Origin of the sequence: Streptomyces aidingensis (assembly GCF_900112355.1) — a bacterium.
GTDB classification, from domain to species: Bacteria; Actinomycetota; Actinomycetes; order Streptomycetales; family Streptomycetaceae; genus Streptomyces; species Streptomyces aidingensis.
Genome location: NZ_FOLM01000008.1, coordinates 55,875 through 169,131, shown reverse-complemented (window position 1 = coordinate 169,131; position 113,257 = coordinate 55,875). Strand labels below are relative to the sequence as shown.

Here is a 113,257-nt window from a genome sequence, read left to right as displayed (position 1 = left end):
ATCTCGGCGATCAGCAGGGTGTTGCGCAGCGCCTCGGCGGCGGTGCGGTCCGCCACCCCGGTGAAGCGCAGCAGCAGCCGCCCGCTGTGCACCCGGCCGGCGGCAATGGTCAGCGGCCCGGCCTCCGGCGGATCGGTGGCCAGCACGGCACCGGGCGCCAGCCGCCGCTCCGGTTCGTCGGTGCGCACCTCGACGGTGACCTCGCCCCTGATGCCATGGGCCCGGCCGATCCGGGCGACGACTAGCTGCACTGCTCCGATTCCTTCACTGGGTGGCCCACACGGTACGGGCCGGAGACGGCGGAGCGCCCGGCGGAAGTTCCGGCGGGGATTCCGATGCCTCCGGCCCGTGAGCCGATGTGCCGTTGCGGCCGGCGGACGCCTCAGTGGCTGTCCACGTCGACCAGGTCGATGCGCACACCACGGCCGCCTAGCGCGCCCATCACCGTGCGCAGCGAGCGGGCGGTCCGGCCGTTGCGGCCGATCACCTTGCCCAGATCGTCGGGGTGGACCCGGACCTGGAGCACCCGTCCGCGGCGCAGGGTGCGGGACGCCACCTGGACGTCGTCGGGATGTTCGACGATGCCCTTGACCAGATGCTCAAGGGCTTCCTCCAGCATCGTCAGCCCTCGGAAGACTCGGCCGCGGCCGGCTCGGCCTTCTTCTCGGCCTTGTCGGCCTTGTCGGCCTTGTCGGTCTTCTTGGCCTTCTGGGTGATGGCCTCGCCCTTGGACGAGTCACCCCCGGCCTCCTTGGCGGCGGCCTCGAACAGCGCCCGCTTGTCGGCCTTGGGCTCGGGCGTCTTCAGCGGCTCGGGAGCCGGCTCGCCCTTGAACTTCTGCCAGTCACCGGTCTTCTTGAAGATGGCCAGCACCGGCTCGGTCGGCTGTGCGCCCACGCCCAGCCAGTACTGGGCGCGCTCGCTGTCGACCTCGATGTGCGAGGGGTTGCGCATCGGGTGGTAGACGCCGATCTCCTCGATGGCCCGGCCGTCACGGCGGGTACGGGCGTCGGCGACGACAATGCGGTAGTGCGGCGACCGGATCTTGCCCAGACGCTTCAGCTTGATCTTGACTGCCACGGCTGTGGTGTCTCCTGCGTGTAGATAGAGGTGGGCCGCCTTCGGAGAGCCACGTGGGGAACAGTGGAGTCCGCTCCAGCCCGGCGGACGCGCCCGCCGCCGGAGAGAGGGGTCCGGTGCGGCAGACGAGTTCAGCGGCCCATTCTGCCATACCGCCGGAGCCCCGATCACCCGGGGGACGGCATGCGGACGGGCCCCCGGGGGCGCATCGGGTACGCACCGGGAGCCCGTCTCACCGGGCCGGCCGCCGCGCGGGCGGGCCGGCCCTCAGGCCGCCGCGCCGGCCGCCTCGGCGGGGACCGCCTCGGCGATCCGGAACGGCTGGTTGCAGGCACCGCAGACGATCGGGGCCTGGGCGAGCACCGAGGGCACGACGCGGACATTGCGCCCGCAGTCGCAGACCGCCTTGACCCGCACCCCGCCGCCGGAGGAGCCGTGCCGGGCGGCCGGGCCGCGGAAGCTCCGCTTGGTGTCGGAGCTGGTGGCCGCCAGATGCGCCTGGAGGGCGCGGTGCAGCCGCTCGGCCGTCATCCGGTACCGGCGGCGCGTCTCGGGAACCATCTTGACCAGCGAGAAACCGCTGCTCGGGTGTGGTTCTTCGGAATGGTCCAGGCCGAGTTCCTCGGCGATCGCCAGGAACCGGCGGTTGTGGTACCGGCCCGCCCGGGAGGTGTCCCGGACCCCACGGGCGGCGGCGATCCCGTGCACGGCCTCGTGCAGCAGTCGTTCGAAGGAGAGCTCCGTGCCACAGGCAGAGGAGGACTCTCCGATCAGGGATTCCGGCGCCGCCAGATCGGGCAGCTCCGGGTGGTGCCGCTGAATGTCGGCCCACGCCAGCGCCAGTTCGGCGGCCAGGACAGGTGGTGTCGTGCTCACGTCGGAAATAACGAACCAGCCCCCCTCAGTGTTCCGATTCCGGGCGGAATTCGCGGAAGTCACGGAAGTTTGCAATTACACGCCTAACCACGCCTACCGGTCAGTTCGCCACGAGGGCATGGCTTGCTCACCGGCAGCGGGAGGGGCTAGCACGTGGGGGGTACCGCAACCGCGCCCGGGACGGGGGTGCCGGCCGGACGCCGTACGGCGCGCTGGTGCTCCTTCGGCGCTCCCGCGCGGAACCGCTCCGCGCGGGGCCGACCGCGTCGTCAGTAGGCGCGGGCGACGATGGCGATGTTACCTGGCTGATCGTCCGAATTGGGCACCGACCCGTCTTCGGCGACCAGGCATCGGACGGATACGCCGTCCTCGGCCAGCCGGGCCTCGCCCGCCTCGCCCAGCACGGACCACGGGATACGCGCCCAGCCGCCCGCCTTCGCGGCCTCGCCGGCCTCCTCCACGGTGGCCACATCGCTGGTCAGGGCCGTGCGCCGGTCCCGGGAGCGGCGCAGCAGCAGCGCCTGGTCCTCCTCCAGCAGCGCGGGCAGGGTGGCGGCCAGGGCATCGATGGCCACCGGCTCCTTGCCGCCCGGGATGCGGCGCACCAGCATGGCGGTGCCCTGCTCCAGATCGCGCGGCCCCACCTCGATGCGCAGCGGCACGCCCTTGAGCTCCCAGTCCACGGCCCGGCGGCCGAAGGGCGTGTCGGTGCGGTCGTCCACCCGGACCCGGATGCCGGCCGCGGCCAGCCGGCCGGCGATCTCGCGCACCTTGGCCAGTACCGCTTCATCGCCCTTGACGGCGAGCACCACGGCCTGGACCGGGGCGAGGCGGGGCGGAATGCACAGGCCGTGGTCGTCCCCGTGGGACATGATCAGTCCGCCGACCATGCGGGTGGAGGTGCCCCAGGAGGTCTGCCAGACCAGCTTGCGCTCGCCGTCCGCGGCCAGATAGCGGGTGTCGAAGGCCTTGGCGAAGTTCTGGCCGAGTTCGTGGCTGGTGCCCATCTGGAGCGCCTTGCCGTCGCCCATCATGCCCTCCAGGGTGAGGGTGTTGATGGCGCCGGCGAAGCGCTCCCGCGGGGTCTTGCGGCCCAGCACCACGTCCACGGCGAGCACATTGACCATGAAATCGCCGTAGACCTCGCGATGGATCATGGCGGCGTAGTCGCGGGCGTCCTCATAGGTGGCGTGCGCGGTGTGGCCCTCCTGCCAGAGGAACTCACTCGTCCGGAGGAACACCCGGGGACGCATTTCCCAGCGCACCACATTGGCCCACTGATTGATCAGCAGCGGCAGGTCGCGGTAGCTCTGGACCCACTTGGAGAAGTAGTCGTTGATGATCGTCTCGGAGGTGGGCCGGACCACCACCGGCTCCTCCAGCTCCTTGCCGCCGCCGTGCGTGACCACGGCCAGCTCCGGGGCGAAGCCCTCGACGTGCTCGGCCTCCCGGGTCAGATAGGACTGCGGGATGAACAGCGGGAAATAGGCGTTGTCGGCGCCGGCCCGCTTGATCCGGGCGTCCATCTCGCCCTGCATCCGCTCCCACAGCCCGTAGCCGTACGGACGGATCACCATGGTGCCGCGGACCGGGCCGTTGTCGGCCAGCTCGGCCTTGCTGATCAGATCCTGGTACCAGCGGGGGAAATCCTCCGCCCGGGGCGTGAGTACGGGAGCCTTAGCCATGGCCGGAATGGTACGGGGCCATGGGGCAGAAGCGTGAATCCGGCCCCTTCGGCCCTCTGGACGACAGGAGCAAGCGGGAGTTATCTGGCATACAGGAGCGGAGGCAGCCATCCCGGAACCCGGCCGCCCGGCCGGACCGGGCTACCGCGAGGACCCTGGCCACGGGTCGATTGGGGCACGGTTCTATGACACCCACGCTGATCCACCACGACGAGACCAGGCCCTCCCGAGCCCGGGACTGGGCGGAGATCCAGGAGCGGATGTTCGTCCCGCTCTACGACGCGGTGTACGAGCGGCTGGCGGTCGGCCGGGAGACCAGGCTGCTGGAGCTGGGCTGCGGCACCGGGCTGGCCCTGCTGCGGGCGGCGGCCCGCGGGGCGCAGGTCACCGGCACGGACACCGATCCGGAGCGGCTGCGGCTGGCCCGGGAGCGGCTGCTGCCGGAGCCGGAGTGGGGTGGCCGGCGCTATCCGGCCCGGCTGCTGGCCGGCACCGTGCCGGAGCCCTCACCCGATCCGTTCACCCTGGTCACGGTGTTCGGCGCGCTGCCGGACGCCGAGGTGCTGCGCCGGGCGGCGGAGCTGGCCGCGCCCGGCACCCCGGTGGTGCTGACCGGGTGGGGTGCCCCGCAGGAGTGCGCGGTCACGGTGGCCCTGGGCGTGGGCGCCCGGCTGGCCGGCCGGCTGCCGCAGGACCGGCCCGGGATTCAGCCCGGGGTTCGGCCCGGGGACGGGCCCGGGGTCCCGCCGGAACCGCCGGGGGCCGAAGCGGTGGCGGCGCTGGCCCGTGAGGCCGGGCTGCACCCGTCCGACGGCGGCGAGGTGAGCTGCCCCTTCGGCTACCCCGGCCTCGCCTGTGCGCTGCGGGGACTGCTGGCGACCGGCAGCTTCGACAGCGCCGTACAGGCGGCCGGCCACGAACAGGTCGCCAAGGAACTCGCCGAATCCCTCCACCCCTATGTCAACCCGGACGGCACCGTCTGGCTCCCCAACACCCTCACCTATCTCATCGCCCACACCTAGGCCGGGTCGCGGGGGTTATTTGTCCTTGGGGAGGAAGTTGCGGAACTCCTCGGGGAGCTCGAAGGACTGCGCGTCGTCCGTGCCGGGGGCGCCGAACGCGGCGCCGGCCCGGCGCTCGGCGGCGGCCCGCTCCTCCTGCTGCCGCTTCAGCGGGTTGCCGCTGCGCCGCGCGCCCTTGCCCTTGCCCTTCTTCTGCTGCTTGCCCTGGCGGCGGCCGCCGCCGGGGCCCGGCATGCCCGGCATCCCGGGCATCCCCGGCACGCCGCCGCCCTGCGCCATCCGGGACATCATCTTGCGGGCCTCGAAGAAGCGCTCCACCAGATTCTTGACCGCGCTGACCTCGACCCCGGAGCCGCGGGCGATGCGGGCGCGGCGGGAGCCGTTGATGATCATCGGGTCCTGCCGCTCGCCCGGGGTCATGGACTTGATGATCGCGGCGGTGCGGTCCACGTCCCGCTCGTCCAGATTGTTGATCTGGTCCTTGATCTGCCCCATTCCCGGCATCATGCCGAGCAGCTTGGAGATCGAGCCCATCCTGCGGACCTGCTCCATCTGGGAGAGGAAGTCCTCCAGGGTGAATTCCTTGGGGCCCTTCGCCAGCTTGGCGGCCATCCGCTCGGCCTCTTGCCGGCTGAAGGTCTGCTCGGCCTTCTCGATCAGGCTGAGCACATCGCCCATGCCCAGGATCCGGGAGGCCATCCGGTCCGGGTGGAAGGCGTCGAATTCGTCCAGCTTCTCGCCGTTGGAGGCGAACATGATCTGCCGGCCGGTGACGTGGGCCACGGAGAGCGCGGCGCCGCCGCGGGCGTCGCCGTCGAGCTTGGAGAGCACCACGCCGTCGAAGCCGACGCCGTCCCGGAACGCCTCGGCGGTGGTCACCGCGTCCTGGCCGATCATGGCGTCGACCACGAACAGCACCTCGTCCGGGCTGACCGCGTCCCGGATGTCCGCGGCCTGCTCCATCATCTCCTGGTCGATGCCCAGGCGGCCGGCGGTGTCGACGATCACCACGTCGTACTGCTTGTCCCGCGCGTGGGCCAGGGAGTCCTTGGCGACCTGCACCGGATCGCCCACCCCGTTGCCCGGCTCAGGTGCGAAGACCGCGACCCCGGCCCGCTCGGCGACCACGGCGAGCTGGTTGACCGCGTTGGGGCGCTGCAGGTCGCAGGCGACCAGCACCGGGGTGTGGCCCTGCTGCTTGAGCCAGCGGCCCAGCTTGCCGGCCAGGGTGGTCTTGCCCGCGCCCTGGAGACCGGCCAGCATGATCACGGTCGGCGGCTGCTTGGCGAACCGCAGCCGCCGGGTCTCGCCGCCGAGGATGCGGACCAGTTCCTCGTTGACGATCTTGATGACCTGCTGGGCCGGATTGAGCGCCCGGGACACCTCGGCGCCGCGCGCCCGTTCCTTGACATGGCCGATGAAGGAGCGGACCACCGGCAGGGCGACGTCGGCCTCCAGCAGGGCGACCCGGATCTCCCGTGCCGTGGCATCGATATCCGCCTCGCTCAGGCGGCCCTTTCCCCGCAGGGATTTGAATGTGGCTGCAAGGCGGTCGGAAAGTGTGTCGAACACGGCGCTGGCGGGTCCTTCGTCATCGGGGGCGGGCACCGAGCGTCAACGTCGGCGGTGCCTTTCAGGGTACCGCCGCGAGCGCGCGCTCGACGTCGCGGGCGAGTCCGGCCGCCTTCTCCGGGGGCAGCGGCGCGCCGTCCGGTCCGGTGACGTAGAAGGCGTCCACCGCGTTGGCGCCGAGGGTGGACACATGGGCGCTGCGCACCCGGACGTTCTGCTCCTCCAGGGCCCGGCCGATGCGGTGCAGCAGGCCGGGGGCGTCCTGGGCGCGCACCTCCAGCACGGTGGCCAGCCGGGAGCCGAGCGGCGCCACGGTGACCCGGGGCGGCGGCGCCTGGAGCATGCGGCGCCGGCGGCGGCGCTGGGCCGTCTCGCGCTCGGCGAGCCGGCCCGCGATGTTGAGCGAGCCCTCCAGGGCGCGCACCAGGTCGGCGCGCAGCCGTTCGGCCTGCGGCAGTGAGCCGTACTCGGCGGCGACCCGCCAGTTGAGCAGCAGCACCTGTCCCTGCTCAGCCGGGTCGATCACCCGCAGCTCGGCGGAGCGCACGGTCAGCCGGTGCAGGGCCAGCACCCCGGCCAGTGCGGGCAGCACGCCGGGCTGGTCGGGCAGGGCGACCACCAGTTCCACGCCGACCGCCTCGGGCCGGCGCTCCGGCTCCCCGGCGGCGGTGTCCGAGCTGCCCGAGGTGTCGCCGGTGCCGACGGTGTCGCCGGCGGCCGGTGCCTCGGGGCGGGCCTGGAGGGAGAGCACCGGGGCGCCGGTGCGCAGCGCCTCCAGGGCCAGCCGCTCCACGGCGGCGGTGGGCTGCGGCGCGGGCGGGCCGCCGCCGGCCGCCTCGCCGCCACCGGTCTCCGGGCCGGTGAGTGCGTCGGCCACCCGCTTGGCCAGGTCGTCCACCAGCGAGGCACGCCAGGCCGACCAGGCGGCCGGCCCGGTGGCCAGGGCGTCGGCCTCGGTGAGGGCGTGCAGCAGCTCCAGGGTCTCCCGGCCGCCGACCACCGCGGCCACATGCTTGACGGTGGCCGGGTCGTCCAGATCGCGGCGGGTGGCGGTCTCCACCAGCAGCAGATGGTGGCGGACCAGCACGGCCAGGGTGGCGGCGTCCTCCTCGGTGAAGCCGATCCGGGCGGCCATGTCCCGGGCGATGGTCTCGCCGACCTCGCTGTGGTCCCCCGGCCAGCCCTTGCCGATGTCGTGCAGCAGGGCGGCGGTCAGCAGCAGGTCGGGGCGGGAGACCCGGCGGGTGAGGGCCGCGGCGCGCACCGCGGTCTCCACCAGATGACGGTCCACCGTCCAGCGGTGCACGGGATTGCGCTGCGGGCGGCAGCGGACCCGCTCCCAGTCGGGCAGCAGCCGGACCACCAGTCCGGCGGCGTCCATGGCCTCCCAGACCGGCACGGCGTCCCGGCCGGCGCCGAGCAGGGTGACGAATTCCTCGCGGGCCTCGGCCGGCCAGGGCACCGGCAGCGGCGCGGCGGACTCGGTGAGCCGGCGGACCGCGGGCAGCGCGAGCGGCAGCCCGGCCTGGGCGGCAGCCGCGGCGGCCCGCAGCGGCAGCACCGGGTCGCGCTCCGGGCGCGCGGCACGGGCCAGCACCACCTCGCCGTCCTGCTCCACCACGCCCTCGGCGAGCGGGGTGCGCTCGGTGACCGGCGCGGGGGCGCGGCCCCGGCTGCCCAGCAGGCCGCGCAGCCGGCGGCCCGGGCCGGAGCGGGTGCCGCGGGCCCGCAGCACCCGGCCGACCTCCCGCCAGGTCACCTCCGAGGCGTAGGCGATGGTGCGGGCGGCCTCGTAGACCCGGCGCAGCAGGGCGTCCGGATCGAGCAGTCCGAGCGCGTCGGCGACCTGCGGCTGGTCCTCCTGGGCCAGCCGGTCGGTGGCCCGGCCGGTGGTCAGATGCAGGGCGTCGCGCACATCGAGCAGGATGTTGCGGGCCTCCTCCAGCCCTTCGCGGGGGGCGTCGGCCAGCCAGGAGGCGGCCACGGCGCGCAGTGCCGTGATGTCGCGCAGGCCGCCGCGGGCCTCCTTGAGATCGGGTTCCAGGAGGAACGGCAGCTCGCCGTGGCGGCGGGCCCGGTCGCGGCCCATCTGATGCAGCTCGGGCAGCTTGGCGGGGGCCTCGGCGCGCCACTGGGCGAGCACGGCGCCGCGCAGTTCCTGGGTGAGGGTCCCGTCGCCGGCGATGTGCCGGGCGTCCAGCAGGCCGAGCTGGACCTTCAGGTCGTCGGCGGCCGTCTGCCGGACCTCTTCCGGGGTGCGCACCGAATGGTCCAGGGCCAGGCCCAGATCCCAGACGGGGTACCAGAGGCGGTCGGCCAGGGCGGCGACCGCCGGGCCGGCGGCGGACCTGCCGTCGTGCAGCAGGAGCAGGTCCAGGTCGCTGCGCGGGGAGAGTTCCGCGCGGCCGTAGCCGCCGACCGCGACCAGGGCGGCGCGCACGCCCCGGGGGGCCTCGCCGTACAGGCCGCACAGCCACTGGTCGGTGAGGCGGGCCAGCTCGGCACGGCGCGGCGGCCCGGTCTGCTCCCCCTCGGTGAGAAGGCGCAGCCGGGCCGCCGCGTAGGAGCCGTTGTGGCCCGTCTGGCCACCGGAACTGCTGCTTGTCGTCTCGGCGGTCATGCGGTCGTCGGCTCCCATGGTCGGTTCCGTGGTTGTCGATCGTCGGTTGTCGTGCCGTGGTACGGCGGGCGGGGGGCGCCGCGGGGCGGGGCGCCCCCGCCCGCCTTCCGGTCACAGGGCGTCGGGGCCGACCTCGCCGGTGCGGACCCGCACGGCGGTCTCCACCGGCACGCTCCACACCTTGCCGTCGCCGATCTTGCCGGTCCGGGCGGCCTTCACGATGACGTCGATGAGCTGCTCGGCGTCGTCGTCCTCGCAGAGGATCTCCAGCCGGGTCTTGGGCACCAGGTCGACCGTGTACTCGGCGCCCCGGTAGACCTCGGTGTGACCGCGCTGCCGGCCGTAGCCGCTGGCCTCGGTCACGGTCATGCCGTGCACGCCGAACGCCTGGAGGGCGTCCTTGACCTCGTCCATCCGGTGCGGCTTGATGACCGCGGTGATGAGCTTCATGCGTCCACCTTCTTCTCACCCGGGTCCGCGGTCGCCGTCTCGGCGGCTGCGGCGGTAACACCGGCGGCCGAGACCGGGCCGCCGGTCTGGCTGAAGTCGTACCCGCTTTCGGCGTGGAACACCTGGTCGAGGCCGGCCGCCTCCTCCTCGTCGGAGGACCGGAAGCCGATGGTCGCCTTGATCGCGAAGGCGATCAGCGCGGTGACGACGAAGGTGTAGACCAGCACCGCGCCGGCCGCGAGGGCCTGGAGCACGAACTGCTGGATGCCCCCGACCTCCATGGCCAGGAAGCCGACCAGCAGGGTGCCGATGAGGCCGCCGACCAGGTGGACGCCGACCACGTCGAGCGAGTCGTCGTAGTTCAGCTTGTACTTCAGGCTGACCGCCCAGGCACAGACCACGCCGGCCACCAGGCCGATGGCCAGGGCGCCCATGGGGTTGACATTGGCGCCGGCCGGGGTGATGGCGACCAGACCGGCGATGGCGCCGGAGGCCGCGCCGAGGGTGGTGTAGGCGCCGTAGCGGAGGCGCTCGTAGGCCAGCCAGCCGCAGATTGCCATGCCGGTGGCGACCATGGTGTTGAAGCCCATCAGGGCGGTGATGTTGTCGACCGCCAGCTCGGAGCCGGCGTTGAAGCCGAACCAGCCGAACCACAGCAGGGCGGCGCCCAGCAGCACCATCGGCAGGTTGTGCGGACGCATCGAGGAGTCCTTCTTGAACCCGGACCGCTTGCCGATCACCAGCACCGCGGCCAGGGCGGCGATACCGGCGTTGATGTGCACCGCGGTTCCGCCGGCGAAGTCGATGACGTCGTACTCGCCGTCGAACATCTTCTCGCCCAGGGTGTTGATCCAGCCGCCGGCGCCCCAGACCCAGTGCGCCACCGGGAAGTAGACCAGCGTGACCCAGGCGGTGATGAAGACCATCCAGGAGCTGAACTTGACCCGCTCGGCGAGCGCACCGGCGATCAGCGCGGGGGTCAGCACGGCGAACATCAGCTGGAAGAGCGCGAAGGCCATGACATCACCGCTGCCGTCCAGGCCCAGCAGGTCCTGGAAGCCGATGAAGTCGAAGTTCCCGATGATGCCGCCGCCATTGCCTTCGCCGAAGCCGTCGCCGAAGGCAACCGAGAAGCCGTAGAGAACCCACAGCACGCTGACGATGCCCATGGAGACGAAGCACATCATCAGCATGTTGAGGGCGCTCTTGACCCGGATCATGCCGCCGTAGAAAAAGGCAAGACCCGGAGTCATGATCATCACCATGGCGGCCGAGATGATGACGAAGCCGACGTTCGCCGGAGTTACCGCCTGTTCCAATACTTCTTCTGGTGTCAAGGTGGGATCTCCTTGAGATAACGACCCGTGCGGGCAGGATCTGGGCGGGTCAGGATGGGGTTCAGGCTGCAAGAGCGCCGTTTCCTGTGATGCCCGGTGATGTTTCGCACCCGTGACGATGGCCGTCCCCGTGTTACAGGCCAATGAACTCGGCATGGCGTACGGCATTTCCGGACCGCGGTGTGCCGCACTGTTCGCCCAAGCGTTATGAAGCCGCAAGCAGCGGCGGGCTTCCGCGGCGCGGGACCGGCGTGCGGCGCCGCCGCCGCACGGCCCGGCCGCACGGCCGGCCGCCCGTGTACACGGACCGGCCGCGACCGCCACCCGGTGTGACCTGGCATGGGGGAGCCGAGTCGGGTTGTCCGGGGTGGTGGCCGCGGCCGGGGTCGGTGCGCCCGCGGGGCCGGTCAGACGGCCCGGCGGGCCGGACTCGCCGGAAGTTCCTGGGTGACATGCTGCAGCAGCTCGGTCACCTCGGGGACGTCGCCGTACTCCCGGGCGGCGTTGACCGTGGTCTTGCGCAGCCGGTTCGACACCCGCTCCGAGCGCAGCGTCTTGGCCAGCGTTATCGCCCGGCCGGCCTGCTCGGCGCATGCCTCGGGCTCGTTCTCCAGCAGGTGCACGGTGGCCAGGCCGATCAGATTGAGTGCATACGAACGGTGCGGACCCTGCTGGTCCTGGTCGCATTCCCGCCCGAACAGCCCGACCGCCTGCTCCATGTGCGGCCTGGCCCGGGAGACGTGCGCGGGGCTGCGGCCCGCCACATAGGCCAGGTCACGGTAGGAGTGCGCGTTCTCGGCATGCAGCTCGGCCAGGGAGAAGAAGCGGATCCAGTCCGGGTCGCCGTCGCCCGGGGTGATGTCGCTGAAGGTCTCCTCGGCCATGCGCACCGCGCGGTGGCACCTGGTCGCCTGCCCCAGGGTGGCATGGGCCCGGGCTTCCATGGCGTGCAGCATCGACAGAGTGCGCGGGGTGGCCGCGTCCTGGCCGCCGTACTGGGCCAGATGGATCAGCTCCAGGGCGTCCTCCGCGCGGCCCAGATGAATCATCTGCCGGCTCATCTGGGCCAGGATGTAGGCGCCCAGCGCCCGCTCCTCGGCCTCCTTGGCGGCGTGCAGCGCCAGCACGAAGTACTTCTGCGCGGTGGGCTGGAGACCGATGTCGTAGCTCATCCAGCCCGCCAGCGCGGCGAGTTCGGCGGTGATCCGGAACAGCCGGCGGCGCACGGCCGCCGGATGGGACTCCTGGAGCAGATCGGTCACCTCGTGCAACTGCCCGACCACCGCCTTGCGGCGCAGCCCGCCGCCGCTGGCCGCGTCCCACCGGCGGAACATGGTGATGGTCTCGTCCAGCATGTCCAGCTCCGGACCGGACAGGCCGGTCAGCCGCCGCCGGGCGCCGCCCTGCGCGGGCACGGCGGCCAGCTGCGCCGCGCCGCTTCCGGCGCCGCCGGCCGCGCCGGCCTCCGGGCCGCCCGCGGTCGGCACCAGCCAGCGCTGCATGGGCTCTATCAGCGAGGCCCCGGCGGAGATGGTGAGCGAGGTGCCCAGGAAGCCGCGCCGGCCCAGCATCAGATCGCTGCGCGAGAACTCGTTGATCAGCGCGGCGGTCTGCGGCCCGGCCCAGGGCAGGTCGACCCCGGAGATGGCGGCCGACTGGCGCGCCGCCCGCAGCCCGAGGTCCTCGACGGTCACCACGCAGCCGAACCGTTCGCAGAAGAGTTCGGAGAGGATGCGCGGGATGGGCTCGCGCGGCTGTTCGCCGTCCAGCCAGCGGCGGACCCGCGAGGTGTCGGTACTGACATGGCCGGCACCCATCTGCCGGGCACGCCGGTTCACCTGACGGGCCAGCTCGCCCTTGGACCAGCCGCTGCGCTGGAACCAGGACGCCAGCCGCTCATTGGGGAGCTTGGCGGACGCCGCCGCGCCGCCTTCCGTTCCGCTCACCGTCACGCCCCCATCCCGGCCCGCCGCCACCGCGGGCCGTAGGTCGTCGTCGTTCGGCCGTCCGGGCCCGCGCCGAAGGGCGCCGGGCCGGCCGGGAAGTCACTGCCGCTGCTGCCTGTGTGCATCTGTCTCTTCGGTGCCGGGGGGCGGGGCGGATGCCCGGGGATCGCGCTTCCCGGTACCGTGCCGCCCCACGATCCCACGATCCGGGGCCGCGGGATCCCGTCCCCGCCCGGACCCGCGGGCCGCCCGCCGGGCCGCGATTCCCGGGCGGGGGCCGGTGGTTGGCCGGCAGAACTGACGGAGTGTCTACGAATGGACCGAACGTAGCCCCGCCGGCCGGGGGTGGCGACCTACGTGGCGGAATCGCCACCATTCGCCACCCCTCTGTATGAAGCTAACGCCCGCACGACGCGATTCACTTGGCACAGCGCTCCCGGCGGTGGGGCGGAGCGAAGCACTAGGGGGCGCGCGGCGGCGGCCACGCTCCTGCGCCTGTGGCCGGGCCGCGATCGGCGGTGCCGGACTGGGCAGTCCTCAGGGAGTCAGTGCGTGACCGGACCACTCGGCTGAGTGACCAGCCGGGCGGCCGGTACGAGTAACCATCGGCGTCCAGGACCCGTTGGAGGGGGCATGGGCTTCACGATCGGCAGCGGTCTGCGCGAGGTCAGGGAGCTGCGGCTGGTGACCGGGAGACCGCGGCGGGCCCGGCGCGGCGGGCATGCCCCGCAGGCCACGGCGGCGGCGGAGTACACCGCCCGGTGGGGATGGGACGTCCGGCCCGGAGCACGCGCCCGGCGCTTTCCCGGCGGCCGGGTGGAGTGCTCCTGCGGGGCGGACTGCGGAGCGCCCGGGGCGCACCCGCTGCCCGCGGGCGAGGTGATCCCGGCCGGCTCCTCCCCGGCGCAGGCGGTCCGGGCCTGGACCCGCACCCCGGGAGCCGCGGTGCTGCTGCCGACCGGGCGGATGTTCGATGTGATCGAGGTGCCGGCCGGGGCGGGCCGCCGGGCGCTGCTGAGGATGGAGCGGATGGGGCTGCCGCTGGGGCCGGTGGCCGAGTCGCCCGCCGGGCGGATGTGGTTCTTCGTGGCGCCGGGCGCGGCCGGGGAGGTGCCCCGGCTGCAGCACCGGATGGGCTGGCCGGACGGCCTGCCGGACCGGCTCGGCCTGCGGGTGCTGGGCCCCGGCTGCCATGTGCCGGCGCCGCCCTCCGACCACGGCGGGCGGGGGCATGTGCGCTGGCTGCGTCCGCCGTCGCCGGAGGCGGCGGCCCGGCCGCCGCAGGCCCGGCTGCTGCTCGGCGCCCTGGCCTACGCCTGCCACACCCGGGCCGGCACGGGCGGCGCACCGCCGCACGGGCCGCCGCTCGGACCGCTGGTCGGCCCGCGGGGCTGAGGCCACCGGCCGCGGGGCCGGGACGACCGCGCCGGGCGCCGCGGTCAGCCCTCCAGCAGGGCGTCGACGAACGCCTCGGGCTCGAACGGGGCCAGGTCGTCGGCGCCCTCGCCGAGCCCGACCAGCTTGACCGGCACGCCCAGCTCCCGCTGCACGGCGATCACGATGCCGCCCTTGGCGGTGCCGTCCAGCTTGGTCAGCGCGATCCCGGTGACGTCCACCACCTCGGCGAACACCCGGGCCTGCACCAGGCCGTTCTGCCCGGTGGTGGCGTCCAGCACCAGCAGCACCTCGCTCACCGGACCGTGCTTCTCCACCACCCGCTTGACCTTGCCGAGCTCGTCCATCAGACTGGCCTTGGTGTGCAGCCGGCCGGCGGTGTCCACCAGCACCACGTCGGCCGCCTCGGTGATGCCCTCCTTGACGGCGTCGAAGGCCACCGAGGCCGGGTCGCCGCCCTCCGGCCCGCGGACCGTGCGGGCGCCCACCCGCTTGCCCCACGTTTCGAGCTGGTCGGCGGCGGCGGCCCGGAAGGTGTCGGCGGCGCCCAGCACCACCGCGTTGCCGTCGGCCACCAGGACCCGGGCCAGCTTGCCGGTGGTGGTGGTCTTGCCGGTGCCGTTGACGCCGACCACCAGGATCACCGAGGGCCGCTCCTCCCCCTGCTCGGTGATGCCGCCCGCGGTGTTGACGGTGCGGTCCAGCTCCGGGCCGATCAGGGTGAGCAGCTCCTCGCGCAGCAGGCCCCGCAGCTCCTCCGGGGTGCGGGTGCCCAGCACCCGCACCCGCTCGCGCAGCCGCTCCACCAGCTCCTGGGTGGGGGCGACGCCGATGTCGGAGGTGATCAGCAGGTCCTCGATCTCCTCCCAGGTGTCCTCGTCCAGGTTGTCCCGGGAGAGCAGGGAGAGCAGGCCGCGGCCCAGGGCGTTCTGCGAGCGCGCCAGGCGGGCACGCAGCCGGACCAGCCGGCCCGCGGCGGGCTGCGGGGTCTCGATCTCCGGGGGCGCGGGCGGCTCGGCCAGGGTGGAGCCACCGGGCAGGCCGATGTCCTCGATGGTGCGGCGGGGGGTCTCCACGGGCTGCGCCGCGTCCTCGCCGACCTGCGGTTCCGGGGGCGCGGCGGTGCCCGCCGGACTCGCCCCCGAGGCGCCTTCTGCCGGTGCCCCGGGAGGTGGCGCCTCGCGGCCCTTGCGGCGCCGTCCGCTGATGACCAGTCCGCTGACCGCGGCGATCGCGATCACGGCGATGGCCACGGCAAGGATGAGGTATTCCATCGGTGTCCTCGGCTAGCCGGGTGCCGGGCCGGTCGTCCACCCCGGCGGTTGTCGGTTCCCCAGTATCAACCACCACCACCGCCCGCACCGAGCGCCCCCGCCGCGCCGTGCCGCCGGCCCGTGCGGCGAGGGCTAATGCAGGCGCTGGCTGATGACCTTGGAGACGCCGTCGCCCTGCATGGAGACGCCGTACAGGGCATCGGCGATCTCCATGGTGCGCTTCTGGTGGGTGATCACGATGAGCTGGGAGCTCTCCTGGAGCTCCTTCATGATCCGGATCAGCCGCTGGAGATTGGTGTCGTCCAGCGCCGCCTCCACCTCGTCCATCACATAGAACGGGCTGGGGCGGGCCTTGAAGATGGAGACCAGGAGGGCGACCGCGGTCAGCGAGCGCTCACCGCCGGAGAGCAGGGAGAGCCGCTTGACCTTCTTGCCCGGCGGGCGGGCCTCCACCTCCACGCCCGTGGTCAGCATGTTGTCCGGGTCGGTGAGCACCAGACGGCCCTCACCGCCGGGGAACAGCCGGGAGAACACTCCCTCGAATTCGCGTGCGGTGTCGTGGTAGGCGGCGGTGAAGACCTGCTCCACCCGCTCGTCCACCTCCTTGACCACCTGGAGCAGATCGGCCCGGGTCTTGCGCAGGTCGCCGAGCTGCTCGCTGAGGAACTTGTGCCGCTCCTCCAGGGCGGCGAACTCCTCCAGGGCCAGCGGATTGACCTTGCCGAGCTGCTTGTAGGCGCGCTCCGCCGCCCGCAGCCGCTTCTCCTGCTCGGCGCGGACGAAGGGACGCGGCCGGTTGCGCGGGTGCTCCGGGTCCTCGGGCAGTTCCTCCCCCTCGGCGGGCGGGGAGGGCGGCACCGGCTGGTCCGGGCCGTACTCGGCGACCAGGACGTCCGGCTCGATGCCCAGCTCGTCCTGGGCGCGGGCCTGGAGCTGCTCGATGCGCAGCCGCTTCTCGGCGCCCAGCACCTCGCCGCGGTGCACCGAGTCGGTGAGCTTGTCCAGCTCGTCCTTGAGTTCCCGGCCGCGGCGGCGCTCGGCGTCGAGCTCGCGCTCGTGCCCGGCCCGGGCCTGCTCGGCCTGGCGGCGGGCGGCCTCGGCGCGTTCCACGGAGACCTCGACATGGGCCAGCAGCCGGCGGGCGCCGGCCGCCACGGCGGCGGCGACCCCGGCCTCGTGGCGCAGCCGGGCGCGGCGGCGCTCGGCACGCAGCCGGGCCTCGCGCTCGGCGCGGGCGGCCCGGTCCAGGGCGTCGGCCCGGCCGGACAGGCCGCGCACGCGTTCCTCGTGGGTGCGCAACTGGAGCCGGGCCTCCATCTCGGCCTGGCGGGCGGCGGTGCCCTCGGCGGCCAGCCGGTCGCGTTCGGCGGTGTCCGGCTCCTCCTCGGCGTCCACCGTCTCCTCGGCGACGGCGAGCTGCTCGGCCAGTTCCTCGGCCTCGGCGGTGGCGCGGGCGAGGTCCTCCTCGGCCCGCCGCACCGCCTGGGCCGCACGGTCCGCCTCCCCCGCGGCGGCGCGGGCCTGCCCGGCCAGACGGCCCAGGTCCTGGGCGACCCGGGAGCGTTCCCGGTCGGCGGCGGTGCGGCGGCGGCCGGTCTCCTCCAGCGCCGCGGCACACTCCTTGCGACGGGTACGGGCCCGGTCGAGCCCGGCGGCGAGACGTTCGCAGCGGGCGGTCAGCTCGTGCAGCTCGGCGGCGGCCTCGTCCACCGAGGCCTGCACCTCCAGCAGGCTGGGGGCTCCCGCGGAGCCGCCGCGTGCCAGATGCCCGGCGAGCACGTCGCCGTCGGAGGTGACGGCGGTCAGGCCGGGCCGGCCGCGCAGCAGTTCCCGGGCGTCCTCCAGGGTGGCCACCACCATCGTGCCGCGCAGCAGGGCGCGCACCGCGGCCACCACCCCCTGGTCCCCGCCGACCAGACCCTCGGCGGGATGGGCCGGCACGCCGCCCACGGCGACGGCCGACGGCTCCCCGCCGGACGCGGCACGGGCCCCGGGGATGCCGCCCCGCCCGGCCGCGGCGGTGCCCGGTGCCGCCGCGCCGGGGGCGGCCGGGCCCGGAAGGGGCGCGGGGCCACCGGTGGTGCCCGCCGGTGCGGGGGCGGGCCGCCGCGGTCCGGGCGGTGCGCCGGGGGACGGCTCGCCCTCCGCGGGGCCCGGCACCTGCGGCGGGCCGGCCGGGGCGGCGCCGGGAGCGGCCTCGGTGATGCCCGTGGCGCCGGTGACGCCGGTGATGAGGAGCGCGGCGCGGCCTGCGTCGTGCTTGCGGAGCAGGCGGAGGGCCTCCACCGCGGTGTCCGGGCTGTCCACCGCGAGGGCGTCGGCCGCGCTGCCGAGGGCGGCGGCGACCGGGATCTCGTAGCCGGGGGCCACGGTGAGATGTTCGGCCGCCGGGCCGAGCAGCCCGCCGAGCCGGTCACGGGCCTGGAGCAGGGTGTCGGTGCCGTCCTTGCGGCGCAGGCCGAGGGCGAGGGCGTCGTGGCGGGCGGAGACCGCGGCGCGTTCCCGCTCGGCGGTGGCCGCGGCCTCGCGGGCGCGGCTCAGTGCCGCCTCGGCCTCGGCGAGCTCCCGGCGGCCGGCCTCGTAGGCGGCGTCCAGGTCCTGGCCGGGCGGGCCGCCGGGGGTGCCGTCGGCGGCGGGGACGCCCTCCACCCGGTCGCGCAGGGCGGTGTACTCGGCCTCGGCCCGCTCGGCCCGGCCGCGGGCCTCGTCGCGGGCGGCGGTCAGCCGGTCGATCTGGGTCTGCGCGGCGGCTGCCCGGCCGCGGGCGGCGGTGGCCCGGCCCTGGAGCCGGGCCAGATGCTCGCGGCGGTCGGCCAGGGCACGGGCGGCGTCCTTGAGCCGGCGCTCCTCCGCGGCGAGGTCCCGTTCCAGGGCGCCGCGGCGGGTGACGGTGGAGTCCAGCGCCTGCTCGGCGGCCTCCAGCGCGGCCTCCAGTTCGGCCTCCTGCTCCCGGATGCGGGCGGCCTCGCGTTCCATGTCCTCCGGATCGCGGCCACGCCGCTCCTCCGGCTGGGCCCCGGTGGCGCTGGCCACCCGGGCATCGGCCAGTCCGATGGTGCCGCGGATACGTTCCGCCAGCTGGGAGAGCTCGTACCAGGTCTGCTGGGCGCGCTGCACCCGCGGGGTGAGGGTGCGCACCCGCTGGTCGAGGGCGGCCTCCCGGCGCAGTGCCGCGCGCAGCCGCTGCTCGGCGTCCTCCTTGCGCTCGCGCAGCGCGGCCTCGTCGGCGAGTTCGGTGCGCAGCGCGGTCTGCAGGGCGATCAGGTCGTCGGCGAGCAGCCGCAGCCGGGCGTCGCGCAGATCGGCCTGGATGACGGCGGCCCGGCGGGCCACCGCGGCCTGCCGGCCGAGCGGCTTGAGCTGGCGGCGCAGTTCCTCGGTGAGGTCGGTGAGCCGGGCCAGGTTGGCCTGCATGGCGTCCAGCTTGCGCAGCGCCTTCTCCTTGCGCTTGCGGTGCTTGAGGACACCAGCCGCCTCCTCGATGAAGGCGCGGCGGCCCATGGGGTCGGCGTGCAGCACCGAGTCGAGCTGGCCCTGGCCGACGATGACATGCATCTCGCGGCCGATGCCGGAGTCGGAGAGCAGTTCCTGGATGTCCAGCAGCCGGCAGGTGTCGCCGTTGAGCCGGTACTCGCTGCCGCCGTTGCGGAACATCGTCCGCGTGATGGTGACCTCGGCGTAGTCGATGGGCAGGGCGCCGTCGGAGTTGTCGATGGTGAGGGAGACCTCGGCCCGGCCCAGCGGCGGGCGGCCGGACGTGCCGGCGAAGATCACGTCCTCCATCTTGCCGCCGCGCAGCGACTTGGCGCCCTGCTCGCCCATGACCCAGGACAGCGCGTCCACCACATTGGACTTCCCGGAGCCGTTGGGGCCCACCACACAGGTGATGCCGGGCTCCAGGCGGAGTGTGGTGGCGGACGCGAAGGACTTGAAGCCTCGCATGGTCAGGGTCTTGAGGTGCACGCTCTCGGACTTTACCTTCGGCTCACCGAGGATTATCCGTTTCGACCCGCGGGATGCCGGGCACACCAGACTGTGAGCGAACGCGATGCGTACACCCTCGGTGCCGCAATGTCCCGGTGGTGTTCCCGGTGTGGCGCCCGAAGCCATGGAGACCCGGCCGTGGGGGTCTGTGGTGCTGAGGGTGACCGCGCACGGGGCCGATGTTGTTGAGGTTGGTTGCCCCTGAAGTGACGAAGGGACGCCGAAGCGTCCCTTGTATTCTCCTCGGCAAGCCCGCAGCCTGCCCCGGCCGGACGAGGAGCCGCCGGACCGGAACCGGGATCAGGTGAGCGCGGGCTCTGCCTTGGACACGTTGATGCCGTCGAGCACCGAGCCGTTGTCGCGTACGGCGGCGGCCAGCGCGTCGTTCTCGGCCTGTACCCGGACCAGCTGGGTTTCCAGGTCGCGGACGCGCTGCTGAAGCCGTCGCATCTCGGCGAGGACTCGGGGGTCGGAGCCACCGACGTGACCGAGAAGCGCCTTTGCCATGATGGATGGTCCTCCACACTGAGTGACCGACCGAAGCCGTGGTGGGTCGTGAGGGAACAAGCCCGCATATCCTCTGCATGAGAGTGCCCAGGGCCATCAGCCACTAAGGTATGCGGGACTTTCAGCGTCTCACCAAAAATGCAGACGGTCAACACGATCACACCGCGCAGCGGGGGGCTTCACCACAACGGCACCGGCCGCCACGCCCGTTTCACGCCCCGCGCACCCCTTCCGGCCTGCCGTTTCCGGGCCGCCCGGGCCGCCGTCCGCCCGGTGGGGCGGGACGCGGGGTGGTGTTGATCACTCGTTCCGACGCAGCCTTGCACGTCGGAGCGGTGACGGCAACTGTTTTGCGGAAAATCGCGTGCCCCGGGACGGCGCGGCGGAGCTCCGCGCGGCCGGCCGCCGGAGCCCGGAGACCGGCGCGGAGGGCGACGGCGGCGGGACGGGCAGTGTGGCCGAAATCTCTTCCCGGGCGGGCCGCGGAAGGACCCCCGGCGGCCCGCCGGGCCCGGACGCACACCGGTTGGCGCAGCGCGAGGGGACAGCGCTGCGGCTGCTGTGACGCAGGTTATCTGCGTCATTCCGCACAGAAGTACCCGTGCGGACTGCTCCATGCCGTACAGTCCAGCGACAGGAATTCACCCTTCCGGGTGGTGTCGGATTGTGACGTCGACCATGCGAGGACGGTGCCGCTGATGGGACGCCATCGCCGTGCCGCGGGCCGGGGCGCCCGGCTGAGGCAGACCCCCGCCCGGGCGGGGCTGCTGGGCGCGTCCGCCGCACTCACCGTGGGCGCCGTGGCCGTGGGCGCCGGGCTGGTGCCGGGCGCGGGCGACCGCTTCACCCTGGACGGCCCGCGCAACATCCAGGCGCAGAACGGCGGCCGCCCGGGCGACACCTCCTCCCCCGCCGCCCAGGGGCAGGCCGAGGAGACCCGGGCCGGCGAGGAGACCGGACACCGGGAGCCGGGGGCGACGCCCGCGGACGGCACGGAGCCGTCGGACTCGCCCAGCGCGGAGGAGACCGGCCGGACGCCCGAGGAGACCGGGGGAACCGAGGAGACCGCCCCGGCCGAGGAGGAGCAGGAGCCGGCGGAGCCCACGGCGGAGACCACCCCTGAGGACGAGGCGGAGCCGGCGGGCCCCGAGCCGTCCGCCGGGGCCACATCGCCCGCGCCCTCGACACCGGCGGCCGGTACCGAGCCGCCGGCCACCACCCAGCCGCCGGCCGCCGATCCGGCGGTGGCCGCCGCCAGAGAGGTGCTGCGGCTGGTGAACGAGGCCCGGGCGGAGGCGGGCTGCCGGCCGCTGGCACCGGACACCGGGCTGGACGGGCTGGCCAAGGCGTTCAGCCAGGACATGGCGGCGCGGAACTTCTTCGACCATGTGGACCCGGACGGGCGCACCCCCTGGGACCGGGCCGAGGCACGCGGGATCACCAGTCTCGGCGGCGAGAACATAGCCCGCGGGCAGCAGAACGCCGCAGCCGTGATGGAGTCCTGGATGAACAGCGAGGGACACCGCGCCAACATCCTCAACTGCGACTTCACCACCCTGGGCGTCGGCGTCCACATCGGCCCCGGCGGCCCGTGGTGGACGCAGAACTTCGGCTACTGAGCCGGCTCCCGGGCGGGCCGGGCGCGGGTGGTGCCGGGGAGGCGCTGGCAGCGGGGGCAGAAGTAGCTGGAGCGGTTCATCCAGGGACGCCGCCGCAGGGCGGTGCCGCAGCGGCGGCAGGGCTCCCCCTCCCGGCCGTAGGCGTCGAGCGAACGGTCGAAGTAGCCGGACTCCCCGTTGACGTTGACATACAGGCTGTCGAAGCTGGTGCCGCCGGAGGCCAGGGCGCCGGTCATCACCTCGCGCACATGGCGGAGCAGCTCGGCGGTGCGCGGCCGGGTCAGGCCGGCGGTGGGCCGGTCGTAGTGCAGCCGGGCGCGCCACAGCGCCTCGTCGGCGTAGATGTTGCCCACCCCGCTGATCAGTGACTGGTCGAGCAGGGCGCGCTTGACCGTGGTGCGGCGGCGGCGCAGTGCGGCATGGAAGGCGTCGTCGTCGAAGGCCGGGTCGAGCGGGTCGCGGGCGATGTGCGCGATGATCTCCGGCAGGCCGTCGGCCTCGCCGGGCACGGTGGGGTGCACGGAGAGGCCGCCGAAGGTGCGCTGGTCGACAAAGCGCAGTTCACCACCGGCCGGATCGGTGAAGGTGATCCGGACACGCAGATGCCGCTCGTCCGGGGCGCCGGGCGGCCGGACCAGCAGCTGCCCGCTCATCCCGAGGTGGGCCAGCAGCGCCTCCTCCGGGCCGTCCGCCGCTTGCGGCGGCTCGCCGGGAGCGGCGAGCGGCAGCCACAGATACTTGCCGCGGCGGTGCGGGGCCAGCAGCCGGCGGCCGGTCAGCCGCCCGGTGAAGTCCCCGGCGCCGGCCAGGTGGCGGCGCACCGCGCGCGGATGCAGCACCTCGGCCGCGGCCACGGAGCGGCCGGCCACGAAGCGGTCCAGGCCGCGCCGTACGGTTTCGACCTCGGGCAGCTCAGGCACCGGGGCCGTCCGCCTCCACCGGCGGGCCGCCCTCCGCACCGCCGCTGCCGCCCGGGTTCGCCCGGATGGCCCGCCAGGCGGTCTCGGCGGCCTGCTGCTCCGCCTCCTTCTTGCTGCGGCCGGTACCGGTGCCGTACGCGACACCACCGACACGGGCGGCAGCCGTGAAGGTCTTCTCGTGGTCCGGTCCGGACTCGGTGATGACGTACTCGGGCACGCCCAGGTTCTGGGCGGCGCTGAGTTCCTGGAGGCTGGTCTTCCAGTCCAGCCCGGCGCCGAGGCCGGCCGAGCGCTCGATCAGCGGGTCGAAGAGCCGGTGCACCAGTTCGTCGGCCGCCTGGAGTCCCTGGTCCAGATAGACCGCGCCGATGACCGCCTCCAGGGTGTCGGCGAGGATGGAGGCCTTGTCCCGGCCGCCGGTGCCCTCCTCACCCCGGCCGAGCCGCACGAAGGAGCCCAGGTCCAGGCTGCGGGCGACCTCGGCCAGCGCGCGGGAGTTGACCACCGCGGCGCGCAGCTTGGCGAGCTGTCCCTCGGGCAGGTCGGGATGGGTGCGGTACAGGGTGTCGGTGACCACCAGGCCGAGGACCGAGTCCCCGAGGAACTCCAGCCGCTCGTTGGTGGGCAGACCGCCGTTCTCGTACGCGTAGCTGCGGTGGGTCAGCGCACGTACGAGAAGGGCGGGCTCCGGCCGGTAGCCGAGCCGCCCTTCCAGTACCGCGAGGGACGAGGCCGTGTCCTTTGACGCCTGAGTCCTGGTCTGCGACATGGGGGCGTCCGACATTGAGCCTGTCACCCGCCGTTCAGACCGCGAGGACCTGGCGACGGTTGTAGGTGCCGCAGTTGGTGCATGCGGCGTGCTGGAGCTTGGGCTCCTGGCAGCGCTCGCAGGTGGCGAGATTGGGGACCGCAGCCTTCCACTGCGACCGGCGGTGGCGCGTGTTGCTGCGCGACATCTTCCGCTTGGGAACAGCCACGGCTACTTCTCCTGTGTCCGGCAGGGGCCTCCCGCGGCGCGGGCGGCGTCCTGGCGCTTGCTTCTGGCGTCTGCTTACTCTTCGCGGGGCCGTTCCCCGGACCCGAGGGTCCGGGAGTAGTCCCGCAGCGCCGCCCAACGGATGTCGACGGCGTCGTCGTGGTGGTGCTCCGGGTCGTCCGCCAGCCGGGCCCCGCAGTCGGGGCACAGGCCCGGGCAGTCCTCCCGGCACACCGGCTGCAGCGGCAGTGCCAGCACCACCGCGTCCCGCAGCACGGGTTCGAGGTCGAACAGATCGCCCTCGAGAAAGCCGGCCTCTTCCCCCTCCTCCTCGTCGGCGGCGGCCTGGCGGCCCCGGCCGTCGGAGTCGGGGTAGGAGTACAGCTCCTGGAACTCGGCCACGCCCTCGTCGTGGACCGGCTCCAGACACCTTACGCACTCCCCCTCCAGCGGCGCACGGGCGGTACCGGTCACCAGTACCCCGTCCACCACCGATTCGAGGCGCAGCTCGATCTCCACCGGGGCGCCCTCGGGGACCCCGATCACCTCGATGCCGAGCCCGGCCGGGGCCGGGACGGTGCGGGAGACCCTGGTCAGCGCACCCGGACGGCGCCCCAGTTCCCGTGTGTCGAACACCAGGGGGGCGCGGCGGTTCAGGGGCGCTTTCAGGGCTTCTGCGCTTTCTGTGCGAATGCTGGCGAGTGGCGGAATCGGCCGGACGGACGCTCCGGGGCGCGGTCCCGCGCGCGGCGGGTGCCCCGCCCCGGCGCGGCGCATGCGCCCGGCGGGCGGACACACGGCTCCGGCCGCGACCGAAGATCGACCGAAGATACAGAATACGCCACGGCCCGCCGGGCTCCCAATCGAGCCGTCCGCCGGGCCCGGGCGGGGGCGGTCCGGATCAGCGGCCCTGTTCGTAGCGGCGGAGCTGCTCGGCGTCGATCATGCCGGTGTCGAAGAAGCTGGTCTCGTCCAGCGAGCCGCCGCCCTGGTAGCCGGCGGAGGACTGCTGGGGGTAGCCGGGGGCGCCGCCGGAGGGACCGTAGTAGTCCTGGCCGGAGGACGGGGCGGCGGCGGCCGGCGCGTACGGGTCGGAGGCTCCGCCGCCGCTGCCGTAGTCGTACTGCTCGTACTGGTCGTAGTGCTCGTAGCCGCCCTGGTTCTGCTGCGGGACGGCGTAGGGGTCGTCCTGCGGATAGGGGTCCGGGGAGCCCTGGGCGCCGTAGCCGTAGGGGTCGGGCCGGGGCTGCTGCTGGGCGCCGTCGCCGTAGCCGGCGGTGCCGGCCAGTTCGGCGGCGGCGCGGGCCTCGCGGGCGTCCTGTTCGGCGAGATGGGCGCCCAGTTCGTCGATCGGGCGGTGGCCGGTGAGTTTCTGCCGGCCCCGGCCGACCGCCTCCAGGGTCTTGCGCAGCACCGTCTCTATCGCGCGGAACTGCGCCTCGACATACTCGTCGGCGCGGTCCAGCAGGGCCCGGGGATCGCCGTCGGGTTCCTCGTAGCCCTCCTCCGCGGCGGTGCGGCCGAGCAGTTTGTCGCGTCCCCGTTCCACCGAGCCGATGGTCTTGCCCAGCACCACCTCGAAGTTGGCGAGCTTGCTGTCCACATAGTCGTCGGCCTGCATCTTGATCTCACCGGCCTCGCGGCGGGCCTCGGAGAGAATGCGGTCGGCCTCGGCCTGGGCACGCTGGACGATCTCGGTGCCGTCGATGAGCGAACCGCGCTCGGCGTGGGCGGCCTGGACGATCCGCTCCGCCTCCTGCCGGGCCTCGGCCACCACCTGGTCGCGCCCGCCCAGGAGTTGCCGGGCCTGGGAGAGGGAGTCCGGGAGTTCGTCGCGCAGTTCGCGCAGACGGGCCAGCAGATCGGCGCGGTTGACCACGCAGGACGCCGACATCGGCATGCCCTTGGCGCTCTGCACGGTGGCGACGATCTCGTCGAGTCTCTGGTGTACGTCCACGGCCCCGACTGTACGGCCCCGGGCGTCCGGGCGGACACCCGGCCGCCCGGCGGGCGGCGCGCGGCGAGGCACGGGGGGTCGCGCGCGGCGCCCGTCCGGGCGTCGGCGGGGCACGGGTCAGGGCCGGCGGAGCTTGCCCGCCAGCGCGCCGAGCACCGGCTCGGGCAGCAGGTGGGAGACGTCGCCTCCCCAGGTGGCGACCTCCTTGACCAGGCTGGAGGAGAGGAAGCTGTAGGTGGGGTTGGTGGGGATGAAGAGGGTTTCCACACCGGAGAGGCCGTTGTTCATCTGGGCCATCTGGAGTTCGTAGTCGAAGTCGCTCACCGCGCGCAGGCCCTTGACGATGGCCGGGATGTCGCGCTGCTTGCAGTAGTCGACCAGCAGTCCGTGGAACGCCTCCACCACCACATTGCCGAATTCGCCGGTGACCTCCTCGATCAGCGAGATGCGTTCCTCGATGGTGAACAGTCCCTGCTTGGACTTGTTGATCATGACGGCGACGTGCACGACGTCGAAGAGCTTGGTGGCACGTTCGATGATGTCGAGATGCCCGTTGGTGATGGGGTCGAAGGACCCGGGGCAGACGGCGCGGCGCAATCGTTTCTCCTCGTCCATCCGGCCGGTCATGGCGGGTCCCACCGTCATGACCGGCCGGTAGCGTCCTCGTCGGCGGCGCGACCGTACCAGAGGCTTCCCTCGCCGTAACGGCGGGCCCGCAGCCCGGTGAATCCGTCCGGCCACCGGAACTCCCCGCCTCGGGTGCTGCGCTCCACGGTGACGAGTGCATCACGGGCGAGCCAGCCGCGGAGCCGCAGTGTGATCAGTATCTCGCGCAGCGCCGGGTCCGACACCGCGTAGGGCGGGTCCAGAAAGGCCAGGTCGTACGGATCCCCGGGCGCGGGCCCGGCGAGCACCTGTTCGGCGCGGGCGGTGCGCAGCTCGGCGCCGGGCAGGCCCAGGGCACGGATATTGGCCCGGATGACGGCGGCGGCCCGAGCGTCGGACTCCACCAGCAGGGCGTGCGCGGCACCCCGGGAGAGCGCCTCCAGGCCGACCGCGCCGGAACCGCCGTACAGATCGAGCACCCGGGCCCCCTCCAGCGGGCCGTGGAGCGCGGACCAGGTGGAGAACAGGCCCTCCCGCGCCCGGTCGGAGGTGGGCCGGGTGGACCGGCCGGGCGGCACGGCGATCCGCCGTCCGCCCGCCGTGCCGGCGATCACGCGGGTCATCTTCGGCTGCCTCCGCGGTGGGCTGCGGGTACCCGGAGAGTACCCGGACCTGGCCTGGCCGGACCTGACGGGGCCGGCCGGGCCGGCGCGGGCAGGTGCGGTCCCTGCCACGCTATACGGCGCCGGACCCCGGTGGCGCGCACCCCACCGCGGCGGCGGGGTGCGCGCTGCGGCCGTGCCAGGCCCCGGCCGCCCGGGCCGGCTCAGCCGGCCTGGGCGTGGCCCGTCTCCGCCGCGCCGAGCAGCACCGGCGAGGCGTAGCGGGACCAGGACAGACAGCCGTCCGGCGGGCAGTGCTCCGGGCGGCGCGGGTCGTGCCCCAGCTCACGGAGCTTGGTGCGGACCGAATCGGGGGTGCGGCCGAACCGGGCGGCTATCCGCGCGATGGTCTCGCCCGCGTGGAAACGGCGGGTGAGGTCCTCCTCGTGCTGCGGCACCCAGGGGGCGCCGTGCCCGGGGAACAGCTCCCGGAGGATGTCCCGGTCGGGAATCGGCTCCGACACATCGGCCGCGAGGGCCAGGGCGCGCAGGGCGCGGGTGAGCGCGATCCGCAGGGTGGGGACGTCGGCCAGCGGCATGGTGAGCGCACCGCTGGCGATCGGCGTCTCCGGGGCCGTCTCGCGCCATCCGGTGAGGGTGAGGGAGACGGAGATGTCGTCGTCGCTGGAGAGCTCGATGCGGAAGATCTTCTCGCCGAGGGGCAGTTCGTTGATGTGCCGGAATGCCATGTCGTGGACCCCCAGTCCAGCTGCCCGCGATCCCGGGTGGATCGGGGCGGACTATGTCCATTCTCCCAGGTGGCACTGACAATTAGCACGGATGTGCGAGCCCTTTCCGTGCCGCTTCCGGCATCGGGGGAACGCGGTTCAGCCCTTGTCGAGGAACTCGGCGCGTTCCTCGTCGAGCAGGGCGTCGAGCGCGGTGCGCAGGGCCGGGTGGTGCGTGAGCTCCGGGTCCCGGCCGACCAGCCGGGTGGCCTCCGCCCGGGCCGCCTCGATGATGTCCTCGTCGGCGATCACGGCCAGCATCCGCAGCGAGCTTCGGCCGCCGGACTGGGCCTGGCCCAGCACATCGCCCTCCCGGCGCTGCTCCAGGTCGATCCGGGACAGCTCGAAACCGTCCAGCGTGGCGGCCACCGCGTCCAGCCGGGAGCGGGCCGGGGTGGCCTCCGGCATCTCGGTGACCAGCAGGCACAGGCCCGGGGCCGAGCCGCGGCCCACCCGGCCGCGCAACTGGTGGAGCTGGGAGACGCCGAACCGGTCCGCGTCCATGATCACCATCACCGTGGCATTGGGGACGTTCACCCCGACCTCGATCACCGTGGTGGCCACCAGCACATCCACCTCACCGGCGGCGAAGCGGCGCATCAGGTCGTCCTTGGCCTCCGGTGCCATCCGGCCGTGCAGTTCCGCCACCCGCAGCCCGGCCAGCGGTCCGGAGCGCAGCCCGGCGGCGACCTCCAGCACCGCCAGCGGGGGCCGTCTGCCCGGATCCGCACCCTCGCCGCCGTCCGCGCCGTCCTCCCCGTCCTCCCCGGGGGCGGCCGGGCGGCGGGAGGCGGGCTCGTCCTCGTCACCGATCCGCGGGCAGACCACATACGCCTGGTGGCCGCCCTCCACCTCCTCCCGGACCCGCTGCCAGGCCCGGTCCAGAAAATGCGGCTTGTCCAGCGCCGGGACCACATGGCTGGCGATCGGCGCCCGCCCGGCGGGCAGTTCGTCCAGCACCGAGGTCTCCAGATCGCCGAAGACCGTCATGGCCACCGTGCGCGGGATCGGGGTGGCCGTCATCACCAGCAGATGCGGCGGCTGCCTGCCCTTGGCGCGCAGCGCGTCCCGCTGCTCCACGCCGAACCGGTGCTGCTCGTCCACCACCACCAGACCCAGGTCGTGGAACCTGACCTTCTCCTCGATCAGGGCATGGGTGCCGATCACGATGCCGGCCTCGCCGGTGGCCAGCTCCAGCAGCGCCCGCCGCCGGGCGGCGGTGCCCATCGAACCGGTGAGCAGCACCACCTTGGTGCCCTGCTCGGCACCGCCCAGCATGCCGCCCTCGGCCAGCTCGCCCATCATCTCGGTGACCGAGCGGTGGTGCTGCTGGGCCAGCACCTCGGTGGGCGCCAGCATGGCGGCCTGGCCGCCCGCGTCCACCACGGCCAGCATGGCGCGCAGCGCCACCAGCGTCTTGCCGGAACCCACCTCGCCCTGGAGCAGCCGGTGCATGGGGTGCGGGGCGGCCAGATCGGCGAAGATCTCCGCGCCGACGCTCCGCTGCCCCTCGGTGAGGGTGAACGGCAGCCGGGCGTCGAAGGCGGCCAGCAGACCGTCCTCGGCGGGCACCCGGGGAACGGCGGGCAACTGGGCGTCGTCCCGGCGGCGGCGCGCCAGCGCCACCTGGAGCACAAAGGCCTCGTCCCACTTCAGGCGTCTGCGGGCCAGCGTGTGGTCGGCGGCGGTGCGCGGCCGGTGCACCTTGAGCAGCGCCTCGGGCAGACCGGGCAGCTGGTGCTCGGCGCGCAGCCGCGGCGGCAGCGGATCGGCCAGACCGCGCCACTCCTCCTGCTGGAGGGAGTTGAGCACGGTGTCCACCGCCTTGGAGATCTTCCAGGACTCAAGCTGCTTGCAGGCGGGATAGATGGGGATCTGCTGCCCGGCGAACTCCCGGGCGGCCCCGGCCGCCGACCGGCCGTCCTCCTCCTCCCCGGCCGCGCCCAGCAACTGGTAGGCCGGGTGGGAGAGCTGGAGACGGCGGTTGAAGACCGAGACCTTGCCGGCGAACATGCCGCGCCGGCCGGGCAGCAGCTCCTTCGCGTGATGGTGCACGGCGCGGCCGAAGAAGACGAGCTGGAGCCGGCCGGTGCCGTCGGTCAGGGTGACCTCAAGACGCCGGCCGCGCCCGCGGTTGAAGGTCAGCACCCGGGCGTCGGCGATCTCCGCGAGCACGGTGACATGCTCGTCCAGCGGCAGCTCGGCCAGGCCGGTCAGCTCGCCGCGCTCGGCATAGCGGCGCGGGTAGTGGTGGAGCAGATCGCCGACGGTGCGCAGCCCGAGATGGTCGGCCATCACCTTCGCGGTGCTGCCGCCGACGACGCTCCTGAGAGGATCCTCCAGGGCGACCGGCACCACTGCTCCTTCCGTCGTGGGGTGTGCTCCGCCGCAGCCCCGCGGGCTGCACGGCGGGCGCCGTGCACTGCCCATTGCACACCATGGCTCGGACAGCCGGGCGCAGGGCGCGGGCACCCGCGGTGCGGGGCGGCCGGGTCCCGCAGGGCGGAGCGGGGGCGGGGCGGCGGCTACTCGACGCCGATCAGCAGCGGCGCGGTCTGGCGTCCCTCGAAGACCACCGTCTCGGCGCCCAGATGGCGGTGGCGCACCTGGTCCCGGAGCCGCTCGGCGAGGTCCGGCGGCGCGCCCTCGCCCAGCACCAGGGTGACGAGTTCCCCGCCCGCGGACATCATCCGCTCCAGCACCTCGGCGGCGACCCGGTGCGGGTCGGTGCCGATCACCGCCACATCGCCGTCGATCAGGCCGAGCACGTCCCCGGCCTGGCAGACTCCGGCGGTGGTCCACGACTCGGCCTCGGCCACCCCCACCTCGCCGTAGCGGGTGGCCCCGGCCGCCGAGGTCATGGCCACCACGTCCTCGTCGAAGCGCCGCTCCGGGGAGTGCACGGCCAGCGCCGCGATGCCCTGCACCGGGGAACGGGTGGGCACGACGGCGATCCGGACACCGGCCGCCCGCACCTCGTCGGCCGCCGCGGCGGCGGCGTGCCGCAGCGCGGCGTCGTTGGGCAGCAGCACCACTTCACCGGCGCCGGCGGCCAGCACGGCGGCGGCCAGCTCACCGCTGCCGGGCGGCTCCCCGGGGCGGGTGGTGAGCACCACGGCGCCGGCCTCCTCGCACAGCCGGGACAGGCCGTCGCCGGGCATCACCGCGACCACGGCGCGGGCGGCGGCGGCGCGCTGCGGGCGCACCGGCTCGGCGGTGGCCGCGCCGAGGTGGCTGATCCGGATGCGGTACGGCCGGCCGGCCTCGATGCCGTGCTCGACGGCGGCGCCGGGCTCATCGGTGTGCACATGGACGTTCCACAGGCCGTCGCCGCCGACCACCACCAGGGACTCGCCCAGGGCGTCCAGCCGGCTGCGCAGCGCGGCCACCGCCTCGTCGGCGGCCTCCAGCAGATAGATGACCTCGTAGCCCGGCCCGGGTCCCGGCCCGGCCCCGGGCGGAGCACCGGGGGCGGTCGCGGCGGGGCGGCCGTGCTCCGGGCAGGGGCCGGGACCGGCCGCGGGCCGGGCGGCGGCCGGGGCCAGGCCGTGGTGGTGGAGCGAGCTGTCCGGCGGGCGGCCGGAGACGGCCTCGTCCAGCGCCTCCAGCACCGCCACCAGTCCGGTGCCGCCCGCGTCCACCACGCCCGCACGGGCCAGCACGGCGAGCTGCCCCGGGGTGCGGGCCAGCGCCGCGCGGGCGGCGGCGCAGGCGGCGGCCAGCACCTCGGCCACCTGCCGCTCCGCCGGGCCGGGTGCGGCGCCGCCGGCCCCGGGGGCCGGGCCGGCCTCGGCCGCCTCGGCCGCGGCAGCCGCGGCCACCGAGAGCATGGTGCCCTCCACCGGGTGGGCGACCGCCTGATAGGCCGAGGAGGCGGCCCGCCGCAGGGCGCGGCGCAGGGTCTCGGCGTCCGCCGGTTCCTCGTGTTCGGCGAAGGCCTCGGCCATGCCGCGCAGCAGCTGGGCCAGGATGGTGCCGGAGTTGCCGCGGGCGCCGATCAGCGCGCCGTGCGCCATGGCCCGGGCGGCCTGGGCCAGGCCGGGGCCGGCCGCTGCCGCCGCCTCCACCGCCTGGGCCGCGGACTCCACGGTGAGATAGAGATTGGTGCCGGTGTCCCCGTCGGCGACCGGGTAGACGTTGATGGCGTCGATCTCCCGGCGCGCCCGGCCGAGGGCGTCGAGGGCGAACCGGCACCAGCGCCGTACCGCGTCGGCGTCCAGCGGTTGCGGCGGCACGACGGACCTCCTCGGCGGCTCGGCGGGGGGACCTGGGCAGCCTAACGGCTTCCCCGCGCGCGCCGTGCCGGTGCCGCCGGACCGGACCGGCGCCCGGGCCGATTTCCTCAGGCGGGAGCGGAGCGGTACGATGCACCGGTTGCCCGGCTGTTTGCCGGGCGTGAATTCCCCGGCTTCCGGATCCGGGCCGCAGCGCGCAGCACGCAGGCTGCCCCGGACACCGCACCGCCGGGACAGGTACACGATTCTTCGTCTCCCCGCTGATGTGGGGCTGACCCGTCTTTGGAGTGACCCGTGGCTGCCAACTGCGACGTCTGCGGCAAGGGGCCGGGCTTCGGCAACCGCATTTCCCACTCGCACCGCCGCACCCCCCGCCGTTGGAACCCCAACATCCAGCGGGTGCGTGCCGTGGTCAACGGGACGCCGAAGCGCGTCAACGCCTGCACCTCGTGCATCAAGGCCGGCAAGGTCACCCGCTGAGCGGGTGACGGTCCCCGGCGCGGGTGCTCCGCGCCCGCATCCCGGGCGCTGAAGCACCGGTGAGCCGGTCCGCCGCAGGGCGGACCGGCTCCTTGGCGTTCCGGCCGCCGGTCACGGCCCCGGCATGGCGCGACGCCCGGCGGCCGGGCGGGCGGCCGGGATGGCGTAGCCGTGCCGCACCGGGCCGATCCCGGAGCCGAGCGGGAATCCCGCGGCCAGCGCGCCGGTGACGTATTCCTTGGCGGCGCTCACCGCCTCGGGGACGGCGCGGCCCCGCGCCAGATGGCAGGCGATCGCGGCGGCCAGGGTGCAGCCGGTGCCGTGGGTATGCCGGTTGTCCCGGCGCGGCGCGCGCAGCCAGTGCTCGGCGCTGCCGTCGGTGAGCAGATCCACCGCCTCGGCCGACAGGCCGTCCGGGCCGTCCCCCGGCAGATGGCCGCCCTTGACCAGGACCCAGCGGGGACCGTACGCCAGAACCGCCTCGGCCGCGCGCCGCAGGTCGCTCTCCCCCGCCACCCGGACACCGGTGAGCTGGGCGACCTCGTCCAGATTGGGGGTGGCCACGGTCGCCACCGGCAGCAGCAGCCGGCGGACGGCGTCCAGCGCGTCCGGGGCGAGCAGCGGATCGCCGTGTTTGGAGACGCCCACCGGATCCACCACCACCGGCACCCGGAGCGGGCCGAGCAGCCCCGCGGCCGTCTCGGCCAGTGCGGCGGAGGCGAGCATGCCGGTCTTGACCGCCTGGACGCCGATGTCGTCCACCACACTGCGGAACTGCCGGACCACCGCTTCGGCGGGCAGTTCCCAGGCGCCCTGCACGCCCAGCGAGTTCTGCGCGGTGACGGCGGTGACCACGCTCATGCCGTGCGCGCCGAGCGCCAGCATGGTCTTGAGGTCGGCCTGGATCCCGGCACCGCCGCCGGAGTCCGAGCCGGCGACGGTGAGCACACGCGGCGGTATCTCCATGCCCCCGACGTTAGCCGCCCCCGCCGGCACCGCCCCGCCCCGCCCCTCGGTGCGGGCCCGCGGGACGGGACTCAGCCGGCGGCCGTGAAGTGGTCCCAGCCCGGGGCCTTGTCCCAGGGGGCGTCGTCGACGGTGACCCGCGGCAGGGTGGAGACCGTCTGCACCTCCCCGATCACCCGCCAGCGGGCGGGCAGTCTGGTGCCGGCCGGGAACGTCGCCACGATGGCGTGGTCCTCACCGCCGGTGAGCACCCAGTGCAGCGGGTCCACCCCCACGGCGCTGCCGATGTCGGACATCTGCGCGGGCACATCCAGCGCCGCCGACCGGATGTTGATCCGGACCTTGCCGGCCTCGGCGATATGCCCCAGGTCGGCGATCAGGCCGTCGCTGACGTCGGTCATCGCGGTGGCCCCGAGATGGGCGGCGAGCGGCCCCGCGGCATACGGCGGCTCGGGCCGCCGGTGCGCCTCCACAAAGGCGCGCGGCGAACGGAAGCCCCGGGACAGCACCGCATGGCCGGCCGCCGACCATCCCAGCCAGCCGGCCACCGCCACGATGTCCCCGGGCCGCGCACCGGAACGGGTGACCGGTTCCCGGCCCCTGAGGTCACCCAGTGCCGTGATGGACACCGTGATGGTGTCACCGCGCACCACATCGCCGCCGGCCACCCCGGCGCCCGCCACCTGGCATTCGTCGCGGATGCCGTCCATCAGCTCCACCGGCCAGGTGGCGGCCAGCCCGGCCGGTACCACCAGGCCCAGCAGCACGGCGGTGGGCACCGCTCCCATCGCGGCGATGTCGGCGAGGTTCTGTGCGGCGGCCTTGCGCCCCACGTCGTAGGCGGTGGACCAGTCACGGCGGAAGTGCCGTCCCTCCAGCAGCACATCGGTGGTGGCCACCACCCGCCGGTCCGGGGCCGCGACCACGGCGGCGTCGTCCCCGGGGCCGAGCCGCACGGCCGGTGCGCTGGTGATCCGGGATGTCAGCTCCCTGATCAGGCCGAACTCCCCGAGCTCCCCCACGGTGCCCTTCACTCAGCTCTCCCTCGTCTCGCCGGTCACACGGTGATCCTCGCCCATCTTCCGCCGTGCGGGTACGGCGGGCCGCCCCCGGGTGTCGGCGTCGCCGGGATCCGTCAACCTGGTGGTACGGAGTGCCAACGGCTCCCGGCCGCCCGTCATGACGCGCTACGGTAGCGCCCCGATCCTCGAAGCCGCCCTGGAGGACCCGTGGTACAGGCGTACATCCTGATTCAGACCGAGGTGGGAAAGGCGTCCGCGGTCGCCGATGTCATCGCGAAGATCTCCGGCGTGATCAAGGCCGATGACGTCACCGGACCGTATGACGTCATCGTCCGCGCCGAGGCGGAGACGGTGGACGACCTGGGACGGCTGGTGGTCGCCGAGGTACAGCGGGTGCCCGGGATCACCCGCACCCTGACCTGCCCGGTGGTTCATCTCTGAGTCCTCGTATGCTCGCCCGGTGATGTGCTGCGCCCTACACCGGGCACGCCGGGCCGCCATGACCGCCGCCGCGCTGTCGCTGCTGGCGATGGCGGGCCCGGCCGCCTGTACCTCCTCCTCGGGCCTGCCCGAGCCGGAGCCTCCCGCACCCGAGGGGGAGGCCGCCCGGGCCTGCCGGTCGTTGTACGCGGCGCTGCCGGAGCACATCGAGGACCAGCCGCGCCGGCCGCTCTCCGAGGAGACGGAGTATGCCGCCGCATGGGGGGATCCGTCCATCACCCTGCGGTGCGGAACCGGCCGCCCCGCGGTGCTCGATCCGGCCGGCGGGGAGTACAACCCGGCGGCCGACGCCGTGGTGGTGAACGATGTCGCCTGGCTGGCGGAGGAGCGCCCGGACGGCTACCGGTTCACCACCACCGAGCGCACGGTATGGGTGGAGGTGACGGTGGCCCGGGAGCTGGCGCCGGAGGTCTCGGTGCTGGTGGATCTCGCCGCTCCGGTGGCCGAGCACATCCCGCTCGACCCGCTGTGGGAGAGCTATTACGACGACGACGGCGCCCAGGACGGGGCGGACGCCGGGGACGGCCGCCGGCACGCCCCCGGCGGCTGAGCCCTCTCCCCCGGCCCCGGCCGCCGGAACCGGGGGCGGGCCGCCCGCCGGTCAGCGGAGGCCGGTTTCGCGCCGCAGGGCGGCCCGCACCAGGCGGTCGATCAGCTCCGGGTAGCCGACCCCGGTCGCCTGCCACATCCGCGGGTACATGGAGATCGGGGTGAATCCCGGCATGGTGTTGATCTCGTTGATGACGAACCGGCCGTCCTCGGTGAGGAAGAAGTCGGCGCGCACCAGCCCTTCGCAGGAGGCGGCGTCGAACGCCCGCACCGCCAGCTCGCGCACCTCGGCCGTCTGCTCCGGCGTCAGCGGCGCCGGCACGATGCCCTCGGTGGAGTCGATGTACTTGGCCTGGAAGTCGTAGAAGTCGTGCGCGCCGTCGGCCGGGATCTCGGCCGGCACGCTGGCCCGCGGCCCGTCCTCGAACTCCAGCACCCCGCACTCGATCTCGCGTCCGCGCACCAGCGCCTCCACGATCACCTTGGGGTCGTGCCGCCGGGCCTCGGCCAGGGCGCGGTCCAGCTCACCGGGGCCCTGCACCTTGCTGATCCCCATGGAGGAGCCGGCCCGGGCGGGCTTCACGAACAGCGGCCAGCCGTGCTCGGCGGCGAACTCCAGCAGTTCCCCGCGCACCCGCTCCGGGTCGCGCTGCCACTCCCGGGGCCGCACCACCCGGTACGGGCCCACGGCCAGGCCCCAGGACTCGAAGACCCGCTTCATGTACTCCTTGTCCATGCCGACCGCGGAGGCCAGCACCCCGGAGCCGACGTACGGCACGCCGGAGAGTTCCAGCAGGCCCTGGATGGTGCCGTCCTCGCCGTAGGGGCCGTGCAGCACCGGGAAGACGACATCGACCTCGCCCAGCACCTTGGGCACGGAGCCGGGCTCGGTGTAGAGGACCTCCCGGCTGCCGGCGGCGATCGGCAGCATCACGCCGCCGTTGTCGTTCTCGGCGAGCCGGCGCACATCCGGCAGGGCCCGCTCGGTGATGGCCATCCGGTCGGGGTCGTCGGCGGTCAGCGCCCAGCGGCCGTCCGGGGTGATGCCGATGGGCAGCACCTCGTACCGCTCGCGGTCGATGGCACGCAGCACGGCACCGGCGGTGACCACCGAGATGGCGTGCTCGGAGCTGCGTCCGCCGAAGATGACGGCGACACGCGGCTTGGGATTCTGAGGTGTGGACTCGCTGCTCATATCGCCTTGAGGCTACCGAACGTAGCCGGGGACGGTAAGCAGCCTCCCCGGTACGGCGGCTCCGGTTCCCGGGCGCGTTCCCGGCCGCCGTTCCCCGGGCCGGGCCGCCGGACGGATCCGCGGCCCGCTCAGCGGACCTCGGCCTTGGCGCTGCGGGACATGAGTTCCTTCAGCGCCACCAGCGGCGGGGTGCCGTGGTGCACGATGCCGGCCACGGTCTCGGTGATGGGCATCTCCACGCCGTGCCGGCGGGCCAGATCCAGCACCGAGAGGCAGGACTTGACGCCCTCCGCGGTCTGCCGGGTGACCGCGATGGTCTCCTCCAGGGTCATGCCGCGGCCCAGATTGGTGCCGAAGGTGTGATTGCGGGAGAGCGGCGAGGAGCAGGTGGCGACCAGGTCGCCCAGGCCGGCCAGGCCGGCGAAGGTGGCCGGGTCGGCGCCCATGGCCAGGCCCAGCCGGGTGGTCTCGGCCAGTCCGCGGGTGATCAGCGACGCCTTGGCGTTGTCGCCCAGGCCCATGCCGCCGGCGATGCCGACGGCCAGGCCGATGACGTTCTTCACCGCGCCGCCCAGCTCGCAGCCGACCACATCGGTGTTGGTGTAGGGCCGGAAATAGGGGGTGTGGCAGGCCGCTTGGAGCCGCTTGGCCACGGTTTCGTCCGCGCAGGCCACCACCGAGGCGGCGGGCTGCCGCTCGGCGATCTCCCGGGCCAGGTTGGGGCCGGAGAGCACCGCGATCCGCCGCGCCGGCACCCCGGCCACCTCCTCGATGACCTCGCTCATCCGCTTGGCCGTGCCGAGTTCCACGCCCTTCATCAGCGACACCAGCACGGAATCGGCGGGCAGCAGCGGGGCCCAGCGGGCGAGATTGGCGCGCAGCGTCTGGGAGGGCACGACCAGCACGGCGAACTCGGCGTCGCGGGCGGCCTCGGCCGGGTCGGTGGTGGCGGTCACCGAGGCGGGGAGCCGGACACCGGGGAGATAGTCCGGGTTGACCCGGGTCTCGTTGATCGCCCGGGCCAGCTCGGGGCGGCGGCCCCAGAGCATCACCTCGCAGCCGGCGTCCGCGAGCACCATGGCGAAGGCGGTGCCCCAGGATCCGGTCCCGTAGACGGCCGCCCGCGTCGCCCCCGGCGTCGCCGTTCTCCCCGTCGCTCCCTGCGTCACTCACTGTCTCCTTCATGAGCCGGTGCCGCCGCCGTGCCCTCGTTCCGTTCTCCGGTTCCGGGGCTGCGGCCGTTCCGGCGCCTGTGCACATAACGTTCGGCGGGCGGGGTTTCCCCGCGCACCTCGGCCAGCAGTGCGGTGATGGCGTCCATGATGCGTTCGGTGGCGGCCAGCAGCACTTCGGCGTTCGGCTCCAGATCGTAGAGGTCGGAGAAGTCGACCGGTGGCCCGGCCACCACGGTGAGGGTTTTGCGCGGAAAGATCCTGACCCGTTTCTCCTTGGCATAGGGCGGCATCACCTCGTGCGCGCCCCATTGCGCGACCGGGATCACCGGCGCCCGGCTGAGCAGGGCGACCCGGGCGGCGCCGGTCTTGCCCTGCATGGGCCACAGGTCCGGGTCGCGGGTGAGCGTCGCCTCGGGGTAGAAGGCCACGCATTCGCCGCGCCGGACGGCCTCCACGGCGGCCCGGAAGGCGCCGGCCGCATCGCTCGACTCGCGGTACACCGGGATCTGCCCGGTGTTCCGCATAAAGGTGCCCACCAGCCCCTTCTTGAACAGGGCCTCTTTGGCCAGGAAGCGCGGCACCCGTCCGGTGTTGTACTGGAAATGCGCGTAGGAAAGGGGGTCCAGGTAAGAGTTGTGATTGACCACGGTGAGGAATCCGCCGTCGGCCGGAATGTTTTCCATTCCTCTCCAGTCCCGGCTGAAGAGGGTCGTGAGCACGGGTTTCACAATGAATGCGGCAAAGCGGTACCAGAAACCGATTCTGCGGCGGGACACTCGGACACCATCTCCTTTTGCGCTGCTGCGGCGGTACTGCTGCGGACAGCCGCACAAGTCTCGCCCCGGGGTCCCGGGCTGTCCAGCGGCCGGACCGCCGCCGCCGCGCCGGGATCACAGCACCCTAACCACCGCGCGCCGGGCAGCGGGGTCCCGGGTGGCGGCCGTGGGCAGCCTCCCCAACCGTGCAGAATGGCCCGGTGCGCGAGGCAGGGGACGGCTGGGTGCTGGTGGTGCCGCTCAAGCCGCTGCGGCTGGCGAAGAGCCGGCTGGCCGCCGCGGCCGGGGACGAGCTGCGCCCGGCGCTGGCCCTGGCCTTCGCCCTGGACACGGTCGCGGCGGCGCTGCGCTGCCCGGCGGTCGCCGGGGTGCTGGTGGTCACCGAGGACCCGGCGGCCGGGGAACGGCTGCGAGGGCTGGGCGGACCGCCGGGCGGGACGGGCGTGCCGGAGGGCCGGGTGGCGGTGCTGCCGGACGGTCCGGGGCGCGGGCTCAACGCGGCGGTGACGCACGGGGTGCGCGCCGTACGCGCGGGCGCGGGACCGTCGGGTGCGCGGGGCGGGCGGGCGCCGGTGGCGGCGCTCAACGCGGATCTGCCGGCGCTGCGTCCGGAGGAGCTGGCCCGGGTGCTGGGCGCCGCGGCCGGGCATGCCAGGAGCTTTCTGGCCGACGCGGCGGGCAGCGGCACCACGCTGCTGGCGGTGGCACCGGGGACGGAGCCGGCGCCGGCGTTCGGCCCGCACTCGCGGGCGCGTCATCTGGCGTCGGGCGCGGTGGAACTGGCGCCGCCCGGCGTGGCCGGCGCCCGGCAGGACGTGGACACGGGGGACGATCTGCGGGCGGCGCTGGCCCTGGGGGCGGGACCGCACACCACCGCCGCGGTGTGCGGGCACGGCGGGGAAGCGTTCGGCGCGTTCAGAAGGTGTGGAGCGTCACGCGGGTGATGCGGCGCGGGCCGTCGCCGTCGTCGCCGCCTTCCAGTTCGATGCGCACCCGCTGGCCGGGGCGCAGCAGCCGCAGGCCGCCCGCCCGGAAGGCGTCGGCCCCGAACTCCATCGGCGTGCCGTCGTCCAGCAGTACGCTGCCGCGTCCGGTCCCGGCGTCGAAGGTGTATGCGGTGGCCTGCATGCACTGAGCCTAGCGGCTCGGCACATGCAGGTCACACAGCCGTGGTGGACGGGACGGGCACGTCACCGGTTCCGGGCCGTGGCCTTCTTGGCGGGGCTCTTGCGGGCCGTCGCCTTCTTCGCCGGGGCCTTCTTGGCCGCGGCCTTCTTGGCGGGGGACTTCTTGGCGGGTGCCTTCTTGGCCGCGGCCTTGGCCGGGGCCTTCTTGGCCGCGGTCTTGGCGGGTGCCTTCTTCGCCGCCGCCTTCTTGGCGGCGGTGGTCTTCTTTGCCGCCGCCTTCTTGGTGGCGGCCTTCTTGGTGGTGGTGCCGCCGGACAGGCTGCCCTTGGGCGCCTTCTTCACCGCGACATCGTGCTTGGGCAGCTTCTTGGACCCGGCCACCAGGTCCTTGAAGCCCTGCCCGGCGCGGAAGCGCGGCACGGAGGTCTTCTTGACCCGCACCCGTTCACCGGTCTGCGGGTTCCGGGCGTAGCGGGCCGGGCGCTCGACCTTCTCGAACGAGCCGAAGCCGGTCACGGACACCCGCTCACCGGCAACCACCGCCCTGATGATGGCATCGAGCACGATGTCGACTGCCTGTGCGGCCTGCTGCCGGCCGCCCAGCTTGTCGGCAATCGCTTCGACGAGCTGTGCCTTGTTCACGTCTTCCCCTTCGGAACATTACTGAACGAATGTGCCCGGAGTGCCTGCAACCGGGCGCATGGAACTGGCCTGGAACTGCGCCAATGTGCTCAAGCTTTTTCGCACGCTAGGCAGATATATACCGCAAATCAAACGTGAAACGGACGAATCACCCTGGTGTCGCAACGAACTGGGCCCGCACAGCGCCCGTTCGCCGCCGCCCCCGCGGCGGCCGTGCCGGCACCGCGCGTCACTCCTCCCGCCGCTCTCCGTCCCGGCTGTCCTCCTTGCCGCTGTTGCCGCTGTTGCCGCTGTTGCCGCTGTTGCCGACGTTGCCGACGTTGCCGCTCTTGCCGCTTGCCTCACTCCCGTCGTCCCGGCCGGTCCGGTCGTCCGCGAGGACGGCGGCGGCCTCTCCGGTCTCCCCGTCGATGCCCTCCAGCAGCCGCTCCAGCCGGCGGGCGGCACCGCCCAGGTCCTGCTTGGCGGCGGCCGTGATGACCAGCAGCCGGTGAGCCAAGGCCCGCCGCACGTCCTCGGGGACGTCCAGCCGGCGCACCCGCTCGTGGGCTTCTTTCAGCCGGGCGGCGACGAGGTCGTAGAGCTGGAGTTGACCGTCGCGTTCCATGCACCAATTGTGCCATCACGGGTGAGTTGTCGCCCGGTTGTGCCTCAACGACTCACCATACGCGTGTGCCCCCCACCGAGTCGCAGGGGGCACAGTGCGTAATTCGCCGGATTCCAGGAGGGGTTCAGCACCAGCTCAGCGCCGGGTGCACGGGTCCGGCGGGGCCGGGCGGGAGGTCTCCGGATGGCCGGAAATCGCCGTTTCCCGCCGTACCGTTCGGCGCGTCGCGGCCCGCGGCGGCGCGCGGAGCCGGAAACGCGTCGCGCCGGCGCGGAACCGCTGTGGTTCCACGCCGGCGCGGCCGGCAGGGGTGACGGGCCCGGACGAGCGGAGGCTCAGCCGGCCAGGGTGCGCGGTTTGAAGGCGGGACGCCCGCCCTCGTAGGCCGCGATGTCGTCCTCGTGGCGCAGGGTGAGGCTGATGTCGTCCAGCCCTTCCAGCAGCCGCCAGCGGGCGTTCTCGTCCAGCTCGAACGGGGCCTCGACGCGCCGCTCGCCCTGGCCGGCGGTCACCTTGCGGGCCACCAGGTCGACCGTGACCGCGAGCTCCGCGTCGGCCTCGGTCAGCGCCCACAGCCCGTCCACCACCGGCTGCGGCAGCACCACCGTGAGCAGGCCGTTCTTCAGCGAGTTGCCCCGGAAGATGTCGGCGAAGCGGGAGGAGATCACGGCCTTGAAGCCGTAGTTCTGCAGCGCCCAGACGGCGTGCTCGCGGGAGGAGCCGGTGCCGAAGTCGGGACCGGCCACCAGCACCGTGGCGCCCTGCCGCTCGGGCCGGTTGAGCACGAACTCCGGGTCCTTGCGCCAGGCCTCGAACAGCCCGTCCTCGAACCCGTCCCGGGTGACCTTCTTCAGCCAGTGGGCGGGGATGATCTGGTCGGTGTCCACATTGCTGCGGCGCAGCGGAACGGCCCGGCCGGTGTGCGTGGTGAAGGCTTCCATGACGGTTCAGACTCCCGCGGGGGTGGCGACGGCGGCATCGGACAGATCGGCCGGGGAGGCCAGGTGACCCAGGACCGCGGTGGCCGCGGCCACCTGGGGCGAGACCAGATGGGTCCGGCCGCCCTTGCCCTGCCGCCCCTCGAAGTTGCGGTTGGAGGTGGAGGCGGACCGCTCGCCGGGCTTGAGCTGGTCCGGGTTCATGCCCAGACACATCGAGCAGCCCGCGTGCCGCCACTCGGCCCCGGCCTCCTTGAAGACCGTGTCCAGGCCCTCGTCCACGGCCTGCAGCGCCACCCGTACCGAGCCGGGGACCACCAGCATCCGGACCCCGTCGGCGACCCTCCGGCCGCGCAGCACGGCGGCGGCGTTGCGCAGGTCCTCGATCCGGCCGTTGGTGCAGGAGCCCACGAAGACGGTGTCCACCGCGATCTGGCGCAGCGGGGTGCCGGCCGACAGGCCCATGTACTCCAGCGCCTTCTCGGCGGCCAGCCGGGCACTGGGGTCCTCGAAGGAGGCCGGGTCCGGCACGGCGGCGGACAGCGGCGCGCCCTGCCCGGGGTTGGTGCCCCAGGTGACGAACGGCGCCAGTTCGGCCGCGTCCAGCACCACCTCGTGGTCGAAGACGGCGTCCTCGTCGGTGCGCAGGGTCTTCCAGTAGGCCACCGCGGCGTCCCAGTCCGCGCCCTGCGGGGCGTGCGGGCGGTCCTTGAGGTAGGCGAAGGTGGTCTCGTCCGGGGCGATCATGCCGGCCCGGGCACCGGCCTCGATCGACATGTTGCAGATGGTCATCCGGGCTTCCATCGAGAGCTTCTCGATGGCCTCGCCCCGGTACTCGATGACATAGCCCTGGCCACCGCCGGTGCCGATCCGCGCGATGATGGCCAGGATGATGTCCTTGGCGGTGACGTCGGCGGGGAGTTCGCCGCGCACGGTGATGGCCATGGTCCGGAACGGGGCCATGGGCAGCGTCTGGGTGGCCAGCACATGCTCGACCTGGCTGGTGCCGATGCCGAAGGCGAGCGCGCCGAAGGCGCCGTGGGTGGAGGTGTGGCTGTCGCCGCAGACCACGGTCATGCCGGGCTGGGTCAGGCCGAGCTGCGGGCCGACCACGTGCACCACGCCCTGCTCGGTGTCGCCCAGCGGGTGCAGCCGGACGCCGAAGTCCGCGCAGTTCTTGCGCAGGGTCTCCAGCTGGGTGCGGGAGACCGGGTCGGCGATGGGCTTGTCGATGTCGATCGTGGGGGTGTTGTGGTCCTCGGTGGCGATGGTCAGGTCGGTGCGCCGCACGGTGCGACCGCTCTTGCGCAGGCCGTCGAACGCCTGCGGACTGGTCACCTCGTGCAGCAGATGGAGATCGATATAGAGCAGGTCGGGCTCGCCCTCGGCGTGCCGGACGACATGGTCGTCCCAGACCTTCTCCGCCAGTGTCCGTCCCATCGCTTTCCCTCCGGCCCAGCAGCGTCGCCGGGCCTCACCTCGAAGTCGGTGGATGCCTTGGTCCCGGATGCCGGTGATCCCCGCCGGGAGCACCCGCGGGATCGCCCGGGAGATGTGCGGCGGTCCGAGGCCGCCGTCCGCTCCCCGTGCACCGCTCTCCGGCGCCGGGCCGGCTGCCGGTGCTGTGCGGACCGCCACAGCCAGGGTGGCGCCTTCGCGGCGAAAACGAACTTGCGTTTCACACTGTGAGACGCGAGTATCGACGCATGGACACGAACAGTGGCGGCTCCAGCGGCGTCGGCGTCCTTGACAAGGCCGCTCTCGTACTCAGCGCGCTGGAGTCCGGACCGGCCACGCTGGCAGGACTGGTCGCGGCGACCGGCCTCGCCCGGCCGACGGCCCACCGGATGGCCGTCGCGCTGGAGCACCACCGGCTGCTCGCCCGCGACATGCAGGGACGTTTTGTGCTGGGACCGCGGCTGGCGGAGCTGGCCGCGGCGGCGGGCGAGGACCGGCTGCTGGCCGCCGCCGGTCCGGTGCTGGCGCATCTGCGCGATGTCACGGGGGAGAGCGCGCAGCTCTACCGGCGCCAGGGCGACATGCGGATCTGTGTGGCCGCCGCGGAGCGGCTCTCCGGCCTGCGGGACACGGTGCCCGTGGGCTCCACGCTGCCGATGAAGGCCGGCTCGGCGGCCCAGGTGCTGATGGCCTGGGAGGAGCCGGAGCGGCTGCACGCCGGTCTCCAGGGCGCCCGCTTCACGGCCACCGCGCTGTCCGGGGTGCGGCGCCGGGGCTGGGCGCAGTCGGTGGGCGAGCGGGAGCCCGGGGTGGCCTCGGTCTCGGCCCCGGTGCGCGGTCCGTCCAACCGCGTGGTGGCGGCGGTGTCGGTCTCCGGCCCCATCGAGCGCCTCACCCGTCATCCGGGCCGGATGCACGCCCAGGCCCTGCTGGAGTCGGCCGGCCGGCTCACCGAGGCCCTCAGGCGCGGTCCCGCCTGACACCGGGGACCGGGGGCGGGGTGCCCTGCTAGCGTGGACGGATGCCGGAGAATCCCGCCCAGGAAGCGGTGGACATCTTTCTCGCCGCCTTCAACGCCCGCACCTCCGAACGCATGACGGACCTGCTGCTCCAGGCATTCACCCCGGACGTGGTCTTCTGGGGCCCGCTGGGCCGCACCGAGGGGCTGCTGTCGGTCGAGGGATTCATGAACTCGCTGCGCGGGCATCCGCGCGGGCCCGGCCGGATCGTGCGCACCACGGCGGTGGACGCCCCCGGCGAATGGGCCCGGTACGGCTGGGCCTATTACGACGCCTCCGGCGAGGCCGTCCTGGAGGGCACCGACATGGTGCACCTCAGGGACGCGCGCATCGACAGCATGGTGGTCTTCAGCGGCCCGCTTCCCCGGCAGCGGGACTGACCGGACCGGCGGGCGGGCGCCGCTCCGGTGCCGCGTAGCGGCGCTCCGACTCGGCGGCGTGGGCCAGCCGGCGCAGCGCCAGCAGTACCGGCTCGTACAGCACGGTGAGCGCGACCGCCGCCTCCACCTGGGCGTTCCCCGGTTCGTACCGCTCGATCACGTCCAGGTCGTGCACGGCCAGCCGGGCGGCCAGTTCGCCGTACGGCAGCAACTGCTCCAGCTCGCAGGGATAGCCCAGCCGCAGCAGGGCGGCCAGCGCGGAGACCAGCATCCGGTGCGGCGGGCCCTCCGCCTGGCCCTCCCCGTGCCCGCTCCCGCCCAGCCGGGCCGTCAGTTCGGCCGCCCGCTCCCGGGCCAGGGCCGTGACCGGGTCGTCCTCCTCCGGCTCCGGGCCGTGCGGCAGCGCCCACACCGCCGCGCCCAGCCGGCCGTGCCGGTCCTGCCCGGCGTCGTCCACCGCGCGGAGCACCTCGCGGGCCCGCGCCACCGGCACCCCGCCCACCTGCACCAGCGCCCGCACCAGCCGCAGCCTGCGCAGATGCTCCGCGCCGTACTCGGCCTGGGTGGCGGTGACCCGCTCCCCCGGCGGCAGCAGCCCTTCCCGCAGGTAGTACTTGATGGTTGCCGCGGAGACGCCGCTGCGTCTGCTCAGCTCCGCCAGTCTCATCCCGTGCTCCCCTTCCTCGCCTCCCCCGGGCCCGGCTTGCGGAATTCCTTGGAGAGTGACACTATCCAATCATGGATAGCGGCACTATCCCACACCTTCCAGGGGGTTGCCATGAGCAGCAAGGTCATCAAGGGCCGCATGACGGCCGGGGCCGAGGACACCGTCACCGTCTTTCTGATCGGCATGCGGATCAACAGCTTCTGGCGGCTGCGCACCTGGCTGCCGGTCTTCCGGGCCATGCCCCGGATGCTGCGGGAGCTGTCCGGGGACCCGGACAGCGGGCTGCTCGGCTTCCGCCTGCTGTCCGGCGGCCCGCGCGTCTTCTACGTGGTGCAGTACTGGTCCTCGCACGAGAAGCTGCTGGCCTACGCCTCCGCCCCGGACAAGGAGCACCGCCCGGCCTGGTCGGCGTTCAACCGGGCGGTCCGGGCGGGCCGGGACCGGGTCGGCTTCTGGCACGAGACCTATGTGGTGCCGGCCGGGGCCTACGAGTCCGTCTATGTGAACATGCCGCCGTTCGGGCTGGGAGCGGCCACCGGCACCGTCCCGGTGGGCCGGCGCGGCGAGCGTGCCGCGCAGCGGCTCGCCCTGCGGCGCTGATCCGGCGGGCCGGAGGCGGCACGGCAAGAGGGGGCGCGACAGGCACGACAACAAGGGCCCCGCGCCATGGACGGCGCGGGGCCCTTTCTCTTGCCGCGTACCCCCGACCGGATTCGAACCGGCGCTACCGCCTTGAGAGGGCGGCGTGCTAGGCCGCTACACAACGGGGGCTCCAGCATGACCACTGTGGGTCACGTACCCCCGACCGGATTCGAACCGGCGCTACTGCCTTGAGAGGGCAGCGTGCTAGGCCGCTACACAACGGGGGCTTTGATCTCTCACCAAGAGGAGATCACGCTGGGCTACCAGGACTCGAACCTAGACTAACTGAGCCAGAATCAGTCGTGCTGCCAATTACACCATAGCCCACCGGAACTCAACCCCCTGACCTGGGGATTTCGCTCGGCGTCCGCCTCCGGGGGCCGGGATCCACAGCCCCGCTCCGTTCGGCGACGGGAAGAACATTACCCGATCGCGGGCCGTGCTCCAAAACGAGATTTCCCGCCCGCACCGCGCTCATCGGGTGCCCGTCCGCGTTCAGCGCTTAGTCTCGAAAGCATGTTGATCGAACACCGCGGGCGAAAACCCGTCGTGCCGGAGTCCGCCTATGTGGCGCCCACGGCCGTGCTCTGCGGCGCGGTCACACTGGGTGAGCGGGCCCGGGTGCTGCACGGCGCCGTGCTGACCGCCGAGGACGGCGAGGTGACCACCGGTTCGGATGTGGTGATCATGGAGAACGCCCTGGTCCGCGGGCGCGCCCGGCATCCGGCGGTGATCGGTGACGCGGTGCTCGTCGGCCCGCACGCGCATGTCAACGGCGCCACCGTGGAGAACGAGGCATTCGTCGCCACCGGCGTCTCGGTCTTTCCCGGCGCCACCGCCGGCACCCGCTCCGAACTGCGGGTCAACAGCGTCCTCCAGGTGAACTCCCGGCTGGCGGCCGGCGCCGTGGTGCCCATCGGCTGGATCGCGGCGGGCGACCCGGCCCGGCTGTTCTCGCCGGACCAGCACGAGGAGCTGTGGCAGGTGCAGCGCGAACTCGACTTCCCCGGCACGGTCTACGGCCTCCCCCGGGACATTCCGATGCGCACCGTCATGGCCGGCCAGTCCGAGTACTACGGCGCCCACCGCGACGACCGCATCCTGGACCGGGATTGGGACCGGGACGCCCCGGAGCCTCCGGCCGCCTGACCCCGCCCGGCCGGCCCCGGACGGCTCGCGCATCATGGACACCATGCACATCAGGGAAGCCACCGCCGAGGACTGGCCCGCGATCTGGCCGGTCTTCCGCAAGATCGTCGCGGCCGGGGACACCTACACCTATCCGCCGGACATGGCCGAGGCCGATGCCCGCGCCTGCTGGATGCAGCCCGCGCCGTACCGGACCGTGGTGGTTCTGGACGAGGCGGGCACGGTCATCGGCACGGCCCGGATGAACCGCAACCACCAGGGCCCGGGCTCGCATGTCGCCAACGCCGGCTACATGGTGGACCCGGCGCACGCCGGGCAGGGCATCGGGCGGGCGCTGTGCGAGTACTCCCTGGACTGGGCACGTGCGGAGGGCTACCGGATCATGCAGTTCAACGCGGTGGCCGAGACCAATGTCCACGCGATCCGGCTCTACCGCTCGCTGGGCTTCGAGATCACCGGCACCCTCCCCGGCGGCTTCCGCCACCCCGCCCGGGGCTACATCGCCCTCCACATCATGCACAAGATCCTCTGACCGGACGGCCCGGCGACGCGGGCCCGTCGCGCTGCACCGCGGGGGCCGTGTGGTGCGGGGTGGAACGGGGCGGGGGTGCCTAGGGTGGGGGCATGGACTACGGGCGTGAGGTCGAATTCGGGGTGTTTCCGGAGCCCTCGGCGGAGAAGCTGCCCGAGGCGCTGTCGATGGCGCAGATCGCGGACCGGGAAGGGCTGGAGCTGGTCGGCATCCAGGACCACCCCTACCAGCGGCGCCACCTGGACACCTGGGCGCTGATGGGCGCGGTGCTGGCCGGGACGCAGCGGGTGCGGGTGTTCCCGGATGTGGCGAACCTGCCGCTGCGCGCCCCGGCGGTGATGGCCAAGACGGCGGCCAGTCTGGATCTGCTGTCCGGCGGCCGGTTCGAGCTCGGGCTGGGGGCGGGCTCGTTCTGGGAGGCCGTGGCGGCCATGGGCGGGAGCAGGCGCTCCCCCGGCGAGGCGTACGGGGCGCTGCGCGAGGCCGTCGAGGTGCTCCGGCTGATGTGGTCCGACGAGCGCTCGGTGCGCTACGAGGGGAAGCACTACCGGCTGGCCGGGGTGAAGCCGGGGCCCAGGCCGGCCCATCCGATCCCCGTCTGGCTGGGCGTGGGCGGCCCGCGGACGCTGGCGCTGTGCGGCCGGGTGGCGGACGGCTGGCTGCCGTCCAGCCCGTGGGCGCCGCCGGAGAAGCTGCCCGAGCTGAACGCCCGGATCGACGAGGCGGCTGCCGGCGCGGGACGCGAGCCGGGCGCGGTGCGCCGCCTCTACAACGTCTTCGGCATCATCACCGACGGGCCCTCGGAGGGCTTTCTGCGCGGGCCGGCCGAGCAGTGGGTGGCCGAGCTGACGGAACTGGCGCTGGTGCACGGCATGGACGGCTTCGTCTTCGGCCCGGCGGACGATCCGGTGCGGCAGACCCACCGCTTCGCCGCCGAGGTGGTCCCGGCGGTGCGCCGGGCGGTCGCCCAGGAGCGCATCCGGCGCACCACGCGGTGAACCCCCGCCCCGGCGGCCGGGGGCGGGGGGGCGGGCGGTCAGGTCCGGTCAGGCCGCGGTCAGGCGGGCCAGGGCGGCCTCGATGCGGGCGATGGTGCGCTCCCGGCCGAGGACTTCGAGGGACTCGAAGAGGGGCAGGCCGACGGTGCGGCCGGTGACCGCCACCCGCACCGGGGCCTGGGCCTTGCCCAGCTTCAGGCCGTGTTCCTCGCCGGCCGCCAGCACCGCCGCCTTGAGGGCCTCGGCGTTCCAGTCGGCGGCCAGCAGCCGGGCCCGCGCGGTGCGCAGCAGCTCCGCCGCGCCGGGCTTCATGGCCTTGTGCCAGGACGGCTCGTGGAAGACGGGCTCGTCCAGGAAGAGGAAGTCCACGTTGTCGGTGATGTCGGAGAGCACGGTGACCCGGGTCTGGGCCAGCGGGGCCAGGGCGGCGAACGCCGCCGGGTCGTAGGCCTCCGGCTTCCAGGGGGCGTGCGGGGCGGCCAGCCAGGGGCCGCAGCGCTCGATGAAGCTCTCCACCGGCAGGTCCCGGATGTGGGTGGCGTTGATGGCCTCGCACTTCTTGAGGTCGAAGCGGGCCGGGTTGGCGTTGACCGCGTGGATGTCGAAGGCGGCCGTCATCTCCGCCATGGTGAAGATGTCGCGGTCCTCGGCGATCGACCAGCCCAGCAGCGCCAGGTAGTTGAGCAGGCCCTCGGGCAGGAAGCCGCGCTCCCGGTAGATGTTGAGCGAGGACTCCGGCTCGCGCTTGGAGAGCTTCTTGTTGCCCTCCCCCATCACATAGGGCAGATGGCCGAACTCGGGGAGGAAGCCGGGGCCCACGCCGATGTCGGACAGCGCACGGTAGAGGGCGATCTGCCGGGGGGTGGAGGAGAGCAGGTCCTCGCCGCGCAGCACATGCGTGATGTTCATCAGCGCGTCGTCCACCGGGTTGACCAGGGTGTAGAGCGGGGCGCCGCCGGCCCGGACGATGCCGTAGTCGGTGACGTTCTCCGGGGTGAAGGTCAGCTCGCCGCGCACCAGGTCGGTGAAGGTGATGGGCTCGTCGGGCATCCGGAACCGCACCACCGGCCGGCGGCCCTCGGCCAGGAAGCCGGCGATCTCCTCCTCGGTGAGGGAGCGGCAGCGGCCGTCGTAGCCGGACGGGCGGCCGGCGGCGCGGGCCAGTTCGCGGCGGCGGTCCAGCTCCTCCTGGGTGCAGTAGCAGTGGTAGGCGTATCCGGCGTCCAGCAGCCGGGCGGCCACGTTCCGGTAGATGTCCATCCGCTCGGACTGGCGGTAGGGCGCGTGCGGCCCGCCGATCCCGGGGCCCTCGTCCCAGTCCAGGCCGAGCCAGCGCAGTGAGTCCAGCAGCTGGAGGTAGGACTCCTCGGAGTCCCGGGCGGCGTCGGTGTCCTCGATCCGGAAGACCAGGGTGCCGCCGTGATGCCGGGCGAAGGCCCAGTTGAACAGGGCGGTGCGGACGAGTCCGACATGCGGGTTGCCGGTCGGCGAGGGGCAGAACCGGACCCGCACCGGGCGGGCCGGGGACGCGGCGGAGGGGGCGGAGGGGCTAGTCACGCGTGGCCACCTTGTTGGTGAGTGTGCCGATGCCTTCGATGCTGACGGCGACCTCGTCGCCGACATGGAGCGGGCCCACGCCCGCGGGGGTGCCGGTGAGGATGACGTCCCCCGGCAGCAGGGTCATGGCCGCGGTGATGTGCACGATGAGATCGGCGACATCCCGGACCATCTCGCTGGTGCGGCCGAGCTGGCGCTGCTCGCCATTGACCGTGCAGATCATCGCCAGATCGGATGGATCCAGCTCCGTCTCCACCCAGGGGCCCAGCGGGCAGGAGGAGTCGAAGCCCTTGGCCCGCGCCCACTGGTCCTCGGAGCGCTGGATGTCCCGCGCGGTGATGTCATTGGCGCAGGTGTAGCCGAGGATCACCTCCGCCGCCCGCTCCCGCGGCACGTCCTTGCACAGCCGGCCGATGACCACGGCCAGTTCGGCCTCGTGGTGCACCTCGGTGGAGAAACCCGGGTAGACGATCTCGTCCCCCGGGCCGATCACCGAGGTGGACGGCTTGAAGAACACCACCGGCACCTGCGGGACCTCATGGCCCAGCTCCCGCGCGTGCTCGGCGTAGTTGCGGCCGACGGCCACCACCTTGCTGGGCAGGACCGGCGGCAGCAGCCGCACCTGGTCCATCGGCACCAGCTTGCCCGACCGGTCGAAGTCCCCGAAGGGATGGCCCTTGATGATGTCCAGGGCCAGACCTGCGGTCGGCCGGGAGACAGCCCCGGCGGCGGCCCCGCCGGGCTCCCCTTCGGGGGCGGGGACCACCACGCCGAAGCCGACGGTGCCGTCGATGGAGAATCTGGCGATGCGCACCGGGTGTGCTGCCCTTCTTCGCTGTGACTGGTGTGGCTGATGTCTCAGCGTAACGGTCGCCGCCGGGGAGCCGGACGGCGCCTGCCCGCCGGCAGCTCCGGCGGGCAGGGAAAGGCGTGCGGCCCGGCCCGGCGGCGGGCCGGGCGGGCGGCGGCGCGTCAGCGCAGCCGGGCCATCAGCGCGTGCTCGACCAGGGTGATCAGGGTGGACTTGGCCTCCGCGCGGTGCCGCGCGTCGGTGATGATGATCGGCGTGTCCTGGCCGAGCTGGAGCGCCTCGCGGACCTCGTCCGGCGAGTACGGCTGGTGGCCGTCGAAGCCGTTCAGCGCCACCACGAAGGGCAGCCCGCTGTTCTCGAAGTAGTCCACCGCCGGGAAGCAGTCCGCCAGCCTGCGGGTGTCCACCAGCACCACCGCGCCGATGGCACCGCGGACCAGATCGTCCCACATGAACCAGAACCGGTCCTGACCGGGCGTACCGAACAGGTACAGAATCAGATCCTGGTCCAGCGTGATCCGGCCGAAGTCCATCGCCACCGTGGTGGTGGTCTTGCCCGCCGTGTGGGTCAGATCGTCGATCCCGGCCGAGGCGGACGTCATCACGGCCTCGGTACGCAGCGGATTGATCTCCGACACAGCGCCCACAAACGTGGTCTTGCCCACGCCGAACCCGCCCGCGATCACAATCTTCGCGGACGTGGTCGACGAACCGGGCACGGCGGCCGGGGCGCCGGAGGAGGCGGCGTATGCGGCGGCGTCCGGCAGGGCCGAACCGTTCGTCCCGGCCGCCGGGAACCCGCCGCCGGCCTGGCTAGAGCTTGCGAAGTCCACTGAGCACCCTCTCCAGCAGCGTCACGTCCGGCTGGCCGTTCGGGTCGCTGCCATGTCCAGGCTGATGGATGGCGACCAGTCCCGCCTCGGCGAGGTCCGCCACCAGGATCCGGGCCACCCCGAGCGGCATCGCCAGCAGCGCGGAGATCTCCGCGACCGATTTCACCTCGGGCAGGCAGAGCTGGCAGATCCGCTGATGCTCCGGCAGCAGCCCCTGCAACTGCATGGGTTCGACACTGGTGGACACCAGCGCCTCGATCGCCAGCTGGTAGCGCGGCCTGGTCCGGCCGCCCGTCATGGCGTACGGGCGGACCAGCGGCTGCTCCCCCTCGTCGTCGTACGGGCCGGGATCATGGGCTCCGTACGCACTCTGCGAGGGCGGCGGGGTGGTCATAGCTCCTCCGGGCGGGACATGAGGTCGGCGATGCGGACGATGGTGCTCATGTGCGTGTTGTGTGGGGGGAGCCGGGTTGTCAGGTGAGCAGACTTCCCTGGAGCTCGCTGCGGACTTCCGGTGTCAGTACCGAGCCCGCGCGGTCGACCAGCAAGGCCATTTCGTACCCGACCAGGCCGATGTCTGCCTCCGGATGCGCCAGCACCGCCAGTGACGACCCGTCGGAGATCGACATGAGGAAGAGGAAGCCGCGCTCCATCTCCACCACGGTCTGGCTCACCACGCCGCCCTCGAAGATCCGCGAGGCACCGGCCGTCAGGGACGTCAGGCCGGAGGCGACCGCGGCCAACTGGTCGGCACGGTCCCGCGGAAACCCCTCGGACATCGCGAGAAGCAGTCCGTCTGCGGAAACTACCACTGTGTGCGACACACCCGGGGTGTTGTCCACAAAACTGGTGATCAACCAGTTGAGGTTCTGCGCCGCCTGGCTCATGCGGGTCAACACTAACGCTCCTGCCGATAGGGGGCACCGAATCCGCCGTCCCGGCCGCCGGGGCCACCGGTCGCGGCTCCGGCCTGCCGGCCTTGCTGAATGCCCCTGCGGAGGCTGGTCAGCCGGCCCCGCACGTCCTCCGGAGCCCGGGAGACGTTCGGTCCGGCGGCCACGGCATCCCGCTCCTCGGCGGTGCCGGCCACCAGATTGGCGCGCGGCACCCGCCGGGGCAGTCCGGAGGCCGTGACGCCGCCCGCGGACGGGCCGGAGCGAAGCTGCTCGGCCCGGCGCCAGCGCTCGTCATTGGGCGAGGCGGCCCAGCCCACGGCGGTGCCGGTGTCCCCGGCGGGCTGTGCCGGGCCCCGGGGCGGAGCCGGCCGGCGGCCGGGCGGGGCCGGGGGGCCGACGGGCCGGTCCTGGGCGGTCCGGTGCGGGGCGGACGAGGCGGCGGGAGCCGAGGGCGGGGCCGTCCGGGCGGACGGCTGGGGGGACCCCGCGGACTCCCGCTGGGCGGCGGAGCGGACCCGGTTGCGGGAACCGAACCAGGTCGACTCCATTTCCTCGAAGATCGGCGTGCGTTCCGGCACGCGGTCCGGCCGGCTGGGGGCCGGGGGCAGGATGCCCTGATCCGCGGGCTGGTACTGGCCCGCCGGCGGGTAGGGCCCGTCCTGCGGGTAGGAGCCGTCCTGCGGGTAGGAGCCGGCGGGCGCCGGCTGCCCGGACTGCGGCACGGCCGGGAACTCGGCGGTGTCACCGGGACCGTCGCGGCGCACCGCGGGGCGCGGGAACTCACCGGTGTCGCCCGGCCCGTAGGGCGGGCCGCCGGCCGGCGGGCGCCGGTCCGCCTCCGGCCGCCGGAAGGCGGCCGGGCGCGGGAACTCGGCGGTGGACCTCAGCGCGTCGTCCCGCTCGGGGCGCGGCTCGTGCTGCGGCTCGTGGTGGCCGTCGTGGCCGCGCGGGTAGTCCACGGCGTCCCTGGCGGCCGGTATTCGTCCGCTGTCCTCCGCCGACCGGGCCCAGCTCGGCCGCGGCGGTTCCCCGGCCGGGCCGGAGCCGGACGCCTGCGCGCCGGCCGGCATGGCGGGCGAGCCGGGCCGTCCGCCGCGGCCGGGCAGCGCGGCCCGGGCCGGGGTGGAGGGCACCTGCTGCGGGGCCTCCCGGTCGCCGCCGCGGGTGGGCAGCGCGCCCGGGCCGGGCCGGGCCGGGTCCGGGGTGCGGCGGGGCATCGGGCCCTCACGCTGGAGGGTGGCGGTGGCCGGTCCGCCGCCGCCCGGCCCGGAGGGCCGGCGGTCGGCGCCGGCGCCCGCGCCGGCCTGGGCGCCGGGCCTGCCGCCCCGGCCGCCCTGGACCACATCGGCGGGCAGCATCACCAGAGCGGTGGTGCCGCCGGAGTCGGAGGGGCGCAGCTGCACCCGGATGCCGTGCCGCAGGGACAGCCGGCCGACCACGAACAGACCCATCCGGCGGGAGACCGAGACGTCCACGGTGGGCGGGTTGGCCAGCCGCTCGTTGATCTCGGCCAGGTCCTCCGGGGAGAGGCCGATGCCGGTGTCGTGGATCTCCACCAGCACCCGGCCGTCCGGCAGGGCATGGCCGGTGACCTTGACCTTGGTCTGCGGGGAGGAGAACGAGGTGGCGTTCTCCAGCAGCTCGGCCAGCAGGTGCACCAGGTCGTTGACCGCGCGTCCGGCCACCTCGGTCTTGGGGACGGCGGACAGCTCGATCCGCTCGTACTGCTCCACCTCGGAGGCGGCGGCCCGGAGCACGTCGACCAGCGGGACCGGCCGGGTCCACCGGCGGCCCGGCTCCTCGCCCGCGAGAACCAGCAGGTTCTCACCGTTGCGCCGCATGCGGGTGGCCAGGTGGTCCAGCTTGAACAGCGAGGCGAGCTGGTCCGGGTCGGCCTCGCGGGACTCCAGTTCGGAGATCAGCGAGAGCTGGCGCTGGATCAGGCCCTGGCTGCGGCGCGAGAGGTTGGTGAACATCGCGTTGACGTTGCCCCGCAGCTGGGCCTGTTCGGCCGCCAGCCGGACCGCCTCGCGGTGCACCTCGTCGAACGCCTGGGCCACCTTGCCGATCTCGTCCCGGGTGTAGACACCCACCGAGACCACGGAGGTGTCCACCTCCTCCGGGTTGTCGGCCTCGGACATCTGCTTGACCACCTCGGGCAGCCGCTTGTGGGCGACTTCCTGGGCGGTGTCCTGCAGCCGGCGCAGGGTGCGGACCATGGACCGGGCCACCACGAAGGCGCCGACCAGGGAGATGCCCAGCACCAGCAGGATCATGGCGCCGTTGAGGACGGCGTCCCGCTGGGCCTCGGCGCGCAGATCGCCGGCCTGCTTCTCCATCTCGTCGAGCAGCTCACGCTCGATCTTCTCCATCGCCTCGATCTTGGTGCGATCGAGCTCGAACCAGTCCAGATAGGTGCGGAACTGGTTGCGGATGTTGTCTTCCTTGGTGAAGACGGCCTCGGCCAGCTGCTCCGCCGCGACGATGTTGACGATCCCGCCGGAGATGGGCTGGAGCAGTTCCTGGGCGCGGTCGTTGTTGCCGTACAGCTCGCGGAAGCTGCGCAGGTCGGCCCGCTCGTTCTCCATGGCGGTCTTGCCGAACCGCCAGTCGGAGGGCGACAGCGCGGCCCGGCCGCCGTCGGTCTCGGCACGCGCGAAACCGGCGGTGATCATGGCCCGCTGGATGGAGGCCTGCTCCTTGGCGGAGGAGAAGGCGGCCAGCGCCCGGGTGGAGCGGATCATGTCCTGGTTGGAGGTGGCCTGCGCCATGTCCTGGGAGAGCGAGAGCAGCGACTCGATGAGCTGGTTGTAGGCGCTCACCGTCTGCGAGATGTAGGCCGGGTCGGTGTAGGCGTCGTCCCGGATGGAGGTGATCTTGTTGAGCTGCCGGCCGATCTCCAGCACGGCCGCGTTGATGCCCGCCAGCTCGTCGTCGTTGGGGTCGATCGACAGGGTGGCCTGGGCGAAGGCGCGGCGGGCGGAGTCGGTGGTGTCCCGGGAGCCGACCACGTCGTCGTGCTTGGCGGTGCGCCCGCTGATCATCGGGCCGGCCGAGCGGTCGCGCTCCTCCTGGAGGGCGGCGGCCAGCAGCGTGGCGTGGTGCGTCATGTCGGTGAGCAGACGCATGTTCTCCAGCTGGTCGACCTTTTCCATCGACTCCTGGATACGGAATGCGCCCAGCGAGGTGGCCGCGACCACCGGCAGGGCGATCAGCGAGACCAGCCGGGTGGAGATGCGCCAGTTGCGCAGTGCCAGCCGGGAGCCCGCGGGCGTGGGCCTGACGGCGGCGGCCGGCTTTCCGGCCGGCCGGCCGGAGGCGCGGTCGCCGGTGGGCGGCTCGGCGGGCGTACGCGCGCCGCCGTCCGCGGCCGGCGAGGGCATCTCGTCGGCCTGCACCGCGTGGACACGGTCGGGCGAGGAGCCGCGGCCAGGTGGGCCGCTCAGCCCCGCGTCGCCTGTCGCGCTGCCTTCCCTCTTGAAACGTCCCTGCACTTTAGCGTCGCAACCTCTGGACCAGGCGCCTCGCCGCGGGCGGCGTGACGGTATCGAGCCGGAAACCCCGGGTGCTTCCGACGGTCGTGGACAACCGGCGCGTCCCCTGTTCAGCCATGGTGCGGAGCGGACCGTGCGCCCGCTGCATCGGCTGTTCTCTCGCGGCGGTCCGTGGAATTCCAGCACAGTGCCGAGACCTCCAACAAGGGCTCGGGACACTCCCGTGACATCTTTGACCCTGCGCGCGGGGGTCATCACCCTGGGTGGAGACCAGGTGGCGGAATTGCGGCGGCAAAACGGGCATTTGCCCAGCTCCATTCCGGATCCCGGACATGACCTTGCCTTGTCCGGAGGTCGTACCGTGCGGGTGGATCAACGACGGAACCGGGGATTCCGCCCGGTTGTGTCCCGATTTGACGGGGGCGGCCCACTGTCGGAAAAATCCTTTTTGTCGGGCCTCCGGTGAGGAAACTCACATGCGGGTGGTGAGCCGTTGTGCGGCGGCGCCCACGCGCCACGGCCTACTCTCGGAGGTCTACGGCTGGACAGAGCAGCCGGAAATGTCAAGGCCCCGTCAAGGACCACTCAAGAGGACAACTCCGTGAAGACCACCATTCCGATGCGTATGCTCGCCAACCCCCGTCGCACCACGCTGGTGCATCTGGAGAGCGCCGACGAGCTCCGGCCCTCGGTGGCGGCCGGCGGGCGTCCGGAGGCGGAACTGCCCAGCAACACCGCCAACCCGGCTCGCACCGTCCTCGTGGAAGCCCCCAGGACCAACGGTGTCATGACCCGCTGATCACCTGTTCGTCTGTTCACCCGGTCACCGAAGGCCCCCGCCGACCCGTCAAGGGCGCGGCGGGGGCCTTCGTATGCCCGCGCGGCGGACGCGCGCGCTCAGCCCTGCCAGCTGTGCGGGGCGCGGAAGCCGGGGGTGCGCTCCAGCCGGCGCCAGCCGGCCGTGGAGCGGGCCTGCCCGCCGGTCCGGCCGGCCTCGCCGGCCTCCCCCTCCGGCCCGGCCGCCTGGGCGCGGGCGATCAGCAGCGCGGTGACGGCGGCCAGCTCCTCCTCGCTGGCCTCGCCCTTCTCCACGCGGACGAGGCGCGGGTCGGTGCTCGTGCTCATGGCCCTCTCCTTCACAAGGCTCGGGGGACGGGTGGTCACTGGGGCGGGTTGCCGTGCTTGCGGGACGGCAGGTCGGCGTGCTTGCTGCGGAGCATGGCCAGCGAGCGGATCAGCACCTCGCGGGTCTCGGCCGGGTCGATCACATCGTCGACCAGGCCGCGCTCGGCCGCGTAGTAGGGGTGCATCAGCTCCGCCTTGTACTCCTTCACCAGCCGGACGCGGGCGGCCTCCGGGTCGTCCGCCGCGGCGATCTGCCGGCGGAAGATCACATTGGCCGCGCCCTCCGCGCCCATCACGGCGATCTCGTTGGTGGGCCAGGCGAAGGTCAGGTCGGCCCCGATGGACTGGGAGTCCATCACGATGTAGGCGCCGCCGTAGGCCTTGCGCAGCACCACCGAGATCCGCGGCACCGTGGCGTTGCAGTAGGCGTACAGCAGCTTGGCGCCGTGGCGGATGATCCCACCGTGCTCCTGGCCCACCCCGGGCAGAAAGCCGGGCACGTCCAGCAGGGTGAGGATCGGGATGTTGAAGGCGTCGCACATCTGCACGAAGCGGGCGGCCTTCTCGCTGGCGTGGATGTCCAGCACCCCGGCCAGCGACTGCGGCTGGTTGGCCACGATGCCGACCACATGGCCGTCCATCCGGGCCAGCGCGCAGAGGATGTTGTTCGCCCAGCGCTCGTGGACCTCCAGATACTCGCCCTCGTCCACCAGCTCCTCGATCACCTGCCGCATGTCGTACGGCCGGTTGCCGTCGGCCGGCACCAGGTCCAGCAGCGAGTCGCCGCGCCGGTCCACCGGGTCCTCGGTGGTCTGGGCCGGCGGGTTCTCCCGGTTGTTCTGCGGCAGCAGCGAGAGCAGGTAGCGGACCTCCTCCAGGCACGACTCCTCGTCGTCGTAGACGAAGTGCGCCACCCCGGAGGTGCCGGCGTGCACATCGGCGCCGCCCAGCCCGTTGTGGGTGATGTCCTCGCCGGTGACCGCCTTGACCACGTCCGGGCCGGTGATGAACATCTGCGAGGTCTCGCGGACCATGAAGACGAAGTCGGTCAGCGCCGGGGAGTAGGCCGCGCCGCCCGCGCAGGGGCCGAGCATCACCGAGATCTGCGGGATCACCCCGGAGGCCCGGGTGTTGCGCTGGAAGATGCCGCCGTAGCCGGCCAGCGCGGAGACACCCTCCTGGATACGGGCGCCGGCGCCGTCGTTCAGGGACACCAGCGGCGCCCCGGCGGCGATGGCCTTGTCCATGATCTTGTGGATCTTCTGGGCGTGGGCCTCGCCCAGCGCGCCGCCGAAGATCCGGAAGTCATGCGCGTAGACGAAGACCGTCCGGCCGTGCACGGTTCCCCAGCCGGTGATCACGCCGTCCGTGTACGGCCGCTTGGCCTCCAGGCCGAAGCCGGTGGCACGGTGCCGGCGCAGCGGCTCGACCTCGCGGAAGCTTCCCTCGTCCAGCAGCAGTTCGATGCGCTCGCGCGCGGTGAGCTTGCCCCGGGCGTGCTGGGCGGCCGTCGCCTTCTCCCCCGGCCCCCGGACGACCTGCTCACGGATCGCACGCAGCTCGGCCACCCGGCCGTGGGCGTCGGTTTCCGCCGGCGCTTCGGGGGCCACTGTCTGAGCGTGATCGGTCATGTATAGACCCTACGAAACGGGGCGCCCGGAGCTCCTCGTCAGATTCGTACAGTCTCCACCGTGATTTGATGGCCCTGCCGGACAGAAGCGGGGAACCGGATTCCGGGTGTTCACCGGTCCGTACAGTGCGGGAGGGGCAGGCGTTATGGGGTTCCCATAAAACCCGCCCATCGCGTCACAGCAGGCGCGCACAAGCTGTCCGAAGGCGCCCGCGAGGCCCTTCACTCCGAGGGCTCAAGCCCGGCTCGAACCAGACCGTAGGTGTAGGCATCGTCCAAAGCCTGCCACGAGGCGGCAATCACATTTCCGGCCACCCCCACGGTGGACCACTCCTCGGTGCCGTCACTGGTAGTGACCAGAACCCGGGTGGTGGAGGAGGTGCCCTGGGTGCCCTCCAGGATGCGGACCTTGTAGTCGACGAGCTGAAGCCGGGCGAGCTGCGGGAAATGCCGCTCCAGACCGCTGCGCAGCGCCCGGTCCAGGGCGTTGACCGGTCCGTTGCCCTCCCCCGCGGCGACGATCCGCTCGCCCTTCACCCGCAGCCGGACGATCGCCTCGTTGGCCACCGTGCCGTCGGTGCGCTGGTCGGTGATGGTGCGCCAGCCCTCCAGCCGGAAGAAGCGGCGGGAGCGGCCCTGCACCTCGTCGCGGAGCAGCAGTTCGAAGGAGGCGTCGGCGGCCTCGTAGGTGTAGCCCTGGAGTTCCCGCTCCTTGACCCGCTCCACGATCCGGCCGACCAGCTCCCGGTTGCCGGAGCCGGACAGGTCGTAGCCCAGTTCCTTGCCCTTGAGCTCCACCGACGCGCGGCCGGCCATGTCGGAGACCAGCATCCGCATGGAGTTGCCGACCAGTTCGGGGTCGATGTGCTGGTAGAGATCGGGGTTGACCTTGATGGCGGAGGCGTGCAGCCCGGCCTTGTGGGCGAAGGCGGAGATCCCGACATAGGGCTGGTGGGTGGCCGGGGTGAGATTGACCACCTCGGCGATGGCGTGCGAGATCCGGGTCATCTCCTTGAGCGCGCCCTCGGGCAGCACCCGGCGGCCGTACTTCAGCTCCAGGGCGGCGACCACCGGGAAGAGGTTGGCGTTGCCGACCCGCTCGCCGTAGCCGTTGGCGGTGCACTGCACATGGGTGGCGCCGCCGTCCACCGCGGCCAGGGTGTTGGCCACCGCGCAGCCGGTGTCGTCCTGGGCGTGGATGCCCAGCCGGGCGCCGGTGTCGGCCAGCACGGTGCGCACCACGGCCTGCACCTGGGCCGGCAGCATCCCGCCGTTGGTGTCGCAGAGCACCACCACCTCGGCACCGGCGGTGTACGCGGTGCGCACCACCTCCTTGGCGTACTCCGGATTGGCGGTGTAGCCGTCGAAGAAGTGCTCGCAGTCCACGAACACCCGGCGGCCCTGCTCGCGCAGATGGGCCACGGTGTCGCGGACCATGGCGAGGTTCTCCTCCAGGGTGGTGCGCAGCGCCTGGGCCACATGGGCGTCGTGCGACTTGGCCACCACGCAGACCACCGGGGCGCCGGAGTCCAGCAGGGCGCGGACCTGGGGATCGCCGGCGGCGGTGGCACCGGCCTTGCGGGTGGCGCCGAAGGCGACGAGCTTGGCGTGGCGGAAATCGATCTCCCGGCGGGCCCGCTCGAAGAACTCCGTGTCCCGGGGATTGGCGCCCGGCCAGCCGCCCTCGATGAAGCCGACGCCGAACTCGTCCAGAAAGCGGGCGATGGCCAGTTTGTCGGCGACGGTGAGATTGATGCCCTCGCGCTGTGCGCCGTCGCGCAGCGTGGTGTCGAAGACATGCAGGGCCTCCCGCTCCGGGGGCGGGGCGGCATCCGGGGCGGTGTCCGCGGCGGTGTCCGAGGCTTCGGTGGTCATGGGCCGGGTGACTCCTGTCGGGAAGGTACCGGAAAACGAAAAGACCTCTCGCGGATGCGAGAGGTCTGCGCGCGGGTCGACGGCGAGGTGTTCCGCTGCCGCCGGGTGGTACGGCGTTCAGCGGTCCCTGCGGACCGGCGCGCTGTCACCGATAATCATGGTGAACGAGTGCACGGTGGGAGTCTCCCACAACGGGACGGGCGGCTGCATCCGCCACCCGCCCCGTCTCACCATCCGGACATCGGGCCGCCGGCGGTGCTCAGCCGATGCGGTGCATCCAGCCGTGGGTGTCCTCCGCGCGGCCGGTCTGGATGGCCAGCAGCCGCTCGCGCAGCCGCAGGGTGACCGGTCCGGGCTCGCCGCTGCCCACCGTCCAGGAGGCGCGGCGCGACTTGACCGCGCCGACCGGGGTGATGACCGCGGCGGTGCCGCAGGCGAAGACCTCCGACAGCGAGCCGTCGGCGTTGCCCGCCCGCCAGTCGTCGGTGGAGATCCGCACCTCGGCGGTGCGGTGGCCGAGGTCCTCGGCCACCTGGAGCAGCGAGAGCCGGGTGATGCCGGGCAGCAGGGTGCCGGTCAGCTCCGGAGTCTCGATGACCGCGTCCGGGCCGGTGCCGCGCACGAAGTAGAGGTTCATGCCGCCCATCTCCTCGATCCAGCGGCGCTCCACCGCGTCCAGCCAGACCACCTGGTCGCAGCCCTGCCGGGCGGCCTCGGCCTGGGCGACCAGGGAGGCGGCGTAGTTGCCGGCGCACTTGGCCTCGCCGGTGCCGCCGGGGGCGGCCCGCACATACTCCTCGGAGAGCCAGACGGTGACCGGCTTGACACCGCCGGCGAAGTAGGCGCCGGCCGGGGAGGCGATCACCATGAACAGGTACTCGCCGGCCGGCCTGACGCCCAGCCCCACCTCGTTGGCGAACATGAACGGCCGCAGGTACAGCGACTGCTCTCCCTCGCCGGGCACCCAGGCCCTGTCCTGCCCGACCAGCAGGTCGATGGCCTCGACAAAGGTCTCCACGGGCAGCTCGGGCATGGCCATCCGGCGGGCCGAGCGCTGGAAGCGGCGGGCGTTCTCCTCCGGGCGGAAGGTGGCCACGCCGCCGTCCGGCTGCCGGTACGCCTTCAGCCCTTCGAAGATGGACTGGGCGTAGTGCAGCGTCATGTTCGCCGGGTCCATCTCCAGCGGGGCATAGGGGCGGAGCTGTGCGTCGTGCCAGCCGCGGCCCTCGGTCCACCTGATGGTGACCATGTGGTCGGTGAAGTGGCGGCCGAAGCCGGGGTTGGCCAGGATGGCCTCCCGCTCGGCGGCCGGGAGGGGGTGGGCGGAGGGCTTGAGATCGAATGCGATCCGCGGGGTCGTCATGTGTGCGCGTCCTTCGCTGTTCTGGTCGGGCGGACCGCGCTTCCCCGGAGTCTGACTCGGCACGCCGGCCGGCCGGCGGTAGTAGGACGTCCAAGCACTGGGGTGTACGGCGGCCCCGGTCCGATTATCGCGCGGGGCGGGCGCCATGCACCCCATGCGGGGAAATCGGCGGCCCGGAGTTCGGGCGGTGCGGGGGCGGGACTGCCCCGATACTGGCACCGGACCGCCGGATTGCCCAGCGGCCCGGTAACGGCCGCTGGGCGGGGTGGACGGGCGGCGGCCGGCTAGCCGGATACTCGCGCGGCCAGCGCGTCGCCGATCTGGTCCGTGGTGCGCGCGGTGGCGGCGGAACGGGCCGCGAGATCGGCGGTGACCGCCTCCTCGATGCGGGCGGCCCCGGCGGGGTGGCCGAGGTGGCGCAGCAGGAGGGCGACGGAGAGCACGGTGGCGGTGGGGTCGGCCTTGCCGGTGCCCGCGATGTCCGGTGCGGAACCGTGCACCGGCTCGAACATCGAGGGGAAGGCGCCGGCCGGGTTGATGTTCCCGGAGGCGGCCAGGCCGATGCCGCCGGTGATGGCGGCGGCGAGGTCGGTGAGGATGTCGCCGAAGAGGTTGTCGGTGACGATCACGTCGAACCGCTGCGGCTGGGTGACCATGAAGATGGTGGCGGCGTCGACATGCAGGTAGTCGGTGGTCACCTCGGGGTATTCGCGGCCGATCCGCTCGACCGTGCGGCTCCAGAGGTGACCGGCGTGCACCAGGACGTTGTTCTTGTGCACCAGGGTGAGCTTCTTGCGCGGGCGGGCCTGGGCGCGCTCGAAGGCGTCGCGCACCACGCGCTCCACGCCGTAGGCGGTGTTCAGCGAGACCTCGGTGGCGACCTCGGCCGGGGTGCCGGTGCGCATCGAGCCGCCGTTGCCCACATAGGGGCCCTCGGTGCCCTCGCGGACCACCACGAAGTCGATCTGCGGTTCGCCGGCCAGCGGGCTCGCCGTATTGGGGAAGAGGCGGCTGGGGCGGAGGTTGACGTAGTGGTCGAAGGCGAAGCGCAGCTTCAGCAGCAGGCCGCGCTCCAGCACGCCGGAGGGCACGGAGGGATCGCCGATCGCGCCCAGCAGAATCGCGTCATGGCTCTGCAGCCGCTCCAGCTCGGCGTCCGGGAGCGTCTCGCCGGTGGCGTGCCAGCGCTGGGCGCCGAGTGCGTATTCGGTGGTCTCCAGCTTGATGTCGGCGGGAAGGACCGCGCCGAGGACCTTCAGTCCCTGCGCGACCACCTCCGGACCGATGCCGTCACCGGGAATCACCGCGAGATTGATGCTGCGAGCCATGGGGGGACCCTAGCGCCGTCCCAGCCTGCGGTCCGGCCGCGTCCGCCATTCGGACCGGGGGATCCGGGCGGCCGTTGCCGGGGCGGGCGGTTCAGCCGGCGGCGATGCCGCCGTTGTCCCGGCGGTCCAGGGCGCGCTGGAGGGCGGCGGCGGCCCGCCTGCGGTCGGCGGCGGCCTCGGGCCGGACGGCGTGCCGGCGGCGGGTCTTCTGGGTGGCGACGGGCATGGCGGAAGCTCCTTGGATCTGCGTCGGCAGGACGGCTGGAGGAACCTGACGAGCAGCCGCAACGGGCGGGGGCGCCGGGTGCGGCGGGGGTCTCCCGCGTCGTCGCACCGCGCCGGACACCGCCGGGCTCTGATGGAGCGTGACGATCGGCTTCCCACAAAAGTAGCGAGCCCGGGGAGTGCTGTCTCCCCAAATACTTGACCGTCCTAGTATGTGGACAGTGACGCCGCCCACATCGCCCCCGACCAGCACGGATCCGCCCGCCGCCGGGCCGGGCGGCGGGCGGGGCGGCGGCGGGGCGGTCAGCCCATGTGGGGGTAGCGGTAGTCGGTCGGGGGGGCCAGGTTCTCCTTGATGGCGCGGGTCTGTGTCCAGCGCATCAGGTTCTGCCGGGCGCCCGCCTTGTCATTGGTGCCGGAGGCCCGGCCGCCGCCGAAGGGCTGCTGGCCGACCACCGCGCCGGTCGGCTTGTCGTTGACGTAGAAGTTGCCGGCCGCGAACCGCAGCGTCTCGCAGGCCTCGGCGATGGCCGCGCGGTCGCGGGCCACCACCGCGCCGGTCAGCCCGTAGGGCGCCACCGACTCCATCTGGGCCAGCACGGCCCGGAACCTGGCGCCGTCGGCGTCGTCGGCGTCGTCGGCGTCGTCATAGACATGGACGGCCACGATCGGACCGAAGTACTCGGTGGTGAACACCTCGTTCTCCGGGTCGGAGCACAGGATCACGGTCGGCCGCACGAAGTAGCCCACCGAGTCGTCGTACTCGCCGCCGGCCACGATCTCGCAGCTCGGATCGGCCTTGGCCCGGTCGATGGCCGCCTTGCACTTGGCGAAGGCACGCTCGTCGATCACCGCCGACATGAAGTGGGACAGCTCGGTCACCGGCCCCATCGACAGGCCGTCCACCTCGGCCGTGAACTCCTCCCGGAAGCCGTTCTCCCAGATCGAGGCCGGGAGGTAGGCACGGGAGAGCGCCGAGCACTTCTGGCCCTGGTACTCGAAGGCGCCGCGGGTCATGGCGGTCTTCAGCACCGCCGGGTCGGCCGAGGAGTGCGCCACCAGGAAGTCCTTGCCGCCGGTCTCGCCGACCAGCCGCGGATAGGTCTTGTAGCCGGCGATGTTCTCGCCGACCGCCCGCCACAGGGCCTGGAAGGTGGCGGTGGAGCCGGTGAAGTGGATACCGGCCAGATCCGGGTGGCGCAGCGCCACCTCGGAGACGGCCAGCCCGTCGCCGGTGAGCAGATTGATCACGCCCGGCGGCAGCCCGGCCTCCTCCAGCAGCTCCATCAGCAGCACCGCGGCCCGGGTCTGGGTGGGCGAGGGCTTCCAGATCACCACATTGCCCATCAGCGCCGGGGCGGTGGGCAGATTGCCGGCGATGGCGGAGAAGTTGAACGGGGTGATGGCGTAGACGAAGCCCTCCAGCGGGCGGTGGTCCAGCCGGTTCCACACCCCGCGCTCATGGGCGACCGGCTGCTCGGCCAGGATCTGGCGCGCGTAGTGGACATTGAACCGCCAGAAGTCGATCAGCTCGCAGGGGGCGTCGATCTCGGCCTGCTGGGCGGTCTTGGACTGGCCGAGCATGGTGGCGGCGGCGATCCGCTCCCGCCAGGGCCCGGCCAGCAGCGCGGCGGCGCGCAGAAAGACCGCGGCGCGCTCGTCGAACGGCAGGGCGCGCCAGCGGGGTGCGGCGGCCAGGGCCGCCCCGATGGCGTCCCGGGCGTCCTGCTGTGTGGCGTTGGCACCGGTGCCGAGCACCCGCTTGTGGTCGTGCGGCTGCACCACGTCGAAGCGCCGGCCGCCGCCCATGCGCTTGACGCCGCCGATGGTCAGCGGCAGCTCGGCCGGGTTCTCGGCCAGCTCCCTGAGCTGCTGCTCAAGGCGGGCGCGTTCCGGGGTGCCGGGGGCGTAGGTGTGCACCGGCTCGTTCACCGGCGCGGGTACCTGGGTCACGGCGTCCATGGCCTTGGGCTCCTTCGGGGTCGGGTCGGGTCGGTCGTCGGGGGCCGGTGAGCTGAGGGGCGGGCGTGCGGGTCAGTGCCGGGTGGCCAGCGACCGCAGGAAGAAGGCGAGGTTGGCCGGTCGCTCGGCCAGCCGCCGCATGAAGTAGCCGTACCAGTCGCTGCCGTAGGGCACGTAGATGCGCATCCGGTGGCCGAGTCCGGCCAGCCGGAGCTGCTCGTTCTCCCGGATTCCGTAGAGCATCTGGAACTCGTACTCGTCCTTCTTGCGGCCGTGGCGGCGGGCCAGCTCCTGGGCGACGGCCACCAGCCGCGGGTCGTGGGTGGCGGCCATCGGGTATCCCCGGCCGGCCATCAGGATGCGCAGGCAGCGCACATAGGCGCGGTCCACCCGGTGCCGGTCCTGGTGGGCGACGGCCGCGGGCTCCCGGTAGGCGCCCTTGACCAGCCGCACCCGGGAACCCGGCCCGGCCAGCGCGCGGGCGTCCTCCTCGGTGCGGAAGAGGCAGGACTGGAGCACGGCGCCGGTGGCGGGGAAGCGGCGGCGCAGCTCCGTCAGCACGGCCAGCGTGGAGTCGGCCGTGGTGTGGTCCTCCATGTCCAGGGTGACGGTGGTGCCCGCCTCGGCGGCGGCCTCCACCACGGCCCCGGCGTTGCGCAGCGCGATGTCGTGGCCGCCCGGCAGCGCCTGGCCGAAGGCGGAGAGCTTCACCGAGATCTCGGCGCGTGCGCCCAGCCCCTCGGCGCGCAGTGCCTCGGCCAGGGCCAGGCAGGCGTCCCGGGCGCGCACCGCCCGCGTGGGGTCGGTGACGTCCTCGCCGAGGTGGTCCAGGGTGACCGTCAGGCCGCGTCCGGTCAGCGCGCGGACCGCGGTCAGCGCGTCGTCCAGCCGCTCACCGGCGATGAAGCGGTCCACCACGGAACGGGTGACCGGTGCCGAGGAGACGGCGCGGCGGATGGCGTCGCTGCGCGAGGCGGCGAGCAGCACGGGTCCGAACATCGGGCACCTCCGGACGGGGTGAAGCGGCAGGCGGGCTACCCGAGAACTTAAGAATGTCGCGGATCGCGGCCTATCGACAGTTGTCCGGCATTCGTTCCCACGATCTCAGACATCTGTATGAAGGGCGGTGCCGGATGGCGCAGAATGAGTGAGCACACCCTGGACGGACGGCGGCATGCGCGAGGACTACCAGAGCCTGATCGACGAGGTCTCCGCCCTGCTGGGCACCCCGGCAACGCTGGAGGGGCGGGACTTCGGGCTGATCGCCTTCGCCGCGCACGAGGGCGAGGACGAGCGGGTGCTGGACCCGGTCCGGGCCCGCTCCATCCTGCGGCGCGGCTCCACCCCGGCGGTCCGGGAGTGGTTCGAGGGCTTCGGCATCGCCCGGGCACGCGGACCCGTGCGCATCCCGCCCGATCCGGCGGCCGGGGTGCTGCACGGCCGGATCTGCCTGCCGGCCCGGCACGGCGGGGTGGTGCACGGCTACATCTGGCTGCTGGACGACGACGCGCTGCCGCTGGACGATCCGCGGCTGCTCCAGGCGGCCGGGACCGCGGCCCGGATCGGCGGGCTGCTGGCCGCGGACGCGCGGGCCGGGGAGCGGCTGGGCGATCTGCTGGCCGCGCTGCTGACCGCCGGGCCGGGGGCGGTCCCGGCGGCGGCCGAGGCGCTGGCCGCGGGCGCCACACCGGCGCCGGCCGGGCCGCTGGCCCTGGTCGCGGTCACGCCCTGGCAGGCGGAGGCCGCGCCGCCGGTCGCCGTGCCGGGGCTGGTCACGGCCACCGTGCCGGGCGGCGGCAGCGGCGGCGGCGTGGCCGGCCGGGCGCTGGCGGCGCTGGTGCGGCTGCGGGCCGGTGACCGCCCCGGTCCGGCCCGCACGGTGGCAGAACGCCTGCTGGCCTCGGCCGGCGGCACCGGGGCCGTGCGGCCGGTGGCCGGGATCGGGGCGCCGGTCGGCGCCCCGGACGGGCTGGCCGGCCTGCCCGGCGCCTGGCGGCAGGCGCTCGCCGCGGCGCGCGCGGCGCGTGCCGAGCCGCGGCTCGGGCCGGTCGCCCACTGGGCCGGGCTGGGCCCCTACCGGCTGCTCACCGCGCTGCCGCCGGACCTGCCGCCGGACGCGTCGGTGCGGACGCTGCTCCGGCCGGCCCATGCCGAGCTGGCCCGGACGGCGGAGGTGTATCTGGACCACGCCGGTCAGGTGGCACGGGCCGCCGCCGAGCTCGGTGTGCACCGCCAGACGCTCTACTACCGTCTCTCCCGGATCGAGGCCCTGACGGGGCTGTCGATGGACAGCGGTGAGGACCGGCTGCTGCTCCATATGGCTCTGAAGTCCGCCCGCCTCTCCCCCGGCCGCTGACCGCGCCGGCCCGGGGCAGGAAGACGGCCCGGCCGGGGAGGGCCGGGCCGCCCTGCGGATGGCGGGCGAAAGGCCGCCGGGCCACTGGGGAGGGAGACCCGGCGGCCCGGCTCAGCCGCCCACCTGGACCGTGAGCCTGCCGACGGCGGCGGCTGCCGCGCGGGGGAGCATCGCATCCTCCTGGGATCGCCGGTGACCGTTGACCACCGTTTGCCGTTGATCACCGCTTGTCATTCCTGCATGACCGTCCGTGGAGGCTCATGCCCGTTTCGGGGGGTGCAATTCCTATCTGACTACTTTCGAGGGAATGTGTCGTGGCGGCGCACGGAAATGGGCATACTCCTGGGTCGCGATGGCGGCCCCGGACAACGACAACCCCCGGCCGCACGGGCGGCCGGGGGTTCCCCGGAGGCACCAGGCCGTAGGCACGGGCCGACGGCAGCGGGCCGTCTCAGTCGTCGGTGAGGTCGACCGAGTGGGCGGAGGAGGCGCCGATCTCCTCGGAGATCTCGGCGAGCACGGCGGACGGGATGGTCTCGTCCACGGTCAGCGCGATCAGCGCGTCACCGCCCTCGGAGAGCCGGGCCACCTGCATGCCCGCGATGTTGACCCCGGCGTCGCCCAGCATCCGGCCCAGCGTGCCGACCACACCCGGCCGGTCGGTGTAGCGGAAGAAGGCCATGTGCTCGGCGACCGCCAGATCCAGGGTGTAGTCGTCGATGCCGACGATCTTCTGGAGGTGCTTGGGACCGGCCAGGGTGCCGGCCACCGAGACCTCCTCGCCGCTGGTCAGGGTGCCGCGCACGGTGACCATGTTGCGGTGGTCGGGGGACTCGGAGGAGGTGGTCAGCCGCACCTCCACCCCGCGCTCCTGGGCGAACAGCGGGGCGTTGACATACGAGACCGTCTCGGCCACCACGTCCTCGAACACGCCCTTGATGGCGGACAGCTCCAGCACCTTCACATCGTGCTGGGTGATCTCGCCGCGCACCTCGACATCGAGCCGCTGCGCCACCTCACCGGCCAGCGCGGTGAAGATCCGGCCCAGCCGCTCGGCCAGCGGCAGCCCCGGCTTGACGTCCTCGGCGATCACCCCGCCCTGGATGTTGACCGCGTCCGGCACCAGCTCGCCGGCCAGCGCCAGCCGCACGGACCGGGCCACCGAGATGCCGGCCTTCTCCTGGGCCTCGCCGGTGGAGGCGCCCAGATGCGGGGTGGCCACCACGGTGTCGAACTCGAACAGCGGCGAGTCGGTGCACGGCTCCTTGGCGTAGACATCCAGCCCGGCGCCGGCCACCCGGCCCTCCTTCAGGGCGCTGGCCAGGGCCGCCTCGTCCACGATGCCGCCGCGCGCGGCGTTGATGATCCGCACCCCGGGCTTGACCTTGTGCAGCGCGTCGTCGCCGATCAGGCCCAGCGTCTCGGGGGTCTTGGGCAGATGGACGGTGATGAAGTCCGCGGTCTCCAGCAGCTCGTCCAGGCTCAGCAGCCGGGCGCCCATCTGGGCGGCGCGGGCCGGCTGGATGTAGGGGTCGTAGGCGACGATCTTCATGCCGAAGCCCGCCATCCGCTGGGCCACCAGAGCGCCGATCCGGCCCAGGCCGACCACGCCGAGGGTCTTCTCGGAGAGCTCCACACCGGTGTATTTGCTGCGCTTCCACTCGCCGTTCTTCAGCGCGGCGTTGGCCTGCGGGATGTTGCGGGCGGTGGCCACGATCAGGCCGCAGGCCAGCTCGGCGGCGGTGACGATGTTCGACGTCGGGGCGTTGACCACCATCACGCCGGCCTTGGTGGCGGCGGCCACGTCCACGTTGTCCAGGCCGACCCCGGCCCGGGCGACCACCCGCAGCCTGCGGGCCGCGGCGATGGCCTCGGCGTCCACCTTGGTGGCGCTGCGGATCAGGATGGCGTCCACATCCCGGATGGCGGTCAGCAGGTCCTGGCGGTCCGCCCCGTCGCAGTGCCGGATCTCGAAGTCCGGGCCCAGCGCGTCCACGGTGGCGGGAGAGAGCTCTTCAGCGATGAGTACGACGGGCTTGCTCACTTGGATCTGGTCCTCGCTTGTCCTCTGCGGTGGCCGCGTCCCGACGGCCGGTGGCGATGGAGGTCGTAGGCAGCCGCGTGTGAAGACGCACGACGCTGTGAGCCTGTGACGCGCTTGGGTGAAGTGTATCGGCGCTGCGGCGCGGCGGAACCGATGCCCGGAGGCGTCCGGCCGGACGGCGGGCGCCGGCGCGGCGGCAGCCCGCGGGCCCGGCCGGGACGCGGCGGCGCGTCCCGGCCGGGCCCGCGGGCCGGGGGCTCACTCGTCCTCGTTCACCCAGCTCATCAGCTTGCGCAGCTCCTTGCCCGTGGTCTCCAGCAGGTGCTCCGCGTCGGCGTTCTTGTACTCGTTGTACTTCGGCAGGCCGGCCTGGTACTCGGCCATCCAGCGCTTGGCGAAGGAGCCGTCCTGGATCTCGCCCAGCACCTTCTTCATCTCCGCCTTGGTGGCGTCGGTGATGACCCGGGGGCCGGTGACGTAGTCGCCCCACTCGGCGGTCTCCGAGACCGACCAGCGCATCTTGGACAGGCCGCCCTCGTACATCAGGTCCACGATCAGCTTGAGCTCGTGCAGGCACTCGAAGTAGGCGATCTCCGGCTGGTAGCCCGCCTCGACCAGGGTCTCGAAGCCGGCCTTGACCAGGGCGGAGGCACCGCCGCAGAGCACCGCCTGCTCGCCGAAGAGGTCGGTCTCGGTCTCCTCGGTGAAGGTGGTCTTGATCACACCGGCCCGGGTGCCGCCGATGCCCTTGGCGTAGGACAGGGCCAGCTCGAAGCCCTTGCCGGTGGCGTCCTGCTCGACGGCCACGATGCACGGCACGCCGCGGCCCTCCTCGAACTGGCGGCGCACCAGGTGGCCCGGGCCCTTGGGGGCGACCATGCAGACGTCCACATTGGCCGGGGGCTTGATGAAGCCGAACCGGATGTTGAAACCGTGCCCGAAGAACAGCGCGTCGCCGTCCTTCAGATGGTCCTTCACGGACTCCTCGTAGACCTGGGACTGGACCGGGTCCGGGACCAGGATCATGATCACATCGGCCTCGGCGGCGGCCTCGGCGGGGGTGACCACGCGCAGGCCCTGCTCCTCGGCCTTCACCCTGGACCGGGAGCCCTCGGGCAGGCCGACCCGGACGTCGACGCCCGAGTCGCGCAGGGACAGCGCGTGGGCGTGGCCCTGGCTGCCGTAACCGAGGACCGCCACCTTGCGGCCCTGGATGATGGACAGGTCGGCGTCGTCGTCGTAGAACAGCTCGGCCACTTCGGTCTTCTCCTCGTATGGGTGCGGTGCGGTGGGGGTGCCGCGCGGCCGGCCCGCCCGGCGTCCGGTTGCTCCGCGTGCGTGCGGACACCGTATGCCGTGTGCGCGGCACCCGGGGGAAAGGGTCTCGCCATGCGGTCGGCCGCGGGCCGGATGCCGGTCGGGCCCCGGGCCCGCCGGCCGGCCGCGGGCGTCAGGCCGAGCGCTCCAGGGCGCGCAGCGAACGGTCGGTGATGGACCGGGCGCCGCGGCCGATGGCGATGGTGCCGGACTGGACCAGTTCCTTGATGCCGAACGGTTCCAGCATGCGCAGCATGGCGTCGAGCTTGTCGGCGCTGCCGGTGGCCTCGATGGTGACCGCCTCGGGGGCGACGTCGACCGTCTTGGCCCGGAAGAGCTGCACGATCTCGATGATCTGGGAGCGGGTCTCGTTGTCGGCGCGGACCTTCACCAGAACGAGTTCGCGCTGAACCGCGGTTGACGGCTCCAGCTCGACGATCTTCAGCACATTGACCAGCTTGTTGAGCTGCTTGGTGACCTGTTCCAGCGGCAGGTCCTCCACATTGACCACGATGGTGATCCGGGAGACCTCCGGGTGCTCGGTGGTGCCGACGGCCAGGGAGTCGATGTTGAAGCCACGGCGGGAGAACAGGGAGGTGATCCGGGCCAGGACCCCCGGCTTGTTCTCCACCAGGACGGAGAGCGTGTGCTTGGACATGGGGCTGCTACCTCTGCGGGCTACGGGCTCGGTGGGTGGTCTCGGGTCAGTCGTCCAGGTCGCCGAAGTCCGGACGGACCCCGCGGGCGGCCATGATGTCGTCGTTGGACGTGCCGGCCGCGACCATCGGCCAGACCATGGCGTCCTCGTGGACGATGAAGTCCACGACCACCGGGCGGTCGTTGACGGAGTTGGCCTTCTCGATCACCGAGTCCAGGTCGGCCGGGTCCTCGCAGCGCAGGCCGACACAGCCCATGGCCTCGGCCAGCTTGACGAAGTCCGGCACCCGGGTGCCCTTCAGGTCGGGCGCCACATCGTCCGGCCCGGAGTGCAGCGTGGTGTTGGAGTAGCGCTGGTTGTAGAACAGGGTCTGCCACTGCCGGACCATGCCCAGCGCGCCGTTGTTAATGATGGCCACCTTGACCGGCAGACCGTTGAGCGCGGCGGTGACCAGCTCCTGGTTGGTCATCTGGAAGCAGCCGTCGCCGTCGATGGCCCAGACCGTGGCGTCCGGGCGGCCCGCCTTGGCGCCGACCGCGGCCGGCACGGCGTAGCCCATGGTGCCCAGGCCGCCGGAGTTGAGCCAGGTGCCGGGGCGGGTGAACCTGAGGTAGTGCGCGGCCCACATCTGGTGCTGGCCGACGCCCGCGGTGTAGACGGTGTTCTCCGGGGCGAGCTCGCCGATCCGCTGGATGACCTGCTGCGGGGAGAGACTGCCGTCCTCCGGCAGGTCGTAGCCCAGCGGGTAGGTGGTGCGCCAGCGGTCCAGCAGCTCCCGCCAGGCGCCGAAGTCGGCGGCCCGGCCGGCCGTCCGCTCCTCGCGCAGCACCGCGGTCAGCTCGCGCAGCACGTCCTTGACGTCCCCGACGATCGGCACGTCGGCGGTGCGGTTCTTGCCGATCTCGGCCGGGTCGATGTCGGCGTGGACCACCTTGGCGTAGGGCGCGAAGGAGTCGATCTTGCCGGTGACCCGGTCGTCGAAGCGGGCACCCAGCGCGATGATCAGATCGGACTTCTGCAGCGCGGTGACGGCGGTGACCGAGCCGTGCATGCCGGGCATGCCCAGGTGCAGCGGGTGGTCGTCGGGCAGCGCGCCCAGCGCCATCAGGGTGGCGGTGACCGGCACCCCGGCCAGTTCGGCCAGCTCCTTCAGCTCGGCGGAGGCGTTCGCCTTGACCACGCCGCCGCCGACGTAGAGCACCGGGCGGCGGGACTCGCCCAGCAGCCGGGCGGCCTCCCGGATCTGCTTGGCGTGCGGGCGGCTCACCGGGCGGTAGCCGGGCAGGTCGTGGGTGGGCGGCCAGGTGAAGCTGGTCTGCGCCTGGAGCGCGTCCTTGGAGATGTCCACCAGCACCGGGCCCGGGCGGCCGGTGGCGGCCAGGTGGAACGCCTGGGCGATGGTGCGCGGGATCTCGGCCGGGTCGGTGACCAGGAAGTTGTGCTTGGTGATCGGCAGCGTGATGCCGCAGATGTCCGCTTCCTGGAAGGCGTCGGTGCCGATCGCGGGGCTGGCCACCTGGCCGGTGATGGCGACCAGCGGCACCGAGTCCATGTGCGCGTCGGCGATCGGGGTGACCAGGTTGGTGGCGCCGGGGCCGGAGGTGGCCATGCAGACGCCCACCTTGCCGGTGGCCAGGGCGTAGCCGGAGGCGGCGTGCCCGGCACCCTGCTCATGGCGCACCAGCACGTGCCGGACCTTGGTGGAGTCCATCATCGGGTCGTAGGCGGGCAGGATGGCGCCGCCCGGGATGCCGAACACGGTGTCGGCACCGACCGCTTCGAGGGAACGGATCAAGGACTGGGCGCCGGTCAGGCGCTCGACGGTGACGGACTGCGGCGCGGTGGCGCGGGGGGCCCGTGGATGTGGCTTCGGTGCCTCGGTGGCCTGCTCGGTCATCGGTTCTCTTCCCGGAGAGTGAGGGTGTGACGCTGTGCGGGTGCGGGTGCGGTGGGATGCGGGCGGTGCGGTGCTCGGGGGCGGTCGGGACGGGGCTGCGGCGGGGTCGAGCCGTGGGGCCGGTGGTGACCGGACCGTGCGGGGTGTCCAGCATGATGCGGGCTGCCGCTAGGGGGAGTCTTTACTCTCTCTACTCCGCCTGCGCGGCCCTCGCCGGTGCGGCTGCCGCCGGGGTCTCCTGCCGCCGGGGTGTCCTGCCGCCCGCCGGGGCCGGCTGCGGTCAATCCGTGCAACAAAAAACCCCTCGTGCCGTCAGGCAAGCGAGGGGAGCGCGTCGGTGCGGGCCGCGGGATGTCCGTCCCGGGGTCAGCCGACGCGCCTGCCAAGTACGAGAATTCGGGTGCGCATGGCACTGACCTTCCTCCCGCCGTGGGCCGTGTGTCAAGCGAGACGGACCGAAGTCTCACTATTCGGGCGTACCCTTCCCCGGGTGAGGGTGTGCCGGAGCTCCGCCTCCTCCTGCGGCTCGCCGAAGACCCGGCCCTGCCCCTCCGCGCAGCCCAGGGCGTGCAGCTCGGCCGCCTGCTCGGGCAGATCGACGCCCTCGGCACAGGTGCGCAGCCCTTCGCCGTCGGCCAGCCGCAGCAGTCCGGCGGTGAGCGTGCGCAGCGCCGCGTTCTCCGGCAGGCCGCCGACCAGCTCCCGGCCGAGCCGGACGGCGGTCAGCGGCAGCCGGTGCAGCACGGCCGGGGACGGGCCGGTACAGCCGTAGCCGTCCAGGCAGACGGCGATGCCCAGGGCCCGCAGTGCCGCGAGGCGGCCCAGCAGATCCGGGTTCCGCAGGCAGGCTTCGCCCTCGCGCAGCAGCAGGGTCAGCGCGGACGGCGGGACGGCGTGCCGGTCGAGCAGGCCCTGCACGGCGCCGGGGGCGAAGGCCCGGTCCGCCAGCCGGGACGCGGTGAGCGGCACCCGCACCGGGTGGCCGCTGCCGGGCGGCGCGCCGGCGCCGGCGCGCCGCCCGGCAGCGGCCACCGCCTCCTCCAGCAGCCAGTGGCTCAGCTCGGCGGCGGGCTGCGGCCGGCCGCCGCTCCAGACCGCGACGGCCGCCAGCGCCACGATCCGGCCGTCGGCCAGCGCGGCGACGGGCCGGTGCAGCAGCCGGAAGCCGCCGCTGTAGGCCCGCACCGGGCTGCCCGGCACCGCGCCGTCCAGCGGATCGTCCGCGGCCGGGCCCGCCGGCTCCCCGGGTACGGGGAGCCGGACCGGCGCGGCGTCCCGCCCGCCGGTGGCCGGCCCTGCCGGAACACCGGCCGGGCGCTGCCCGGGGGCCACCGGGGCCGGGAAGCCCTCCCGGTGGCCGTTCCCCGTGCTGCCCGCCGCCTCCCCGGCCCTGCCGCCGGAAGCCCGGCCGCGCTCCCCCGGTACCGGGCCGGCCGGAACCGGATCCCCGGACCCGGCGGCCACCGCGGAGTGCGGCGCCGGAGCGGACGTCCGGGCCGGGAAGCCCTCCCGGTGGCCGTTCCCCGTGCTGCCCGCCGCCTCTCCGGCCGTGCCGCCGGGGACCGGGCCCACGGCGGCACGGGCCGCCGCGGCCCGCGGCACGGCCCCGGCCGGGGGTTGCGGCGCCGCGGCACGGCCCGGGGCGGCGGGCAGCGGGCGGGCCGGCGGGGCGACCAGGCCGGCGGCCGGGCGGGGGCCGTCCACCGGCGGGGTGGCGGTGTAGAGCTCCACCCGCGCCTTGCCGTTCTGCTTGGCCCGGTACATCGCCAGGTCGGCGTTGCGCAGCAGCACGACGGGGGTGATGCCCGGCTCGGCGAAGGCGACGCCGATGCTGGCGGCGACCCGCACCTCGGTCTGCGCCAGCCGGTAGGGGCGGGACAGCGCGCCGCGCACCCGTTCGGCGATCTCCAGCACCCGCTGCTCCCGGCTCCGCGCCACCGCTCCCCCGCCCGCCGCGCCGGAGCCGGCGGTCTCCTGGTCCTCGCCCGGCTCGCCGGTCAGCAGGGCGGCGAACTCGTCGCCGCCGAGCCGGGCGGTGGTGTCGCCCGCGCGCACCGACTCGCGCAGCCGCCGCGCCGCCTGGACCAGCAGCTCGTCCCCGGCCTGGTGGCCGACCGTGTCGTTGACCGCCTTGAAGCCGTCCAGGTCGATGTAGAAGACCGCGGCGGCCGGGGTGTCCCCGCTGCGCCGCCCGCTGATGGCCTGGCGCACCCGCTCGGTGAACAGGGCCCGGTTCGGCAGGTCGGTCAGCGGGTCGTGCGAGGCGCTGTGCTGCAACTGCTCCTGGAGCCTGACCCGTTCGGTGACGTCCCGGCTGTTGAAGATCAGCCCGCCCTGGTGGCGGTTGACGGTGGACTCGACGTTCAGCCAGTGGCCGGCGCCGTGCCGCACGCGGCACTCCACCCTGGTGGCCGGCTCCTGGGCGGCGGGCACCGACAGGAAGCGGCGCAGCTCGTGGGTGACCGGGCCGGTGTCCTCCGGGTGGATCAGTGAGGTCAGCCGGCGGCCGTAGAGGGTTTCGGCCTCCTGTCCGAGCACTCCGGCGGCGGCCGGGCTGACATAGCGGAGCACGCCGTCCGGCGCCGCGATCATGATCACATCGCTGGAGCCCTGCACCATGGAACGGAAGTGGCTTTCGGCGCGGGCGAGTTCGCGGGTGAGGGCGATGTTGTCCAGCAGCATGATGCCCTGGCGGGCCAGCAGGGCCAGCACCAGCGCGCAGGCCGAGAACAGCACCACCCGGTCCGGGGCACCGCCGTTGACCGTGGAGAGCAGGATGGAGAGCGTGCACACGGCGGCGGCCAGATAGGGCGTCAGGGCGGTGAGCGAGCCGATCAGCGGCCGGGCGCCGCCCGGCGGCGCCCCGGGCGGGGCGTGCACCGGGCCGGGCCCCTGGACGGCGCTGTGCGCCGGGATCCGGTCCGCGGCCCGGTCCGGTTCCGGCCCGGGGCCGGCGTGCTCCCCCGCCGGCGCCCCGTCGGCCGCCGCGGCAGCCGCGCTCCCGCAGACCCGGGCGTCGTCGGCCAGCCAGGGGGCGGCGGCGAGCAGCAGCGAGCCGGTGAACCAGCCGGCGTCCAGCAGCTGGCCGGAGGCGTACTGCTCCTGCATCAGCGGGGAGATGAAGAGCGCGTCGCACAGCACGGTCAGGGCCAGCGAGCCGATGGCGGTGTTGATCGCGCAGCGGTGCACGGTGGTGCGCCGGAAGTGCAGCACCAGCACCATCGAGACCAGCGCGATGTCCAGCAGCGGATAGGCCAGCGACAGGGCCGCCCGGAACACCGTCTCGCCCTGCACCTGCGCGGTGTGGGCCAGTGCCAGGCTCCAGGACAGGATCAGCAGCGAGCCGCCGATCAGCCAGGCGTCCAGCACCAGGCAGATCCATCCGGCCCGGCTGACCGGCCGCTTGGCCAGCATCAGCAGGCCGACGATGGCCAGCGGGGCGAACAGCAGGAAGCAGAGGTCCGCGGCGGAGGTGCGCGGCACCGGCCGGGCGAGCACCACCTCGTACCAGCCCCAGACTCCGTTGCCCAGCCCCAGCATCAGTGAGGAGAGGCCGAACAGTGTCCACGCGGGCCGGAACCGGCCGGCCCGCATCCAGGCGTAGCTCAGACAGGAGCCGCAGGCCACCAGGGCCGCGGCGGACAGGCCGAAGTCCCCCATGATCAGCGCGAGCCGGGTCGAGCCCCAGCCGAACGCGGCGCCCGTTGCGTACCCCGCGCACACCAGCACCACCAGGAGCTGCAGACGGTATCCGGCGCGCGGTCCGGGGCGTCCGGACGGCGGAAACGGCGGAAGGACAGCCGGGATGCCCGCCGGTGCGGGGGCCTGGTCACCGGTGCGGTCCCGGGCGGGTCCCCGGGCGGTGTCCACAGCCGGCCGCCGGCGGCCGTGCGGCTGAATTGCCTTGGATGCGCTGTGCATTGGCTGTCGCCCCCCTGTCGTTCCCGGGCACGCCACCTGTCGGACACTACACCAGAGTGTCACTCAGTGGCATAACTTCACAACTCTGAGTGACAGTCTGGGGATGTGTCTGATATAGGCGTCTGTTGTGGTAATCTCCGCCCCTTCTCCGCCCCTCTCCTTTCTTCTGCCCCTTCTTCTGCCTTTTTCTTCGCCGTCCTCCACGCATTCCACGCACGCCGTGCACGCCGCGCACGCCGCGCACCGGGGTGCGCTCCGGCGGCGCGCGGCACCCGGCCCGCGGTCCGGGGCGCGGCCGTCCCGGCTCAGGCGGTGGCCACCACATGGCGCAGCGGCTCGCCCACCGCGAACCGGGTGAGCTGGCCGCGCAGCAGCAGCTCCGCGCGCGGCCGGAAAGCGCTGGAGGCGCCGCCGACATGCGGGGTGATCAGTACGCCGGGGGCGTGCCAGAGCGGGTGGCCGGCGGGCAGCGGCTCCGGGTCGGTGACGTCCAGGGCCGCCCGCAGCCGGCCGGTCTCCAGTTCGGCGAGCAGGGCCTTGGTGTCCACCACCGGGCCGCGGGAGACGTTCACCAGCAGTGCGCCGTCCGGCATCCGGGCCAGGAAGTCGGCGCCGGCCAGGCCGCGGGTGGCGTCCGAGAGCGGGGTGCACAGGATCACCACCTCGGCGTCGGGCAGCAGCCCGGGCAGGTCGGCGGGGGCGTGCACGGGTCCGCGCGGGCTCTGCCGGGCGCTGCCCGCGACCCGCAGCACGCGCCGCACCCGGAACGGCGCCAGGCGGTCCTCGATGGCCGCGCCGATGCCGCCGTAGCCGACGATCAGCACGGTGCGGTCGGCCAGGGAGGGGCGGACCGCGGGCCGCCAGCGGCCCGCGGACTGGTCGCGCACGGCCTCCGGGATGCCGCGCTGGGCGGCCAGGACGAGCGTCAGGGCGAGTTCGGCGGTGCTGGTGTTGTGCAGGTCCCCGGCGTTGCAGAGCAGGGCCCCGGCGGGCATGGCGGTCAGCCCGGGCAGCATGTGCTCGTAGCCGGCGGTCAGGGTCTGCGCCACGCGCAGCCGGGACATCTCGCGCAGCGGGCGCAGCACCGTCTCGGCGGGCTTCATGTAGGGCACGGCGTAGAAGACGCAGTCGGCGGGGTCGGCGGGGAAGCCGCCCTCGCCGTTCCAGTGGTGGTAGGTGAGGGCGGCGGGCAGGGAGCCGATCTCCTCGGGGGGCAGGGGCAGCCAGACGTCACCGTTGGTCATGCGGGTCAGGCTAAGCCCCGGACCGGCGGCCGGCCGGGGCGCACGGGGTGAGCGGGGCCGAGGGGGCGGACGGGGCGGCGCGGGCGGGTGTCCGGTGCGCCGGATACGTTGGAGGTTCCGGGGCCGGACCACCCCGGCCGGCGAGGCGCCGGACGGTGGCCGGCGGGGAGGAACGGACGTCAGGTGCGGGAGCGGGTATTGGGCGCGGGAGCGCTCCGGGTGGGCGCGATAGGTCTTGGCTGCATGCCGATGACCTGGGGGTATGCCCCTTCCGAGCAGCACGGCGAGACGGCGGTGCGGGCGGTGCACGCGGCGCTGGACGCCGGTGCCACCCTGCTGGACACCGCCGACGCATACGGCCCGTTCACCAATGAGCTGCTGCTGGGGCGGGTGCTCAAGGAGCGGCGCCGGGACGCCTTTGTGGCCGCCAAGTGCGGGCTGCTGGTGGGCGACCGGCATCTGGTGGCCAACGGCCGCCCGGCGTACGTCCGGCGGGCCTGCGACGCCTCGCTGCGCCGGCTCCAGACCGAGGTCATCGACCTTTATCAGCTCCACCGGCCGGACCCGGAGGTGCCGGTGGAGGAGACCTGGGGCGCCATGGCGGAGCTGGTGACGGCCGGCAAGGTGCGGGCGCTGGGCGTGTGCGCCCTGGACCGGCCGGCCGCCGCCCGCGGCGGGGGCCGCACGGCCGTGCCGGAGCTGCTGGCCCGGCTCCAGCAGGTCTTTCCGGTGAGCAGTGTGCAGACGGAGCTGTCGGTGTGGGCGCAGCGGGCGCGTACCGAGCTGCTGCCCTGGTGCGAGGCGCACGGGGTGGGGCTGCTGGCGGCGATGCCGCTGGGGCGGGGGTTTCTGACCGGGACGCTGACCTGCGGCGGCGGCTTCGAGACGGGCGATCTGCGCGCCGACGACCCGCGGTTCACCGCCGAGATGATGGCCGTCAACCAGCCGGTGGTGGCCGGGCTGCGGCGGGTCGCGGCCCGCCATCCGGGGGCCACCCCGGCGCAGGCGGCGCTGGCCTGGCTGCTGGCGCTGAGCCCGGTGGTGATTCCGCTGCCGGGCACCAAGAAGGAGCGCTGGGCGCGGGAGAACTGCGCCGCGGACGGCCTCCGCCTCACCCCCGCCGATCTGCACGAGCTCACCACCCTGCCGCCGGCCCGGTCCTCCTGGGACTGACCGGGGCCGTGCCGGGTGCCGGCCGGGGATGCGCCGCGGCCGGGGCGGCGGTGTGGTGTGCTGTGGGGGTGAGCGGAATTCCGGCCGAACGGAGGCGACGGCGGATGCGAAGCCGTGGGACGCGGACGAGGAACACGCTGGCCGCCGCGGCGGTGGCCGCCCTGCTGGGTGTGGCCGGCGCCGGATGCGGCGGGGCGGACGACGGCGCGGAGCCGGCCGGGCCCGGCGGGACACGGCAGGGCCCGGAGGGTTCGGCCCCGCCGCGGCAGGACGACGGCGAGGCGTCGGCCGAGGTGGCGGAGACGGTGGCGCAGTCGCTGCCCTCGCCGTGGGGCCTGGCGGTGCCGGCGGACGGCGGGCTGCTGGTCGGCTCCCGGGACGAGGCCACCGTCTCGCACATCGACCCGGCGAGCGGCGAGGTCACCGAACTCGCCACCGTGCCGGGGGTGGTGACGGGCGCGGAGGGCGGTCTGCTGGGCCTGGCGCTGGACGACGGCCTGCTCTACGTCTACTGCACCACCGAGGAGGACAACCGGGTGCTGCGGATGGCCTACGACGCGCAGAACCCGGCGCTGGGCGAGCCGGAGGAGGTGTTCACCGGCATCCCGAGCAGCCGGTCCCGGCACAACGGCGGCCGGATCGCCTTCGGCCCGGACGGCATGCTCTACATCGCCACCGGGGACACCGGGGACGAGCCCGGGCTGGCGCAGGATGCGGACTCCCTGGCCGGCAAGATCCTGCGGGTGACCCCGGACGGCGAGGTGCCGGGGGACAATCCCGCCGCGGGCTCACCGGTGTACTCCCTGGGCCACCGCAATGTGCAGGGCCTGGCCTGGGACGACCAGGACCGGCTGTGGGCCTCGGAGTTCGGCGACCGGGCCTGGGACGAGCTCAATCTGATCGAGCCCGGCGGCAACTACGGCTGGCCGGAGACCGAGGGCAGCGGCGGCGCGGAACAGGGCTTCATCGACCCGGTGCTCCAGTGGCCGACGGACGAGGCCTCGCCCAGCGGGCTGGCCTGGAACTCCGGCGCGCTGTGGATGGCCTCGCTGCGCGGCGAACGGCTGTGGCGGATCGGCATCGGCGAGGACGGCTCGGCCGGTGAGCCGCGGGCGTTCCTGGAGGGCGAGTACGGCCGGCTGCGCACCGTGCAGGCGGTGGGCGAGGGGGAGCTGCTGCTGGTCACCAACGAGACCGACGGCCGCGGCAGTCCGCAGCCGGAGGACGACCGGATCCTCCGGCTGCGGGTGAACTGACGCTCACCAGCGCACGGGCAGCTTCCGCACGCCCCTGATCAGCAGCCCCGGCATCCAGGGCAGGGTGGCCTCGTCGGCGTCCGGCGCCAGGCCGGGGCAGCGTTCCAGCAGCGACCGGAAGGCGATCCGGGCCTCCAGCCGGGCCAGCGGCGCGCCCAGGCAGTAGTGCAGGCCGTGGCCGAAGGCGATATGGCCCCGGGCGTCCCGGCGGATGTCGAACCGGTCCGGCTCGGGGAAGCGTTCCGGGTCGCGGTCGGCGTCCGCGGTGGCGATCAGCACGGTGGCGCCGGCCGGGATGGTCACCCCGCCGATCTCCACATCGGCCAGCGCCAGCCGGTCGGTGCAGGTCTCCACCGGCCCGTCGTAGCGCAGCATCTCCTCGATGGCGCCGTCGAGCAGGCCGTCGGGGTCGGCGCGCAGCGCGGCGAACTGGCCGGGGTGGGCGAACAGCGCCCGCATGCCGTTGCCGATCAGATTGACCGTGGTCTCGTGCCCGGCGATGAGCAGCAGCACGCACATGCCGATCAGTTCGTCGGGCCCGAGCCGGTCGTCGTCCGCGTCCGCGGTGTGGATCAGCGCGCTGAGCAGGTCGTCGCCGGGATCGGCCCGCTTGGCCTCGATCAGCCCGGCCAGATAGGCGGGCATCTCCCGGTAGGCGCGGGCCTCGGCCTCCGGGCTGGTGCGCGCCACCATTTCGTCGGACCAGGCGCGGAAGGCGGCCCGGTCCAGCGCGGGCACGCCGAGCAGTTCGCAGATGACGGTCATGGGCAGCGGGAAGGCGAAGGCGGCGATCAGATCGGCCCGCCGCTCGGGCCGGGCCAGCATGGCGTCCAGCAGTTCGCCGGTGAGCTGCTGGATGCGCGGGGCCAGCGCCTGGATGCGGCGCGGGGTGAACTCCTTGGCCACCAGCCGGCGTAACCGGGTGTGCTCCGGCGGGTCGGACATCAGCATGTGGGCCAGGGCGGGCTGGTCCTGGTCGGTGTTGATGATCTGGCGGACATCGCCGGACTTGCGCCAGTCCCGGCTGAGCAGCGGGTGGGTGTAGGCGGTGCGGCACGCCTCGTGGCCGACGACCAGCCACAGCTCCTCGCCGTCCGGATCGCGCACCGGGTGGACCGGGCCCTCGGCGCGGAGCCGGGCGTAGACGGGATACGGGTCCCGGTGGAAATCCGGGCCGAGTGCCTTGAGATCGACGACGGGCCGAGCTGCCATGCGGATCCCCCTGTTCGTGGACAGACCGGCACGTTATCCCGCCCTCGCGGCCGGCGGGACGGCCGTTTTCGGACGGTTCGCCGGGCGTTTGCGCACGGGGCCGCCGGGCGGCGGGGAGCGGGGTGGGATCATGTGCGGCATGGGCGAGAGCACGGGTGGCGGGGACGCCGGGCTGGTGAGGGTGGCGGAGCTGCTGCGGGGGGCCGCGGGGGACCGGGCCGGGGCGCTGTGGCGGCTGACCGGCGAGGCACGGCAGCTCGACGCCAACATCGTCCGGCTGCCGCCGGGCAGGGACGTCGCCGACCATGTGGAACCGGCCCTGGATGTGCTGGTGGCCGGTCTGGCGGGCCGGGGCACGCTGCGGCGCGACGGCACCGCGCACGAGCTGCTGCCCGGCACGGTGCTGCTGCTGGAGCGCGGCACGGTCCGCGGGGTACGGGCCGCGGACGGGGGCGAGGGCGGGGACGAAGGCGGGCTGGTCTATCTGACGGTGCACCGCAGACGCCCCGGGCTGGCCATCGGCACCCCGCCCCGGGAGGCGGCGGCGGACCCGGCGCAGGGCGGGGAGCCGGCCTGCCTGCTCGACCGGGTGTGTGCCGGCTGCGGCTCTGTGGTGGAGCCGCGCGGCGCGGCCCGCTGTCCGCGCTGCGGGGAGCCGCGGAGCACCGGCGGCGCCTGAGCCCGGTCCGTCGGGTCCGTCAGGTCCGTCAGGTCTGTCGGGTCTGTCGGGTCTGTCGGAACGGCCGGTGCCGGGCGGGGCTACCGGGCCGGAGCGGCGGCGGGGGCCAGCAGGCCGAGACGGTGGGCGAGGGCGGCGGCCTCGCCCCGGCCGGAGACCTCCAGCTTGGCCAGGATGTTGGAGACGTGCACGCTGACCGTCTTCGGGGAGATGAACAGTTCCTCGGCTATCTGCCGGTTGCTGCGGCCGGCCGCGACCAGGGAGAGCACATCCCGCTCCCGGGCGGTCAGGCCCGGCCCGGAAGCGGCGGCAGCGGCCGGCCCGCCGGGCCGCTGCCCGCCGGGGGTGAGCGGGCCGAGGCCGCCGCGCTGGGCCAGCTTCTCGATCCGCCCGGCCAGCGGCGCGGCGCCGAGCCGCCGGGCGGTGGCATGGGCCGGCCGCAGCACCTCGGCCGCGCCGGCCCGGTCCCCCTCGGCGAGCAGGGACTCGGCCCGGCCCGTCCGGGCCAGGGCCAGCAGATAGGGGCGCTCGGCCTTTTCCAGGGCGTCCGTCACCTCCGCCCAGCGGTCCGCGTCCGCCCGGCCCTCGGCATGGCGCAGTTCGGCCTCGACCAGCAGCCGGTGCGCCTCCCAGACCGGATAGTGGACGGGCAGCAGGGCGGCCGTCCCGCGGATGCGGGCCACCGCCTCGGCCCGGCCGGGTGCGCCGGCCGCCACGTCCGCCGCACGGGCCTCGGCCGAGGCGGCCTCGCGCAGCAGCGGCCAGAAGTAGCGGGAGATGCCGCCGCCGGTGGCCTGCTGGAGCACCTCGCGCACCTGGAGGATGCGGCCCTCCAGGGCGGCCAGGCCCAGCCGCACCTCCAACTGGGGCAGCCAGTGCTGCGGGGCGCCCTGGAAGCGGCCGTACTCCTCGGACATGCGGTGCAGTTCGCTGCTGGCGGCCTCCAGATCGCCCCGGCCGAGCGCCAGTTCGGCGAAGGCCCGGGCGGCCAGCGCCCGGGCGGTGGGGCTCTGCGCGCTGCGCCGCGCCTCCCGGGCCGCCTCCAGGGCCTCGTCCCACCGGCCGAGGGAGAACAGCGACTCGGACTGGTTGTGGTACATCCAGGCGCGGGAGTCCTGGATGCCGAAGCGGCGGGTCAGCTCGATGCCCTCGGCGCACACCTCGATCGCCTCGGCGGAACGGCCCATGCCCTCCAGCGCGTCGGGCAGATTGACATGGCTGCGGGTGATCACGCCGACATGGCCGCTCTCCAGCACCCGGCGGCGGACGGTCTGGTAGTCGGCCAGGCCGGCCTCGGCATCGCCCAGCGCCACCCGCAGGCCGCCCCGGCTGAGCAGGGCGTGCAGCTCGCACTCCTCGTCACCCACCTGGCGGGCCAGGGTCACCGCACGCTCGGCGATCTCCACGCTCTCCGGCCCCTGCCGGTACATGCCGCCCCAGCCGGCCGCCTCCATCAGCACCCGGGCGTGCACCGGTGAGGGCGGCCGGTCCTTCAGCAGTTCCTGGGCGTGGTCCAGCTCGCATCGGCCGTCCCCGCGGGCCAGCTGCCGGATCAGTTTGGACTGCTGCACCCAGAACCAGGCGGCGCGCAGCGGATGCCCCTCGGCGTCCACCCGGCGCAGTGCGCGCTTGACCACGGACAGGCCGCGCTCCACCTCGCCGGCCAGCCGGGCCGCGACCGCCGTCTCGGCCAGGATGTCCAGGAAGGACAGCTCCTCGTCGGAGCAGTCGCACAGCGGGTAGGACTCGACGGCCTCGGCCCGGCTGAGCAGCCGCACCTCCGCGGGCGCCTCCTCCCACAGCTCCATGGCCCGCTCCAGCAGATTGAGCTGCTCGGCGTAGGCGTAACGGCTGCGGGCCCGGGCGGCGGCCTGGAGCACGGCGGGCAGCGCCTTGGCGGCGTCGTGCGCGTGGTACCAGTAGCTGGCCAGGCGGGCGGCCCGCTCCTCGTCCCGGACCAGGGCCGGGGTCTGCTCCAGTGCCTCGGCGTAGCGGCGGCGCAGCCGGGAGCGCTCGCCGGGGAGGAGATCGTCGTCCACCGCCTCGCGGACCAGGGCGTGCCGGAAGCGGTAGGTGTCGTCCTCGTCGGCCTGGACGATGTTGGCGCCGATGGCGCCGCGCAGGGCGTCGATCAGCTCGTCCTCCCCGAGGCCGGCGACGGCGCGCAGCAGGCCGTACTCCACCCGGGAGCCGCCCTCGGCGAGGACCCGGATCAGCCGCTGGGTGTGCTCGGGCAGCGCCTCGACCCGGACCAGCAGCAGGTCCCGGACCGAGTCGGAGATGGAGCCGGCGGCGCGGCTGTCGCCGTCGCAGCAGGCCAGTTCCTCGACGAAGAAGGCGTTGCCGTCGGAGCGGCGGAAGATGTGGTCGACCAGCCCGGGATTGGGCTCGCTGCCCTGGATGCCGGCGATCTGGCGGCGCACCTCGTCCCGCGTGAAGCGGGGCAGCTCCAGCCGGCGCACGGTGCGGGTGCGGTCCAGCTCGGCGAGGAAGGGACGCAGCGGATGGCGGCGGTGGATGTCGTCCGAGCGGTAGGTGGTGAGCAGGACGATCCGGCCGAGCTGGAGGGAACGGAAGAGATAGCCGAGCAGCTCGCGGGTGGAGCGGTCGGCCCAGTGCAGGTCCTCCACGATGAGGACCAGGGTGCGCTCGGCGGCGAGGGATTCCAGCAGGCGGGTGGTCAGCTCGAACAGCCGGGCGCGGCCGTCCTCGTCCCGGGCGCCGTGCTCGGCGGCTCCTGGCTCGCCCAGCTCCGGCAGCAGCCGGGCCAGCTCGCCGCCGCCGAATCCGCCGGCGGCGGCGGTCAGCTCCTCGCCGAGCTGCCGGTGCAGCGAACGGAGCAGGGCGGAGACCGGCGCGAAGGGCAGGCCGTCCACCCCGATCTCCACACAGGCGCCGAGCGCCACCAGCGCTCCGGCCGCCACGGCCTGGCGGCCGTATTCCTCCACCAGGCGGCTCTTGCCGACGCCCGCCTCGCCGCCCAGCAGCAGCGCCTGCGGCTCGCCGGCCGCGGCGCGCTCCAGCGCCTGGGTGAGGCTGGCGCGCTCCTGCTCACGGCCGACGAAGACGGGACTGACGGTGCGGCTCTGCATGTCAGGAAGGATCGCACAGGGGTCCGACAGTCCCGAAGGAGTTTTCACCCCTGGCAGAGCCGCCCGCCCCGGCGGCCCGCCGTGCCCGGCCGGCGCCGCCGCGGCCCGCGCGACGGCCGGGACGGACGGGGCGGTGGGGGCGGGCGGGAAGGCCGGAGCGGCGGCCGGACGGCCGGATGTGCCGCTCATGCCGTCAGCCGGAACCGGCCGGGGCCCCGGCGCCGGCGGCGCCCGTCGCCGCCCGGGCGGCCCCGGCCCTCCGGCCCGTCCTGCGCCGGGATGTCCCTGCCGCGTTCCCGGCGGCGGGCGGCCCGGCGGAGCCGCCGGGCCTCGCCGGCCAGGCGCTGGTGCGCGGCCTCCCGGTGCAGATCGTCGATCCGGCTGCGGATGGCGTAGGGGTCGGGGTACATGGGTGCCTCCCGGCGGTCGTCGCCCCGGGCCCGCCCCGGTGCACACCCCACACTCCTCGCTGAGGACCCGGCCGGGCATCGGACACCTGCCCGGTCTTTCCCGGCCTTCCCGGCCGGTTCCCTCCTTACCGTCCCCACGGGACCCTCCTCAGACGGCCCCGGCGCTCCGCCCGGGACTCCCGCGGGGGACGCCGGGGACAAGCCAGGGACAAGCCAGAGATAAGGACTCCAGGGGTCCCTCGTCCGTCCGGTCCGCCGGCCACGGCACCGGTCCCGCCCCCGCTGGCAGAAATTTTCGGCCAATCGCCGGAACTTTGGGCGAGCCCCGGACGACCACCCGGCGAACCACAGGGGCCTCTCCTCACCTGGCGTGATGGTATCCACGCACTCAGCCATGAACAGCCGGTCCGCGAGGGTTCCGATGTCGAAAGTTTTTCGGAGTTGTTCCGGAAGGATTGACGCGGTTTCCCGGTGCCCATAGAACAGGCCGGGTCATTCGCAGGGGGCAACGACAGAAGGGACATCGATGTCCTCAAGAGTGCGCAGAGCCGCCGCGGGAGTGCTGATCGGGGCGCTGGCCTCGGGCGCCCTGGTCATGGGCACCTCCGGCACGGCGGAAGCGGCGCCGAAGAAGACGCTTCGGTCCGTCGCCTGGAAGCAGGACCACCGCTTCGTCGGCGTCGCGGTGGCCGACGACAAACTGAGCGACGAGACGTACGCGCGCACCGTCGCCAGGGAGTTCAGCAGCGTCACGCCCGAGAACGTCATGAAGTGGGAGACCATCGAGCCCGCGCCCGGTGAGTTCAACTTCGAACCGGGCGACCGGCTGATCGACTTCGCCCGGAAGAACCACCAGCTCGTCTACGGTCATGTGCTGGTCTGGCACAGCCAGCTCCCCGCCTGGGTCAACGAGGGCGAGTTCACCGCCGAGGAGCTCAGCGAGGTCACCGAGAACCACATCACGGAGGTGGTGAGCCACTACAAGGGCAAGGTTCAGCGCTGGGACGTGGTCAACGAGGTGTTCAACGAGGACGGCACCTTCCGCGAGACCAAGTTCTACCAGACCCTCGGCGAGGACTACATCGCCGACGCCTTCCGGGCCGCGCACGCCGCCGACCCCCGGGCCAAGCTCTTCATCAACGACTACAACACGGACGGCATCGGCCCCAAGAGCGACGCCATGTACGAGCTGGTCAAGGACCTGCTGGCGGACGGCGTCCCGATCCACGGCGTGGGCATCCAGTCGCACATGATCCTCGACCTCTACGACGCCGAGAGCTACGAGGCGAACATCCAGCGCTTCGCCGACCTCGGACTGGAGGTCGTGATCACCGAGCTGGACATCCGCATGGACATGCCGGCCACCGAGGAGAAGCTGGCCGCCCAGGCCGAGCAGTTCCGCGCCGTCACCCAGGCCTGCGTGAACGTGGACGGCTGCACCGGCATCACCGTGTGGGGCCTGCGCGACAGCGACTCCTGGGTTCCCGGCTGGTTCGAGGGCCAGGGCGCCCCCCTGCTGTTCAACGAGGACTACTCCAAGAAGCCCGCCTACTACGCCATGTACGACGTCTTCAAGACGAAGAAGAAGCCGTGCTGGTGGGGCTGGCACCCCGGCCGGGGCTGGGGTGGCCACCACGGCACCGCCGCCTGACAGGCCGCGGAGCCGGTACCGGACCTGATGGAGGGATCAGGGTGAGAGAGCGGCCGGCCGCCGGGAGGAGACCCCTTCCGGCGGCCGGCCGGCAACCGTAGCCGGCGGGCCGGTCAGGGACGGCCGGCGAACTCGTCGAACGCCGCCCTGACCCGGGCGCGGCTGGTCTCGGTGCCCAGATGGCCGGATTCGGCCACGATGACCAGCCTGGCGTCCGGCCAGGCCCGGGCCAGCTCCCAGGCCGTGTCCGGCGGCCCGCCCAGATCCAGCCGGCCGTGCACCAGCACCCCCGGGATGCCCTTCAGCCGGTGCGCCTCGGCCAGCAGCTGCCCCTCCCGCAGCCAGGCCCCGTGGGAGAAATAGTGGGCGCAGATCCGCACCAGGGCCTGCCGGTCCGGGGACGGCCGGCCGCCGAACGGTGACGGGCCCGGGTTGTCCTCCAGGGACAGCACCGTGTCCTCCCAGGCACACCAGGCGTCGGCGGTCCGCTCCCGCACCGCCGGATCCGGATGCTCCATCAGCCGGGCGTAGGCGGCCAGCAGATCCGGGGTGGCGGGCGGCGCGTCCGCCGGGAAGGCGGGCAGGCCGGGCGCGGTGCGGAAGCGGTGCAGCGCCTCGGGGAAGAAGCGGCCGACGCCCCGGTAGAGCCAGTCGATCTCCGAGCGGCGGGTGGTGGTGACCGCGGCGATGACGATCTCCGAGACCCGCTCCGGATGGGCCTCGGCATAGGCCAGGATCAGCGTGGAGCCCCAGGAGCCGCCGTGCAGCAGCCAGCGCTCGACGCCGAGATGGACCCGGAGCCGTTCCATGTCGGCGACCAGGTGGTGGGTGGTGTTGTGGGCCAGTGAGGTGGCCGGGTCGGCGGCGTGCGGGGTGCTCCGCCCGCAGTTGCGCTGGTCGAAGCGGATGATCCGGTACCGCTGGGGATCGAGCAGGCCATGGCCGCCGCCGGTCCGGGTCCCGGAGCCGGGCCCGCCGTGCACCGCCAGGGCCGGCCGGCCGCGCGGACTGCCGCCCTCCTCCCAGTGGATGTGATGGCCGTCGCCGACGTCGAGCAGGCCGTGCCTGCGGGGTTCGAAGGGCGGATACGGTGCGGTGCGCATGGGGGTTTCTGCTCCTCATACCTAGACGAAGTGAGGGCAAGTACGGATGGCCGGGGCGGCGGCCCGGCGGGAGGGTGGTTGCCATGACGCCACCACCCATCCGCAGACCGATGACCACCGCGTACTACGTGCAGGCGGTGCTGTCCTTCGCCGTCGCGCTGACGGCCGTGACCGTGGCGGTCGCCCGGATGCCGCTGGGCACCTGGGAGCGCGCCTTTCTGGGCCTCGGCCTGGTCTACGTGGTCACCTCGGCCTTCACCCTGGCCAAGGTCGTCCGGGACCGGCAGGAGATTCAGGAGATGACCACCCGGGTGGACCAGGCCCGGCTCGACAAGCTGATCAATGAGCATGACCCCTTTGAGATGAAGTCGGTCTAGGCCGGCCGCCGACGGCTCACGGTGTCCCGGTCAGACGCAGGCGGTGGGCGACGGCAGCCGCCTCACCGCGGCTGGACACCTCCAGCTTGGCCATGATGTTGGAGACATGGACGCTGGCCGTCTTCGGCGAGATGAACAGCTCCTCGGCGATCTGCCGGTTGCTCCGCCCGGCCGCCACCAGGGCGAGGACGTCCCGCTCGCGCGGGGTGAGACGGAACGGGGCCGGGGCCGCGTCCCGGGCGGCGGCGGGCGCACCCGGCCCGTCCGCCGCCGCCCGGGGCGCCGGCTCCCGCTCCGGGAGGAGGCCGCCGCGCGCGGCCAGCCGCCGGGACCGGTCCAGCAGCGGCCCGGCGCCCAGCTCCCCGGCCGCCTCCCGGGACAGCCGCAGCGGCCCGGCCGCCGCGGCCCGGTCCCCGGCGGCCAGCAGCGACTCGGCCAGGCCCGTGCGGGCCAGCGCCAGGTAGTAGGGGACGGACAGCGGTTCCAGCGCATCGGCCGCCGCCGCCCAGTCCGCCGGCCGGCCGCGGCCCTCCGCGGTGCGCAGCGCCGCGTCCACCAGCCTGCCGAAGGCCGCCCACAGCGGCTGCGCGGCGGACACTCCGTTCACCACGTCCCGGATGCCCGCCAGCGCCTCCGCCCGGCCGTCGGCCGCGGCGGGCAGGCCGCGCAGTTCGGCCTCGGCCCCGGCCACCGCCGTCAGCAGCTCCCAGAACAGGGTGGTGGTGAACGGCACCGCCGGCAGCGGCAGGGCCTCCAGGAACGCCTCCCGCACCCGGCCGATGTCGCCGTCCGCGAGGGCGAGTTCGATCCGCAGCCGGGTATGGATCAGGGCGAAGTCGGGAAGCAGGTCCCGCCCGGGGAGCGGCGCCACCGCGTCCGCCAGCAGCTCCGTGCCCCGCGCCGCGTCACCGCGCAGCGTCGCCTGGATGCCGGCCAGCAGCAGCCCGCTGGACCGGAGCCGCAGCACCGGGTGGCCGTGCACGACGGCCTCCAGGGCGGCTTCCGCCTCCTGCCACCGGCCCAGCATGAACAGAATCCAGGCCCGGTTGGTGGCCAGCCAGGGCAGGGCCTCGTCCAGCCCGTGCCGGCCGGCCAGTTCCTCGCTCTGCCGCGCCGTCCGCTCGGCCTCGGCCAGCCGGCCCACCCCGCCCAGGGTGGCGGTGAGGTTCACCATGGACCGCCCCAGCAGCGAGACATAGCCGCGCTCCAGCACCCGGTCCAGCACCGCCCGCATCTCCGCGGTGCCCTCCTCCACCCGGCCGGAATCGGCGCGCAGCGCGGCCAGGGTCAGCCGGGCGTAGAGCTCGGTGCTCTCCGTGCCGACCGCGCGGGCCAGGTCCACGGCCCGCCGGGCGGCCTCGAACGTCTCGGGGCCGCGCGACTCCTCCTGCATCTGGGCGGCGGCCAGCGCGAACACCTGGGCGTGCACGGTGGTGGGCGGCAGGCCGCGCAGCAGTTCCTTGGCGCGGCCGAGTTCGGCGAGGCCGTCCCGGCGGGAGACGCCGTCCACCTTCAGCCGGGAGCGCTGCATCCAGAACCAGGCGGCGCGCAGCGGGTCGGCCCGCTCGTCCAGCAGCTTCAGCGCCTGCCGGACCATGAGCTGGGCCCGGTCGGACTGGTCGGCGAGGACGCCGGCCAGCGTGGCCTCGGCCAGGATGTCCACCTGGTCGGCGGGGCGCGGCGGCCCGGACTCGGGATAGGCCCACAGCACGTCGACCGGGCGCAGCGCGGCCAGGGTGCCGGGCGGGGCGGCGTCCCACAGCTCCAGGGCCCGTTGCAGCAGATGGAGCTGTTCGGCGAAGGCGTAGCGGCGGCGGGCCTGGACGGCGGCGTCCAGCACGGCGGGCAGCGCCTTGGCCGGTTCGCCCGCGTAGTACCAGTAGCCGGCCAGCCGGGCCGCCCGCTGGTCGGCGCGGACCAGCTGCGGGGCGGCCTCCAGGGCCTCGGCGTAGCGGCGGTTGAGGCGGGCCCGCTCGCCCGGCAGCAGATCGTCCGTGACCGCCTCGCGCATCAGGGCGTGCCGGAAGCGGTAGCCGTCGCCGTCCTCGGTGGGGACCAGCACCTGGGCGCCGACCGCGTCGCGCAGCGCGGCCAGCAGCTCGGGCTCCGGGCGGCGGGCCACGGCGGCGAGCAGGCCGTGCTCCAGGGTGGAGCCGCCCTCGGCGACGATCCGCAGCACCTCCTGGGTCTCCTCGGGCAGTGCCTCGACCCGGACCAGCAGCAGATCGCGCAGCGATTCGCTCATCCCCCGCAGGCCGCCCCCGCAGTGCGCGGTCAGCTCCTCGACGAAGAAGGGGTTGCCCTCGGAGCGGGTGAAGACGGTGCGGGCCAGGTCGGTCCCGGGCTCGGTGCCCGTGATGCCGGTCATCTGCGCGGTCACCTCGGCCTGGGTGAAGCGGCGCAGTTCGATGCGGCGCACGCTGCGCAGCCGGTCGAGCTCGGCCAGGAACGGGCGCAGCGGGTGCCGGCGGTGGATGTCGTCGGTGCGGTAGGTGGCGACCAGGACCAGCCGGGCGTCCTGGACGGCGCGGAAGAGGTAGCCGAGCAGCTCGCGGGTGGAGCGGTCGGCCCAGTGCAGGTCCTCGACGGCGATCAGCAGGGTGCGGTCGGCGGCCAGGCGCTCCAGCAGCCGGGCGGTGAACTCGAAGAGCCGGGCCCGGTCCCCGGCCGCCTCGCGGGCGGGCTGCGGAAGGGACTCGCCGAGGCCGGGCAGCAGGCGGGCCAGCTCGGTCTCGCGGCCTGCGGCGGCGGCGGTGAGCGCGTCGGGGAACCGGCGGTGCAGCGAGCGCAGGATGGCGGCGAAGGGGGCGAACGGCAGGCCGTCCGAGCCGAGTTCGACGCAGCCGCCGACGGCCACGGTCGCCCCGGCGGCGGTGGCGCGGACGGCGAACTCCTCCAGCAGCCGGCTCTTGCCGAGGCCGGCCTCGCCGCCGATGACCACGGGCTGCGGCTCGCCGTCGCGCTCGGCCCGGGCCAGGGCGTCGGTCAGGGCGGTGAGTTCGGTGCCGCGGCCGACGAAGACCGGGCTGACGCTCTGCGGAAGCACGGCATCGAGCATCACATGCCACGGCCGGGTTCCGGAACGCCCCCGCCCGGAGAGCGAACGCCCGGCGAGTGCGGGTCCGGCGAGTGTGTGCGCCGGGACTGCGTGCCCGGACAGCGGGCGCGGAGCGCCGGCGGGGGTCCCGGCCGGCGCGGGGGCCGAGGGCAAGCCGTCCGGCCCGGGCGGCCCGGGCGGAACGGAAGGCCCGTCCGCTCCGCCCGGCCCGGCCGGGCCGGTGGCCGCCACGGTCAGGCGGCCCGGGTGTAGTCCCCCGTCCGCTGCCGCGTGGGGGGTCCGTCCTCGGCGGCGTCCTCGCCGCGCCTGCGGCGGCGGGCGGCACGGCGGGCCTCGCCGGCCCGGCGCGACTCGGCGGCCTCCCGGTGCAGCTGCTCGGCGCGGTGCTGGTGCAGGCGGTAGTGGTCGAACATGGTCGCTCCCGGTGGTCGGCGCTGGCTGCGGAGGTGCCGGCGGCGGTGGCCGCCGGCGTTTCCGCGGTCGGTGAGACCACTCTCCCGTCCCAGGCACCCCCGCCACATCGGGCGCCTGCCCAGTCTTCGCCCCTCCGGAAGCCTTAGTTCCGCGGTTCCGGGGAGACCGCCCGGGGACGGCGGGTGAGCCGCGCCACCCCGTGGACCCGCCGGTGCCTAAGGCCCTCGCGCGCCGCGGTTCCTTCGGGCCTAAGGCACCTCAGACGCCGCGCCGCGGTGCCGCGCGCTCCCCGCCAAGGCCCGCCGCCGGGGAGCGCGGGATGAGATGGCCGGCGTCGTGCGGAGCGTCAGGAGACGGGGCGGACGGTGACGGGGCGTGCGGGGGCCGGTGATCGTCGTCATGCCACGGACGCTGGGTGATCACGGTGCCGGGCCCCATCCGGGAGTTCCCCGATTCCGGGCAGGGATGTCCCTGCCGCTTCCCGGGGGCTGCCCCGGCCGCGGTCCGGGGCCGGCCGGGGCAGCGGGTGCGGGAAAACGGGTGCGGCACGGCACGTGCGGGTGCACGGCGGCGGACGCCGGGCGGGGTCCGCCGCCGTGCCAGATGTGCCGTGCGCGCCTGCGCTAGCCGGAGACGCCGAGGCGTTCCAGGATGAGCTGCCGGGCGCGGGCCGCGTCGGCCTGCCCGCGGGTGGCCTTCATGACCGCGCCCACCAGGGCACCGGCCGCGGCCACCTTGCCGCCGCGGATCTTCTCCGCGACGGCCGGGTTGGCGGCGATGGCCTCGTCCACCGCCGCGCCCAGCGCGCCCTCGTCGGAGACGATTTTCAGGCCGCGCCGCTCCACCACCTCGTCCGGGCCGCCCTCGCCGGCCAGCACGCCCTCGATCACCTGACGGGCCAGCTTGTCGTTGAGCGCGCCCTCGGCGACCAGCGCCGCCACCCGGGCCACCTGGTCAGGCGTGATCGGCAGCTCGGCCAGCTCCACGCCCTGCTCGTTGGCCCGCCGGGCCAGCTCGCCCATCCACCACTTGCGCGCGGCGGCCGGTTCGGCGCCCGCCCCGATGGTGGCGGTGACCGGATCCAGCGCGCCCGCGTTGAGCACGGACTGCATCTCGTGCGCGGAGATGCCCCACTCCTCGCGCAGCCGGCCGCGCCGCACCCGGGGCAGCTCGGGCAGGTTGCCGCGCAGCTTCTCCACCCACTCCCGGGCCGGGGCCACCGGCACCAGGTCGGGCTCGGGGAAGTAGCGGTAGTCCTCGGCCTCCTCCTTGCGCCGCCCCGGGGTGGTGGTGCCGGTGTCCTCGTAGAAGTGCCGGGTCTCCTGGACGATCTTCTCCCCGGCGGCCAGCACCATGGCGTGGCGCTGGATCTCGGACCGCACCGCCCGCTCCACGCTGCGCAGCGAGTTGACGTTCTTGGTCTCGCTGCGGGTGCCGAAGGTCTCGGTGCCGTGCGGGCGCAGCGACAGATTGACGTCGCAGCGCATCTGGCCGCGCTCCATCCGGGCCTCGGACACGCCCAGCGCCCGGATCAGCTCGCGCAGTTCGGACACGTACGCCCGGGCCACCTCCGGCGCCCGGGCCCCGGCCCCGGTGATCGGCTTGGTGACGATCTCGATCAGCGGGATGCCGGCCCGGTTGTAGTCGAGCAGGGAGTGCGAGGCGCCGTGGATCCGGCCGGTGGCGCCGCCGATGTGGGTGGACTTGCCGGTGTCCTCCTCCATGTGGGCGCGCTCGATCTCGACCCGGAACACCTCGCCGTCCTCCAGCTCGACGTCCAGATAGCCCTGGAAGGCGATCGGCTCGTCGTACTGGGAGGTCTGGAAGTTCTTCGGCATGTCCGGATAGAAGTAGTTCTTCCGGGCGAAGCGGCACCAGTCGGCGATGGTGCAGTTCAGGGCCAGGCCGATGCGCACGGCCGACTCCACGCCGGTGGCGTTGACCACCGGCAGGGCGCCGGGCAGGCCGAGGCAGACCGGGCAGGTCTGGGTGTTCGCGTCCGCGCCCACGACGGTGGCGCAGCCGCAGAACATCTTGGTCTTGGTGCCCAGCTCGACATGGACCTCCAGGCCCATGACGGGGTCGTAGGACGCCAGCGCGTCCTCGAAGGACACCAGCTCGGTGACGGTCACGACGGGATACCTCTCACATCAGTGGGTCGGCCGGTCAGTCGGCCGGTCAGTCGGCCGGCGCCTCGGCGGCGGTGCCCTGGTTCCGGCTCATCCGGCGCAGCTCACGGCCGATCAGGGCGACTCCGGTGACGATCGCGGCGGCGGACACCACGGCGTCGGCGAGCTGGAGCCTGTCGCGCTCACTGCGGGCGGCGCGCAGCTGCTTGACCACGCTGACCGCGCCGAACAGGGTGGTCCCGAGCGACAGATACGTACCGGCCTTGGACTTGGGCTTCTTGCTCATAGTGCGGGTGCCTCCTCAAGGATCGGGTGACCCCAGCGTGCCTGGAAGGCGGCCTCCACGGCCGCCCCGACACGGTAGAGCCGGTCGTCGGCCATGGCCGGGGCGATGATCTGGAGCCCCACCGGGAGACCGTCCTCCGGGGCCAGGCCGCACGGCAGGGACATGGCGGCGTTGCCCGCCAGGTTCGCCGGAATGGTGCACAGGTCGGCCAGGTACATGGCGACCGGGTCGTCGACGCGCTCGCCGATCGGGAAGGCGGTGGTCGGGGCGGTGGGCGAGACCAGCACGTCGACCCGGCCGAAGGCCGCCTCGAAGTCCCGGCTGATCAGGGTGCGGACCTTCTGCGCGCTGCCGTAGTAGGCGTCGTAGTAGCCGGAGGACAGGGCGTAGGTGCCGAGCATGATGCGCCGCTTGACCTCGGCGCCGAAACCGGCCGCCCGGGTGAGCGAGGTGACCTCCTCCGCGGAGCGGGAGCCGTCGTCGCCGGTGCGCAGCCCGTAGCGCAGGCCGTCGAAGCGGGCCAGGTTGGAGGAGCACTCGGAGGGGGCGATCAGGTAGTAGGCGGCCAGGGCCTTGGTGAAGGACGGGCAGTCCACCTCGGTCACCTCGGCGCCCAGTTCGCGCAGCAGCTCCACGGCCTCGCCGAAGCGCTGCATCACGCCGTCCTGGTAGCCCTCGCCCGAGAGCTGCTTCACCACGCCGACCCGCAGCCCGGCCACCGAGCCGTTGCGGGCGGCCTCGACCACGGGCGGGACCGGGGCGTCGATGGAGGTGGAGTCCAGCGGGTCGTGGCCGGCGATCGCCTCGTGCAGCAGCGCCGTGTCCAGCACGGTGCGGGCGCAGGGGCCGCCCTGGTCCAGGGAGGAGGAGAAGGCGATCATGCCGTAGCGGGAGACGCCGCCGTAGGTGGGCTTGACGCCGACGGTGCCGGTGACGGCGGCGGGCTGGCGGATGGAGCCGCCGGTGTCGGTGCCGATGGCCAGCGGGGCCTGGAAGGAGGCCAGGGCGGCGGCCGAGCCGCCGCCGGAGCCGCCGGGGATGCGGGTGAGGTCCCAGGGGTTGCCGGTGGGTCCGTAGGCGCTGTTCTCGGTGGAGGAGCCCATGGCGAACTCGTCCATGTTGGACTTGCCGAGCACCACAATGCCGGCCGCCCGCAGCTTCCTGGTGACGGTGGCGTCGTACGGCGGCAGCCAGCCTTCGAGGATCCTGGAGCCGCAGGTGGTGGGCACGCCCTTGGTGGTGAAGATGTCCTTCAGCGCCAGCGGCACACCGGCCAGCGGGCCCAGCTCCTCGCCGGCGGCGCGCCTGGCGTCCACCTCGCGGGCCTGGGCCAGGGCGCCCTCGCGGTCCACGTGCAGGAAGGCGTGCACCTTCTCGTCCACGGCCTCGATGCGGGCCAGATGGGCCTCGGCGGCCTCGACGGCGCTGGTCTCGCCGGCCGCGATGCGGGCGGCGAGCGCGGCGGCGGTGAGCCTGGTCAGTTCGCTGCTCATCCCTACTGCTCCTCCCCCAGGATCTGCGGCACCTTGAACCGCTGCTGCTCCTGGGCGGGCGCCTGGTCGAGCGCCTGCTCGGGGGTCAGGCCGGGACGGACCTCGTCCGGGCGCATGACATTGGTCAGCGGCAGGGGGTGCGAGGTGGGGGGTACGTCCTCCTCGGCGACGTCGGAGACGGCGGCGACCGCTCCGATGATGGCGTCGAGCTGGCCGGCGAAGTGATCGAGCTCCTCGCGGGACAGCTCCAGACGCGCCAGCCGGGCGAGGTGGGCGACCTCCTCGCGCGTGATGCCAGGCATGTGGCGATCCTCTGGTGAGTCAGGTCGGGTGGTCTGGAATGCCCCCCATCCTAGGCGCCGCGGCCTGCCCGCCGCGCCCGCATTGGCGGCGGGGCCCGCTCGGCCCCCGCGACCGCAGCACGGCCGGGAGCGGGCCGCGGGCCGGGGCGGCGCGTCAGGGGCCGGCGCGGCGGGCGGGCGGGGCGGCGGTGGCCCCGGAGAGCGGCGGGGGGCCGTCGTGCGCGGCGTCGGTGCGGCGGGCCCGCAGCCAGGCGGTGGTCTCGGCGGCGGGCATGGCGGGCGAGACCAGCCAGCCCTGCACCGCGTCGCAGCCCAGGTCGCGCAGGCGCTCCCAGGTCTGGTCGTCCTCCACGCCCTCGGCGACCACCACCAGCCCCAGGGAGTGGGCCAGGTCCACGGTGCAGCGGACGATTTCGGCGTCCTCGGCGTTTCTGGCCAGCCGCGCCACGAAGGAGCGGTCGATCTTCAGCTCGCTGACCGGCAGCCGGCGCAGATGGGAGAGCGAGGAGTAGCCGGTGCCGAAGTCGTCCAGGGACATGCGCACGCCGTGGCCGGTGAGCCCGGCCAGGGTGTCGGCGGCCTGCTGCGGGTCCTCCAGCATCACATGCTCGGTGATCTCCAGCTGGAGCGAGCCGGCCGGGACGCCGTGCCGGGCGAGCCGGGCGGCGACCGCGCCCGCGAAGCCGGGGGTGTGCACATCGCGCGGGGAGACATTGACCGCGACCGGGACGGTGATGCCCGCCTCCCGCCAGCGGGCCACCTGGCCGAGTGCCGTCTCCAGCACATACTCGGTGAGCCGGGGCATCAGCCCGGAGGTCTCGGCGAGCTCGATGAACTGGTCCGGCGGCACCCGGCCGCGTACCGGGTGTTCCCAGCGGAGCAGCGCCTCCAGGCCGGCGACCCGGCCGTCGAAGCCGACCTTGGGCTGGTAATGCAGGGTGATCCGGCCGGTGTCCAGGGCGCGCCGCAGATCGCCCAGCAGACCGAGGCGGCCGGGGGTGTTGATGTCCCGGCTGGGCTCGTAGACCTCGGCGCCGGCCCGGTTGCGCTTGGCGGTGTACATCGCCACATCGGCGCGGCGCAGCAGCCCCTCGGGCTCGGTGGCGTGTTCCGGGTAGACCGCGACGCCGGCGCTGGCCTCGACCACCAGGGGCATGCCGTCGAGTTCCAGCGGGGCGGCGAAGGAGGCCAGGATCTCCCGGGCGGCGCGCTGGGCGCTGGTGGCGGAGGCGACCGTGGGCAGCAGCACGGCGAACTCGTCCCCGCCCAGCCGGGCGGTCTCGGCGTCGCCGGGCAGAGCGCGCTGGAGGCGGTCGGCGATCCGCAGCAGCAGCCGGTCCCCGGCGAGGTGGCCCAGGGTGTCGTTGACCCAGCGGAAGCGGTCGAGGTCGATCAGGACCAGGGCGCAGCGGCTGCCGGTGCGCTCGGCCTCGGCGAGCGCGACGCGGGTGCGGTCCAGCAGCCAGCGGCGGTTGGGCAGTCCGGTGAGCGGGTCGAGCAGTTGCTCCTCGGCGCGCACCCGGGCGATCCACAGGGTGGAGTCCAGGGCGATCAGCGGCACCGCGAACAGCGGCACCAGCACCGGCTTGTGCACGGCGACCACCACGATCAGCGGGGCGATGCCGAGCAGCGCGACGCCGACGGAGCCCTGGCGCAGCAGCGCGGCGCGGTACGGGCCGGGCGGCCGGCCCCCGCCGGGCGGGGCGAAGCAGAGCCAGAGCAGGGCGCGGGTGACGCCGAGGTAGACCAGCGCGGTGCACAGCAGCGCGGGGATCGCCGCCGCGTCCCATCCGGCGGGCAGCCAGGGGCGGGCCACGCTGGGGTGGCCGCCCCACAGGGCGAGCACCAGCGCGGCGGCGCCGATGCCGGTGATGTCGGCGGCGCCGTGCAGCAGGGCCTGCGGCCGGCGGTGCCGGCGGACGGTGCCGACCAGGGTGACCACGGCCAGGCTGACCAGGGCGGCCGGCACCCAGCCGTAGAGCAGCAGCATGGCCAGGGTGAGGGCGGCGCCGGAGCCGCTGCCGCCCCACCAGCGGTCCCGGCCGAGGGCCACCAGGTGGCCGACGATGATGCCGGTGAGCACGGCCAGGGCCCAGCCCTGCTCGGCGCCGGGGAACAGCGCGGTGCCGTCGGCGATCAGCCTTATCGCGCCGAGGAGGACGGCCAGGGCGGCTCCGCCGATCAGCGCGGTGCCGAGCCACCGGGACCGGGCAGCCTGGTCACGCGGCGGGGCGTGACGCCCCGGGGCTGGTGACTGCATGCGGGCCTACCTCTCACGGCGACACCTGCCCGCGTCCCGGCAGGCACTTGACCCCACATTAGGGCGCGGGCGGCTGCCTTTGGCACAGATCTCCAGGGCTTGGGGAAATCTGTGAGGTCACTGACTACTGGACGGGAAAATGCCTGGTATATGCCTTCTCGTTCCCGCTCGGCAGCCATGACGAACCCTCGGTCGGTCGTTCGAGTGATCACTCGTCAGAGGGAGCTGCTTCCTCCTCCGGAGGGTTGACGGCGGCGTCCCGGGCCGCCTCCGGCCCTTCGGTGAGCAGCACCCGCAGGCCCGCGTCGTCCAGCACCGGCACCTTGAGCTGGACCGCCTTGTCGTACTTGGACCCCGGATTCTCCCCCACCACCACAAAGGCCGTCTTCTTGGAGACGGAGCCGGTCACCTTGGCCCCCCGGGACTGGAGTTCCTCCTTGGCCCGGTCCCGGGTGTAGTCGGCCAGGGTGCCGGTGACCACCACCGTCAGCCCGTCCAGCGGGCGGGGGCCGGCCTCCTCCCGGGCCTCCTCGGCCATCCGCACCCCGGCGGCCCGCCAGCGCTCCACGATCTCCCGGTGCCAGTCCTCGGCGAACCAGTCCTTGAGCGAGGCCGCGATGGTCGGCCCCACGCCCTCGGTGGCGGCGAGTTCTTCCTCGTCCGCCGCCATGATCCGGTCCAGCGAGCCGAACTCCCGGGCCAGCGCCTCGGCCGCCACCGGCCCGACATGACGGATCGACAGCCCGGCGATGATCCGGGCCAGCGGCCGTTCCCGGGCGGCGCGCAGCGACTCCAGCATGGCCAGGGTGTTCTTCTTGGGCTCGCCGGCCTGGGTGGCGAACACGCTGGCCACCTTGGGCTCGCCGGTCTCCGGATCCCGCTTGGGCAGGCCGGTGTCCTGGTCCAGCACATGCGCCCGGATCGGCAGCAACTGCTCCACCGTCAGCTCGAACAGCCCCGCCTCGTCCCGCAGCGGCGGCTCGGCCGGCTCCAGCGGCTGGGTGAGCGCGGTGGCCGTGACATAGCCGAAGTTGTCGATGTCCAGGCAGCGGCGGCCGGCCAGATAGAACAGCCGCTCCCGCAACTGGGCGGGGCAGGAGCGGGCGTTGGGGCAGCGCAGATCGACATCCCCCTCCTTCATCGGCTTCAGCGGGGTGCCGCACTCCGGGCAGTCGGCGGGCATCACGAACTCCCGCTCGGTGCCGTCGCGCAGATCGGCCACCGGGCCCAGGATCTCCGGGATGACATCCCCCGCCTTGCGCAGCGCCACGGTGTCGCCGATCAGCACGCCCTTGGCCTTGACCACGTCCTGGTTGTGCAGGGTGGCGAACTCCACCTCTGAGCCGGCCACGGTGACCGGCTCCACCACGGCGTAGGGGGTGGCCCGGCCGGTGCGGCCCACGGACACCCGGATGTCCAGCAGCCTGGTGTTGACCTCCTCCGGCGGGTACTTCCAGGCGATGGCCCAGCGCGGGGCCCGGGAGGTGGAGCCCATCCGGCCCTGGAGCGGGATCTCGTCGACCTTGACCACCACACCGTCGATCTCGTGCTCCACGGCATGGCGGTGCTCGCCGTAGTAGGCGATGAACTCCCGCACCTCGGCCAGGGATGCGGCCACCCGGCCGGCCCGGGCGGTGGGCAGCCCCCAGCCGCGCAGCAGGTCGTAGGCCTCGGACAGGCGGTCGATGGCGAACCCGCGGCGGGCGCCGATGCCGTGCACCACCAGCTGGAGCGGGCGGGAGGCGGTGACCTTGGGGTCCTTCTGGCGCAGCGAACCGGCCGCGGCGTTGCGCGGGTTGGCGAACGGCTTGTCGCCCGCCTCCACCAGCCGGGCGTTGAGCTCCTCGAAGCGCTCCATGGGGAAGAACACCTCGCCGCGCACCTCCACCAGCTCCGGCACCCGCTCCCCGGCCAGCCGCAGCGGCACGTCGTCGATGGTGCGGACGTTGGGGGTGATGTCCTCGCCGGTGCGGCCGTCGCCCCGGGTGGCGGCCCGGACCAGACGGCCGTGCTCATAGGTGAGATTGACGGCCAGACCGTCCACCTTCAGCTCGCAGAGGAAGTGGTACGGGATGCCGTCCAGTTCCTCGGCCACCCGGTGGGCCCAGGCGTCCAGCTCCTCGTCGTCGAAGGCGTTGTCCAGGGAGAGCATCCGCTCCCGGTGCTCGACGGAGGTGAATTCCGTCGCATAGGCGCCGGCGACCTTCTGGGTGGGCGAATCCGGTGTGCGCAGCGCGGGATGCTCCGCCTCCAGGGCCTCCAGTTCCCGCAGCATCCGGTCGAACTCGGCGTCGCTGATGACGGCGGTCTTCACGTAGTAGCGGAAGCGGTGCTCCTCGATCTGCTCGGCAAGCTGCTTGTGCCGCTCCCGCGCCCGCGCGGGGACGCCCATCTCTCCACCGGCCACGTCTCGTCTCCCGTCGGCTCGTCGGCTCGCGCCTGTCGGCTGCATCCCTCAACGACGTCACCCAGGGTCACACTGGGTCGTCGACCAGAGTCCGGGCGGCGCGGGCGCAGTGCTCCAGGGCGGCCCTGGCGCAGGCCGGGGAGGCCCCCGCCAGCCCGCACGACGGGGTGACCACCACCGCACCGGCGACCGACTCCGGGGACAGCCCCAGCCTGCGCCACAGCGTCCGGACACCACTGACGGTACCGGCCGGGTCCGACAACGGCCCCGTGCCGTCCGCGGCGGTGCTGCCGTGTCCCGGCAGCACCCCGGCGAAGAGCGCCACCCCGGCCTCCACCGAGGCGGCCACCGCGTCGTACTCACCCTCGGTGAGCAGAGCGAGGTCGAGGGAGACGGCCCGGAAGCCGGCCCGGCGCAGCAGGGCGAAGGGCGGCCCGGGCGCGCAGCAGTGCGCCACGGGCAGCACCTCCCCGCCAGGACCCCCGCCCGGTCCCCCGCCAGTACCCGTGCCCGCCACCGCGTCCAGCAGGCCGCGCAGCGTCTCCTCCGCCACCGCGGCGTCCACCGCCGGGTGGGTCCGGTAGCCGCTGGCGGTCCTGACCCGGCCGGCCAGCACGGCGGGCAGCGAGGGCTCGTCGAGCTGGAGCAGCAGCCGGGCCCCGGGCACCCGGCGGCGGACGTCGGCCAGATGCGCGCGCAGCCCCTCGGCCAGCGAGGCGGCCAGATCGCGGCAGGCACCGCGATCGCCCAGCATGGCCTCGCCGTTGCGCCGCTGCACGGCGGCGGCCAGCGTCCACGGGCCGACCGCCTGGAGCTTGAGCGGCCCGGTGAACCCTTGGGTGAACTCCTCCAGGGTGTCCAGGTCCTCGCGCAGCCAGGCGGCGGCGCGGCGGGTGTCGCGGCCGGGGCGGTCGGCGATCCGCCATCCGCTGGGCTCGTGCTGCACGGACAGCTCGGCCAGCAGGCCGGCGGTGCGGCCGGTCATGTCGGCGCCCGGGCCGCGGGCGGGCAGTTCGGGCAGGAAGGGCAGGCCCTCCACCGCGCCGGTGACCACCCGGACCGTCTCCCGGATGTCCGTGCCGGGCATCGACCCGGCCCCGGTGGCCGCTCCCGGCTGCCACGGAAACCGGCGGTCCGCGGTGGTACCGGCGCCGCCCATGCCTTCTGCGCTGTTCACGTGGTGCTCTCTCCCCGGTCGGCGGTCTCAGGGCCCCGGACGGACGCTGAGGTCGGTGATCTCGCTGCCGCGCGGCAGGTCCAGTGCGGCCAGCACGGTGCCGGCCACCGACTCGGGCGTCATCCACTGCTCCGGGTCGTAGCTGCGGCCCTCCTGCTGGTGCACCTTGGCCTGCATCGGAGTGGCGGTGCGCCCCGGGTAGACGGAGGTGACCCGGATGCCGTTGGCCGCCTCCTCGCCGCGCACCGCGTCGGCCAGTGCCTTCAGCCCGTGCTTGCTGGCCGCGTAGGCGCCCCAGTTGGGGCTGGTGCGCAGGCCGGCCCCGGAGTTGACGAAGACGATCTGGCCGCGGGCGGCCCGCAACGGGGGCAGCAGCAGCCGGGTCAGCTCGGCCGGGGCCACCAGATTGGCGGCCAGCACCGCGTTCCACACCTTGGGGGTCAGCTCGCCGACCGGGCCGAGCTCGACCACGCCCGCGATATGCAGCAGGCCGTCGATCCGGTCCGGGACCCGCTGGTGGCCCAGCGCCCACGAGAGCCGTTCCGGCTCGGCCAGGTCGCCGGTCAGGGTGTGGGCGCCGGGGAAGCGTTCGCGCAGGTCCCGGGCGCGGCCGGCGTCCCTGGCCCAGAGCCACAGCTCGTCGCCGCGCTCGGCCAGCCGGGACGCCACGGCCGTGCCGATGCCGGACCCGGCTCCAGTGATCACATGCGTAGCCATACCCGACATGATCTCTCATGGCCGGGCGGCGGAGGGTCAGGCGACCGGGCTCTCCCGGAGCGCCCCGCTCCCGGCCCGGTCCCGGGTGCCGCCCCGGGCGCCGCGGTCCGCCGCGGCCTGCAGCCTGTCCAGCAGGTCCGCCGGGTCCTCGATGAAGAAGACGAGGTCGGCCAGCGGGCGGGGCAGAAAGCCGTCCGCCTCCATGCGTTCCATCTGGCGGCGCAGACCGTCGTAGAAGCCGGCCGTGTTCAGCACGGCGACGGGCTTGTCGTGCATGCCGTGCTTCTTCAGCTCCAGCACATCGGTGGCCTCGTCCAGGGTGCCGGTGCCGCCGACCATCACCACCACCGCGTCGGCCCGTTCGAGAAGCTGCGCCTTCCGCTCCGCAAGATTGCGCGTGATGATCATCTCATCGGTCTCCGGGCGGGCCTTGTGCTGGAGGAACTCCACCGAGACGCCGACCAGCCGGCCGCCGGCCGCCTGCACGCCGTCCGCCATCACCTTCATCAGCCCCGCGTCCGAGCCGCCCCAGACCAGGGTGTGGCCGCGGCGGCCCACCTCCTTGGCGAACTCCCGGGCCGGGGAGGTGTACATCTCGTCCAGGTCGGCGGCGGAACAGAAAACGCAGAGGTTCATGCACCGCAGCCTATGCCGGGCACCGGGCCGGGCAAGGGGCGTGGTAGACACGGAGCGGAGGCACACCGGGCGTGCCCGGCGTACGGCGGCGGCACCGGAGCGCGGGAGGCGCACATGCGGATCGCACTGAGCCAGATGCTGTCCTCGGCCGTACCGGAGGAGAATTTGGCGGTCATCGAGACGCAGGCCCGCGCGGCGGCGGCGGCCGGCGCGGAGCTGGCGGTGTTCCCGGAGGCGGCGATGGCCCGGTTCGGCATCCCGCTGGCCCCGGTGGCCGAGCCGCTGGACGGGCCCTGGGCCCGGCGGGTGCGGGAGGTCGCGGAGGACACCGGCCTGCTGCTGGTGGCCGGGATGTTCACCCCGGCCGGCGACGGACGGGTGACCAACACCCTGCTGATCACCGGACGCGGCATCGACACCCACTACGACAAGCTGCATCTCTTCGACGCCTTCGGCTTCACCGAGTCCGCCACCGTGGCCCCCGGCGACCGGCTGGTGACGGCCGAGCCGGCGGGGGTCCCGATCGGCTTCGCCACCTGCTACGACATCCGCTTCCCCGGGCTGTTCCAGGCGCTGGCGGAGCGCGGCGCCCGGCTGATCGTGGTGCCCGCCTCCTGGGGCGCCGGGCCGGGCAAGCGGGAGCAGTGGGAGGTGCTGGTCCGGGCCCGGGCCCTGGACTCCACCTGCTGGATCGCCGCCTGCGGCCAGGCCGACCCGGCCGCGGCGGGCCGGGCGCCGGCCGGCCGGGCGCCGGCCGGCATCGGCCACAGCCTGGTGGTCTCCCCGCTGGGCGAGGTGCGGGCGGCGCTGGGGCCGGAGCCCGGGCTGCTGGTCGCCGACCTCGATCCGGCGGCGGAGGTGGACCGGGCCCGCGCCGCGGTACCGGTGCTCGCCAACCGCCGCCGGGGACTCGCCGGCCCGGGCTGAGCCCTGCGTCACCCGCCCGCCGGGGCCGGGGCGCGGCTCATCCGGCGGCTTCGCCGAGCCACTCCTGGAAGGTCTGGGTGCCGCGCGGCCCGGGCCCGTCGGGAAGCAGGGCGTCGCCCGTCATCGCCGCACCCGCGGCGCCGGGAAAGGTGAACGGAACCAGCCACCGGCGCCGCCCCCGCGCGCGCAGCAGGCGGCGCGCCATGTCGACGACCTCTTCCTCCTTCGGCCCGGCGAACTCCGGCGCCATCCGCTGGGCCGGGCCGGACGCCACCTCGGCCAGCCGGCCGGCCACCTCCCGGGCGGCGACGGGCTGGACGTGCATCCGGGGCACCGGCGCGACGGGCCCGGGCACCTGGTCCAGCATCTGCCCGGCGAACTCGTGGAACTGGGTGGCCCGCAGCACCGTCCAGGGCACCCGGCCGGACCGGACCAGCTCCTCCTGCCGGAGCTTGGCCCGGTAGTAGCCGTAGCCGGGGATGCGGTCGACGCCCACGATCGACAGCGTCACATGGTGCCCGACCCCGGCCTTCTCCTCCGCGGCCAGCAGATTGCGCCCGGCGGCGGCGAAGAACTCGACGGCGGTCTTCTCCCTGATACTCCTCACATTGGTCGCGTCGACGACGGTGTCCACCCCGGCCAGGGCCGCGTCCAGGCCCGCGCCGGTGAGGAGGTCCACACCGCGGCTGCGCGCCACGGTCACGGCCTCGTGTCCGGCGGCGGTGACGGCGTCGACCACATGGCGTCCGACAACTCCGGTTCCACCCGCGACAGCAATACGCATAATGTCCGTTATACCCGCTTCCCGGGCCGGACTCTCGCGGTACGGGAAGGGGACGGCTCAGCGATCGGCGGGAACGGGGCGGTGGGTGGCGGCGATGGTGGCCGATCCGACGACCCGGCTGCCGTCGTAGAGCACCACGGCCTGCCCCGGGGCCACCCCGCGCACCGGCCGCTCGAAGCGGACGTGCAGCGCGTCGCCGGCCGCCTCGGCGGTGGCCGGATGCTCCTCGCCGTGCGCCCGCAACTGGGCGGTGTAGGAGCCCGGTCCGGCGGGCGGCGCCCCGCACCAGCGCGGCCGGACGGCGGTCAGCGCGGTGATGTCCAGCGCCTCGGCCGGGCCGACGGTGACGGTGTTCTCCACCGGGGAGATGTCCAGCACATAGCGGGGCCTGCCGTCCGGGGCGGGGCGGCCGATCCGCAGCCCCTTGCGCTGCCCGACCGTGAAACCGTGCGCGCCGTCGTGGCTGCCGATCCGGGTGCCGTCCTGGTCGAGGATGTCCCCCGGCTCGGAACCGAGATGACGGGCGAGGAAGCCGCGGGTGTCGCCGTCGGCGATGAAGCAGATGTCATGGCTGTCCGGCTTGCGCGCCACGGCCAGGCCGCGCCGCTCCGCCTCGGCCCGGATCTCCTCCTTGGTGGTGACGGTGTCGCCGAGCGGGAAGAGGGAGTGCGCGAGCTGGCGCTCGTCCAGCACGCCGAGGACATAGGACTGGTCCTTGGCGTGATCGGAGGCGCGGTGCAGCTCGCGGCGGCCGTCCGGGCGGAGCACGACCCTGGCGTAGTGGCCGGTGCAGACCGCGTCGAAGCCCAGCGCCAGGGCCTTGTCCAGCAGCGCCGCGAACTTGATCTTCTCATTGCAGCGCAGGCACGGATTGGGGGTGCGGCCGGCCCGGTACTCGGCGATGAAGTCGTCCACCACATCGGCGCGGAACCGCTCGGCGAGATCCCAGACGTAGAAGGGGATGCCGATGATGTCGGCGGCGCGGCGGGCGTCCCGGGAGTCCTCGATGGTGCAGCAGCCCCGGGCTCCGGTGCGGAAGGACTGCGGATTGGCGGAGAGCGCGAGATGGACGCCGGTGACGTCGTGGCCGGCCTCGGCGGCACGGGCGGCGGCGACCGCCGAATCGACGCCGCCGGACATCGCGGCCAGGACCCGGAGGCGGGGAGCAGCAGTCATAACGCCCTCCAGGGTAAGGGGTGGCGCCGACACCCGGCCAAGCGATTCCCCGGCGGTCGCCGGCTCCGCGGCGGCGTCAGGACAGACCCGCGGCGCGGGCCCGGGCCACCGCCGGGCCGATGGCCGCGGCCAGCGCCGCCACCTCGTCCTTGGTGGTGGTGTGGCCGAGGGAGAACCGCAGGCTGCCCCGGGCCAGTTCCGGATCGGCGCCGGCGGCCAGCAGCACATGGCTGGGCTGGGCCACCCCGGCGGTGCAGGCCGAGCCGGTGGAGCAGGCGATGTCCTGGGCGTCCAGCAGCAGCAGCAGGGAGTCGCCCTCACAGCCGGGGAAGGCGAACTGGGCGTTGGCGGGCAGCCGGCCGGCCGGGTCCGGGTCGCCGCCGAGCACCGCGTCCGGCACGGCCGCCCGCACCGCGGCGACCAGCTCGTCGCGCAGGCCGCCGATCCGCCAGGCGAACTCCTCGCGGTGCGCCACGGCCAGTTCGGCGGCCACCGAGAAGCCGGCGATGGCCGGGACGTCCAGGGTGCCGGAGCGCACCTCGCGCTCCTGGCCACCGCCGTGCAGCACCGGCTCCGGGCTCCAGGACCGGCCCAGCAGCAGCGCGCCGATGCCGTAGGGCCCGCCGATCTTGTGTCCGGAGACGGTGAGCGCCGCGGCGCCGGAGGCGGCGAAGTCGACCGGAAGCTGGCCGACGGCCTGGACGGCGTCGGCGTGCAGCGGAATGCCGTGCCCGGCGGCGACCGCGGCCAGCTCGGCGACCGGCATCACCGTGCCGATCTCGTTGTTGGCCCACATCACGGTGACCAGGGCCACATCGTCCGGGCCGTGCGGGCCCGCGGCCAGGGCCTCGCGCAGGCCGTCGGGATGCACCCGGCCGTGGCCGTCCACCGGCAGCCAGTCCACCCGGGCGCCCTCGTGGCCGGCGAGCCACTGCACGGCGTCCAGCACGGCGTGGTGCTCCACCGGGCTGGCCAGCACCCGGGTGCGGCGCGGGTCGGCGGCGCGGCGCGCCCAGTACAGGCCCTTGACGGCGAGATTGTCCGCCTCGGTGCCGCCGCTGGTGAACACCACCTCGCTGGGGCGGGCGCCGAGCGCCGCGGCCAGGCGTTCCCGGCCCTCCTCGACCGTGCGGCGGGCCCGCCGGCCGGCCGCGTGCAGGGCGGAGGCGTTGCCGGTGAGCGACAACTGGGCCGCCATGGCGTCCCGGGCCTCCGGCAGCAGGGGCGTGGTGGCGGCGTGGTCGAAGTACGGCATGGTGCGGCCGATTGTAAGCGCGCGGTCCCGCCCGCCCGGCGGGCCGGGGGCGGGCGGCGCCGGCCCGGGCCGCGGTCCGGCAGCGCACCGGCCGCCCGGGGTTGGCGCTATGCCGCCCTTGACAGCCACCGGCGACGGAGGGCGCACGCGTCCGTACGGGGAACCGCGGAGGGCGGCACCGGCGTTGTTCCGGCCGGGAGGTGTCATGACGGACATCACGGGGGACGGGTCCTCGGCCCGGGCCGGGCGGGGCTCAGGACGGGCCGGGCGGCGCGGCAGGCGCCGGGGCCCGGGGCGGCGGGCGCTGCTCACGGGGGCGGTGGGGGCCCTCGCGCTGGGCACCGCCTACAGCCGGCGGGAGGAGCTGGAGGAGTGGTGGTGGCGCTATTCCGGGGCGGAAGTGCCGCGGGTGGCGGGTGAGGTGGACCATCCGGGCGCGGAGTGGATACCGGCCTCGTCCGCCAATCTCCGGCGGGCCAGCCGGCCGCGCGACTACAGCATCGACCGGGTCGTGGTCCATATGCCGGAGGCCACGTACGACATCACGCTGCGGGTCTTCCAGGACCCCTCGCACCGGGCGTCCACCCACTATGTGGTGCGCGCGGCGGACGGCCATGTGGCCCAGATGGCCCGGGAGCTGGACGTGGCCTACCACGCCGGGCACCGCGGCTACAACGAGCGCAGCGTCGGCATCGAGCACGAGGGCTGGGCGGACGACCCCTCCTATCTCACCGACGCGATGTACGAGTCCTCGGCCCGGCTGGTGGCCGGGATCTGCGACCGGTACGGCATTCCGGTGGACCGGGAGCACATCATCGGCCACAACGAGGTGCCGGACGTTGTCCGTATCTGCCCGGGTCCGCACTGGGACTGGGAGCGCTACATCGAGATGGTGCGGGCGGTGTGAAGGCCCTGCGCGGGGCCGGGAGCGGGGAGGGAGCCGGGGCGCACCGGCCGGTGCTCAGCCGCCGGACTCGGCGACCAGCTCGGCCAGCGACTGCGGGCGGCGGAGCACCGACAGCGACGGCACCTGGTCGGCACCGAAGGTGACGCCGTAGACGGCCGGCCGGGGCAGGCTGTTGTAGCCGAACGGTGTCGAGGCGTAGTAGGCGCCGGTGTCCAGCAGCACGGCCAGATCGCCCTGCTCCAGGCGGGGCAGCAGCCGGTCACGGGCCACCAGGTCACCGGCGAAGCAGCAGGGACCGGCGACGTCCTGCCGGACCTCGGGGGCGTCCTTGGGCCGGCCCCGCCCGTCGTAGGCGGCGACCCGCAGCGGCCACGCCTCGGGGGCGAACACGGTCCGGGTGGCGATCTGGGCGCCGGCATGGGTGAGGGCGATCCGCCGGCCGCCGGCCGTCTTGACGTACTCCACCCGGGCCAGCACCAGACCGGCCTTGGCGACCAGTGACCGGCCGAACTCGGTGACCAGTCCGTAGCGGCCGTCGAACAGGCCCGGGGCGGCGGCCCGCAGCTGCCGGGCGTAGTCGGCGTGGGTGGGGCTGAACTCGTCGGAGCCGAAGTTCACCGGCAGGCCGCCGCCGATGTCCAAAGTGGTGACCCGCCGCTCACCGGCGGCCTCGTTGATCTCGTCGGCCAGCTCCAGCAGGGCGCGGGCACCGGCCGCCATCACCTCGGTGGGCATGCCCTGGGAACCGACATGGCAGTGCAGCCGGGTCAGCCAGGGCCGCTCCAGAAAGGCCCGGACCAGCCAGGCCCGGGCGCCGCTGTCGGCCAGCGGAATGCCGAACTTGGAGGTGGCCGTCGCGGTCGACATGGCGCCGATCCGGCCCGCGCCGAGCTGCGGATTGATCCGCACGCCGAGGGCGCCCGCGGGGGCGGCCCGGCCGCCGGCCAGCAGGGCGTCCAGCCGGTCCAGCTCCTGGACACTGTCGGCGTTGACCGCGATGCCCAGCCGCAGCGCCTCGCGGAGCTCGGCGGTGGTCTTGGCCGGAGAGTCCAGCACGATGCGGGCGGCCGGGACACCGGCGGCCCGGGCCAGCGCCAGCTCGCCGGGGCTGGCGGCCTCGCAGCCCACGCCGAGCCGGTCGAGCAGGCGCAGCACCGGCACCAGCGAGCACGCCTTCACCGCGAAGGTGTGCAGCACCTGCTGGCCGGGGGCGGCGGCCTCGGCGAAACCGGCGTGCAGCGCCCGCACGGTGTCGCGGACGGTGGTGAGGTCGAGCAGGGCGATCAGCGGTTCGTCGTCGGAGAGCAGACGCTGCTCCACGGCGGCGCGCACCGACAGATCGCGCCGGGCGGCCAGGTCGAGGGAGTCGAGAGCGGTAGCCGGAGTCATGCCGCCAGCTCACCAGCCGGGACGCTCGCCCGGCTTCCTCCCTCAGGGAGGAAATCCCGGCCCGGGGCGGCCGGGCGCCGGGCCGGAGAGCAGTTCCCGCCGGGTGGCGATCCCGAGTTTGCGCAGCACACCGCGCACATGGCTTTTCACCGTGGACAGCTCCAGGTGCAGGGCGTCGGCGATCTGCCGGTTGGAGCGGTGCAGCAGCATCAGCCCGAGCACCTCCCGCTCCCGGGCGGTCAGCGCCGGGGCGGCCTCGGGCCCGGGCCCGCCCGGCACCTCCCCGGTCAGCGGCTGCCAGACCCGCTGCCCCTGCCGCACCGCCCGGATGGCGGTCAGCAGCGATGCGGAGGAGCCGCCCTTGTAGAGAAAGCCGTCGGCCCCGGCGAAGAAACTGGCGGTGACCTGCTCGGGCGCGTTGTAGGCCGTGTAGACCAGCACCGGGGGCGGCTGCGGCAGCCGCTTCACGGACCGGCAGATCTCGGCCCCCTGGAAGGCGCCCTCCAGCCGCAGGGCCAGCACCACCAGCTCCGGGCGGCGCTCCCGCGCCAGCCGCAGCGCCTCCGCGGCCGACGCGGCCTCGGCCACCACCCGCAGATCGGCCTGGGTCTCGATCACCGTCCGCAGCCCCAGCCGCACCACCGGGTGATCCTCCACCAGCATGACGCGCACCATCCGCCCACCTCCGCCGAGCGCAGAGTAACCGCACCGGCCCGGCCATGGGGAGGAAGCCGGAAGCAGGAACACGAAGAAGCGGGGGGCGGGGAGCAGGAGAAGGATCAGGGATCAGGGATCAGGTAACAGGGAAAGGAACCCGGGCGGCGGCTACGCGGCCCGGTCCATGCCGTTGCGCACGGCGCCCAGCCAGGCGGCGTAGAGGCGCTGGAGCTCGGCACGCTCGGCCGCGCTCCAGGGGCGCGCCCCGTGCTGCTGCACATAGCGGCGGATCGCCTCGTTGGCCTCCGTCACGGAACCCTCCTGCACGGGTGGACGAACCGGGGCGGAACTCCGGACATCCGTCATGACCGGAGTATGCGGACTGGCTTCCCTCTGCATACCGCCCAACCTACGGGGCGGCACTGACAACGTTGAGGGCCCTCCGCCCCGCCCACCAGGGCCGTTCGGTCCCGCCCGTTCGGGCCGGTTCCGGCGCGGGGCCGCTCGGCACTGCCCGGCCGGCTATTCGGCGATCTCGGTGCGCTCCCACCATTCGTAGACCGGAAGGCGGCCCTGAACGGTGTCGGCCTGGCGGGTGGTGGCGCGGAAGTGCTCGTAGCCGCCGCGGAAGGGGATCTTGATCTCCTCCTCGGGCGGGGTGGCGGACACCACGCGCTCCCCGAGCTCGCGGGGTCCGCCCTCCAGCAGTGCCTTGACCATGCCGCTCACATCCGTTCCCCGGATACGCCGTTCTCTCGCCCGGAACATTCGGTGCCGTGGGTCCAGGCGATCACTCGACCACGGTAAACGCCCTCCCAGGCTTCCGCGATTCCGGAAACCCTTCCGGCCGTCGCCCCGCACCCCCCGTGCCCCGCCCTCGTCCCACGGATGCGGGCGCGACCCGGAGAGGTGTGACGTCGATGACGCTGCTGCCGGCTGCGCACAGGGCACCGGCCGCCGACCCGGCCCGCGGCCTGGAGCGGCAAGCGGGGACTCGCCGGGGGCCCCTCGTCATTCCCTCTCTCAGTTCCCGTTGCCGTGAGCCGGCCCGACCAGGCGCTCGGAGTCGGTCAGATCCGGCAGGACGGTCTCGGCGCCGGCCGCGAGGAGATCGTCAGCCGTGCTGCGTCCGCCGGCGACCGCGATCACGGACACACCGGCTGTGTGGCCCGTCCCAACTTCGGTCAGCAGGGCCGTGCTCGGCGGCCGGGCAGCCGTGGCTCGGTCAGGGCACGCGGAGAAGGCCCCGCCCCCCATACCCTGACAGTGTCGAGCTGCCAGAGAGAGGGGCAAGGCCGTGTCACCTGATGCTACGCCGGACCCGGAGCCGATCGCGTTCGGTCAGCGACTCCAGATTCTGCGCGAACGCCGAGGGATGTCCCGCCCGGTGCTGGCGGGCTTGGTCGGCATGTCGCCGTCCTGGCTGAAGCAAGTCGAGCGCGGCCGGCTCCACCCCCCCAAGTTGGCGATGATCCTGCGCCTGGCGGAGGTACTGCGAGTCCGGGATCTCTCCGACCTGA

At 73.8% G+C, this 113,257-nt stretch carries 98 protein-coding genes, 3 tRNA genes and 2 pseudogenes (2 of these 103 only partly in view); 23 read left to right on the top strand and 80 right to left on the bottom strand.

Annotation, left to right across the window (positions count from 1 at the left end; all coding sequences use genetic code 11):
- The 5 genes from rimM to proS form a co-directional block, all read right to left on the bottom strand.
- A protein-coding gene (gene rimM / locus BM242_RS16115) for a ribosome maturation factor RimM (protein ID WP_093839528.1) crosses the window boundary here: on the bottom strand, positions 1–251 show its start. It extends 307 nt beyond the left edge of the window; only the first 251 of its 558 coding nucleotides appear in the window; it begins with the start codon at positions 249–251; the stop codon falls past the left edge of the window.
- Between the two features lie 131 nt (positions 252–382).
- Complete coding sequence (locus BM242_RS16110; protein WP_093839527.1) at positions 383–619, bottom strand: RNA-binding protein; 237 nt, start codon at positions 617–619, stop codon at positions 383–385.
- Positions 620–621: 2 nt separating this feature from the next.
- Positions 622–1,080 carry a 30S ribosomal protein S16 gene (gene rpsP, locus BM242_RS16105; RefSeq protein WP_093839526.1) on the bottom strand — a complete coding sequence of 153 codons (459 nt, stop codon included), beginning with the start codon at positions 1,078–1,080 and terminating at the stop codon, positions 622–624.
- A gap of 267 nt (positions 1,081–1,347) precedes the next feature.
- On the bottom strand, positions 1,348–1,956 hold the full coding sequence (locus BM242_RS16100) for a hypothetical protein (RefSeq protein WP_245834140.1): 609 nt from the start codon (positions 1,954–1,956) through the stop codon (positions 1,348–1,350).
- Positions 1,957–2,225: 269 nt separating this feature from the next.
- A complete protein-coding gene (proS, locus tag BM242_RS16095) occupies positions 2,226–3,641 on the bottom strand; it encodes a proline--tRNA ligase (protein ID WP_093839524.1) in 1,416 nt (471 codons plus the stop codon).
- A 185-nt stretch (positions 3,642–3,826) separates the two neighbouring features.
- On the opposite strand from proS, the gene BM242_RS16090 reads away from it, so the two are divergent.
- Complete coding sequence (locus BM242_RS16090; RefSeq protein ID WP_093839523.1) at positions 3,827–4,663, top strand: methyltransferase; 837 nt, start codon at positions 3,827–3,829, stop codon at positions 4,661–4,663.
- Positions 4,664–4,678: 15 nt separating this feature from the next.
- Here BM242_RS16090 and ffh read toward each other — a convergent pair whose 3' ends face one another.
- From ffh to nsdA, 5 genes are all read right to left on the bottom strand, one after another.
- Complete coding sequence (gene ffh, locus BM242_RS16085; RefSeq protein ID WP_093839522.1) at positions 4,679–6,235, bottom strand: signal recognition particle protein; 1,557 nt, start codon at positions 6,233–6,235, stop codon at positions 4,679–4,681.
- Between the two features lie 61 nt (positions 6,236–6,296).
- Positions 6,297–8,855, bottom strand: a complete 2,559-nt coding sequence (locus BM242_RS16080; RefSeq protein WP_093839637.1) for a [protein-PII] uridylyltransferase — start codon at positions 8,853–8,855, stop codon at positions 6,297–6,299.
- Positions 8,856–8,966: 111 nt separating this feature from the next.
- Positions 8,967–9,305, bottom strand: a complete 339-nt coding sequence (locus BM242_RS16075) for a P-II family nitrogen regulator (RefSeq protein WP_093839521.1) — start codon at positions 9,303–9,305, stop codon at positions 8,967–8,969.
- Positions 9,302–10,642, bottom strand: coding sequence for an ammonium transporter (locus BM242_RS16070; RefSeq protein ID WP_281254689.1), 1,341 nt, complete (start codon positions 10,640–10,642; stop codon positions 9,302–9,304). Before BM242_RS16070 ends, BM242_RS16075 begins: the two co-directional genes overlap by 4 nt.
- Before the next feature lie 407 nt (positions 10,643–11,049).
- Positions 11,050–12,588, bottom strand: a complete 1,539-nt coding sequence (nsdA, locus tag BM242_RS16065) for a transcriptional repressor NsdA (RefSeq protein ID WP_093839635.1) — start codon at positions 12,586–12,588, stop codon at positions 11,050–11,052.
- 633 nt (positions 12,589–13,221) lie between these two features.
- On the opposite strand from nsdA, the gene BM242_RS16060 reads away from it, so the two are divergent.
- Positions 13,222–13,983 (top strand): bifunctional DNA primase/polymerase, encoded by a 762-nt coding sequence (locus tag BM242_RS16060; protein WP_093839520.1) that lies wholly within the window; start codon positions 13,222–13,224, stop codon positions 13,981–13,983.
- 44 nt (positions 13,984–14,027) lie between these two features.
- Here BM242_RS16060 and ftsY read toward each other — a convergent pair whose 3' ends face one another.
- The 3 genes from ftsY to BM242_RS16045 all read right to left on the bottom strand — a co-directional run bounded on the left by ftsY (position 14,028) and on the right by BM242_RS16045 (position 19,748).
- A complete protein-coding gene (gene ftsY, locus BM242_RS16055) occupies positions 14,028–15,257 on the bottom strand; it encodes a signal recognition particle-docking protein FtsY (RefSeq protein WP_093839519.1) in 1,230 nt (409 codons plus the stop codon).
- 132 nt (positions 15,258–15,389) lie between these two features.
- The gene (locus BM242_RS16050) at positions 15,390–19,220 is read right to left on the bottom strand and encodes an AAA family ATPase (protein WP_093839518.1); all 3,831 of its coding nucleotides are present in this window, start codon (positions 19,218–19,220) and stop codon (positions 15,390–15,392) included.
- A gap of 321 nt (positions 19,221–19,541) precedes the next feature.
- Complete coding sequence (locus BM242_RS16045; protein WP_093839517.1) at positions 19,542–19,748, bottom strand: hypothetical protein; 207 nt, start codon at positions 19,746–19,748, stop codon at positions 19,542–19,544.
- A 698-nt stretch (positions 19,749–20,446) separates the two neighbouring features.
- Here BM242_RS16045 and BM242_RS16035 point away from each other — a divergent pair.
- Positions 20,447–21,367: a CAP domain-containing protein gene (locus BM242_RS16035; protein WP_093839515.1), complete on the top strand. Its 921-nt coding sequence runs from the start codon at positions 20,447–20,449 to the stop codon at positions 21,365–21,367.
- On the opposite strand, the gene mutM is transcribed toward BM242_RS16035, so the two are convergent.
- The 10 genes from mutM to BM242_RS15985 all read right to left on the bottom strand — a co-directional run bounded on the left by mutM (position 21,361) and on the right by BM242_RS15985 (position 31,451).
- Positions 21,361–22,287 (bottom strand): bifunctional DNA-formamidopyrimidine glycosylase/DNA-(apurinic or apyrimidinic site) lyase, encoded by a 927-nt coding sequence (mutM, locus tag BM242_RS16030; RefSeq protein ID WP_093839514.1) that lies wholly within the window; start codon positions 22,285–22,287, stop codon positions 21,361–21,363. The two genes, BM242_RS16035 and mutM, sit on opposite strands and share 7 nt — an antisense overlap.
- On the bottom strand, positions 22,280–23,071 hold the full coding sequence (rnc, locus tag BM242_RS16025; protein WP_245834139.1) for a ribonuclease III: 792 nt from the start codon (positions 23,069–23,071) through the stop codon (positions 22,280–22,282). Before rnc ends, mutM begins: the two co-directional genes overlap by 8 nt.
- Before the next feature lie 19 nt (positions 23,072–23,090).
- Entirely contained in the window at positions 23,091–23,264 is a 174-nt protein-coding gene (gene rpmF / locus BM242_RS16020) for a 50S ribosomal protein L32 (protein ID WP_093839513.1), read from the bottom strand.
- Between the two features lie 74 nt (positions 23,265–23,338).
- Complete coding sequence (locus BM242_RS16015) at positions 23,339–23,899, bottom strand: YceD family protein (RefSeq protein WP_245834137.1); 561 nt, start codon at positions 23,897–23,899, stop codon at positions 23,339–23,341.
- Positions 23,900–24,164: 265 nt separating this feature from the next.
- A complete protein-coding gene (locus tag BM242_RS16010; protein WP_093839511.1) occupies positions 24,165–25,220 on the bottom strand; it encodes a F0F1 ATP synthase subunit B in 1,056 nt (351 codons plus the stop codon).
- Positions 25,221–25,337: 117 nt separating this feature from the next.
- Positions 25,338–25,817, bottom strand: coding sequence for a pantetheine-phosphate adenylyltransferase (gene coaD, locus BM242_RS16005; protein WP_217652509.1), 480 nt, complete (start codon positions 25,815–25,817; stop codon positions 25,338–25,340).
- A 44-nt stretch (positions 25,818–25,861) separates the two neighbouring features.
- Positions 25,862–26,449, bottom strand: coding sequence for a 16S rRNA (guanine(966)-N(2))-methyltransferase RsmD (rsmD, locus tag BM242_RS16000; protein ID WP_093839510.1), 588 nt, complete (start codon positions 26,447–26,449; stop codon positions 25,862–25,864).
- Between the two features lie 203 nt (positions 26,450–26,652).
- Positions 26,653–27,177, bottom strand: a complete 525-nt coding sequence (locus BM242_RS15995; RefSeq protein WP_093839509.1) for a hypothetical protein — start codon at positions 27,175–27,177, stop codon at positions 26,653–26,655.
- 138 nt (positions 27,178–27,315) lie between these two features.
- Positions 27,316–29,511 carry an ATP-dependent DNA helicase RecG gene (gene recG, locus BM242_RS15990; RefSeq protein WP_245834173.1) on the bottom strand — a complete coding sequence of 732 codons (2,196 nt, stop codon included), beginning with the start codon at positions 29,509–29,511 and terminating at the stop codon, positions 27,316–27,318.
- A 230-nt stretch (positions 29,512–29,741) separates the two neighbouring features.
- Entirely contained in the window at positions 29,742–31,451 is a 1,710-nt protein-coding gene (locus BM242_RS15985) for a DAK2 domain-containing protein (protein WP_093839507.1), read from the bottom strand.
- Positions 31,452–31,745: 294 nt separating this feature from the next.
- On the opposite strand from BM242_RS15985, the gene rpmB reads away from it, so the two are divergent.
- Positions 31,746–31,931, top strand: a complete 186-nt coding sequence (gene rpmB, locus BM242_RS15980) for a 50S ribosomal protein L28 (protein WP_093839506.1) — start codon at positions 31,746–31,748, stop codon at positions 31,929–31,931.
- Between the two features lie 111 nt (positions 31,932–32,042).
- Here rpmB and thiD read toward each other — a convergent pair whose 3' ends face one another.
- Both thiD and BM242_RS15970 read right to left on the bottom strand, forming a co-directional pair.
- Positions 32,043–32,897, bottom strand: a complete 855-nt coding sequence (gene thiD / locus BM242_RS15975; RefSeq protein WP_093839505.1) for a bifunctional hydroxymethylpyrimidine kinase/phosphomethylpyrimidine kinase — start codon at positions 32,895–32,897, stop codon at positions 32,043–32,045.
- Positions 32,898–32,968: 71 nt separating this feature from the next.
- Positions 32,969–33,931, bottom strand: coding sequence for a thiamine-phosphate kinase (locus tag BM242_RS15970; RefSeq protein WP_093839504.1), 963 nt, complete (start codon positions 33,929–33,931; stop codon positions 32,969–32,971).
- A gap of 195 nt (positions 33,932–34,126) precedes the next feature.
- Between BM242_RS15970 and BM242_RS15965 the strand changes: the two genes are divergently transcribed.
- A complete protein-coding gene (locus tag BM242_RS15965; RefSeq protein WP_093839503.1) occupies positions 34,127–34,360 on the top strand; it encodes an Lrp/AsnC family transcriptional regulator in 234 nt (77 codons plus the stop codon).
- Positions 34,361–34,418: 58 nt separating this feature from the next.
- Positions 34,419–34,970, top strand: coding sequence for a DUF3515 domain-containing protein (locus tag BM242_RS15960; protein WP_245834135.1), 552 nt, complete (start codon positions 34,419–34,421; stop codon positions 34,968–34,970).
- A 51-nt stretch (positions 34,971–35,021) separates the two neighbouring features.
- Here the strand turns inward: BM242_RS15960 and BM242_RS15955 are convergent, their stop codons facing one another.
- The 3 genes from BM242_RS15955 to BM242_RS15945 form a co-directional block, all read right to left on the bottom strand.
- A complete protein-coding gene (locus BM242_RS15955; protein WP_093839501.1) occupies positions 35,022–36,164 on the bottom strand; it encodes a D-alanine--D-alanine ligase family protein in 1,143 nt (380 codons plus the stop codon).
- Between the two features lie 128 nt (positions 36,165–36,292).
- Positions 36,293–37,333: an NAD(P)H-dependent glycerol-3-phosphate dehydrogenase gene (locus tag BM242_RS15950; RefSeq protein WP_281254687.1), complete on the bottom strand. Its 1,041-nt coding sequence runs from the start codon at positions 37,331–37,333 to the stop codon at positions 36,293–36,295.
- Positions 37,330–38,115, bottom strand: coding sequence for a lysophospholipid acyltransferase family protein (locus BM242_RS15945; RefSeq protein WP_093839499.1), 786 nt, complete (start codon positions 38,113–38,115; stop codon positions 37,330–37,332). The genes BM242_RS15950 and BM242_RS15945 overlap by 4 nt, the downstream gene beginning before the upstream one ends.
- Positions 38,116–38,315: 200 nt before the next feature.
- On the opposite strand from BM242_RS15945, the gene cofC reads away from it, so the two are divergent.
- On the top strand, positions 38,316–39,059 hold the full coding sequence (cofC, locus tag BM242_RS15940; protein ID WP_245834133.1) for a 2-phospho-L-lactate guanylyltransferase: 744 nt from the start codon (positions 38,316–38,318) through the stop codon (positions 39,057–39,059).
- Here cofC and BM242_RS15935 read toward each other — a convergent pair.
- The 5 genes and pseudogenes from BM242_RS15935 to leuC all read right to left on the bottom strand — a co-directional run bounded on the left by BM242_RS15935 (position 39,031) and on the right by leuC (position 42,869).
- Positions 39,031–39,243, bottom strand: coding sequence for a hypothetical protein (locus tag BM242_RS15935; RefSeq protein WP_093839497.1), 213 nt, complete (start codon positions 39,241–39,243; stop codon positions 39,031–39,033). The genes cofC and BM242_RS15935 overlap by 29 nt on opposite strands.
- Before the next feature lie 62 nt (positions 39,244–39,305).
- Positions 39,306–39,884 (bottom strand): HU family DNA-binding protein, encoded by a 579-nt coding sequence (locus BM242_RS15930; protein ID WP_093839496.1) that lies wholly within the window; start codon positions 39,882–39,884, stop codon positions 39,306–39,308.
- 406 nt (positions 39,885–40,290) lie between these two features.
- A pseudogene (locus tag BM242_RS15925) lies at positions 40,291–40,491 on the bottom strand (SCO5555 family protein); the annotation flags it as partial.
- A gap of 335 nt (positions 40,492–40,826) precedes the next feature.
- Positions 40,827–41,432 carry a 3-isopropylmalate dehydratase small subunit gene (gene leuD / locus BM242_RS15920; RefSeq protein ID WP_093839495.1) on the bottom strand — a complete coding sequence of 202 codons (606 nt, stop codon included), beginning with the start codon at positions 41,430–41,432 and terminating at the stop codon, positions 40,827–40,829.
- Positions 41,433–41,438: 6 nt separating this feature from the next.
- Positions 41,439–42,869 carry a 3-isopropylmalate dehydratase large subunit gene (gene leuC, locus BM242_RS15915; RefSeq protein WP_093839494.1) on the bottom strand — a complete coding sequence of 477 codons (1,431 nt, stop codon included), beginning with the start codon at positions 42,867–42,869 and terminating at the stop codon, positions 41,439–41,441.
- Positions 42,870–43,135: 266 nt separating this feature from the next.
- On the opposite strand from leuC, the gene BM242_RS15910 reads away from it, so the two are divergent.
- Together BM242_RS15910 and BM242_RS15905 are read left to right on the top strand one after the other, a co-directional pair.
- Complete coding sequence (locus BM242_RS15910; protein ID WP_093839493.1) at positions 43,136–43,867, top strand: IclR family transcriptional regulator; 732 nt, start codon at positions 43,136–43,138, stop codon at positions 43,865–43,867.
- A gap of 41 nt (positions 43,868–43,908) precedes the next feature.
- Positions 43,909–44,286 (top strand): nuclear transport factor 2 family protein, encoded by a 378-nt coding sequence (locus BM242_RS15905; protein ID WP_093839492.1) that lies wholly within the window; start codon positions 43,909–43,911, stop codon positions 44,284–44,286.
- Here BM242_RS15905 and BM242_RS15900 read toward each other — a convergent pair.
- Positions 44,255–44,953 (bottom strand): MerR family transcriptional regulator, encoded by a 699-nt coding sequence (locus BM242_RS15900; protein WP_093839491.1) that lies wholly within the window; start codon positions 44,951–44,953, stop codon positions 44,255–44,257. The two genes, BM242_RS15905 and BM242_RS15900, sit on opposite strands and share 32 nt — an antisense overlap.
- A 111-nt stretch (positions 44,954–45,064) precedes the next feature.
- Between BM242_RS15900 and BM242_RS15895 the strand changes: the two genes are divergently transcribed.
- A complete protein-coding gene (locus BM242_RS15895; RefSeq protein WP_175541440.1) occupies positions 45,065–45,553 on the top strand; it encodes a DUF4188 domain-containing protein in 489 nt (162 codons plus the stop codon).
- A 98-nt stretch (positions 45,554–45,651) separates the two neighbouring features.
- Here BM242_RS15895 and BM242_RS15890 read toward each other — a convergent pair.
- The 3 genes from BM242_RS15890 to BM242_RS15880 form a co-directional block, all read right to left on the bottom strand.
- Positions 45,652–45,724: transfer RNA gene (locus tag BM242_RS15890), tRNA-Glu, on the bottom strand.
- Positions 45,725–45,749: 25 nt separating this feature from the next.
- Positions 45,750–45,822: transfer RNA gene (locus BM242_RS15885), tRNA-Glu, on the bottom strand.
- A gap of 28 nt (positions 45,823–45,850) precedes the next feature.
- Positions 45,851–45,922, bottom strand: a tRNA-Gln gene (locus BM242_RS15880).
- 189 nt (positions 45,923–46,111) lie between these two features.
- Between BM242_RS15880 and BM242_RS15875 the strand changes: the two genes are divergently transcribed.
- The 3 genes from BM242_RS15875 (at position 46,112) to BM242_RS15865 (ending at position 48,274) form a co-directional block, all read left to right on the top strand.
- Positions 46,112–46,744, top strand: coding sequence for a gamma carbonic anhydrase family protein (locus BM242_RS15875; protein ID WP_093839490.1), 633 nt, complete (start codon positions 46,112–46,114; stop codon positions 46,742–46,744).
- 43 nt (positions 46,745–46,787) lie between these two features.
- The gene (locus BM242_RS15870; protein WP_093839632.1) at positions 46,788–47,276 is read left to right on the top strand and encodes a GNAT family N-acetyltransferase; all 489 of its coding nucleotides are present in this window, start codon (positions 46,788–46,790) and stop codon (positions 47,274–47,276) included.
- A gap of 92 nt (positions 47,277–47,368) precedes the next feature.
- Entirely contained in the window at positions 47,369–48,274 is a 906-nt protein-coding gene (locus BM242_RS15865; protein WP_093839489.1) for an LLM class flavin-dependent oxidoreductase, read from the top strand.
- 48 nt (positions 48,275–48,322) lie between these two features.
- Here BM242_RS15865 and gltX read toward each other — a convergent pair whose 3' ends face one another.
- The 6 genes from gltX to BM242_RS15835 form a co-directional block, all read right to left on the bottom strand.
- A complete protein-coding gene (gltX, locus tag BM242_RS15860; RefSeq protein ID WP_245834131.1) occupies positions 48,323–49,831 on the bottom strand; it encodes a glutamate--tRNA ligase in 1,509 nt (502 codons plus the stop codon).
- Positions 49,824–50,645 carry a fumarylacetoacetate hydrolase family protein gene (locus BM242_RS15855; protein WP_093839631.1) on the bottom strand — a complete coding sequence of 274 codons (822 nt, stop codon included), beginning with the start codon at positions 50,643–50,645 and terminating at the stop codon, positions 49,824–49,826. Before BM242_RS15855 ends, gltX begins: the two co-directional genes overlap by 8 nt.
- A gap of 158 nt (positions 50,646–50,803) precedes the next feature.
- Positions 50,804–51,409 (bottom strand): GTP-binding protein, encoded by a 606-nt coding sequence (locus BM242_RS15850; RefSeq protein WP_093839630.1) that lies wholly within the window; start codon positions 51,407–51,409, stop codon positions 50,804–50,806.
- Between the two features lie 46 nt (positions 51,410–51,455).
- The gene (locus BM242_RS15845; RefSeq protein ID WP_093839487.1) at positions 51,456–51,869 is read right to left on the bottom strand and encodes a DUF742 domain-containing protein; all 414 of its coding nucleotides are present in this window, start codon (positions 51,867–51,869) and stop codon (positions 51,456–51,458) included.
- A gap of 79 nt (positions 51,870–51,948) precedes the next feature.
- Positions 51,949–52,362 carry a roadblock/LC7 domain-containing protein gene (locus tag BM242_RS15840; RefSeq protein ID WP_093839629.1) on the bottom strand — a complete coding sequence of 138 codons (414 nt, stop codon included), beginning with the start codon at positions 52,360–52,362 and terminating at the stop codon, positions 51,949–51,951.
- A gap of 11 nt (positions 52,363–52,373) precedes the next feature.
- Complete coding sequence (locus BM242_RS15835; RefSeq protein WP_425443867.1) at positions 52,374–55,865, bottom strand: sensor histidine kinase; 3,492 nt, start codon at positions 55,863–55,865, stop codon at positions 52,374–52,376.
- Between the two features lie 601 nt (positions 55,866–56,466).
- Here BM242_RS15835 and BM242_RS15830 point away from each other — a divergent pair.
- Positions 56,467–56,664 (top strand): hypothetical protein, encoded by a 198-nt coding sequence (locus tag BM242_RS15830; protein WP_093839485.1) that lies wholly within the window; start codon positions 56,467–56,469, stop codon positions 56,662–56,664.
- Positions 56,665–56,762: 98 nt separating this feature from the next.
- On the opposite strand, the gene BM242_RS15825 is transcribed toward BM242_RS15830, so the two are convergent.
- From BM242_RS15825 to BM242_RS15790, 8 genes are all read right to left on the bottom strand, one after another.
- Entirely contained in the window at positions 56,763–56,990 is a 228-nt protein-coding gene (locus tag BM242_RS15825; RefSeq protein ID WP_093839484.1) for an acyl-CoA carboxylase subunit epsilon, read from the bottom strand.
- A gap of 35 nt (positions 56,991–57,025) precedes the next feature.
- Positions 57,026–58,621, bottom strand: a complete 1,596-nt coding sequence (locus tag BM242_RS15820) for an acyl-CoA carboxylase subunit beta (protein ID WP_093839483.1) — start codon at positions 58,619–58,621, stop codon at positions 57,026–57,028.
- Between the two features lie 221 nt (positions 58,622–58,842).
- The gene (cimA, locus tag BM242_RS15815) at positions 58,843–60,495 is read right to left on the bottom strand and encodes a citramalate synthase (RefSeq protein ID WP_093839482.1); all 1,653 of its coding nucleotides are present in this window, start codon (positions 60,493–60,495) and stop codon (positions 58,843–58,845) included.
- Between the two features lie 259 nt (positions 60,496–60,754).
- A complete protein-coding gene (locus BM242_RS15810) occupies positions 60,755–61,858 on the bottom strand; it encodes a branched-chain amino acid aminotransferase (RefSeq protein ID WP_093839481.1) in 1,104 nt (367 codons plus the stop codon).
- Positions 61,859–62,142: 284 nt separating this feature from the next.
- The gene (locus tag BM242_RS15805; RefSeq protein WP_093839480.1) at positions 62,143–63,186 is read right to left on the bottom strand and encodes a 3-isopropylmalate dehydrogenase; all 1,044 of its coding nucleotides are present in this window, start codon (positions 63,184–63,186) and stop codon (positions 62,143–62,145) included.
- Between the two features lie 91 nt (positions 63,187–63,277).
- The gene (locus BM242_RS30850; protein WP_093839479.1) at positions 63,278–63,412 is read right to left on the bottom strand and encodes a hypothetical protein; all 135 of its coding nucleotides are present in this window, start codon (positions 63,410–63,412) and stop codon (positions 63,278–63,280) included.
- A 302-nt stretch (positions 63,413–63,714) separates the two neighbouring features.
- On the bottom strand, positions 63,715–65,373 hold the full coding sequence (gene pruA / locus BM242_RS15795) for an L-glutamate gamma-semialdehyde dehydrogenase (RefSeq protein WP_093839478.1): 1,659 nt from the start codon (positions 65,371–65,373) through the stop codon (positions 63,715–63,717).
- A gap of 72 nt (positions 65,374–65,445) precedes the next feature.
- Positions 65,446–66,372 carry a proline dehydrogenase family protein gene (locus BM242_RS15790; protein WP_093839477.1) on the bottom strand — a complete coding sequence of 309 codons (927 nt, stop codon included), beginning with the start codon at positions 66,370–66,372 and terminating at the stop codon, positions 65,446–65,448.
- A gap of 175 nt (positions 66,373–66,547) precedes the next feature.
- Between BM242_RS15790 and BM242_RS15785 the strand changes: the two genes are divergently transcribed.
- Positions 66,548–67,729, top strand: a complete 1,182-nt coding sequence (locus BM242_RS15785) for a PucR family transcriptional regulator (protein WP_093839476.1) — start codon at positions 66,548–66,550, stop codon at positions 67,727–67,729.
- Between the two features lie 451 nt (positions 67,730–68,180).
- Here BM242_RS15785 and serA read toward each other — a convergent pair whose 3' ends face one another.
- From serA to BM242_RS15750, 6 genes are all read right to left on the bottom strand, one after another.
- A complete protein-coding gene (serA, locus tag BM242_RS15780) occupies positions 68,181–69,773 on the bottom strand; it encodes a phosphoglycerate dehydrogenase (RefSeq protein WP_093839475.1) in 1,593 nt (530 codons plus the stop codon).
- A 258-nt stretch (positions 69,774–70,031) separates the two neighbouring features.
- Positions 70,032–71,030, bottom strand: a complete 999-nt coding sequence (gene ilvC / locus BM242_RS15775) for a ketol-acid reductoisomerase (RefSeq protein ID WP_093839474.1) — start codon at positions 71,028–71,030, stop codon at positions 70,032–70,034.
- Positions 71,031–71,223: 193 nt separating this feature from the next.
- Positions 71,224–71,748 carry an acetolactate synthase small subunit gene (ilvN, locus tag BM242_RS15770; protein ID WP_093839473.1) on the bottom strand — a complete coding sequence of 175 codons (525 nt, stop codon included), beginning with the start codon at positions 71,746–71,748 and terminating at the stop codon, positions 71,224–71,226.
- 46 nt (positions 71,749–71,794) lie between these two features.
- Entirely contained in the window at positions 71,795–73,645 is a 1,851-nt protein-coding gene (locus BM242_RS15765; protein ID WP_093839472.1) for an acetolactate synthase large subunit, read from the bottom strand.
- A gap of 441 nt (positions 73,646–74,086) precedes the next feature.
- Entirely contained in the window at positions 74,087–77,368 is a 3,282-nt protein-coding gene (locus tag BM242_RS29455) for a diguanylate cyclase domain-containing protein (RefSeq protein ID WP_245834127.1), read from the bottom strand.
- Between the two features lie 503 nt (positions 77,369–77,871).
- Positions 77,872–78,810 carry a 2-hydroxyacid dehydrogenase gene (locus BM242_RS15750; RefSeq protein WP_093839470.1) on the bottom strand — a complete coding sequence of 313 codons (939 nt, stop codon included), beginning with the start codon at positions 78,808–78,810 and terminating at the stop codon, positions 77,872–77,874.
- A 183-nt stretch (positions 78,811–78,993) separates the two neighbouring features.
- On the opposite strand from BM242_RS15750, the gene BM242_RS15745 reads away from it, so the two are divergent.
- On the top strand, positions 78,994–79,983 hold the full coding sequence (locus tag BM242_RS15745; protein WP_093839469.1) for an aldo/keto reductase: 990 nt from the start codon (positions 78,994–78,996) through the stop codon (positions 79,981–79,983).
- 104 nt (positions 79,984–80,087) lie between these two features.
- Positions 80,088–81,239, top strand: a complete 1,152-nt coding sequence (locus BM242_RS15740; RefSeq protein WP_093839468.1) for a PQQ-dependent sugar dehydrogenase — start codon at positions 80,088–80,090, stop codon at positions 81,237–81,239.
- 3 nt (positions 81,240–81,242) lie between these two features.
- Here BM242_RS15740 and BM242_RS15735 read toward each other — a convergent pair whose 3' ends face one another.
- Complete coding sequence (locus tag BM242_RS15735) at positions 81,243–82,451, bottom strand: cytochrome P450 family protein (RefSeq protein WP_093839467.1); 1,209 nt, start codon at positions 82,449–82,451, stop codon at positions 81,243–81,245.
- 139 nt (positions 82,452–82,590) lie between these two features.
- On the opposite strand from BM242_RS15735, the gene BM242_RS15730 reads away from it, so the two are divergent.
- Complete coding sequence (locus BM242_RS15730) at positions 82,591–83,130, top strand: hypothetical protein (protein WP_093839628.1); 540 nt, start codon at positions 82,591–82,593, stop codon at positions 83,128–83,130.
- 80 nt (positions 83,131–83,210) lie between these two features.
- On the opposite strand, the gene BM242_RS15725 is transcribed toward BM242_RS15730, so the two are convergent.
- Together BM242_RS15725 and BM242_RS15720 are read right to left on the bottom strand one after the other, a co-directional pair.
- The gene (locus tag BM242_RS15725) at positions 83,211–86,222 is read right to left on the bottom strand and encodes a helix-turn-helix transcriptional regulator (RefSeq protein WP_093839466.1); all 3,012 of its coding nucleotides are present in this window, start codon (positions 86,220–86,222) and stop codon (positions 83,211–83,213) included.
- Positions 86,223–86,407: 185 nt separating this feature from the next.
- Positions 86,408–86,632, bottom strand: coding sequence for a hypothetical protein (locus BM242_RS15720; RefSeq protein WP_093839465.1), 225 nt, complete (start codon positions 86,630–86,632; stop codon positions 86,408–86,410).
- Positions 86,633–87,158: 526 nt separating this feature from the next.
- Between BM242_RS15720 and BM242_RS15715 the strand changes: the two genes are divergently transcribed.
- The gene (locus BM242_RS15715; RefSeq protein ID WP_093839464.1) at positions 87,159–88,283 is read left to right on the top strand and encodes an endo-1,4-beta-xylanase; all 1,125 of its coding nucleotides are present in this window, start codon (positions 87,159–87,161) and stop codon (positions 88,281–88,283) included.
- A 113-nt stretch (positions 88,284–88,396) separates the two neighbouring features.
- Here BM242_RS15715 and pip read toward each other — a convergent pair whose 3' ends face one another.
- Positions 88,397–89,386: a prolyl aminopeptidase gene (gene pip, locus BM242_RS15710; RefSeq protein WP_093839463.1), complete on the bottom strand. Its 990-nt coding sequence runs from the start codon at positions 89,384–89,386 to the stop codon at positions 88,397–88,399.
- 83 nt (positions 89,387–89,469) lie between these two features.
- Between pip and BM242_RS15705 the strand changes: the two genes are divergently transcribed.
- Positions 89,470–89,763 carry a YiaA/YiaB family inner membrane protein gene (locus BM242_RS15705; protein WP_093839462.1) on the top strand — a complete coding sequence of 98 codons (294 nt, stop codon included), beginning with the start codon at positions 89,470–89,472 and terminating at the stop codon, positions 89,761–89,763.
- Positions 89,764–89,779: 16 nt separating this feature from the next.
- Here the strand turns inward: BM242_RS15705 and BM242_RS15700 are convergent, their stop codons facing one another.
- The 11 genes and pseudogenes from BM242_RS15700 to BM242_RS15650 form a co-directional block, all read right to left on the bottom strand.
- The gene (locus BM242_RS15700) at positions 89,780–92,821 is read right to left on the bottom strand and encodes a helix-turn-helix transcriptional regulator (protein ID WP_093839461.1); all 3,042 of its coding nucleotides are present in this window, start codon (positions 92,819–92,821) and stop codon (positions 89,780–89,782) included.
- Positions 92,822–93,054: 233 nt separating this feature from the next.
- Positions 93,055–93,234: a hypothetical protein gene (locus BM242_RS15695; RefSeq protein WP_093839460.1), complete on the bottom strand. Its 180-nt coding sequence runs from the start codon at positions 93,232–93,234 to the stop codon at positions 93,055–93,057.
- A gap of 624 nt (positions 93,235–93,858) precedes the next feature.
- Complete coding sequence (gene gatB, locus BM242_RS15690; RefSeq protein ID WP_093839459.1) at positions 93,859–95,367, bottom strand: Asp-tRNA(Asn)/Glu-tRNA(Gln) amidotransferase subunit GatB; 1,509 nt, start codon at positions 95,365–95,367, stop codon at positions 93,859–93,861.
- A 46-nt stretch (positions 95,368–95,413) separates the two neighbouring features.
- Positions 95,414–95,650, bottom strand: coding sequence for a hypothetical protein (locus BM242_RS15685; RefSeq protein ID WP_093839458.1), 237 nt, complete (start codon positions 95,648–95,650; stop codon positions 95,414–95,416).
- Positions 95,647–97,143, bottom strand: a complete 1,497-nt coding sequence (gene gatA / locus BM242_RS15680; RefSeq protein ID WP_093839457.1) for an Asp-tRNA(Asn)/Glu-tRNA(Gln) amidotransferase subunit GatA — start codon at positions 97,141–97,143, stop codon at positions 95,647–95,649. The genes BM242_RS15685 and gatA overlap by 4 nt, the downstream gene beginning before the upstream one ends.
- Before the next feature lie 2 nt (positions 97,144–97,145).
- Positions 97,146–97,445, bottom strand: coding sequence for an Asp-tRNA(Asn)/Glu-tRNA(Gln) amidotransferase subunit GatC (gatC, locus tag BM242_RS15675; RefSeq protein ID WP_093839456.1), 300 nt, complete (start codon positions 97,443–97,445; stop codon positions 97,146–97,148).
- Positions 97,446–97,599: 154 nt separating this feature from the next.
- Positions 97,600–99,705 (bottom strand): putative bifunctional diguanylate cyclase/phosphodiesterase, encoded by a 2,106-nt coding sequence (locus BM242_RS15670; RefSeq protein WP_093839455.1) that lies wholly within the window; start codon positions 99,703–99,705, stop codon positions 97,600–97,602.
- A gap of 208 nt (positions 99,706–99,913) precedes the next feature.
- Entirely contained in the window at positions 99,914–102,097 is a 2,184-nt protein-coding gene (gene ligA, locus BM242_RS15665; RefSeq protein ID WP_093839454.1) for an NAD-dependent DNA ligase LigA, read from the bottom strand.
- 82 nt (positions 102,098–102,179) lie between these two features.
- Complete coding sequence (locus BM242_RS15660) at positions 102,180–103,271, bottom strand: methionine synthase (RefSeq protein ID WP_093839453.1); 1,092 nt, start codon at positions 103,269–103,271, stop codon at positions 102,180–102,182.
- Between the two features lie 45 nt (positions 103,272–103,316).
- The gene (locus BM242_RS15655; protein WP_093839452.1) at positions 103,317–104,006 is read right to left on the bottom strand and encodes an SDR family oxidoreductase; all 690 of its coding nucleotides are present in this window, start codon (positions 104,004–104,006) and stop codon (positions 103,317–103,319) included.
- 108 nt (positions 104,007–104,114) lie between these two features.
- A pseudogene (locus BM242_RS15650) lies at positions 104,115–104,642 on the bottom strand (LOG family protein); the annotation flags it as partial.
- Between the two features lie 114 nt (positions 104,643–104,756).
- On the opposite strand from BM242_RS15650, the gene BM242_RS15645 reads away from it, so the two are divergent.
- Positions 104,757–105,569: a carbon-nitrogen hydrolase family protein gene (locus BM242_RS15645; RefSeq protein ID WP_093839450.1), complete on the top strand. Its 813-nt coding sequence runs from the start codon at positions 104,757–104,759 to the stop codon at positions 105,567–105,569.
- A 37-nt stretch (positions 105,570–105,606) separates the two neighbouring features.
- On the opposite strand, the gene BM242_RS15640 is transcribed toward BM242_RS15645, so the two are convergent.
- From BM242_RS15640 to BM242_RS15630, 3 genes are all read right to left on the bottom strand, one after another.
- Complete coding sequence (locus BM242_RS15640) at positions 105,607–106,353, bottom strand: SDR family oxidoreductase (RefSeq protein WP_093839449.1); 747 nt, start codon at positions 106,351–106,353, stop codon at positions 105,607–105,609.
- 57 nt (positions 106,354–106,410) lie between these two features.
- Entirely contained in the window at positions 106,411–107,529 is a 1,119-nt protein-coding gene (gene mnmA, locus BM242_RS15635; protein ID WP_093839448.1) for a tRNA 2-thiouridine(34) synthase MnmA, read from the bottom strand.
- A 76-nt stretch (positions 107,530–107,605) separates the two neighbouring features.
- Positions 107,606–108,784 (bottom strand): cysteine desulfurase family protein, encoded by a 1,179-nt coding sequence (locus BM242_RS15630; RefSeq protein ID WP_093839447.1) that lies wholly within the window; start codon positions 108,782–108,784, stop codon positions 107,606–107,608.
- 205 nt (positions 108,785–108,989) lie between these two features.
- Here BM242_RS15630 and BM242_RS15625 point away from each other — a divergent pair, with 205 nt between their 5' ends.
- Complete coding sequence (locus BM242_RS15625; protein WP_093839446.1) at positions 108,990–109,691, top strand: N-acetylmuramoyl-L-alanine amidase; 702 nt, start codon at positions 108,990–108,992, stop codon at positions 109,689–109,691.
- Positions 109,692–109,745: 54 nt separating this feature from the next.
- On the opposite strand, the gene BM242_RS15620 is transcribed toward BM242_RS15625, so the two are convergent.
- The 5 genes from BM242_RS15620 to BM242_RS30845 form a co-directional block, all read right to left on the bottom strand.
- Positions 109,746–111,080 (bottom strand): type III PLP-dependent enzyme domain-containing protein, encoded by a 1,335-nt coding sequence (locus tag BM242_RS15620; protein WP_093839445.1) that lies wholly within the window; start codon positions 111,078–111,080, stop codon positions 109,746–109,748.
- A 42-nt stretch (positions 111,081–111,122) separates the two neighbouring features.
- The gene (locus BM242_RS15615; protein ID WP_093839444.1) at positions 111,123–111,755 is read right to left on the bottom strand and encodes a response regulator; all 633 of its coding nucleotides are present in this window, start codon (positions 111,753–111,755) and stop codon (positions 111,123–111,125) included.
- A gap of 150 nt (positions 111,756–111,905) precedes the next feature.
- Positions 111,906–112,049: a hypothetical protein gene (locus BM242_RS29450; RefSeq protein WP_175541438.1), complete on the bottom strand. Its 144-nt coding sequence runs from the start codon at positions 112,047–112,049 to the stop codon at positions 111,906–111,908.
- A 210-nt stretch (positions 112,050–112,259) separates the two neighbouring features.
- Positions 112,260–112,457, bottom strand: a complete 198-nt coding sequence (locus BM242_RS15610; protein ID WP_093839443.1) for a DUF5988 family protein — start codon at positions 112,455–112,457, stop codon at positions 112,260–112,262.
- 303 nt (positions 112,458–112,760) lie between these two features.
- Entirely contained in the window at positions 112,761–112,892 is a 132-nt protein-coding gene (locus BM242_RS30845) for a hypothetical protein (RefSeq protein ID WP_281254686.1), read from the bottom strand.
- A 142-nt stretch (positions 112,893–113,034) separates the two neighbouring features.
- Between BM242_RS30845 and BM242_RS15605 the strand changes: the two genes are divergently transcribed.
- On the top strand, positions 113,035–113,257 hold the 5' portion of the coding sequence (locus BM242_RS15605; RefSeq protein ID WP_093839442.1) for a helix-turn-helix domain-containing protein. The gene runs 1,028 nt beyond the window's last position; the window shows 223 of its 1,251 coding nt (coding positions 1–223); the start codon lies at positions 113,035–113,037; its stop codon lies off the right edge, out of view.

What these genes read in the sequence shown, in the direction of transcription:
- BM242_RS16110 (WP_093839527.1), bottom strand. Translation starts at nt 619, where the DNA reads ATGCTGGAGGAAGCCCTTGAGCATCTGGTCAAGGGCATCGTCGAACAT.
- proS (WP_093839524.1), bottom strand. Translation starts at nt 3,641, where the DNA reads ATGGCTAAGGCTCCCGTACTCACGCCCCGGGCGGAGGATTTCCCCCGC.
- BM242_RS16090 (WP_093839523.1), top strand. Translation starts at nt 3,827, where the DNA reads ATGACACCCACGCTGATCCACCACGACGAGACCAGGCCCTCCCGAGCC.
- BM242_RS16080 (WP_093839637.1), bottom strand. Translation starts at nt 8,855, where the DNA reads ATGACCGCCGAGACGACAAGCAGCAGTTCCGGTGGCCAGACGGGCCAC.
- BM242_RS16075 (WP_093839521.1), bottom strand. Translation starts at nt 9,305, where the DNA reads ATGAAGCTCATCACCGCGGTCATCAAGCCGCACCGGATGGACGAGGTC.
- BM242_RS16060 (WP_093839520.1), top strand. Translation starts at nt 13,222, where the DNA reads ATGGGCTTCACGATCGGCAGCGGTCTGCGCGAGGTCAGGGAGCTGCGG.
- ftsY (WP_093839519.1), bottom strand. Translation starts at nt 15,257, where the DNA reads ATGGAATACCTCATCCTTGCCGTGGCCATCGCCGTGATCGCGATCGCC.
- BM242_RS16045 (WP_093839517.1), bottom strand. Translation starts at nt 19,748, where the DNA reads ATGGCAAAGGCGCTTCTCGGTCACGTCGGTGGCTCCGACCCCCGAGTC.
- BM242_RS16035 (WP_093839515.1), top strand. Translation starts at nt 20,447, where the DNA reads ATGGGACGCCATCGCCGTGCCGCGGGCCGGGGCGCCCGGCTGAGGCAG.
- rnc (WP_245834139.1), bottom strand. Translation starts at nt 23,071, where the DNA reads ATGTCGGACGCCCCCATGTCGCAGACCAGGACTCAGGCGTCAAAGGAC.
- rsmD (WP_093839510.1), bottom strand. Translation starts at nt 26,449, where the DNA reads ATGACCCGCGTGATCGCCGGCACGGCGGGCGGACGGCGGATCGCCGTG.
- BM242_RS15995 (WP_093839509.1), bottom strand. Translation starts at nt 27,177, where the DNA reads ATGGCATTCCGGCACATCAACGAACTGCCCCTCGGCGAGAAGATCTTC.
- recG (WP_245834173.1), bottom strand. Translation starts at nt 29,511, where the DNA reads ATGGCCGACCATCTCGGGCTGCGCACCGTCGGCGATCTGCTCCACCAC.
- thiD (WP_093839505.1), bottom strand. Translation starts at nt 32,897, where the DNA reads ATGGAGATACCGCCGCGTGTGCTCACCGTCGCCGGCTCGGACTCCGGC.
- BM242_RS15960 (WP_245834135.1), top strand. Translation starts at nt 34,419, where the DNA reads ATGACCGCCGCCGCGCTGTCGCTGCTGGCGATGGCGGGCCCGGCCGCC.
- BM242_RS15955 (WP_093839501.1), bottom strand. Translation starts at nt 36,164, where the DNA reads ATGAGCAGCGAGTCCACACCTCAGAATCCCAAGCCGCGTGTCGCCGTC.
- BM242_RS15935 (WP_093839497.1), bottom strand. Translation starts at nt 39,243, where the DNA reads ATGCAGGCCACCGCATACACCTTCGACGCCGGGACCGGACGCGGCAGC.
- leuD (WP_093839495.1), bottom strand. Translation starts at nt 41,432, where the DNA reads ATGGAAGCCTTCACCACGCACACCGGCCGGGCCGTTCCGCTGCGCCGC.
- leuC (WP_093839494.1), bottom strand. Translation starts at nt 42,869, where the DNA reads ATGGGACGGACACTGGCGGAGAAGGTCTGGGACGACCATGTCGTCCGG.
- BM242_RS15910 (WP_093839493.1), top strand. Translation starts at nt 43,136, where the DNA reads ATGGACACGAACAGTGGCGGCTCCAGCGGCGTCGGCGTCCTTGACAAG.
- BM242_RS15905 (WP_093839492.1), top strand. Translation starts at nt 43,909, where the DNA reads ATGCCGGAGAATCCCGCCCAGGAAGCGGTGGACATCTTTCTCGCCGCC.
- BM242_RS15900 (WP_093839491.1), bottom strand. Translation starts at nt 44,953, where the DNA reads ATGAGACTGGCGGAGCTGAGCAGACGCAGCGGCGTCTCCGCGGCAACC.
- BM242_RS15895 (WP_175541440.1), top strand. Translation starts at nt 45,065, where the DNA reads ATGAGCAGCAAGGTCATCAAGGGCCGCATGACGGCCGGGGCCGAGGAC.
- BM242_RS15875 (WP_093839490.1), top strand. Translation starts at nt 46,112, where the DNA reads ATGTTGATCGAACACCGCGGGCGAAAACCCGTCGTGCCGGAGTCCGCC.
- BM242_RS15870 (WP_093839632.1), top strand. Translation starts at nt 46,788, where the DNA reads ATGCACATCAGGGAAGCCACCGCCGAGGACTGGCCCGCGATCTGGCCG.
- BM242_RS15865 (WP_093839489.1), top strand. Translation starts at nt 47,369, where the DNA reads ATGGACTACGGGCGTGAGGTCGAATTCGGGGTGTTTCCGGAGCCCTCG.
- BM242_RS15845 (WP_093839487.1), bottom strand. Translation starts at nt 51,869, where the DNA reads ATGACCACCCCGCCGCCCTCGCAGAGTGCGTACGGAGCCCATGATCCC.
- BM242_RS15840 (WP_093839629.1), bottom strand. Translation starts at nt 52,362, where the DNA reads ATGAGCCAGGCGGCGCAGAACCTCAACTGGTTGATCACCAGTTTTGTG.
- BM242_RS15825 (WP_093839484.1), bottom strand. Translation starts at nt 56,990, where the DNA reads ATGAGCACGAGCACCGACCCGCGCCTCGTCCGCGTGGAGAAGGGCGAG.
- BM242_RS15820 (WP_093839483.1), bottom strand. Translation starts at nt 58,621, where the DNA reads ATGACCGATCACGCTCAGACAGTGGCCCCCGAAGCGCCGGCGGAAACC.
- cimA (WP_093839482.1), bottom strand. Translation starts at nt 60,495, where the DNA reads ATGACCACCGAAGCCTCGGACACCGCCGCGGACACCGCCCCGGATGCC.
- BM242_RS15810 (WP_093839481.1), bottom strand. Translation starts at nt 61,858, where the DNA reads ATGACGACCCCGCGGATCGCATTCGATCTCAAGCCCTCCGCCCACCCC.
- BM242_RS15805 (WP_093839480.1), bottom strand. Translation starts at nt 63,186, where the DNA reads ATGGCTCGCAGCATCAATCTCGCGGTGATTCCCGGTGACGGCATCGGT.
- BM242_RS30850 (WP_093839479.1), bottom strand. Translation starts at nt 63,412, where the DNA reads ATGCCCGTCGCCACCCAGAAGACCCGCCGCCGGCACGCCGTCCGGCCC.
- pruA (WP_093839478.1), bottom strand. Translation starts at nt 65,373, where the DNA reads ATGGACGCCGTGACCCAGGTACCCGCGCCGGTGAACGAGCCGGTGCAC.
- BM242_RS15790 (WP_093839477.1), bottom strand. Translation starts at nt 66,372, where the DNA reads ATGTTCGGACCCGTGCTGCTCGCCGCCTCGCGCAGCGACGCCATCCGC.
- BM242_RS15785 (WP_093839476.1), top strand. Translation starts at nt 66,548, where the DNA reads ATGCGCGAGGACTACCAGAGCCTGATCGACGAGGTCTCCGCCCTGCTG.
- ilvN (WP_093839473.1), bottom strand. Translation starts at nt 71,748, where the DNA reads ATGTCCAAGCACACGCTCTCCGTCCTGGTGGAGAACAAGCCGGGGGTC.
- BM242_RS15765 (WP_093839472.1), bottom strand. Translation starts at nt 73,645, where the DNA reads ATGACCGAGCAGGCCACCGAGGCACCGAAGCCACATCCACGGGCCCCC.
- BM242_RS15750 (WP_093839470.1), bottom strand. Translation starts at nt 78,810, where the DNA reads ATGACCAACGGTGACGTCTGGCTGCCCCTGCCCCCCGAGGAGATCGGC.
- BM242_RS15740 (WP_093839468.1), top strand. Translation starts at nt 80,088, where the DNA reads ATGCGAAGCCGTGGGACGCGGACGAGGAACACGCTGGCCGCCGCGGCG.
- BM242_RS15735 (WP_093839467.1), bottom strand. Translation starts at nt 82,451, where the DNA reads ATGGCAGCTCGGCCCGTCGTCGATCTCAAGGCACTCGGCCCGGATTTC.
- BM242_RS15730 (WP_093839628.1), top strand. Translation starts at nt 82,591, where the DNA reads ATGGGCGAGAGCACGGGTGGCGGGGACGCCGGGCTGGTGAGGGTGGCG.
- BM242_RS15725 (WP_093839466.1), bottom strand. Translation starts at nt 86,222, where the DNA reads ATGCAGAGCCGCACCGTCAGTCCCGTCTTCGTCGGCCGTGAGCAGGAG.
- BM242_RS15720 (WP_093839465.1), bottom strand. Translation starts at nt 86,632, where the DNA reads ATGTACCCCGACCCCTACGCCATCCGCAGCCGGATCGACGATCTGCAC.
- BM242_RS15715 (WP_093839464.1), top strand. Translation starts at nt 87,159, where the DNA reads ATGTCCTCAAGAGTGCGCAGAGCCGCCGCGGGAGTGCTGATCGGGGCG.
- pip (WP_093839463.1), bottom strand. Translation starts at nt 89,386, where the DNA reads ATGCGCACCGCACCGTATCCGCCCTTCGAACCCCGCAGGCACGGCCTG.
- BM242_RS15705 (WP_093839462.1), top strand. Translation starts at nt 89,470, where the DNA reads ATGACGCCACCACCCATCCGCAGACCGATGACCACCGCGTACTACGTG.
- BM242_RS15700 (WP_093839461.1), bottom strand. Translation starts at nt 92,821, where the DNA reads ATGCTCGATGCCGTGCTTCCGCAGAGCGTCAGCCCGGTCTTCGTCGGC.
- BM242_RS15695 (WP_093839460.1), bottom strand. Translation starts at nt 93,234, where the DNA reads ATGTTCGACCACTACCGCCTGCACCAGCACCGCGCCGAGCAGCTGCAC.
- BM242_RS15685 (WP_093839458.1), bottom strand. Translation starts at nt 95,650, where the DNA reads ATGAGCAAGAAGCCCAAGTCCAAGGCCGGTACGTATCTGTCGCTCGGG.
- gatA (WP_093839457.1), bottom strand. Translation starts at nt 97,143, where the DNA reads ATGAGCAGCGAACTGACCAGGCTCACCGCCGCCGCGCTCGCCGCCCGC.
- gatC (WP_093839456.1), bottom strand. Translation starts at nt 97,445, where the DNA reads ATGCCTGGCATCACGCGCGAGGAGGTCGCCCACCTCGCCCGGCTGGCG.
- BM242_RS15670 (WP_093839455.1), bottom strand. Translation starts at nt 99,705, where the DNA reads ATGCAGTCACCAGCCCCGGGGCGTCACGCCCCGCCGCGTGACCAGGCT.
- ligA (WP_093839454.1), bottom strand. Translation starts at nt 102,097, where the DNA reads ATGGGCGTCCCCGCGCGGGCGCGGGAGCGGCACAAGCAGCTTGCCGAG.
- BM242_RS15660 (WP_093839453.1), bottom strand. Translation starts at nt 103,271, where the DNA reads ATGGGCGGCGCCGGTACCACCGCGGACCGCCGGTTTCCGTGGCAGCCG.
- BM242_RS15655 (WP_093839452.1), bottom strand. Translation starts at nt 104,006, where the DNA reads ATGGCTACGCATGTGATCACTGGAGCCGGGTCCGGCATCGGCACGGCC.
- BM242_RS15645 (WP_093839450.1), top strand. Translation starts at nt 104,757, where the DNA reads ATGCGGATCGCACTGAGCCAGATGCTGTCCTCGGCCGTACCGGAGGAG.
- BM242_RS15640 (WP_093839449.1), bottom strand. Translation starts at nt 106,353, where the DNA reads ATGCGTATTGCTGTCGCGGGTGGAACCGGAGTTGTCGGACGCCATGTG.
- mnmA (WP_093839448.1), bottom strand. Translation starts at nt 107,529, where the DNA reads ATGACTGCTGCTCCCCGCCTCCGGGTCCTGGCCGCGATGTCCGGCGGC.
- BM242_RS15630 (WP_093839447.1), bottom strand. Translation starts at nt 108,784, where the DNA reads ATGCCGTACTTCGACCACGCCGCCACCACGCCCCTGCTGCCGGAGGCC.
- BM242_RS15625 (WP_093839446.1), top strand. Translation starts at nt 108,990, where the DNA reads ATGACGGACATCACGGGGGACGGGTCCTCGGCCCGGGCCGGGCGGGGC.
- BM242_RS15620 (WP_093839445.1), bottom strand. Translation starts at nt 111,080, where the DNA reads ATGACTCCGGCTACCGCTCTCGACTCCCTCGACCTGGCCGCCCGGCGC.
- BM242_RS15615 (WP_093839444.1), bottom strand. Translation starts at nt 111,755, where the DNA reads ATGGTGCGCGTCATGCTGGTGGAGGATCACCCGGTGGTGCGGCTGGGG.
- BM242_RS15610 (WP_093839443.1), bottom strand. Translation starts at nt 112,457, where the DNA reads ATGGTCAAGGCACTGCTGGAGGGCGGACCCCGCGAGCTCGGGGAGCGC.